The organism is Acinetobacter sp. LT1, from assembly GCF_059800965.1.
The window spans coordinates 173,014-269,622 of record NZ_JBBAXE010000004.1; the positions used below are offsets into that span (position 1 = coordinate 173,014).

The window sequence follows — 96,609 nt, forward strand, 5'->3', positions numbered from 1 at the left end:
CACCTGCCCCTGATTCAGTCATTGAAGAAAGTTGTTCTGAAGAAACAGAAAGAGAGGTTTGTTTACCCGCTGCTGGATATTGAATCGATTTGGTCGTTGCACATCCAGTGAATAGTAATGTTGATATGAGTAATAAATTTAAGTTTTTCATTGCAATGATACTTTGTTAAGTTTGGTAATTATTTGTTTTAGTTTATTGAATTGTGGATAAAAAGTGAAGGAAGTAAATAATTCTTATTTATTAATTGAACGTAAAATAATCATTTATAATTATATTGAATGAAATTCTTCAATAAAAAACCATGTTTCCAACTAGAGTGAAAACATGGTTTTTATTAAAGCTTAATTATACAAAAATTAATTTTTATATAATTTTAACCCTGCAACACACTCACATCAGCTACAGCAGTAAACAAGTTACGTAACTGAGCCAATAAACGTAAACGGTTTGCTTTTAGGTCAGCATCATCTGCCATTACCATTACGCCATCAAAGAATGCATCAATCGGCGCGCGAAGTGCTGCAAGCTTAGAAAGGGCAGCAGTGTAGTCTTTTGCTGCAAGTAATGGCTCAACCACAGGTGTCACTGCTTGAAGCTCAGCAAATAATGCTTTTTCAGCGTCTTCAACTAAGTTCGCTTCAACTACAGAACCTTCAGGTGTTGCTTCTTTGGCAAGAATATTAGCAACACGTTTGTTCGCAGCAGCAAGTGCAGCAGCTTCAGGTAGTGTACGGAAGTGGTTAACAGCATTTACACGCTTGTCAAAATCAAGTGGAGATTTTGGTGCAAGAGCTTGAACGGCTTGAAGTACGTCAACAGCAACACCTTGGTCTTCGTACTTAGCACGGTAACGACCTTCCAAGAATGCAACAGCATCAGCACGAGTTTTATCGTGGTCTTTAACGATATCGCCATAACCTTGAAGTGCAAGATTCACTAATTCTTCAATCGTTACATCTAATTCATTTTCAATGATTAAACGTAAGATACCAATTGCTGAACGACGAAGAGCAAACGGGTCTTTAGAACCTGTAGGCGCTTGTCCAATACCGAAAATACCAACCAGCGTATCTAAACGGTCAGCAAGAGCAATGGTTGTACCTGTTTTGGTTTTTGGTAAAACATCGCCAGCAAATTTTGGTAAATATTGCTCACCTAAAGCTTCAGAAACTTCAGTGTTTTCACCTTCAATACGCGCGTAGTAAGTACCTGCAATACCTTGAAGTTCTGGGAATTCACCAACAAGCTCAGAGGTTAAGTCGCATTTAGCAAGTAATGCAGCTTTTTCAGCATCGGCTGGGTTTGCACCAGTGATTGAAGATAATGCAACAGCAAGTTTTGCAATACGTGTTGATTTGTCCCAAAGCGTACCGAGTTGTGCTTGGAATACCATGTTTGCTAATTTTTCTTTACGAGATGCAAGCGGTTGCTTTTGATCTTGTAAGAAGAAGAACTCAGCATCAGACAAACGAGGGCGAACAACTTTTTCGTTACCTTCAATAATTTGAGTCGGATCTTTAGACTCAATGTTTGAAACAGTAATGAAATAAGGCTGTAATTTACCTTCGCTATTGATCAAGCAGAAATATTTCTGGTTGTCTTGCATCGTCGTAATGAGTGCTTCTTGAGGAACAGCAAGGAAGCGCTCTTCAAAGTTTGCACGAAGAGCAACTGGCCATTCAACGAGGCTTGTTACTTCATCAAGTAAGTCAGCTGGAACAATTGCAGTTGCGTTCACTTCATCAGCTAGCTTTTTCACTTGTTCTTGAATAGTTGCTTTACGCTTTTCAAAGTTCGCAACAACGTAAGCTTTTTCTAAAGCAGCTAAGTAATCATTTGCATGAGCTAAAGTCACAGCTTCAGGTGCATGGAAACGGTGACCATAAGTCACATTGCCAGCTTTATGATCTTGAATAGTCGCGTCAACAATTTGGTCATCTTTGAGTAAAAGAACCCATTTAACCGGACGTACAAATTCGGTACGGCTTGCAGCAGAACGCATACGTTTAGCAATTGGTAAATTGTCTAATGCAGTTTGTAAAATCTGTGGAAGTAAAGCATCAAGGCTTTGACCTTTTACATCTTTTAAATAGCAAACTTTTTCAACTTTACCTGCTTGGAATGTAGAAAGCTGGTCTACAGTAATACCTTGACCACGCATAAAGCCTTCAAGTGCTTTAGTTGGTTTGCCTTCCGCATCGTAAGCTGCTTGAACTGCAGGACCATCAAAACGTTTTTGTGTATCAGCTTGAGCAGCATCGATATCAACAATTTTAAGCGCTAAACGACGTGGGGCTGCATAAGCTTCAATTGATACGAAGTTTAAGCCCGCATCTTTTAAACCTTTTACCGTTTCTGCCTGTAATGCATCACGTAAAGTTTTTAAGCTTTTTGGTGGAAGCTCTTCACAGCCAAGTTCGAATAAAACAGTATGTTTGCTCATTAGTTTTTCTCCGCCTTTGCTGCTTCACTTTCAGCTTGTGCTTTTAGCTGTGCCAATACTTCATCACGCAAGTGTGGTTCTGCCATTGGGAAGCCAAGCTCTGCACGTGCTTGTACATAACTTTGTGCAATAGCACGCGCTAAAGTACGTACACGTAAAATGTAACGTTGACGCTCAGTCACAGAAATTGCGCCACGTGCATCAAGTAAGTTAAAGGTATGAGACGCTTTAACCACTTGCTCATAAGCAGGAAGAGAAAGTTTTGCTTCAATTAAACGGTTTGCTTCTGATTCGTAAAAATCAAACAGTTCAAATAGTTTTTCAACTGGAGCGTATTCAAAGTTATAAGTCGATTGCTCAACTTCATTTTGATGGAAGACGTCGCCGTAAGTTACCGTGCCGAATTGGCCTTTAGTCCAAACAAGGTCATAAACCGAGTCAACACCTTGTAGGTACATCGCAAGACGTTCTAAACCGTAAGTGATTTCACCTGTTACTGGGTAACATTCAACACCACCGACTTGTTGGAAGTAAGTGAACTGAGTTACTTCCATACCGTTAAGCCAAACTTCCCAACCTAAGCCCCAAGCACCTAGCGTTGGAGACTCCCAGTTGTCTTCTACGAAACGAATGTCGTGAGTAAGCGTATCAATCCCGATTGCTTTTAAAGAATCGAGATAAAGCTGTTGGATATTGTCTGGATTTGGCTTAAGTACCACTTGGAACTGATAGTAGTGTTGCAAACGGTTCGGGTTTTCACCATAGCGGCCATCTTTTGGACGACGTGAAGGTTGAACGTATGCAGCATTCCAAGTTTCAGGCCCTAAAGCGCGTAAGAATGTTGCGGTGTGGAATGTTCCAGCGCCCATTTCCATGTCGTACGGTTGTAGTACGACGCAGCCTTGTTCGGCCCAATAGTTTTGTAGGGCAAGAATTAAGCCCTGAAATGTATCAATGTGCGAGATGGCGCGACTCATGTAGCATCCACGAATTTATGAGAAAAATTGCCACTAAGTATAAGGATTTTGTGGGGGAGTGGCAAAGGCTTAATCACAGGAATATGTGTTTAGCCGATTTGTTTTCGCCTCAGCCATTCCAAGCCTAACCAGTAACAAAAGCTGGTAAATAAAATCATAAGATAAAAACTATAGATCTTATAAATATGCCACCAAGGAGAAGGGAATGAACCGACAAAAATTAAGCGCGTAATAGGGCTAATCAAAATCCAGATGACAGTTGCGCAGATAAAAATACTTATCAGATTTAAACGATTTTTACGCGCGAGAAAATATGAAGTGATATATGCGAAAGGAATAACCAGAAGGCCATAAAAAAGTAAATAAAATAAGAAATGGGCTAGAAAAATAACTGCAACCGAATAAAGATTAAATTCCGTATTGAAGATGATTATTCCTAAGGCAGATATACTCAACAAAGGGATGGGGGCTAGCGCAAGTGCGCGAATAATCATTTTTTTGTTATATTGAAGCATATTAAAAATTATAGAATTGAGAATAAATTATGCTGAAATTTTGCTGCAAACTTATTGTTTTATCCAGTCTTTTCTGTAGTCCATGGTTATATGCGCAGACTGATGCTGATGAGCAAGACGAGTATAACCAATGTGTAGAGCAGACCATTAAAGAAATGCAGCTTGAGAGTATTAACAATATGGTTGTGCATAGCTGTTCTGAACAAGCTAAAAAGATTTATGAAGAAAAAATAGTTGCTCTGATTGATCAAATTCGCACACAAAGCGAAGAATACAAACAGCCAGAACGTTACCAAGATATCCTAAAATCTCAGCGACTTTGGAAAGCTTATGTAGATCAGGAGTGTAATAATACAGGCTCATACATTGGTTCACCGATGTATTCATATTGCCCAATGCAAGAGTATGCCGAGCGTGTAAAGCAACTAGAAGAATACGTTAATTAAGACGGATTATTTTAAACGTCACCTCATGACGCCGAGCGTACTTCACTGGATTAAATTTAAGAATGCAAAATGATATTTTTTAAACGATGCCATAAATGAGTCGTTTGATATGTCTGATCGCATTCGGGAAAAACTACAGATTCTTGCTGATGCTGCTAAATATGATGTGTCTTGTTCATCAAGTGGCAGTGACCGTAAAAATAAAGATAAAGGTTTGGGAGATGCCAGCCATTCGGGTATTTGCCATAGCTATACTGAAGATGGCCGCTGTGTATCTCTCTTAAAAATTCTATTTAGTAATGTTTGTATTTTTGACTGCGCCTATTGCGTTTCACGTCGTTCTAATGACGTCCAGCGTGCAGCATTTACGGTGCAAGAGGTCGTAGACTTAACCATTAATTTTTACCGCCGTAATTATATTGAAGGCTTATTTTTAAGCTCGGGTATTTTTAAATCGGCAGATCACACGATGGAGCGTATGCTTCAAGTCGTAAAGAAGTTGCGTCTTGAAGAAAACTTTAATGGTTATATTCATCTTAAAACTATTCCGGGAGCATCGCCTGAACTGATTCATGAAGCAGGTTTATATGCTGACCGGATGAGTATTAATTTAGAGATGCCGACCGAAATTGGGCTAAAAACTTTTGCACCAGAAAAATCACATCAGGAAGTGCAAAAAGATTTAGGTTTGGTCCGTGACAGGCTCATTCAGCTTAAAGATGAGCGACAAGTCATTAAGCATGTGCCGAAATATGTGCCAGCAGGGCAGACCACACAAATGGTAGTGGGGGCCCATCAAGAGTCAGACCAAGATGTCTTGTTTATGGCAGACAAGCACTATAAAGAATTTAAACTCAAACGTGTCTATTTTTCGGGTTATATCCCAATTAATACTGAAAATAATTACTTGCCCGCCGTTGGTTCAGCACCTCCGTTGCTTCGTGAAAACCGACTCTATCAAAGCGATTGGCTGATGCGTTTTTACGGTTTTGAAGTCAATGAAATCGTCAATGAAAAACACCCAAACTTAGACCTTGATGTAGACCCGAAATTAAGCTGGGCTTTAAGGCATCCTGAACAGTTTCCAGTAGATTTAAATCGTGCCGATTACCAAATGATTTTGCGTGTACCGGGTATTGGCGTGAAATCGGCTAAGAAAATTGTGCAGGCTCGCCGTTTTGGAAAAATTCATATCGATTTACTTAAAAAACTAGGCGTGGCTTACCAACGTGCAAAATTCTTTATTCGCTGTGAAGACAGTCCAAAATTCCAGAAAGAATTATCCTCAAGTTTTGTTCGGCAGGAGATTTTAACGCAGGGATCTTCGAAATATGTGCAGCAACTCTCGCCACAATTAAGCCTTGGGTTTTAGTCATGTTTAATGATGAAGTAGCTTACTATTTTGATGGTTCGATGGTTGGGTTGCTGAGCTGTGTGTTTCGTGCTTTTCAATTTAAAGAATTACAGGTCAGGCTCCATCTGAATGATGCAGCTCAACATGGCTTATTTGCCGATAAAATTGAGGTTGCAAATAACGAGCAGCATGCTGAGCGTGTGTGGTCTGCGCTACAAAAAAAGCTTTCATCTTCTTCGTTAAAACAATTTTATTTTGCCTCTTTATCTGAATCTTTAGATGCCTATCAGCATTTATTTAATTACTGTATTTATGTGTTTACTAGCCATGTTTCTATAGAAAAAGATTATTCAAATCCAAGTGTTTTAGCGATTGCACAGTGGACGAAAAAGGTCGGGCGAGAGAAGCATCGGATGGAAGCTTTTATTCGGTTTAAGAAAACCAAAGATGAGCTTTTTTTAAGTTTAGTACGTCCTGATTTTAATGTTTTACCGCTTATTCAGCCACATTTTAAACGGCGCTATCAAGATCAGCGTTGGCTTATTTATGACGAGCAACGCAAGTTCGGGCTTTATTATGATTTATGTGAAATACATGAAGTTTCACTCGAAGCCTCTGAGGTTGACCGCAATTTAAAAAATGGGATGAGTCAAAGCTTTCAGCTTGAGCTTGATGAGCAGGAAGTTTTATATGATCAGCTTTGGAAGGATTATTTTAACAGCGTAAATATTACTGAACGCCAGAATATAAAACTTCATGTGCAATATTTGCCGAAGCGGTATTGGCGCTATTTAAATGAAAAATTTATGGAATATTAAAGTTTTAAAATCATAAAAAATAGTTCAGCCAGTTTTCTTACTGTTGAAAGGTATAATTTAAATGCACTTTATGTGGCTTTGGGCGTATACTTTTGCCCGTTATAAATGACGGCATATCCCCTAAGGTGTACTGTGAGTGTTATACAGCGAGAATGGTTACAGATTTTAAAGCCAAATTTTAAGGTTTTACCCTTAAAAGAACGGTTACTTTGCGGTATTGGAGCGTTGTGTGGTTTAGCAATTTCCTCCTTAATTAGCTGGTATGTTCTCGGTGGAATTAATGCATGGTACATCGCCCCAATGGGTGCCTCATCTGTTCTTCTTTTTGCTGTGCCGACTAGTCCCTTAGCTCAACCATGGAATGTAATTGTTGGTAATACCTTAGCCGGCATAATTGGCGTTGCCTGTGCACAGTGGATTCCTGATTTAACCACGGCTTTTAGTGTGGCTGTGGGTTTTGCTATATTTTTAATGATGACCACCGACTCTTTGCACCCACCGAGTGGTGCAGTCGCAATTACGGCTGTGTTGGGCGGTGCTGCAATTCATAAATTAGGCTTTTATTTTATTTTTTATCCAGTTTTACTCAACTCGTTACTTCTACTTGGGGTTGCTGTTTTCTTTAATCGATTGATTGGGCGACATTATCCAGTGACTGCTCATTTAAATGAGCGAAGTAAGGACCCAACGCCAACTCAAAAAGTATCAATTCAGCCGAAAGATATTGAGTATGCATTAGGCCATCACACTGAACTTTTAGATATTAGCCAATACGACTTAGAAAAAATCATTTTAGAAGCTCAGGAGCATGCCAATGAGCGTATGGTAAATCAATATATCTGTCAGGATATTATGAGCCGTGATGTGATTAAACTACATGAAGATGATGATATTCATCAGGCACTCGATAAGTTTAAACAAGTGAACTTAATGAGCCTACCTGTAGTAAATGCAGAAAACCATTTGGTCGGAACTTTAGCGTTATATGAAGTCGTAGAGTGGTTTAAAGGTGCAGCCCACCCGAGGAATTCTTGGCAGCATTATGTAAAACAAATTATGAGCCGTCGAGTGGTTACCGTACTGCCAACTCAACCTATTCAAGATTTAGTGCCATACTTTGTTGAAAAGTCTTTTAATTACATTCCTGTTGTTGAAGATCGTAAGCTTATAGGAATGATTAGCCGTGCAGATATGATTGCTGCATTACAGCAACAGTTAAATCGAAAGTTATAATTTTTAGAATAAAAAAAGCTACGGTTGATTAGGGGATGCAACCGTAGCGACCAAAGTTATGAATTAACGTACTTGTTCTTCATTTACTGTTCGGACGGATTGTCGATAGCCTTCAATATGTTCTGGCTGTTTTTTCGGAATCACTAACCATAAAACCAGATAAACTAAAATTCCTGGAAAGGCAGCACTCATAATTGAGATCAAAACAAAAATGACACGTAGTAAAGTTACGTTCCAACCAAAACGTTCAGCAATACCACCCATTACACCGGCGATCATGCTGTGTCGGTTCGAGCGATATAAACCAGAACTGGCCATCTAATTCTCCTTAAAGATAAAAGTTACAAGAAGCTATTGCTCTTGCTTAATAAAAATATGGAGATGAAATAACGGGTTTAAAGTCCTTTAAAAAGTAAAATAGTTAAAATATGTAAAGGATTGAAAGGAACGAAACCAACATCTACTAAAATGCACCTTTTCAGGGCTTAAGAGTTTAAAGCGGCAATCAGCTAATACTTGATTTGAAGTGTAAATAGAGCTGTTGCTGTTATCTGTGAATAATGTATATGTCTTTGAAGTGGTCTCGTTTTTCAGTTAAGCATGTGGTTGTAGTGGCTGCGATGTGCATGACACTGAGTGCTTGCGATATAAACCATACCAATTCAAAAGATCACTCGACTACAAGTTCTAGTTCTAATCATGAAGAAAACTTAATAAAAAGTAGTACATCTATAAAAACATTGGATTATGTCGCTGGACGAACTTTCTTACCTGAAGATACCTCAGATCAAACCCAAAAATTAAACGCAGCCTCATTGCAATATGTAGGGCGATATCATACTCGTATTTCATGCGAGGATGCTTTTGCTGATTGTGAATCAGGCGAAGCAGAGTACATTTTAAATTTATTACCAAATGGGTCGGCTTATTGGAATGTTGTTCATTTTGGTCGTGTGGGAAGTAAAGACGGGGCTAAAAGTGCCGCTGTAAATCAATTATGTCCTACTCTAAATTGGAAAGTGGATGAAAAAGAGCGTGAGTTAACGATTCAATGTCCATTATCTAAAGTTAATTTTTATTTTAATATTGATTCAAATAAAAGATTGGTCACAAATTTAGAAAAATTACTTTATAGCGACTATGGAAAAAATCGTGAATTTTTAGAGCAAAACTATTTTGTTCCAAATCGGGCTTATGTTTTAACTAAAGAATAGATATCCGATAAATATAAAAAAGAGCGCAATATTAAATTGCGCTCTTTTTATTTTATGACTTAAAAATCATTAGTAGTCGAAGCTAAAGTGTTCAACTGGTAATGATGTTAATGTGCGAGATGTAGTCACCATTGATTCTGCATGACCTTGAGCGCGTGGCAATAAACGGTCAAAGTAGAAATCAGCAACTTTGATTTTTGCTTTATAGAACTCAGCAGTTTCTTGGCCGTTACCTGCTTCTAATTTTTCAGAAGCAACCACAGCTTGTTGAGCCCAGAAATAAGCCATCATCACGTAGCCTGAGAACATCAAGAAATCTACAGAAGCAGAAGATACGATGTCGCGGTCTTTACGTGCAGCAAGCATGATACGAACTGTTAAAGTGTTCCATTGAGCACAAAGCTTAGTTAAGTCCCATGCAAAACGACGTAAATATTTATTACGTGCATGTGCAGCACAGAATTTTAAGATTTCAGCAGTGTATTCACGAACTACTTTACCTTTTGAACTTAACAACACTTTACGACCAATCAAGTCGAGTGCTTGAACACCAGTTGTTCCTTCATACAAGGTCGCAATACGTGCATCACGTGCGATTTGCTCCATACCCCATTCTTTAATGTAGCCATGGCCACCGTAAACTTGCATACCATGGTTAGCAGCTTCTAAACCAAGTTCAGTTAAGAAACCTTTTAAAATTGGTGTATAGAAACCAAGTTTATCATCGTAGTCTTCAAAAGCAGCTTGGTCGCCACGTGCTAAAGCGTCTGTCATTTTGTCAGCGATTTGAGCAGCGTAATAAATCATAGAGCGACCGCCTTCAGCGATTGCTTTTTGAGTTAATAACATACGGCGTACGTCTGCATGGTGAATGATTGCATCAGCAACTTTATCTGGATCTTTTTTACCAGAAAGCGCACGCATTGACATACGATCTTTGGCATATGGTAATGCGCCTTGGAAAGATAACTCAGCGTGTGCAATACCTTGAACAGCAGTACCAATACGTGCTGTATTCATGAAGGTAAACATTGCATGTAGGCCTTTGTTCACTTCACCGATTAAATAACCAGTTGCATTATCAAAGTTGAGTACCGCAGTTGCAGATGCGCGGATCCCCATTTTGTGTTCGATTGAACCACAAGCGACTGTATTACGCTCACCAACACCGCCATCAGCTGTAGGCATGAATTTTGGTACGATGAATAATGATATACCGCGAGTACCAGCAGGTGCATCCGGAAGGCGTGCAAGTACGATGTGAATGATGTTTTCAGTTAAATCATGTTCACCGGCAGAAATGAAGATTTTTGTACCGGTGATTTTGTAACTACCGTCTGCTTGAGGTTCAGCTTTAGTTTTTACCTGACCTAAGTCTGTACCACATTGAGGTTCGGTTAAGCACATTGTGCCGCTCCAAGTGCCTTCAACAAGCTTAGGCATATATGTTTGTTTTTGCTCATCAGTACCGAATTGCAAAATAGTGTTCATACAACCAGAACTTAAACCTGGGTACATGGTAAATGACCAGTTTGCAGTACCCATCATTTCTGATTTAATCAGGTTTAAAGACATTGGAAGGCCTTGACCACCAAATTCTTCTGGGTAAGAAAGACCTTGCCAACCGCCCATTACGAATTGGTCATAAGCTTCTTTAAAGCCTTTAGGAGTAGTTACTTCGCCGTTGTCAAAATGGCAACCTTCTTCATCACCAGATTGGTTAAGTGGCGACAATACGTTTTCACAATAATCTGCCGCACCTTCAAGAATCATATCAACAGTATCTGGATCTGCATTTTCACCATTTGATAAAGTTTTATAGTGAGCAGGGTAATCTAGTACTTCATTCATTAAGAAGCGGATATCGTGTAGCGGGGCTTTATATGCTGGCATGGCTTTAATCCTAATTTTGAATCATTGTGGGATTATCTGTATCGATGATTTGATTATTCACTCACATGATAAAAATACAATGTTAATCGCACCCGAAAGAAATGTCAGAAAAGCGAATTTTGTCGAAAATAAATACACCTGAAATTATAATTTCTGCTACATTCAGGACTTATACTTTTATGTGAAAAAACAACTAATTTTCTTATTTTTAGCAAGTTTTGTTAAAAAGATAAAGCGATAAGGTTTTAAAAAAGGTTATGCATTTAAAATATCTCAGTTTATGTTTATTTAGTTTGGGTTTGACCGCTTGTGCGCAGCATAACCTACGTCCATCGGTAGCATCTACTCAGTTAGATCAAAAAGTCATTCAGGGTATGAATGCAATATATGAATACCCAAGCTATGACTATCGTGGGCATTTTAAAGTTAGTGTTGATCCAAATCAGTCAAAAAAAATAAATAATGTAGAAAAAACAGTGCAGCTAGATGCTGCAGTGCAAAAAAAAGTAGATCAATATTTACGTGAACAAAAAATTAATTTGAATAAAAAACAGAAGCAGGCCCTGTATGCCGCAATTGCAAATGAGCAAGCGGATTCAGGCATTTCTGGTGAATCACGCTCAGAAAAAGTAAACGCCGTATTAATTAATTTATTAAATGATCTTCAATTTAGTTACGATGGTTCGGTTCATTATCGTCAAAAAATGGGGTCTTTAAACCTTACAGCAAGGTATGAAAAGCCGACACTTTTGGTACAGGCAAAATTGCCAATGGTACTTGATCTGAAGGATTATAAATTTTACGTTAACTATTTCGGATTAATGCCTTATCTGGTCAATAAAGATAATCAAAATAATTTAGCGTATGTCGATTTTTCAAAGTATAAAAATCTGTTTACGAATGTCGATATGCAGAAATTCGTTGAATATGCGAAAGCTTCTGGCGCTGTATCTTATCGTTTGGCTGAACTACAAAATTTACAGCGTTTATCAGTTAGTGACGCTGAGCGTAAAGCGGGAATTGTAGAAAAAATTCGTTTAAAAGATACGGTTGAAGCGTTATTGCTACAATCAGAGCTCTATAGTCAGGTCAATGCTAAATATTTGCAAAAAAATGTTTTTGGTTTTGATGAAGAAAAGATTGCCGAAACTATAGCAACTGAATTAGCTGCTTCGGAAGCGAAGAGTAAAGAGGGTAATGCTGATGGGCAGAAAGTTTCTTCAGAAGATGCAGCAGCAGTTAGCCAGCAACTTTATTCACTTATTAATGCTCATTTCGGTAATGCTTTAGATTCTGAATATGGTGATGAAGACCGATCAAGTGCAGCTCAAGCTGGGGCAGCCGAAGAGGATGCTTCTGATACGGCCCAAGCCGAAGATGTTGCTGTAGCAGATGCTGAAGAAGTCACACAAGATGAAGAAGTGGCTTCACTTACAGAAGATCAGTGTGTCGAATTACAGTCTCAAAAAAGTTCCGTTGCCTTAGGTGATATTAATTACTGTCAAATTTACGGTATTGATGTGCTTGATCGGAGTGCTGTAAATACCGAAAAAACTCAGATTAAAGCTCGTCAAGCTGCCTTGAAACAAACTTTTGCTGCTTATGATCAAAACCAGTTTGTTGATGATGAGGCATTCAAGGCTCTATGGATCAAGCATAAGGCAGAAATTGAACAAGCTTTACCAAAACAAAGAAATCCGGTTGCGATTGATGTCGGACTGGATGAAAAGGGCCGTTTAGTCAACGCGGATTATGATATTGCGTATACACCAGCTGAATTTAACCATCGCTTTAATATTAAAGCAGACATGCAAATTCTCAATTATGGTAAAGCGACCCCAATTAATCAGCAGCAGCTTAAACAAGCTAAATCAGTTGCAGAGGCAAGCAAAGGTTCTTTATTTGAAAACTTCGTAAAAGGATTTAGTGAAAAACTTGGGCAGAGTGATGTTTCTGAGCATCCAGTTGGTGCACATAGCGATGTACAAGATTTAGATTCGAGTCTAGCGCTGTTGGCTAACCAAACTTATGATGCAACACATGCTTATGACAAAACATATAAGGCTGTGTTTATTGCAAAATTGACTGCCGAAAAACCGTCATATATTAATTATTATTCAGTTCAACAGTTGCAAGAAATTGCCGAGGTTTATGCTTATTGGTTCTCTGAAGAGGAAATTTATAACCCTCAAGGTAAAGCTTTAGAACGTATTGAGGCATTGCAGAAAAAGCATCATCTTGAGCAAGAAGACCAATTTGATAATGACTTAGGCCGAGCTGTGGACCATATTGTGATCACAACAATACAAGGTGAAGCTGGGCGTGAAGCATGGCAAAAACTACAGAAACAATATAAGCAACCTGAACAGCTTTTCTCAAAACAGTATCAATTAGAGTTTGAAAAACAAAATGGTAGTTCTGATGAAGAAAAACATTTGTTGTCAGAAACAGCTGATATTTTAGGTAAAGTTTATGTCGCTGCTCGCAAACAGCAACTTACGGAAAAAACAATTCAGAAGTTAAAACCTGAACATAATGAATTTATTGATTATGAGATTTTCCGAGATGTTTATAAGCAGATGGTTACAGCTAAAAAATAATAGATGAAATAAAAAAGAACCTACTTCGTGTAGGTTCTTTTTTTGACTTATAGAAAATCTTTTAATTCTGGCTTTACGCCATTCCAGATATAGAAGGCTTCAATGGCTTGGCCAACTAGCATGCCAAAACCTTCTGCATAAGGCACATTGCGTTGTTTAGCTTGATCAAGAAAGCTAGATGGCTTGCCATAGGCCATCTCAAAGGCATATTTGAACTCTAGACTTTCAGGTAGTTGTAATGCATCACCAGACAGGCTTGCAGAAGTTGCATTAATTACAATATCAAATTTCCCTTCTAACTCATTTAGAGAAATTGCTTGTAATTGAGCTTGAGGAACTGCCGCTTTTAGGTCATCTACAAGTTGTTCAGCACGAGCAAGAGTTCGGTTTGCAATCACAATCTTTTTAGCACCAGCCTGAACAAGCGGGTAAATAACACCACGAGTTGCACCACCAGCCCCTAAAATTAAAATAGCTGTATTTTCTAAGTTCCAATCTAAAGCTTGAATTGCGGCAACTAAGCCTTGGCCATCTGTATTGTCACCATGCAATTTGCCATCTTCCATCCAAAGTGTATTTACAGCTTTGGCAATTTGAGCACGTTCAGTCAGCACATCACACAAAGCAAATGCCTGTTCTTTAAACGGCACGGTAACGTTCATGCCACTCCCACCATTTTCAAAGAAACTACGCATACTCGGCTCAAAATCATCAAGAGGGGCAAGACGTTTTTGGTAGTCTAGGTCAATACCTGTTTTTTGAGCGAAAGCATGATGCAATTCAGGAGAGCGTGATTGTTCGATTGGGTTGCCAATTACTGCAAACTGTTTGGTCATTCTTATATCCAAAATTTTAAAATGGCATGAGGCAGATAAAGTCTGTACTGAATTTTCAGCAGGCCTCACTATAAGCCAAATTTTAATAAGAAAAAATATTTGAATGAGATTCAGAAAATTGAAAATAAAAAAGGAGATTCTTTAGGGTGGAAGCCAAAGAATCTCCAAAAAGCAAAAAATTAAGCGACTTTTTCTTTTAGGTTTAACCAGTCACGAGGTTTTAAGTAATAGTCGGTTAAACGTTTCTCTGGTGAGTCTTCATCCCATTCTGGACGATATGACCAAGCTGCAAGATTAGGCAGGCTGACTAAAATAGATTCGATACGTCCACCTGTTTGTAAGCCAAACAATGTTCCGCGGTCATACACTAAGTTATATTCGACATAGCGACCACGACGGTAAAGCTGGAACTCTCGTTGAGCTTCGGTATAAGGCTGTTCACGGTGTTTTTCAAAAATTGGCAGAATGGCATTTAAATAACCATTCCCTACAGCTTGAATATATTTAAAGCAGGTTTCGAAATCCCAGCAATTTAAATCATCAAAGAATAAACCACCGACACCACGCTGTTCATCTCGATGTTTTAGATAGAAATAGTCATCACACCATTTTTTATGTTCAGCGTAGACCTTGTCGCCAAAAGGCTGGCATAGGTCATGTGCGACTTGATGCCAATCGATAACATCCTGTTCATCTGGATAGAACGGTGTTAAGTCAAAACCACCACCAAACCACCAAATTGGGTCTTGTCCTTCACGTTCTGCAACGAATAAACGTACATTGGCATGAGAAGTTGGAATATTTGGGTTTTTAGGGTGAATCACTAATGACACACCAAGCGCTTGTGCTTTAGCACCAGCAATTTGAGGATGTCTTTCTGTAGCAGAAGCGGGCAGTTTACTAATGTTGATGTGAGAAAACATCACACCACCTTTTTCAATCACGGTGCCATTTTGTAAAACTCGTGAACGACCGCCACCACCTTCTGGACGTTCCCAATCATCAATAATAAATTCACTCGTACCACCGCCAGCTTTTTCTTGTTGTTCTAAACCAGTACAAATACGAGCTTGTAAATCGAGGAGAAATTCGCGGACACGTTGAATATCTGTTGAAGTCGGATGTTGCATAGTGACCCTCAAAGATGATTGAGATAGGAGATAGATACATCAAAACACAAAACCATAAAAAAAGTAAGGGATTTTTAAGAAATGTCTTAAAAATCCCTTCCAATTATTTTTAAATTTATAATTTTGTTTTAGAAATCATCTTTTTGATAAAGGTGATCCATACGTTCCCGTTTAGTTTTCAAATATTGTTCATTAAAAGGGTTACGTCCAACCGTTAATGGAACACGACCAACCACATTAATACCTTGATCCTTGAGTGCCTGAATTTTCAAAGGATTGTTAGTAATTAACTTAACTTCTTTTACTTTTAAATGATCAAGCATAATGCTACACATGTCATAACGGCGTGCATCAGCTGGCAAATTTAAAAGTAAATTTGCATCTACCGTGTCATGACCTTGATCTTGTAAGGCATACGCACGAATTTTATTTGTAAGCCCAATACCACGTCCTTCTTGACGTAAATATAAAATAACGCCTTGACCTGCTTCGTTAATGAGCTTTTGAGTTGCCTGTAATTGAGGGCCGCAGTCACATTTTAATGACGCAAAAGCATCACCTGTTAAGCATTCTGAATGAACACGTACTAAAACAGGGCCTGTGGGTGGATTTTCTAACCCTTTAGAAAGTGCCACATGTTCTTCACCTGATACTGGATCTTGAAACACAGAAATATTGAATTCACCAAAAGCGGTCGGGAGTTTTGATGTTGCAATGAACTCTATAGGCACAGATTAACTCATCTTTTAACCGAAAACGGTTTAAAGTATAGCGTAATGCTGGGAGATTGGTCGAATTGTCATAATCATTTTGAGCACTAAGGTTTTCTTTTTTGTATAAAGAAGACGATAATAGTTGATAAATAGTCAGATTATTCAGGATAATCTGCCAACCATACCCATACTGTATGAGAGACTGCTTTGCATGACCTCGTTCGCAAATGTGGCTGATTGAAGGTGACTTCATTCGATTGTATGATCGACCCATTTTGACCCAGCTTAGGATTTGCCAGGCTTATAAAGGCTTTGCCACATATGTTGTATACCGAAATTCCAACTCAACGCCCTGTTACGCCATTGTTAGATGCAATTGATCATCCTCAACAATTACGTCAGCTCGAGCATAGCCAATTGGTTCAAGTGGCTGATGAGTTGCGTCAATATATTTTATATGCAGCAGGCCAGAGTGGTGGCCATTTCGGTGCTAACCTCGGCGTGGTTGAGCTGACGGTTGCGCTGCATTATTGCTTTAATACTCCAAATGACCGATTAGTTTGGGATGTAGGACATCAGGCGTATCCACACAAAGTCTTGACTGGTCGCCGTGAGCAAATGACAACAATCCGTGCTAAGAACGGTTTAGCAGCATTTCCAGCTAGAGAAGAATCAGTTTTTGATACTTTTGGTGTAGGGCATTCATCAACTGCAATTTCAGCAGGTTTAGGAATGTCTTTAGCACGTCGCTATCAAAATGACCCATGTGAAGTCGTTTGTATTGTGGGTGATGGCGCAATGACAGCAGGTATGGCATTTGAAGCCATGAACGATGCTGTGGCACACGATGCCGATTTAATTGTTGTACTTAATGACAATGACATGTCGATTTCTTGCAGTACAGGTGGTTTTGCTAAGCATTTAGCTGCAATTTGGGAAAAAGGCCATTTAGTTAATGTCGATGAACATGGCGAGGCGTATGTACAGCCACATCCGAAATGGACGTACAACTCTCGTTTACATCAATCGGCAACAGATGCGGCCGATAATTTATTTAAAGCGATTGGTTTTGATTACTTCGGTCCTTTCGACGGACATGATGTAAATCAACTCGTTCAAGTATTTAATGCTTTGAAAAAACGTAAAGGTCCACGCTTAGTCCACGTCTATACTAAAAAAGGTAAAGGTTTTACTCCGGCAGAAGCTGACCCAATTACCTATCATGCAATTGGCAAAATTAATGCGACTTCAGCAGGTAAAACACCGCCAAAATATTCTGATGTATTTGGTCAATGGTTGTGTGACGAAGCTGCACAGGATGAACGTTTATTAGCGATTACCCCGGCCATGTGTGAAGGCTCGGGCATGGTTAAGTTTGCTAAAGAATTTCCAAAACGTTTCTTCGATGTTGCAATTGCCGAACAGCATGCAGTAACACTTGCAGCGGGAATGGCGTGTGAAGGTTTAAAACCTGTTGTTGCGATTTATTCAACATTTTTGCAACGTGGTTATGATCAACTTATTCATGATGTCGCATTACAAAATCTTGATGTAACTTTCGGGATTGATCGTGCTGGTTTGGTGGGTGAAGATGGACCAACTCACGCAGGTGCATATGACTATGCATATATGCGTACAGTTCCGAACATGGTCATCATGGCACCAAAAGATGAAAATGAATGCCGTCAAATGCTACATACCGCTTATGCTTATAATGGACCAGCAGCAGTACGTTATCCTCGCGGTGCTGGGGTAGGCGTTGAAATTCAGCAAGAGCTAACTGCTATTGAGTTAGGTAAGGCAGAAGTAGTTGCTGAAATTAAATCTGCTTGTGATGAGCAGATTACGATTTTAGCGTTTGGTAGTCGCGTTATGGTTGCCATAGAAGCTGCTGAGCAGTTTGCACAAAAACATGATGTTGGTGTGCGTGTTGTAAATATGCGTTTTGTGAAACCACTTGATGAAAAAATTATTCGTGATTTGGCTGAACATACACAATTATTTGTAACTGTTGAAGAACACGCAATTATGGGTGGTGCAGGCAGTGCAGTAAATGAGTTCATGGCACAAGAACAAATTGTTAAACCTATCATTAATTTAGGTCTGCCAGATTTGTTCTTGCAGCAAGCGTCACATGGTCAAATGCTGCAAGACTGTGGGCTAGATGCTAAAGGTATTTTGAGCTCAATTGAACGAGCTTGGCTTAAGCTAAATCAAGTGGTTTAAGCCTTTAATAAAATTTTTGAAACATTTTTTCCCATAAAGCGCATTCATTTGCTAAAATGTATGCGCTTTTATGCATTATTCTTTGTCAAAATCTTCAAATTTGTATTGTAGTGGGTGTTCAATGGAACCTATGGTGGTTATGGCTGCGCGTGCGGCTCAAACAGTTGGTCAAGAGCTTTTAAAAGCGCATCAAAATCGTCATAAACTCGATTTGCAAGTTGAAGAGAAAGGCATTGATGGCCCAGTAACACGTGTAGATCGTTATTTGGAACAATTGACGATTGATACATTACGTAAAAGTTATAAAAACCATAGCTTCTTAGGTGAAGAGTTCGGTTTGCAAGAAGGCAAAGGCCACGATGCAGACTGGTGCTGGGTAATCGACCCGCTTGATGGCACGCAAAACTTTATTAATGGTTTCCCTCATTTCTGTATTTCTATTGCAGTTCAGCATAAAGGCGTTACTCAACACGGCGTAATCTACGACCCAGTACGTGACGAATTATTCTCTGCAAGTCGCGGTCGCGGTGCAGTTATGAACCAACGCCGTATCCGTGTAAATGTAAAAGATACTTTAGAAAATACATTCTTGGCAGTAGGCCATCCTTACCGTGCTAAACGTGCTGGTGAGATCGTATCTTATGCAGAACAACACTTTGCTTCGTTATTAGCTGTGACTCAAGCAGGCGCACAAATTCGTCGTGGTGGTTCAGCTGCTCTAGATTTAGCATATGTTGCTGCTGGTCGTTTTGATGGTTTCTTTGAACTTGGTTTAAAACCATGGGATATCGCTGCTGGTGAGCTTATTATTAAAGAAGCGGGCGGTGTAGTGGTTGACGCACGTGGTGGTAATGAGTCTCTTGAAAACGGTCAAGTGCTTGCAAGTTCACTCAAAATGCTAAAACCTTTAATGCAAACTGTAGTTCCAGCTTGGGGTCAAGCTGCAAAATAATTTAATTATTAATAAATAAAACCCTCTATTATCAGAGGGTTTTATTTTTTAAGTAATTGGTAAATTTTAGTTAGTTCAATAAATATGAAGAAAGTTGATTAAAACACATGACTTTTAATTTCTTTCTGCTATAATCCGCCCACGCACTTAAATTTCCGTTCATTACCTGAACATTCTGTTCTATTCATTGTAAGCGCACGCTGTCCATAGAGAGGACCATTTCTTGCGCCCCGATCGCTCAGCGATTCTTCAGGTTCGGCCGTAATCAAGCGTGCGTTTAGTCCACATCGTCGTTACTCGGATTGCTGCTGAAAAAACGTTTCAGCTAACTTTGCTTTGCCGCTTTGTGCCGATGTCTATTTTGTATTTATTAAAAATGGAGCACCCACTAGGGTGAAACTCTCTATGAGCAAAACTTTTGCCGAATTTTCTTTGCATGAAACCTTACAACAAGCGCTTGAAGGTTTAGGTTTTACTACCCCGACTCCTGTGCAAGAACAATCTATTCCTGCAGCTTTAGAAGGAAAAGACCTTCTAGTATCTAGCCAGACTGGTTCTGGTAAAACTGCGGCATTTTTATTACCGACATTACATAATTTAGCTGGTCAAGAAACTTTTGTTCCGTTCAAAGAACGTATGAAAGCTGTGACCCAACCTAACATTTTAGTTTTATGCCCAACACGTGAATTGGCTCAACAAGTTAGCCAAGATGCGATTGCTTTCGTACGTCACATGAAAGGTGTTCGTATTGCTGCAATCATGGGTGGTATGCCTTTTGGTAAGCAAATCCAACAGCTTAAAGGCGCGCAAGTTATTGTTGCGACTCCAGGTCGTTTATTAGATTTAGTAAACCGTCGTCAATTAAAGTTAGATAAAGTTGAAGCTTTAATCGTTGACGAAGCTGACCGCATGTTAGATCTCGGCTTCTCTGAAGATTTAGAAGCGATCAGCGATTTAGCTGGTAACCGTCGTCAAACATTAATGTTCTCTGCAACTTTCGCTGACCGTATTATTCGTCTTGCTGAACGCATGATGAATGAACCTGAGCGTATTGCAATTGAAACAGGTCACAGTACAAACACTGACATCACCCAAACTTTACACTGGACTGATGGTTTCGAACACAAGAAGAAACTTCTGACTCACTGGTTGGCTGATGAAACTCTTGATCAAGCGGTTGTATTCGCGAGCACTCAAGAAGATACAGATATGTTGGCTGAAGAACTTGCAGAAGCAGGTCACTCTGTAGTTGCACTTCACGGTGCAATGCCACAAACAGTTCGTAACCGTCGTTTACGTAGTATTCGTGAAGGTCGTGCAAAAATCTTGGTAGCGACAGACGTTGCTGCACGTGGTCTTGATGTACCGACAATTTCTCACGTAATTAACTTCGGTTTACCAATGAAACACGAAGACTATGTACACCGTATTGGTCGTACAGGTCGTGCTGGTCGTACAGGTCAAGCAATTACTTTAGCGACTTATCGTGAACGCGGTAAAATCCGTGCGCTTGAAGACTATTTAGATGCACGTTTAAGTGTTTCTGAAATTGAAGGCTTAGAGCCATCTCCACCTCCTGCTCGTTCAGGTCGTGATGGCGGTGGTCGTGGTCGTGGCGGCAACGGTGGTCGTGATGGTCGTCGTGGTGGCGGTTTTGGCGGTGGTCGTCGTTTTGAAGGCGAAAGCAACTTCAAACGCCGTGAAGGTGGTCGTGATGACCGTCCACGTCGTAGCTTTGATGACAAACCACGTGGTGAACGTCCATTCGGTGGTGAAGATCGTCCACGTCGTGAGTTCAATTCAGATCGCCCACGTCGTGAAGGTGGTTTTGAAGATCGTCCACGTCGTGAGTTCAACTCAGATCGTCCGCGTCGTGAAGGTGGGTTCAACGATAAACCGCGTTTTGACTCAAATGATGACAACCGTGGTAACCGCGTAGATTACAAACCACGTCGTGAAAATGGTTTTGGTGATCGTCCAAAACGTAGTTTCGGTGGCGAAGATCGTCCACGTCGTAGTTTTGATGACAAACCTCGTGGCGAGCGTCCATCATTTGGTGGCGAAGATCGTCCACGTCGTGAGTTCAACTCAGATCGTCCACGTCGCGAAGGTGGTTTTAACGATAAACCGCGTCGTAGCTTTGATGATAAACCACGTGGTGAGCGTCCAGCGTTTGGTGGCGAAGATCGTCCAAAACGTAGCTTCGGTGGTGAAGATCGTCCACGTCGTAGCTTTGATGACAAACCGCGTCGTAAATTCGACCGTTAATCAATAGTTTGTTTAAAGAAAGGCCGGTAGAAATACTGGCCTTTCTTATTTTTCAGTTTTGTTATAAAATAACAAAGTGTGAATTAGTTCAATTTTTTATTAAATAATGAGTAGAAGTAAACGAAAAGAAACAATAATGGCACAGTTGAAGAACTTATTAGTTCAGCACGGCTTGCCTTATCTTTTTATTGCACTTGTTTTGTGTAATGGGGTTTATTTTGCCTATGCTTTTATAACTGGAAGTTCTATTGAGCAGTTTCAAATTTCTGAATTAACCTCTTTTTACGAACATACCTCTTCTATTTCTACCAACTAAGTTAGCTTTGCTTTTGTCAAAATAACAACAAGTTTGCCAATTTTCAGTGTTATAGTATGCGTGCATAAAAGTGCAGGAACGATTGCCATTATGAATAATAAAACTCCTCTCTCGACTCAACCACTTATTGAAGTGAAAAATTTGAGTTTTAATCGAGGGGAACGCGTCATTTATGACAATATTAGTTTAAATATACGTCGTGGCCAGATTACGGCTATTATGGGACCTTCTGGTACAGGTAAAACAACATTATTACGTCTGATCGGTGGACAGTTAGTTCCTGATCAGGGCGAAGTTTTGCTCGACGGTAAAGATATTGCAAAAATGTCTCGTCAGGAACTTTTTTCAGCCCGTGCACGTATGGGAATGTTATTTCAGAGTGGTGCTTTATTTACGGATATGTCGGTCTATGAAAATGTGGCATTTCCGATTCGAGCACATACCAAGCTTCCTGAAAATCTAATTGCTGAACTGGTTGCATTAAAACTGGAATCAGTAGGCTTGCGTGGTTCTGAACAATTAATGCCTACAGAACTCTCAGGTGGTATGAACCGTCGTGTTGCTTTAGCACGTGCGATCGCGCTTGACCCTGATTTAATCATGTACGATGAACCGTTTGCAGGGCAAGACCCTATTGTAAAAGGCGTGTTGACACGTTTAATTCGTTCATTGCGAGAAGCTTTAGATTTAACCACAATTATTGTTTCGCATGACGTTCCCGAAACCCTTTCTATTGCTGACTACATTTATGTAGTAGCAGAAGGAAAAATTCAGGGGGAAGGAACACCAGAAGAATTACAGGCATATGCTTCTCCATTTGTGCGCCAATTCTTAACAGGTTCGGCAGAAGGACCGGTTGAATACCAATTTAGTCATCAAGCCTATTTAGATAACGAGGTTCGTCCATGAATACGATTGCCTGGTTAGGTAGACTCGTTATTGAGCGGATTCGAGGGATTGGTGTTGCGGCACTAATGCTCTTACAAATTGTTTTTTCTTTTCCTTCATCTGGTGGGTTTGGACGATTTATTTACCAAATGCATCGGGTAGGGGTGATGTCTTTGTTAATTATCACTGTGTCGGGCCTATTTATTGGTTTGGTACTGGGTTTACAAGGATATTCAATTTTAGTGAACGTCGGCAGTGAATCAATGCTAGGTACAATGGTGTCTTTAACATTGCTGCGTGAATTGGCACCTGTGGTTGCTGCGTTATTATTTGCTGGTCGAGCAGGTTCTGCATTAACAGCAGAAATTGGTTCAATGAAGCAAAGTGAACAACTTGCCAGCATGGAAATGATCGGGGTTGACCCATTAAAACAAATCGTATCACCCCGTCTTTGGGCGGGAGTGGTCAGTTTACCGATGCTAACTGTCATTTTTGCTGCGATTGGTATTGTGGGCGGTAAAATGGTAGGTGTCGATTTTCTTGGCGTCGATGAAGGCTCATTCTGGAGCGGTATGCAAAACAACGTGCAATTTGGGCATGATGTCGTAAATGGCATTATCAAAAGTATTGTGTTTGCTTTGTTATGTACATGGATTGCGGTATATCAAGGATATGCATGTGATCCAACTCCAGAAGGAATCGCAACTGCAATGACGAGAACAGTTGTATATTCTTCATTATGTGTTTTAGGTTTTGATTTCGTGTTGACTGCGGTCATGTTCGGAGGGATTTAATGAAATCACGTAGTAGTGAGCTGGCCGTAGGTATCTTTGTTATTATCTTCGGTATTGCCTTGTTCTTTTTAGCCATGAAAGTTAGTGGCCTTGTTGGTACTAATTTAAATGATAGTTATACCATGAAGGCTCAGTTTGATAACGTCAATGGTTTAAAGCCTCGTGCTAAAGTAACGATGAGCGGTGTCACAATTGGTCGTGTTGATTCAATTACCCTTGATCCAGTTACGCGTTTGGCTACGGTAACCTTTGGTTTAGATGGAAAATTGACAAGCTTTAATGCTGAGCAGCTAAAAGAAGTTCAAAAAAATGCTTTAGATGAACTACGTTATAGTTCTGATTATACGCAGGCTTCTCCAGAGCAACAAAAAGCAATGGAACAGCAACTGATCAGTAACATGTCCTCCATCACCAGTATTGATGAAGATGCTTATATAATGGTTGCAACCAATGGTTTGTTGGGTGAGAAATATTTGAAAGTCGTTCCAGGTGGTGGTTTAAACTATCTTAAACGTGGCGATACAATTTCAAATACCCAAGGAACCATGGATTTAGAAGATTTAATTAGTAAATTTATTACTGGTGGTGGCGCAGGTAAAGTTGCCGCTGGTTCATCCTCAGCAGAAGAAAAAGCTCCTGCAAGTACCGACAGCAGTGCACAGCCGTCATTTGTTGAGTAAAAGTTTATTTGAAGGAGTGGTTCCAGGTGAATACGTTGTTTAAACAAACCCTGACAGCAAGTCTTTTGTCTACTATGATTGCAGGTACAGCTTTTGCTGCACCTTCAGAAGCACCACCTGATTTTATCAAACGTGTTGCTGATGGCTTGATCGCTCGTTTAAAAGCAGATCATGCTAAGTTGCAGAACAATCCTGCTTTAGTAAAATCAATTGTACGTCAGAACTTAGACCCATATGTTGATTCACAAGCGTTCACTCGTATTGTGATGGGTACTTATGCGACGAATCAGTATAGTACAGCTGCACAGCGTGCTCAGTTTGAAACAAACTTCCGTAATACATTAATTGAAAATTACGGTAGCGCATTTGCTAAATATACAAATCAAAGCTATACCATGCGTCCTTACAAGGCAACTGCGGGTAAAAACCCTGTAGTGACATTGGACTTTAATCACAATGGTGAAAAAATTCCTGTTTCTTTCCAGTTGGCTGACAAAGGTACTCAATGGAAAATCCGTAATATCAATGTTTCTGGTATTGATCTAGGATTACAGTTCCGTAATCAGTTTGCTGCAACAGTGAAACGCAATGGCGGTGATTTAAATAAAGCAATTGCTACGTTCCAACCTGATGCAGACGCAGCTGTTAATCAAAACAAAAAGAAATAAGTAGGTGACGTGTGGTTCAGTATCTCAACCAACAATTGGTTGTTTCGGGAAAAATTGATTTTGAAAATGCGGAACAACAGTATCAAGCAGGTTTGGCCATCATAAAGAAGCAGCAAAGCTTCCCACTTGTGGTGGATTTAACTGAGCTTGAGCATGGTAGTACTTTGGCATTGGCTGTTTTAGTTCAATGGTTACGAGAGACTCCAAAAAATACTGGTTTGCATTTTAAAAATGTCCCTGAAAAAATGCTGAAGATCATTCAAGCCTGTCATTTGCAGGATGATCTGCAAATGATCTGATGTTTTTGATGTAAAAAAGCACCTATATTTAGGTGCTTTTTTATGCTCGAAATTAGCATTTTATTACAAAGCTTAGATCCATTTTTTCCAGCGGAAATAAATGATCGGCCCAATAAAGAAACCCATAATAATCAGCAAAACAACGAAGAAACTGGTCGTACCATGTGCAAAAGGTAATACGTCTGTGTTCATACCGTAAATACTGGCAATAAGCATCGGAGGAGCTAACATACTTGGTAAGATCGAGAATCGACGAATCGTATCATTCTGTTCTGTGTTAATGAATCCAGACGTCGTATCAAGTAAGAATCGTACTTTTTGGAATAAGAACGCATCATGTTCTACCAGTGAGCGTACATCTTCACTGAGCTCTCGAATGTCTGCATCATAAATATGACTGCCTAATGCACGTGGACGCGATAAGAAAGTAAGTACACGTCTTAAATCAATGAGACAAAGCTGCGCTTTCCCTAGCATGTCTTCTTGTTGAGCTAGGCGTGTAATCATGTCATCGAGATCTAGAATTTTTTCACGTTGGTGGTTATTAAGAACCTCGGTGGAATATTTTTCTAAATCTTTGTGGATATCTTCTAAGATATCCGCAAGCTCATCGAGTTTTGCTTCAAGAAGGCCTAATAAAATCCACGTTGGATCTTTATAGTCCATGTCATAGTCATTTCGGCGAGCACGGGCACGAAAGGCACGAAACGCAACTAGTTTTTCTCCACGCATCGTAAAGAGGCGGTCTTTATGTAAAATGAAAGCTACGGTTTGCACCATGGCAAGCATATGTGATGACTCTTCAGCGTCTCCATCCACCTGATAATTTTTATTTTTCGTTAAAAAATAAGTACTGATGTGCAAAATACCGTCATCATCACGGTAAAATCGTGCAGAAGATGAAATGTCTTCAAGCGACTTTAGTGTTGGTAAATTTTGGTCATAGGCATCTAATACCCATTGTTGCTCTTCTTGCGAGGGTGCAATAAGATCAAGCCAGACTAATTCGGGATGTAGATCAAATCCACCATTGATGGTGGCATCTTCCAGACTTCCGCGTTCTGTGGCATAAAAGGCTTCAAGCATGTGTCTTTTTTCCTCACGCAGTCTGATGGAAATGGATGGGTGTATTTTAGACAAGGATTTGCCGAAAAACACTTGCCAATACGCTATTTTGCAAAAAAAAACTCTATCGATAGTTTAGTTTGTCAGCATGACAGTTCAATAAAACGGTTTTTTACACTATGAAATCAATTTGTATTTTCTGTGGTTCATCTCTTGGTTCAAACCCAATTTTCCAAAAAATTGCCCAAGCTACAGGCGAGGCTATTGCAAAACAAGGGAAGACCTTGGTTTATGGTGGTGGTCGCTCAGGCCTAATGGGTGTGGTGGCCGATAGCGCCTTACAAGCAGGTGGTCAAGTCATTGGCGTGATCCCTCGTGCTTTAGTTGATCGTGAGTTAGCTCATCCGGGCTTAACCAGATTATATGTGGTTGAGAATATGCATGAGCGTAAAACCAAGATGGCGGATCTTTCAGATGGCTTCATTGCTTTGCCGGGTGGCGCTGGTACATTGGAAGAAATCTTTGAACAATGGACGTGGGCGCAATTAGGGATTCATCAAAAGCCATGTGCTTTCTTAAATGTAGCGGGCTTTTATGAAGATTTACTTAAAATGATTCAAGGAACGGTGGATAATGGATTCAGCCAAGCACGGTTCGTTGATAAATTGATCGCATCAGACAAAATTGAAGATATTCTTCAACAATTTGAGCAATATCAGGCTCCTGCTCCAAAATGGACAAACGCAGATGTCCAACCATAAACGAGGTTAAATAGGTGAAAACAATTACGGTCGCTGCCGCAGTGATCTTAAATGAGCAAAATCAGTTGTTGCTTGTGAGAAAGCGTAATACACACGCTTTTATGCAAGTAGGTGGCAAGCTGGAACCTAATGAGGCACCAGAGATCACCATGCAACGCGAAATTTTAGAAGAAGTCGGAAGCTCTTGTGTGATTGAGCAATTTATTGGTCATTTCGAAACAGTAGCTGCCAATGAGCCAGATCATATTTTGGTGAGTCATTTATACCTTGTTCAGCTCGACCAAGCACCTAAAATTGCAGCCGAAATTGCAGAAATGAAGTGGATAGATTTAAATGATTCGGAAACTCAACTTGCACCATTGACCCGAGAAATTGTCATTCCTTGGTGTGAAGAGTATTTATCTACGGTGCAATAGCCTAACTCTTCGGCGTCGCTGCTAGGCACACGGTATGAATGGATGTGCAGCCTAATTGTTTAAGTGCCTGACTGAGCGCATGAACAGAGCTTCCCGTGGTTATCACGTCATCAATAATGAGAACGCGGCGATAACGTCGTTTCTCTTGATGATGAGGTAAAAATTGTTGTTCTATATTTTCAAAGCGTTCTAGCCGAGTAAGCCCTTTTTGAGAGTGCTCGTTTAAACGTTGAATCGGTTGCCAAACAGGTATTTTTAAGTGTCTGCTTAAGATATTGGCAAGTAGTAATGATTGATTGAAACCACGCTCGATTAAACGTTGATTGGAAATGGGCATAGGTACGATCGCTTGTACCTTGGGAAATTTTAATTGTTTTAAAATTTCACCTAATAAGATCTGATAATGTAACTTTTGTTCATATTTAAACTGCTGAATAATCCGGTTAACCGGATAAGCATAATTACAAGCCACAAGAACAGAGTGATTATTACGTTGAATCGTTTGTTTAAGCCAAGGTAGCTGTTCCCAACAGTCTTTACAGAGCGAGTATTTTTCTCGCATGCCTAACTCGCACAATGAGCAAGGTGAAAATAACTGAATAAGATGTTGGAAGTTTAAAAAATTAAACATAGGCGTAGCGAGGCGCCTCAGGAAGCCAACGCTTTAATAGAGCATCTGCCTGTTCTGGATAATCTTTTAAAACTTGCTGTGCCACATAGTGGGCTTGACTCAGTAGGTGATCATCTCGCTCTAAACGAGCCACTCTAAATCCCATATCCCCAGTTTGTTTAGTCCCTAATAATTCACCCGGTCCACGTAGTTCCAGATCTTTTTCTGCAATCACAAAGCCATCATTACTTTCTCTTAAAATAGAAAGTCTCTCTTGTCCATTTTGAGAGAGAGGTGTTTTATATAAAAGTACGCAAAAACTAGCTTGAGCACCTCGACCTACGCGACCTCGTAATTGGTGTAGCTGAGAAAGCCCTAAACGCTCGGCATTTTCAATCACCATAATGGAAGAGTTAGGAACGTCTACTCCAACTTCAATCACTGTTGTTGCGATAAGAAGTTGTAATTCATTATTTTTAAATGCTTGCATTACGGCTTGCTTTTCATCAGCTTTCATTTTGCCGTGTACCAAACCAATATTGAGTTCAGGAAAGCGTTCTTTCATCTCTTGGTAAGTTGCTTCTGCTGCTTGAGCATCTAAAGTCTCAGACTGCTCAACCAATGTGCATACCCAATAGGCCTGTTTCCCATCTCTGCAATTTGAAGCAATACGTTGAAGTACTTCCTCTCGACGATCAAGAGGAATCGTAACTGTTTGAATTGGGGTACGGCCTGGAGGTAACTCATCAATTATAGATGTGTCTAAATCACCATAAGCACTCATTGCTAGAGTTCTTGGAATCGGAGTGGCTGTCATCACGAGTTGATGTGGAGTGAACTGCTCAGCACCTTTATTGCGTAAAGCTAAACGTTGGTCTACACCAAAACGATGTTGTTCATCAATAATCACTAGCCCCAATTTAGCGAAGCCAACATTGTCTTGAAATAAGGCATGGGTACCGACAATAAGTTCCGCGTGGCCTTCTTTAATCTGTTGTTCTGCTTGGGCACGGGCTTTACCTTTTTGTTTGCCAGATAACCATGCCACGGTTACACCTAATGGTTCAAACCAACGTTTAAAGTTTAAATAATGTTGTTCTGCAAGAATTTCAGTCGGAGCCATTAATGCAACCTGCCAATCTGCTTCTAAAGCATGGCAAGCGGCTACAGCGGCAACAAGGGTTTTTCCAGCACCTACGTCGCCTTGTACTAAACGTAGCATAGGTTGGTGTTGTTTTAAGTCATTTAAAATTTCTTTAGATACACGTTTTTGTGCATTGGTCATTTGAAATGGTAAAGCTTCTAATAGTTTTTTAGCTAATACTTTACTGCTTGAAAATGCAGGTGACGCAATTTGACGAATATAAGCACGGCGATTAAGTAAACTAATTTGGTGTGCAACCAGCTCTTCAAAAATAAGCCGTTGCTGAGCAGGATGCGAGCCTTGAGCCAATTGCAGCATGTTGGCATCCACAGGAGGCTCATGAATGTAATACAAAGCCTCTTTAAGCGCATAGCCATTGGTATATTGCTTTGGGAGTAGCTCTGGTAAGGCATCACTATGATGCTTTAAAGCTTGTTTAACGTATGCCCGTAATTTGGGTTGAGTTAATCCATCCGTACTTGGATAAATTGCTGTCAGCTGAGTTTTTGGAAGGGGTGTATGTTCATGAATGAGCTGAATTTCAGGATGATACATCTCAAGGCCGCGAGCACCTACACGGACTTCACCAAAAATACGTAAGCGATGACCGGGTTTTATTTTATCAGTCAGGTTTTTATAAATATGATAAAAGCGTAAGGTGACTTTACCGAATTCATCTTGCACCAAGGCTGCCATAGATTTTCGCTTTCCGGGAGGGAAATCAATTGATTTGACTTCTCCTTCGAGTAAATAGCTCCGCCCAACCACCAGTTGATTCATTGGAATAATCGTACTGCGGTCTTCATAATCACGTGGCAGATGAAACAGTAAATCATCTGTGGTAAAAATATTTAGTTTTTCGAGTAGGGCTGCTGAAGCCGATCCAACGCCTTGTAACTGATGGACTGAAGTCATGTCCCCTCAACGAGTTTTCTATGCATATATTATTTATCGGTTATGGTAAAACATCTCAGCGTGTTGCTAAACAACTATTTGAGAAAGAACATCAAATTACCACAATCAGCCGTAGTGTAAAAACGGATAGTTACGCAACACATCTTGTTCAAGATATCTTTAAACTTGATTTAAGTAAAATTGAACCTGTAGATGTCGTATATATTTTACTTTCTCCAAACGAGAGTACGGTTGAGGGCTACCAACATACTTATGTAGATAGTATTGAACCGATTCGAGATGCATTAAAAATACATCCAGTAAAAAAAATAATTGTTGTCTCTTCTACGCGGGTGTATGGTGAAAATGCAGGGGAGATCATTGATGATTTTAGTGAAATTCATCCAAATGATGCACAAGGCCACATATTGCGTAATATGGAGTTACTCTGGCAAAAATATTATCCAACTCAATCTGTAATTGTTCGTCCTACAGGTATTTATGGAACTTCCATTGCCCGCTTAAAGAAAATGGCTGAAAATAATCAAAGTTATCCAAATATACATTATAGCAATCGAATACATATTGATGATTTAGCAAGATTTTTGGCTTTTATGGCTGATTACGAAAGTCATCAAGCAAGCTATATTGTGACTAATAATCAACCATTACCTTTACATGAAGTTATTGTGTGGTTTCAAAAACAATTGGGATTGCCAGAATTAACTTTAGAATCAAACCAAATTTCAGGTAAAAGAATTTATGCAAAACATTTGCCAGCAACGGGTTTTCAGTTAGAACACCCAATTTGCTTTAATGACTATTTATTATGTTTAAATGTTCATAGCACTAAATAAAATTTTGATTAAACTTTAAATAAGAACAGAAATACCTGATGAGGCAGTCAAATTGCCGATAAAGATAAAAAGGTTGAAAGTGAAAAAAATTTGTTTAGCTCTTGTTTTGAGCGTAACAGCTGTTGCGAGTTGGGCCGAGGATCAGGTATGGTGTGCCTATGATCCAATTGGGTCCCAAGGGGATATTACTCGTCGTTTAAATGACATTCGATTATATGCCCAACAATATCAAGTCAAATTTAAAGTGGTTACCTATCAAAAAGAACAGCAAGCCATACAAGCTTTTGATGATGGGAAATGTTCGGGTTTAGCTGCATCCAATTTCAATACTTATCGTTATAACCAGTTTATGGGAAGTACCGCGGGTATAGGGCTTATTCCTAATAACCGTACGGCCAAAAGCTTTTTGCAGCTTTTAAATCATCCAACAATTGAAAAAAGGTTAGTTTCTAAGAATTATGAAGCTATAGGAATGATTCCCATTGGAACTGCTTACATGGTTCTAAAAAATAAGAACCTCTCTAGAGTCGCTCAATTAAGAAATCAGCGTATTGGGGTGTTACCCAACAATCCACCACAACAAGCACTGGTACGAAGTGTAGGTGCTCAGCCAGTTTATGTCGATTTATCTAACGCGATTGCGCAGTTTAAGCAAAATAAAATCGATATTATTGCTGCCCCAGTGTATGGATTATTGCCGTATAACTTACAAAAAGAATTTGGACCAAATACTCAAGTCATTAATTTTCCTTTGGCATATTTCGGTGTCAATTTAATTATTAAGCCGCAAGCTTATCCTGCTAATTTTGGCCGGAAAATTCGAGGATGGTTTGTTCAAAATAGCCAATTGCTGACGAATCGTGCGACACAATGGGAAAATCATTTACCTGCTTATTATTGGGTAGATGTCTCTTTTTATGAGAAGCAAAGTTATGACGTAATGGTTGCCAAAATACGTAATCAGTACGTTCTTTCAGGTTATTACGATGCTTATTTCGTTCAGCTTATGAAGCGCTTACGTTGTATGGACGATCCACGTTATTTTGAATGTCCAATTCGCTAATAAAATAAAAGGCAACCGAAGTTGCCTTTTATTTTGACTGAAGACTTTAAGCTTTTTTGCGTTTTAAACGGCGTTTAGCTTGTTGAGATGCCATTGCTTCAAGAGCATCTTTCAATTCTTCGTCGGTAAAGGTGGTGATGTGCTGTAACATTTGTAAGGTTACTTCATCAAGTACCAACTGTGCACCAGCAGCCATTTGACGGAAGTTATCATCAAACTCAATTTGGCCTTGGTCATTGGTACGAATATAATTTTGCTGTGTAAGCACTTTTAAGAAACTTTGGAATAAAGCTTTGTCGAAGAACTCTGGCGAATTAAATTCATATAGAACTGATAAACGTTGTCCTAATAAATGACTTAACTCTTCAACTTGTTTAGCAGAGATATTACCTGAACCACGTTGAGTAATGAGCGCAAGTGTCATGTAGTAACGCTCAAGACTTTGCTTAACTGGCGTTGCTAAAACAACAAGCTGATTATGCTCTTCTGTATTTGGTGCAGAGCTAATCAAGTTACCTTCATCGTCTTGTTGAATAAGGTTAGATTGAACTAGAGCATCTGCATATTGCTCAACTTGTGCCTTAAGCTCGCTGCTCTTCCATTTAAGGAATAACTCAGCTTTCAAGAATGGATAGAGCGTATAGATGACATTGGTTAAATCTGAACGACTGATTTTCCCATTGTGTTCAACAAGTGATGCTACCAGAGAAGGTAAAACAAAGGCGTGCAAGATGTTATTACGGAAGTAAGTCAGAAGAACAGCTTGGTTATCTTCAATCGCAATAATATCGCCAAGCGCATGCTGAACGCGTTTAATGAGTTTAAGCTTTAAACCATACGCAATAATTTCTTTACCAGAAAGTGGCGTTACTTCCATACGTTGGTCATATGGGAAGTTCGATGCCAAGTTACGATAAGCTTCTAGCTGCTTAATACAAATTTCTTCATCAAGCGTATGCTTTGGAGTCGCAAGCAAAATAATAGAAAGTAAAGAAACAGGGTTAATCACCACAGCTCGGTTAATATTTTCTAAAATTGCATGTGCAGAGCTATTTACTGCATCTGAAACAGCTTGAGGAATTGGGTCGTCATTTTTCTCGATATAAACGTTTTCTGCATTATGTTGCTTAAGCAGATCATCAAGGAAAACGGGTTCACCAAAGTTCACGTGGACTTTACCAAAAATACGTTCAATTTTTCGTAAGGTTTTCACAATACCAAAAATAGATTCGGCCTCTTTTGGCTTACCTTGCATTTCGCCTACGTAAGTTGAGCCTTCCATGAGTCGTTCATAACCAATATAAGTTGGTAAGAAAACGATCGGTTTAGCACGGCCACGTAAATGGCTGTGAACTGTCATGGCAAGCATACCGGTTTTAGGCGGTAATAAACGTCCAGTACGTGAACGTCCACCTTCAATAAAGTATTCAAGAGGCGTGTTGCGTGACAAAATACTATATAGATATTCTTTAAATACAGTAGTGTAGAGTCCATTTCCACGGAAAGAGCGGCGAATGAAGAATGCACCGCCACCACGTAGAAGCTGTCCAACAAAAGGTAAGTTTAAGTTATCGCCCGCAGCAATATACGGAACCATTAAGCCACGCTTATAGATCACATATGACAATAATAAATAGTCAATGTGACTGCGGTGGCAAGGTGTGTAGACAACTTCATAATCTTTCGCTAGTTCACGAACTGTACTAAAGTTATGTACTTCTACGCCGTCATAAAGCTGAGTCCATAAGCGCGTTAAGGCAAGGTCAGCAAAGCGCACTGCTGAGTGTGAATAATCCGATACGATTTCATTCACATAGCCGATCGCACGGCGTTCCGCTTCAAGCATGCTCACTTTTCCGCGAATACTTTCACGGCGGATTGCTTCTTGCACATCACGAGATTTAACAACCGATTGCATGACATTGCGGCGATCCGACAAATCGGGGCCTAACACGACTTCACGCTGACGGTCTAAATAATCATTTAACGTACTTACAATATAAGTTGCTGGTGAAAGATTTGGATAATGCTGCTGTGCATAATCAACCAATTCACGTAGCGATTGTGGTTCATGAAATTCTAAATAAGACTGACGGCCATGCAAACCAATATTAACCAGCTGCTTAACTGTGCTTGGTGTTGCCCATGTGTCTGAAAATAATAATTTAAACCAAGAATCTTCTTTATCTGGCGAACGGCCCCATAAAACTGTAACCGGAACAAGCTCTATATCAAGTTCAGGGTTTTCTTGTAAAACTTCAATCAGTTTTATTAAACGCGGTGGAAAAGCATGAGGAGGCGGATTCAGTAAATTGTTTTCATCATTGTGCTGTAAAAATAAAACTGATGCTTTTTCCTGATGAGTACCCACAATGAGTGGGTCTAACGCAGGTTTTAAATTTAAACGACGCGTTTCTCCATCAACCACTAAAGCATTGCTTCGAGAGTGGTTTTGTAAGACGTAACAAACCACTTTTTGGCGGTCAGTTTTTGCTTCTGTTTCTGTTGTTTCTGATACTGGTTCAGTAGGAACTTCCCCAAGAACATGTGGTGTTACCACGAGGTCAAGTAGTTTACTCGAAAGCCGACGATACATTTGACCAAACCCACTCTTGGACATAAGAACTCCTACTTCTTAAAGACAAATCCCAGCACCAAATGCAGAGGGTAATTATTTTGAGGCATTTATTAAAAAAAACAATATGCTACTTTCTTATAAATTATAATGCTTTTGGCATATTTTATCGTTAAAAATCGTATTTTTAGCTGTTATATGAGCAATGTTCGTCAGAAGTTGACTGATTGTTCCATGTTCAAATAGTTTTTTATGGCACAATAGATTCTACACATCTGTACTTTAATACGATTTTTTACCTGAAATATGAAGGTATCTCTCATGAATGCGTTAACCCAAGAACTTGTCGATCTTCTTACTTTAGAAAAGCTAGAAGAAAATATTTACCGTGGCATAAGCCGTAATCTTGTCGGTAAACGTGTCTTTGGTGGGCAGGTTTTGGGTCAGGCTTTACGTGCGGCATCTTATACAACCGATCGCCCAGCGCATTCTTTGCATGCATATTTTTTATATGGTGGCGATATTAATGCCCCAATTATCTATGAAGTAGACCGTTTACGTGATGGGAAGAGTTTCGTAAGCCGTCAGGTTCGTGCCATTCAACACGGACGAGTTATCTTTTCGGCGATGGTTTCTTTTGCTAACCCTGAAGAAGGCTTGAACTATCAACATCAAGAACCAGAATATCCAGCACCAGAGACTCTTAAATCTGAAAATGAGCTCAAAGAAGGTATTTTAAACTTCGTACCTGAAAATGTTCGTGCTAGTTTCATGCGTGAGCGTCATGTAGAAATCCGCCCAATTGATCCGGTAAATCCATTTCAGCCGCAACCTGAAGCGCCGTATAATGCGCACTATATCCGCACACATGACCGTATTCCAAAACAATTAGATGATATTGCTTTGCATCAAGCAATTGTTGCGTTTTATTCAGACTTTACCTTAATGACAACTGCTTTGAGACCGCATGGGCTTAGCTATATTTCTCCAAGTTTGCAGTGTGCGAGTATTGATCATGCCATCTATTTCCATCGCCCGCTGCGTGCTGATGAATGGATGCTTTACGATATGGAAGCAACCGTTAGCGCAGCTTCTCGCGGCTTGAACTTTGGCCGTATGTGGCAAAATGGCCAACTTGTATGCAGTACCGTGCAAGAGGGTTTAATTCGTTTGCGGGAAATTGAAACGCAATAAGTTTATTTATAAAGCCATCTGATTAGATGGCTTTTTTATTTTTAATTGAAACGATGTGACAAAAAATTGCTCGTATGAAAAGCAAGCTCATGTCATATTTGCAAAAGGATTGCCAACTGAAAAAAATAATGCTGATATGAACTTAAACACACAAATTCTTATTGCGGCCATTTTAGGCTTAGCCTTTGGTTTTATATTAACGTTGTATCCCGATACTGCGTTTGTAAAACATAGTTTATATGGGTTAGGCATATTAAGTAGTGTCTTTATTGGGCTGCTTAAAATGTTGTTGGTGCCTTTGATTTTTAGCTCGATTGTTGTGGGTGTATCTAATTTGCAGGCGGGAGGGCAGTTAGGTCCAGTCTGGAAAATTACCTTTTTATGTTGTTTGACTACAACAACATTAGCTTTAATTTTAGGTATAAGTTGTGCTCATCTATTTGAAGTAGGGCGCGGTATAGATATCTCTATTTTCCAAACGTCTATGCAAAACTATCAGGCACCAGATAGTTTAAATCCTGCAAGTTTTTTCACTAATTTTATTCAAAATACATTAATTAACCCATTTAAAGCATTTAGCGATGGTAACGTTTTAGCTGTTGTGGTGTTTGCACTATTTGTTGGTGTTGCTTTAGTCCATGGCGGTGAGCGTTTTAAAAGTATTCGCGTATTAAGTCATCAATTTTTTGAAATGATGATGATGCTAGTCGGCTGGGTAATGAAGCTAGCACCTTTGGGTATTTTTGCTTTATTAGCAAAGTTAATGGCAACGGAAGATATTTCGGTACTCAGTCGTTTGGCTGAGTTTGCTGTTGTAGTGACAGGGACTACCATTTTTCATGGCGCTGTTGTTTTACCGTTACTACTTTGGATTTTTGGCCGCATGAGTCCTTGGGCTTTTTTCAAAGGAACACGTACAGCGCTAATTACAGCATTTGCAACCAGCTCTAGTTCTGCCACAATGCCCCTTAGTATGAAATGCGCACAGGAAAACTTAGGAGTTCGTCCGCAAACAGCTGGTTTTGTAATTCCTTTAGGTACACAGCTTAATATGGATGGCACAGCACTATATGAAGCAGCCGCTGCATTGTTTGTCGCAAATTTGGTGGGGCTAGACTTAAACCTGACACAACAAATTATTGTGTGTTTAACAGCAATGATTGCATCACTAGGGGCCCCTGGAATTCCAAGTGCAGGTATGGTTACCATGATTATGGTTTTACAGTCTGTAGGTTTACCGGCTGAAGCAATTGCAATTTTACTTCCGATTGATCGCCTATTGGATACGGTAAGAACAGTGGTAAATGTGCAGGGTGATATGATGATTAGCGTGGTTGTTGACCGTTATACAAAAGATAAAGATATCAGTGTCTAATCTCCTAAATAAAAAAGCAGGATTTTAAATCCTGCTTTTTTATTTTTAAGCCGCTTGTAACTCGGCTCTTTTTGCTGCTGGAGATTGCGATAAATAACTTACCGCATCTTCAGTGCTGCCTTCTTTAACTGGATCATACCAAGGCATGAGGTAATCAATTTGTTGGGCAATCAGCCAAAATGGGTTTGGTAAAACCTGATTATCTTTTCTGCTAATTTTATACCACTCTACAGCAACCCATACTGGGAAAAATCTAGATTTAGCAGCATTAGCAAAACGTGGATCTTGTTTCATAATATGTGCAGCGCCATCTACCCATAATCCAAGCACCAGTACAATCACTGCAAGCTTAAATAGTAGCGTGGAATATATCCACCACCCAAATGGCGATATAAATCAAAAGCAACGGTACGGTGTTCAATTTCTTCTGAACCATGCCATTTAACCAGATCGACCATTTCAGGGTCAGCGCCTAATTCTTCCCAACGCTCGTTATAGAGTGCATATTTCCCTAATACACAGGTCATATGCTCAACAGTTGCAATAACGCCCAAACGGAAAAGGTCCCATTGCCCTTGTAGAAATTGAGGGACTTCTTTGTCGAATGGTTTATCTGCTAAGGCAGTGGTAAATAGATAATTCATAATGTCCAGATTTCGCTGGATATCAATATTACGTGCACTTAAATATTCTTTATTGGCAGAAGTATGCGCATTGGCATGCATAGCTTCTTGGCGGATAAATGCTTGCACATCCTGTTTAAGTTTTTCATCTTTAATTTGCGGTAAAACTTTATTGTACAAACGACAAAACCAAAATTCTCCAGCAGGTAAGATGTTATTAATTTCATTAATAAAATAACTTGCGAAAGGCTGATTTGGAATCCAGTCAACAGGGGTATCTTTCCAGTCAAATTTTACTTTACGTGGAAGAATTTTATAGTCAATAGAAGAACCTAAAGCCTTGTTCTTCAAAAAAGATAACAATTTCATCATTTAGTCCTGATTTTTAACTCGATGAAGTTATAACGAGTATAAAAAAAGCCCCTACATTTGTGTTTAGCAATAGGGGCCAATTTGAAAATAAATTTAATAAAGAAATTGTATCTGTTTTGACGATTTACTCTTCAGTATCCTCATCTGATGCTTCAGGGATCGCGTCAACGTCAAATTCCGGCTCTTGATCAAGCGTAAAATGTAGGCGTCCAGCCATAACACTTGCTAGCTCTTCTAAACCTAACTTATTAAGTGAGGAGAAAAGTTGAATCGAGAAATCAAGCTTCATTTTTTTTAGTTGTTGCTTAACTTCTAATAGCACTTTGTTTGCAGGGCCACGATTAAGTTTGTCTGCTTTCGTTAAGAGAATATGAACAAAGAGATGACGTGAATAAGCCCACTCTAGCATCATCATGTCGAAATGCTGTAGAGGATGGCGAATATCCATAAGTAATACTAAGCCTTGTAAGCTTTTACGATGGATTAAATAGTTCTCTAATTCTTTTTGCCATACTCGTTTCATATCTTCAGGTACGGCTGCATAGCCATAGCCAGGAAGATCGACTAAACGTTGATCGGGGTTGCCTAGACTAAAGAAGTTAATCATCTGAGTACGGCCAGGTTTTTTAGAGGCGCGCGCTAGCTGTTTTTTGTTAGTTAAGGCATTGATAGCACTGGACTTACCGGCATTTGAGCGTCCTGCAAAAGCGATCTCGTAGCCACTATCTTCAACACAAAGTGCCAATTTAGGTGCACTCATTAGAAACTCAGCTTGGCGTAACCAGTTGAGTGATTGCACAGCATATGCCGTGATCGCTGGATCTGGTTTCTTTTCATAGCTGATCTTTTGCTTGGGTGCGAGTCTGGCTTTGGTGTCTTTCGATTTTTCACTACGACGCATAAAAAATAACTTTTTAAATGAGAGGGCTCGCGCCTAGTATAAAGGAGCTTGGGTATTCTTGCTAATTTTCAATAAGTCGACTTATCAAAATCAGTAGAGCTTAGATTTGTAAAAATGCAATAGGGGAGTTGGCAGGAGCAGATTTTGATTGCTGCAAAACTTCTCCGAGTGTGTATTGATCTAGACTTTGGTAAAAGCTCTCTAAAGCCTGATCTAAAATACCTTTTAAACCACAGTGACTGCGTAATACACAAGGTGGTGTATTACATTCAACAATTTGATTGTCGCCCTGTAATATTCGAACAATTGAACCTAAATTTGAGTTAAGTGCATCTGGATTTAAGCGAATTCCGCCGCCTTTTCCACGAATGGTAATAATCCATTCCTGCTTGCCCATGAAGTGAACAACTTTAACTAGATGGTTTTGTGAAACATGCAAATCTTTCGCGATTTCTGCAATCGTGTAGGGTGCATCACTTGGGCGTGCAACATACATTAAGAGTCGTAATGCATAATCGGTAAATTTATTAAGCTGCATGATCACCAAAAATGGAAGAGATTAAAAGGATGATCATCTTAGCCTGAAAGTCTAAATAAGAAAACTTTCAGGCAAAAGGTTTTTACATTACAGCGTTAAAGGGGCTGAAACCTGTACTTGATCACCCACTCTATAATGCTCAAGTAGAATATTAGCAACTGAAAACTCAGTATGATTTTCTTCGGGCTGCACTTCAAAGTGATACGAGTTATCTTCTTGAGCTTCGGTAAATTTAAAAGCTTTCGGTTGTTCAAGTTGTTGTTCGGGAACTTGTACTTTAACTGAAATAAAGGCATTTGCTGGGCTAGTCAGTACGTCTTCATGGTCAGTTGCTTTTAAAGTGAAGCGTTTGCCAGATTCCAAAGGATCAATTTGAGTAATTTCAAATGAACGCCAGCCAGCCCATCCACCTTTTAAGCTTTCAAGTTGTTCATATTTTTGTTTTTCAACACCAATCAAGATATCAGCCAACTGTAAGTATGCTTGTTTCCACGCTTCAATAAGCTCTGATTCGAATGGCACGTTAAGTACTTCACTAATTGAATGAAGCAAGTTGTCCCCAACAATTGCATATTGCTCTGGTTGAATATCTAAGCTCACGTGTTTAGTGGTGATGCGTTCTACCGCTTTAGCGAGCACGGTAGGGTTCTCAATATTTTCTGCATAAGCAAGCACAGCAGCTGCAAGAGCACGTGGCTGACGTAAGCTGGTTTGGTCATCTAAATTAAAAACATTTTTTAACTCGGGATTGTTATTAAGCATGCGCTTATAAAAGTATGTAGTCAGCGTAACGCCGTGTTCACGTAAAACCGGTACAGTAGATTTAACAAGTTCAATTTGTTGTGGAGTCATGGCTAGACCTTATTTATCTGGCTATATAAGATGTATTTAAAATACATTTTTAAAAAATTAATGGCAATAACTTTTTTATAAAAAACCATAAAAAAATTAGGGGATATAAAATCCCCTAAAATTAAAGCAATTTTTTTAATATTTTTATTTACCAAATAAAGAGCCGAGCAAGCCCCTTACGAGTTTTTGGCCGGTACTTCCTCCTAAACTGCGTGCAGCACTTTTGGCAAAAGTTCCCACAATGTCTTGTGTGAGTTTAGCTCGTTCACGGGCTGCTCTTTCTTCCTCTTTTAATTGCTCACGTGCCAAACGTTCCTGCTCTTTAGCTTGCTGTTTTGCTAAAGTTTCTTGTTCTTTAGCTTGTTGTTTTGCTAAAGTTTCTTGTTCTTTAGCTTGTTGTTTTGCAAGTTCGGCGTCTTGCTGCTGTTGTTCGCGTTCAGCAACTTTATTCTGTAGCATTTCATAGGCACTATCACGATCTACAGCTTGTTCATAAACCCCAGCAATAATACTTTGCGAGATTAAAGTCTGACGCTCTTCTGGAGTGATCGGTGTAAATGCAGAGTACGGAGGCATAACCCAACCACGTTCTACAATCTGTGGTGTACCTTGCTCATCTAGACAGCTAATGAGTGCCTCACCAACACCAAGTTGGGTAATAGCTTCATCAACTTTAAACTCGGGATTAGCACGGAAAGTGTCTGCTGCGGTTTTTACAGCTTTTTGATCTTTAGGGGTGAATGCACGTAATGCATGTTGAACGCGATTACCAAGTTGACCAAGAACGCTTTCGGGTAAATCGAGTGGGTTTTGAGTAATAAAGTAGATACCCACCCCTTTGGAGCGGATTAAACGTACCACTTGTTCAATTTTGTCTTGTAGAGCTTGGCTGGCATTATCAAATAACAAGTGAGCTTCATCAAAGAAAAACACGAGTTTAGGCTTATCCATATCACCCACTTCTGGTAGCTGTTCAAATAACTCTGAAAGCATCCATAAGAGGAAAGTGGCATATAACTTAGGTGTATTCATGAGCTTGTCAGCAGCAAGAATATTGATATAACCGTGTCCGTTTGCATCGGTTTGGATAAAATCCAGAATATTTAAAGCTGGTTCCCCAAAGAACTGTTCTCCACCTTGGTCGGCAAGAGCGAGTAAGTTGCGCTGAATGGCACCTAGGCTGGCTGGAGATAAATTACCATACTCGGCTTTAAACTCAGCTGCATGTTCACTCACAAAAGTGATCATGGCTTTTAAATCTTTAAAATCGACTAATAGTAACCCTTGGTCATCTGCAATGCGGAATACAGCAGATAACACACCTTCTTGGGTATCATTTAAATTGAGCATGCGAGCCAATAAAATTGGCCCAATTTCAGAAATAGTGGTTCGGATAGGATGGCCTTGCTGACCAAATAAATCCCAAAAAACAACTGGGTTCGCTGCGAATGGAACACTATCAATTTGTAAAAGTTTTAAGCGTTCATTAAATTTATCGGAAGCTTCACCAGCTTTTGCAAGACTCGAAACATCGCCTTTAGCATCGGCAAGAAATACTGGCACACCGATTCGAGAGAAACTCTCTGCTAGAACTTTTAACGTAACTGTTTTACCTGTACCTGTGGCGCCTGCAATAAGTCCATGACGGTTAGCAAACTGGGGAAGTAAAACAATTTCTTTTGATGTGTCCTTAATATTTTTAGCAATAACAATCGGTGTACCCATATATTTTTATCCTATGGTTTGAGTCACTATAATGTTGTCGTTTTACAGTTGTTTCAGTGCATTTTCGATATCTTGTATCAAATCTTGCGGATCTTCTAGTCCTATACAGAATCGAACCAATAATCCTTGTTGTAAATGTGTATTCTCAAGTTTTCTCATCATTTTTAAATCATAAAGCATAATCAGGCTAACGGGTCCACCCCAGCTAAAACCGAGCTTAAATAACTCTAATGCATCGCAGAAACGACGTACTGCTGTAATGTCATATTCAGGTTTAAAAATAACACTCACTAAACCTGCACTTTGATCAGTTGTGCATATTTCTTGCCAGTATTGATGGCCTGGTGAGGATTCATCACTTGGGTGTAGAACTTGTGCAAATTGGCGTTGGTCCTTTAGCCACTTAAGTAAAGTTTGAGCATTGGCTGACTGTTGTTCATAGCGTAAAGACATATGAGCAAGGCTGCGTTGAACTTGAGCCGCATCATCTCCAGAGATTGCGATGCCTAAAATGGCGTGTGTGCGGAATAGGCGGTGATGAAGTTTCTCATCACGAGTTACAATGCTGCCCATTAGGATGTCACCACCACCACTTGGATATTTTGTTAATGCGTGAACGGTTAAATCGACTGATAGATGTTCATCAGAAAAATTAAAAGCATTAAACGCAAGCCCAGCTCCCCAAGTGTTATCTAGAGCTGTCAATACACCATGCTTTTTAGCTTTCTTGACTAGATTTTTAAGATCAGGGAATTCTAAAGTAACTGAACCTGCAGCTTCTAACCATAATAGTTTACTTCTTTCGGTAGGTTGAAAACTTGCAGCGTCAATGGGGTTATATACTTTAACAATAATGCCATATTGACTTTGTAGATAAGTTAAATGTTCTAGATTTGGCCCGTAAATATTGTCTGGAACCCATACTTCATCATTAGTGCTTAAAAATGCTGAGTTCACAATATTAATTGCGGATAGGCCACTCGGTGCAAGCAAACAATGCAAACCACCTTCAATTTGCGCAATATTGTCGCCTAAGGTGAATGTAGTAGGGGTGCCATGTGTTCCATAGCTATAGTCATACTTATCAGTCCAGTGACGATCAAAAAGGTGCGAAGTTGATTTGAAAATGATAGTCGATGCGCGAAATAAGGGAGGTTGCACTGTTTCAATGAATTGCGGAGCCTTTCTTGGGGCATGAATGAGACGAGTCTGGAAATCGTTATGCTTTTTCATAGTGCGTTATGTTTTAAATGATAAAGTTAGATTAAGAGAAATTTAAATTCTTCGCTAGATTTATAAAGTTTTGTAAGACGTTTCGTTACAGTAGACCTATAAAACAAAAACTTGGCTTTATTTTTGCAAAGACCACTACAACATTCTAACAACAATAGGTTTAAGCGCATGAAGTCGCATTTAAGAGTTCATTATTTTCAACATATCGCGGGTGAGGGTTTTGGGAGTTGTTATTCATTTTTAAAAGCTCACCACGCGACTATTAGTTCTACGGAGTTTTTTGCACTTCCGGTTGATCGGTCACTTGAAATAGAAGCTTTACCACAAATTGATGAGGTTGACTTATTATTAGTCATGGGTGGCACCATGAGTGTAAATGATGAGGCGAATTATCCATGGCTTAAGATAGAGAAAAGATGGTTGCGTCGTTATTTAGCAGCAGGAAAGCCTGCTATAGGTCTCTGCTTGGGTGGGCAGCTAATTGCTAATGCACTAGGCGCCGCAGTCAGTCGAAACCGCTATCAGGAACTTGGTTGGTCGACAGTTCAAAGGGTAGCAAATTTACCTCAAGACAGCTTTCCATTGCCTGAAAAGATAAAGGTGATGCAGTGGCATAGCGAAACATTTGAAATACCCAAAGGTGCTATACACTTAGCCGAGAATATAGCTTGTCGTAATCAGATGTATCAAATTGGAAAAAATGTGCTGGGTTTTCAATTTCATCCAGAAATGACACCAGCCGCTTTAGAACTCTTACTTGAAAATGAAGAAGAGCTATCTATTTTTAGGGGGGAATATGTTCAGCCTGTGAGTGAACTGCAATATTCAGAAGCACAAAAATTTGAACAAGGTAATCAACTCTTAAATAAAGCGATTGAGTTTGTCATAAATGCCTAGATGAGTTGTGAATGCTAGTTTAAAGCACGTTTTGAACAAAAAACAGAAAAAGAGAATTGCATAAGACTTAAACAATCGTTATAATGGGCGACCCTCAAAAGGAGGGGCATTTACTGCGAAGAAAGTAGTAAATGTGCATTACAGTCGTGGCATCGATCATGACCTTAGTGATTTTCACTGCCTTTGACACTTACCAATGGGTGAGATGCGTCAAGGGTGATTCTTTATATGTTTGGCTTGGAGTTTACTGGTATGTCTAACCAGAGAATTCGTATCCGTTTGAAGTCTTTTGATCATCGTCTGATTGATCAATCTGCTCAAGAGATCGTAGAAACCGCTAAGCGTACTGGCGCACAAGTTTGTGGTCCAATTCCGATGCCTACTCGCATCGAACGCTTCAACGTTCTTACTTCACCGCACGTTAACAAAGATGCGCGTGACCAGTACGAAATCCGCACCTACAAACGTTTGATCGATATCGTTCAACCTACAGATAAAACTGTTGATGCATTGATGAAATTAGATCTTGCGGCTGGTGTTGATGTTCAGATCGCTTTGGGTTAAGGCTTTCGGTTGATTAACTTCTAAGTTAATTAGGCCGCTTTTTTAGAGGTTTATGCACATGGCTATTGGTTTAGTCGGTCGCAAATGTGGTATGACTCGCATCTTTACAGATGCAGGTGTTTCTGTACCTGTTACAGTCATCGAAGTCGATCCAAACCGCATTACGCAAATCAAAACACTTGAAACTGATGGTTATCAAGCTGTTCAAGTAACTACTGGTGAACGTCGCGAATCTCGCGTAACTAACGCTCAGAAAGGTCACTTCGCGAAAGCTGGTGTTGCTGCTGGTCGTTTAGTTAAAGAGTTCCGTGTTACTGAAGCTGAGCTTGAAGGCCGTGAAGTTGGCGGTACTATTGGCGTTGATTTGTTCGCAGTTGGTCAAATTGTTGACGTAACTGGTCAATCAAAAGGTAAAGGTTTCCAAGGTGGTGTTAAACGTTGGAACTTCCGTACTCAAGACGCTACTCACGGTAACTCAGTTTCTCACCGTGTATTAGGTTCTACAGGTCAAAACCAGACTCCTGGTCGCGTGTTCAAAGGCAAGAAAATGGCTGGTCACTTAGGTGACGAACGCGTAACAGTACAAGGTCTTGAAATCGTATCTATTGACGCTGAACGTTCTGTTTTAGTTGTTAAAGGTGCAATTCCTGGTGCAACTGGCGGTGACGTGATTGTACGTCCTACCATCAAGGCCTGAGGGGAAATACCGTGAATTTGAAAACTGTTTCCGGCTCTGCTGTTGAATTGTCTGAAGTTGCTTTCGGACGTGAATTTAACGAAGCTCTTGTACACCAAGTTGTTACTGCTTACTTAGCAGGTGGTCGTCAAGGTACTCGTGCTCAGAAATCACGTGCAGACGTTTCTGGCGGTGGTAAAAAGCCATTCCGTCAAAAAGGTACTGGTCGTGCTCGTGCGGGTTCTATTCGTAGCCCTATCTGGGTTGGCGGTGGTAAAACTTTTGCTGCTCGTCCACAAGATTGGTCTCAAAAAGTAAACCGTAAGATGTACCGCGGTGCAATGCAATGTATCTTAGCTGAACTTGTTCGCCAAGATCGTCTTGTATTAGTTGAAGAGTTTGCAGTTGCAGCTCCAAAAACTAAAGAATTGCTTGCAAAGCTTAACGACTTAAATGCTGCTCGTGCATTAATCGTTACTGACGCTGTAGATGAGAACTTATATCTTGCAGCACGCAACCTTCCGCATGTAGATGTGGTAGATGCAACTGCAATCGATCCTGTAAGCTTGATCGCGTTTGATAAAGTTGTGATGTCTGTAGCTGCTGCTAAGAAAATTGAGGTAGAACTCGGATGAACAACGAACGTATCTATCAAGTCCTAAAAGGACCAGTCTTCTCAGAAAAGGCACAAGTATTAGGTGATACTGTTGGTGTTCAAGTATTTAAAGTAGACATCAATGCTACTAAACTTGAAATCAAAAAAGCAGTTGAAAAACTTTTTGGTGTAGAAGTTGTTAAAGTTAACACAACTATTACTAAAGGTAAGACTAAGCGCTTTGGTCGTACATTGGGACGCCGTTCTGATGTTAAAAAAGCATACGTCACCCTGAAAGCTGGCCAAGATGTTGAAATGGCTGACTTGGGCGATACCGCTGAAAGCGCAGCGGAATAAGGACGAAAATTATGCCGATTCAAAAATGTAAGCCAACGTCTCCAGGACGTCGCTTTGTAGAGAAAGTGGTTCATGACCATCTTCACAAAGGCGCTCCTTACGCACCGTTGGTTGAAGCTAAAAAACGTACTGGTGGTCGTAATAACAACGGTCACATTACTACTCGTCACGTTGGTGGTGGTCATAAACAACACTACCGTATCGTTGACTTCAAACGTAACAAAGACAGCATCCCAGCTGTTGTAGAGCGTATTGAATACGATCCAAACCGTACAGCACATATTGCTTTGTTGAAATATGCTGATGGTGAGCGTCGTTATATCATCGCACCTAAAGGCTTACGTGCTGGCGATAAAGTACAATCTGGTAACGATGCTCCAATTCGTCCAGGTAACTGCTTGCCACTTCGTAATATGCCGATCGGTTCTACACTTCATAACGTTGAACTTAAAATTGGTAAGGGTGCGCAATTAGCGCGTTCTGCTGGTGCTTCTGTTCAGTTGTTGGGTCGTGATGGTTCTTACGCAATTATTCGTCTTCGTTCAGGTGAAATGCGTAAAGTACATGTTGAATGCCGCGCTGTAATTGGTGAAGTTTCTAACCAAGAAAACAACCTTCGTTCATTGGGTAAAGCTGGTGCTTCGCGCTGGCGTGGTGTTCGTCCTACCGTACGTGGTATGGCGATGAACCCGATTGATCACCCGCACGGTGGTGGTGAAGGGCGTAACAAAGGTATTCAACCTGTAAGCCCATGGGGTCAAAAAGCTAAAGGGTACAAGACACGTACCAATAAGCGTACGACTAAGATGATTATTCGCGACCGTCGCGTCAAGTAAAGGAATCTGACTAATGCCTCGTTCTCTGAAAAAAGGCCCATTCGTCGATGCGCACTTGTTCGCTAAGGTTGAAGCGGCTGTTGCTAGTAACTCTCGCAAGCCGATTAAAACTTGGTCTCGTCGTTCGATGATCCTTCCAGATTTTGTTGGTTTAACAATTTCTGTTCATAATGGTCGTAACCACGTTCCAGTAATTGTTACTGAGCATATGGTTGGTCATAAACTCGGTGAATTCGCGCCAACTCGTACCTATCGTGGTCACGGTGTTGACAAGAAATCTAAACGTTAATAGGTGTCATGATGGAAGTAACTGCTAAATTACGCGGTGCCGCTATCTCGGCACAGAAAGCACGTTTGGTTGCAGATCTTATTCGCGGCAAATCTGTTGCGCATGCTTTAAATATCTTAAACTTCAGCAATAAAAAAGCTGCTGTTTTAGTAAAAAAAGCATTGGAATCTGCGATTGCAAACGCTGAACACAATAACAGTTTAGATGTTGACGATCTTAAAGTATCTACGATTTACGTTGACGAAGGCATGAGCCTTAAACGTATTATGCCACGTGCTAAAGGCCGTGCAGATCGTATTACTAAGCGTACTTGTCACATCACCGTTAAGGTAGGGGTTTGATATGGGTCAGAAGGTTCATCCAATCGGTATCCGCCTAGGTGTTGTGAAACGTCATAACGCTAACTGGTATGCGAATCCGAAACAATACGCTGAATACTTGCTTAAAGATCTTCAAGTTCGTGAGTTTTTAACTAAAAAACTTAAGAATGCGATGGTAAGCAACATTCTTATCGAACGTCCATCAGGCGCTGCTAAAGTAACTATTAGCACAGCTCGTCCTGGTATCGTAATCGGTAAAAAAGGCGAAGATATTGAGAAATTACAGCGCGAACTTACCAGCATTATGGGTGTTCCAGCGCAAGTAAGTATCAACGAAATTGATCGCCCAGACTTAGATGCGCGTTTAGTTGCTGAAGCAATCGCTTCTCAATTAGAAAAGCGTGTAATGTTCCGTCGTGCTATGAAGCGTGCGGTTCAAAACACTATGCGTGCTGGTGCTAAAGGTATCAAAGTTGAAGTGTCTGGCCGTTTAGGTGGTGCAGAGATTGCTCGTACAGAATGGTATCGTGAAGGTCGTGTACCTTTACATACGCTACGTGCAGACATTGACTATGCAACTATGCGTGCAGAAACAACTTACGGTACGATTGGTGTTAAAGTTTGGATTTTCCGTGGCGAGATTTTAGGTGGCATGAAACAAGTCATGAACCCTGCTCCTGCTGAAGATCGTCCAGCTAAACGTGGTCGTGGTCGTGGTGAAGGTCAAGAGCGTCGTGGTCGTCGCGGTGACCGTGCTGCTGACAAGGGAGAATAATCCATGTTGCAACCTAAACGTACCAAATTCCGTAAGGTGCACAAAGGCCGTAATACTGGTCTAGCGCATCGTGGTAGTACAGTATCATTTGGTTCGATTGCAATCAAAGCAACTGAACGTGGTCGTATGACTGCTCGTCAGATTGAAGCTGCACGTCGTACTATTAGCCGCCGTATTAAGCGTGGTGGTAAAATCTTTATTCGCGTATTCCCGGATAAACCAATTACTCAAAAGCCTCTTGAAGTGCGTATGGGTAAAGGTAAGGGTAGCGTGGAGTACTGGGTTTGCCAGATCCAACCAGGTAAGATCCTGTACGAAATTGAAGGTGTGAACGAAGAATTAGCGCGTGAAGCATTTGCTTTAGCTGCTGCTAAACTTCCGTTTAAAACCACTATCGTGACTCGGACGGTAATGTAATGAAAACTAAAGATCTACGTGAAAAATCGGTAGAAGAGTTGAAAGCTTTGCTTGATGAGCAACAGCTTAATCAATTCCGTCTTCGTATGGCGAAAGCAACTGGTCAGTTGGGTAAATCGCATGAAGTGCAAGTTGCTCGTAAGACAATTGCTCGTATTAAGACACTCCTTACCGAAAAACAGGGGAACGGACAATGAGTGAAAAAACAGTCCGCACGTTAACCGGCAAAGTAGTAAGCGACAAAATGGACAAGTCTATTGTTGTTCTTATCGAACGCCGCGTTCAACACCCGTTGTATGGCAAATCAATTCGCCGTTCAACTAAGTTACACGCTCATGATGAGAACAATGTTGCTAAACTTGGCGATGTTGTGACCATTAAAGAAAGCCGCCCAATTTCTAAAACTAAAGCTTGGACTTTAGTGGAAGTAGTTGAAGCAGCTGCTGAGTAATTCGACGTTCTTGTTGCATCATCGGTCAATTTCGAGTACTCTTTGAGCCTTTCGAAATTGTGACCGGTGATGCTCGGTTTTGGAGTAGGGCAATGATTCAAACCGAAACTATGCTCGACGTAGCAGACAACAGTGGTGCTCGCCGCGTACAATGTATTAAAGTACTTGGTGGTTCACATCGTCGTTATGCTTCTGTTGGCGACATTATTAAAGTTACTGTAAAAGAAGCAATCCCACGCGCACGTGTTAAAAAAGGTGACGTGATGAATGCGGTTGTAGTTCGTACTAAATTCGGCATTCGTCGTCCAGATGGTTCTGTGATCCGTTTTGATGATAATGCTGCAGTTATCCTGAACAACAACAAAGCTCCGATTGCTACTCGTATCTTCGGACCAGTGACTCGTGAACTTCGTACTGAACAGTTCATGAAAATCATTTCATTGGCTCCTGAAGTTCTATAAGAGGCAATCATGGCTAAGATTAAAAAAGGCGATCAAGTTATCGTGATCGCAGGTAAAGAAAAAGGCAAACAGGGTACTGTATTGTCTGTTTCTGAAGACCGCGTTAAGGTTGAAGGCCTTAACTTAGTGAAGAAGCATCAAAAGCCGAATCGTGTAACTGGCGCTGAAGGCGGTATCGTTACTCAAGAAGCTTCGCTTCATATTTCAAACGTGGCAATTTTAAATGCTACAACCCAGAAGGCTGACCGTGTTGGTTACCAAGTGATTGATGGCGTGAAAACTCGCGTTTATAAATCAAATGGTGAATCAGTGGCGGTAGCGAAGTAATAGGTTGAAAAGGCAATGGCCAGACTTAAAGCACGTTACAACGAAGAACTTAAAGCGAAGTTACAAGAAGAACTTAGCATTAAGAACGTGATGGAAATTCCACGCATCACAAAAATTACCCTAAACATGGGTGTAGGCGCAGCTGCAACTGATAAGAAATTATTAGATGGCGCTGTAGTCGACATGCAATTAATTGCTGGTCAAAAACCAGTAATTACACTTGCTCGTAAATCTATCGCTGGTTTCAAAATCCGTGATGGTTGGCCGATTGGTTGTAAAGTTACTTTACGTGGCGACCAAATGTACGAATTCTTGGACCGTTTGATCTCAATCGCAATCCCTCGTATCCGTGACTTCCGTGGTTTCTCTTCGAAATCATTTGATGGTCGTGGTAACTACTCAATGGGTTTGAAAGAGCAAATCGTTTTCCCTGAAATCGATTTCGATAAGATTGATCGTATTCGTGGTATGGATATTACTATTACTACGACTGCTCGCACCGATGACGAAGGCCGTGCGCTTATGCGTGCATTCGGCTTCCCGTTCAAATAAGAGGTCGATATGGCTAAGAAAGGTATGATTAATCGCGAATTGAAACGCGAAAAAACAGTTGCTAAATACGCTGCAAAACGTGCTGAATTAAAAGCTACGATTGCAAACGTAAATGCAAGTGAAGAAGAGCGTTTCGAAGCGATGTTAAAGTTACAAGCATTGCCACGTAATGCATCTCCGGTACGTCTTCGTAACCGTTGTGGTTTAACTGGTCGTCCTCATGGTTACTTCCGTAAGTTCGGTTTAAGCCGTAACAAATTACGTGACACAGTAATGCAGGGTGATGTACCAGGCGTTGTTAAGGCAAGCTGGTAAGGAGCGACTAAATGAGTATGCAAGATACCGTTGCCGACATGCTAACACGTGTTCGTAACGCACAAATGGCTAAGAAACAAACTGTTTCTATGCCTTCTTCTAAGTTGAAAGTTGCAATTGCAAACGTACTTCAACAAGAAGGTTATATTTCAAATGTAGAAGTTGCTCAAGAAGAGACAAAATCTACTTTGACAATTACTTTAAAATATTTCGAAGGCAAACCAGTTATCGAAATGGTTAAACGCGTAAGCCGTCCAGGTCTTCGCCAATACCGTGGTAAAGATAAACTTCCAAGCGTTAAGCAAGGTTTAGGTATTGCAATTGTTTCTACAAGCAAAGGCATCATGACTGATCGCGCTGCACGTGCTGCGGGCGTTGGTGGTGAAGTTATTGCTTTTGTTTCTTAATAGGTGATTCCTCATGTCTCGTGTGGCTAAAGCCCCAGTAACTGTACCTAATGGTGTAGCAGTTACTCAGAACGGCCGGCAGGTCGAAGTGAAAGGCAGCAAAGGTACATTGTCTTTCAACCTGCATGCGCTGGTCGAGCTAAAACAGGAAGAAGGTAAACTTCAACTTGCTCCAGTTAAAGAATCGAAAGATGCTTGGATGCAAGCTGGTACTGCTCGCGCTGTATTGAATAACCTTGTAAAAGGGGTTAGTGAAGGCTTCGAACGTAAGTTGCAGCTAGTTGGTGTTGGTTATAAAGCTGCGGTTAAAGGTACTGTTGTAAACCTTAACCTTGGTTTTTCACACCCAATTGACTACGCTTTACCTGAAGGTGTAACAGCGGAAACTCCAACTGCTACTGAAATCATTTTGAAATCAGCAAACAAGCAGTTGTTAGGTCAAGTAGCGGCAGAAATCCGTGCATATCGTTCTCCTGAACCATATAAAGGTAAAGGTGTTCGTTATTCGGATGAAGTCATTCTTCGTAAAGAAGCTAAGAAGAAATAAGGCGCGAGGTTCTTATGAACGAAAAGAAACAATCCCGTTTGCGTCGTGCGAAAAGCACACGCTTGCACATTCGTGCATTGGGTGCGACTCGTTTGTGTGTAAACCGCACTCCGCGTCACATCTATGCTCAAGTTATTTCAGCAGATGGTGGCAAAGTTTTAGCACAAGCTTCAACTTTGGATGCATCTTTACGTAGCGGTACTACAGGTAATGTAGACGCGGCTACTAAAGTAGGCGCTTTAATCGCAGAGCGTGCGAAAGCAGCTGGTGTAACTAAAGTTGCATTTGACCGTTCTGGTTTTAAATATCATGGTCGTATCAAAGCCTTGGCTGATGCTGCTCGTGAAAACGGCTTGGAGTTCTAATCATGGCTAAAGTTGAACAAAACGAAGGTCTTGTTGAAAAGCTGGTTGCCGTTGATCGTGTAGCCAAAGTTGTTAAGGGTGGTCGTATCTTCTCTTTCACAGCATTAACTGTGGTGGGTGATGGTAATGGTCGTGTTGGTTTTGGTCGTGGTAAAGCTCGTGAAGTTCCAGCTGCTATTTCTAAAGCACTTGAAGCTGCACGTCGCAACATGATTACTGTAGACCTTGCAGGTACTACTTTACAACACCCTGTGAATGCTCGTCATGGTGCAAGCCGTGTATATATGCAACCTGCTTCTGAAGGTACTGGCGTAATCGCTGGTGGCGCTATGCGTGCCGTTCTAGAAGCTGCAGGTGTACATAACGTACTTGCTAAATGTTATGGTTCTACTAATGCTGCAAACGTAGTAAACGCAACTTTCAAAGGTTTGCGTGATATGACTTCTCCTGAGAAAGTCGCTGCGAAACGTGGTAAATCAGTAGAAGAAATTCAAGGGTAATCAATCATGAAAACGATTAAAGTTACCCAGACTAAATCTTCTTCACATCGCTTGAAAAATCACAAGCTTTGCTTACAAGGTTTAGGTCTGCGTCGTATTGGTCATACTGTAGAAGTGCAAGATACGCCTTCTAACCGCGGTATGATCAACAAAGTCTACTATATGGTTAGTGTAGAGGAATAAGCCATGACTCTGCGTTTAAATGAACTTGCGCCTGCAGAAGGTGCAAAACGTGAACACCGTCGTTTAGGCCGTGGTATCGGTTCTGGCGTTGGTAAGACTGGTGGCCGTGGTGTCAAAGGTCAAAAATCACGTAAAAGTGGTGGCGTTCGTCCAGGCTTTGAAGGCGGTCAAACTGCGATTTATCGTCGTTTACCTAAATTCGGTTTCACTAGCCAAATCGCTTTAAAAACTGCTGAAGTACGTTTATCTGAGTTAAGCAAAGTTGAAGGCGACATCGTTAGCCTAGAAACTTTGAAAGCTGCGAATGTTGTTCGTCGTGACCAAATTCGTGCTCGTATCGTACTTTCTGGTGAAATCACTCGTGCATTCACTGTTCAAGGTGTTGCATTGACTAAAGGCGCTAAAGCTGCGATTGAAGCAGCTGGCGGTAAAGTCGAGGAGTAATCTCGAGTGTCTATGTCTCCTAGTTCTTCAGGTCATGTCAACATGATGAAAGGTCAGCCATTTCATGTGAAATACCGTGAAATTATTCGCCGGATGAGTTTTCTAATCGGTGCATTGCTGGTCTTTCGACTAGGAGCGCATATTCCAGTACCAGGCATTAATAATGCTGCGTTAGAAAATTTATTTCATGCGAACCAAGGAACTATTCTTGGGCTATTCAATATGTTTTCTGGCGGTGCTTTAGAGCGAATGTCTATTCTTGCTTTAGGGATTATGCCGTACATTTCTGCGTCAATTATTGTGCAGTTAATGTCTACTGTAATTCCATCACTTGAAGCCTTGAAAAAGGAAGGTGAGCAAGGTAAGCGTAAAATTAATCAGTATACACGTCAGGGCACATTGTTGCTTGCAGTGGTTCAAGCAGTTGGTATGTGCGCAGGTTTGATTGGTCAGGGTATTACTCTGTCAGTTGGTCTTGCGTTTTACATCCCAGCAGTAACTTCACTTGTCGCTGGAACTATGTTCTTAATGTGGCTAGGTGAGCAAATCACTGAAAGAGGTATTGGTAACGGTATCTCAATGATTATTTTTGCAGGTATTGTCGCTGGTTTGCCTAAACTAATTATGCAATCAGTTTCTTCTGTAGATAATGGTCAGACAAGTTTAATTGGTCTTGTAATCTTTGGTCTTTTGTCTTTAGGTGTATTGGCAGCTATTGTGTTTATTGAAAAAGCACAACGTCGCATTCCAGTAAACTATGCGCAAAAGCAACAAGGGCGTCGTATATTTACAGCACAGCAGACGCATTTGCCATTAAAAATTAATATGGCGGGTGTTATTCCTGCGATTTTTGCAAGTTCTTTACTCTTGTTCCCGGCAAGTCTTGGTCAATGGGTGGGAAGTGCAGATCCAAATGCTGGTTTTATTAAAAGCAGCTTACAAGATTTAGCTTTAGTATTGTCGCCTGGACAGCCTTTGTATTTGGTGCTCTTTGGTGCGTTAATTATCTTTTTCTGTTACTTTTATACGGCTTTAGTATTTAGCCCTAAGGAAGTATCAGAAAATCTAAAACGCAGCGGAGCTTATGTGCCTGGTATTCGCCCAGGTGAGCAAACTGCTCGTTACTTAGATCATATTCTTAATCGTTTGACGTTTATTGGTGCGATTTATATTACGGTCATTTGTTTAATGCCAATGATTCTACAAAGCTCTTTTGGGATTCCATTCTATTTGGGTGGTACCTCATTATTGATCGTAGTTGTCGTGGTTATGGACTTTATGGCTCAGCTACAAGCGCATTTAACATCTCATCAATATGACAATCAAACATTAATGAGAAAAACGACTGCTCATCCTAAGGGATAAGCGCACTTAGAGGTTTCATCATGAAAGTACAAGCTTCTGTAAAGAAAATTTGTGGTAGCTGTAAAGTTATCCGTCGTAATGGGGTTATTCGCGTAATTTGTAGCGCAGAACCTCGTCATAAGCAGCGTCAAGGTTAATCTAATCAAGACCTGTTGATTTCAGTAGGCGAATTGGGTTAATATCCGCCCCTCAAGATTTTTGTGGGGCGGTTGATTATCTCTACTGCCTTTTTGGAGAAAGTGAATGGCTCGTATTGCCGGTGTAAACATTCCGGATAACAAGCATGCTGTTATCTCCCTCACTTACATCTTTGGTATCGGTCGCCACACTGCTAAGAATATCTTAGCTACAGTTGGTATTACTGAAACTACTAAGATCCGTGAGTTGGACGATGCTCAGCTTGATGCGATTCGTGCAGAAGTTGCTAAGGTTCCTACCGAAGGTGACTTACGTCGCGAAATTTCCATGAACATTAAACGTTTAATGGATTTGGGTTGCTACCGCGGCCTTCGCCATCGTCGCAGCTTGCCTGTCCGTGGTCAACGCACCAAAACTAACGCACGTACCCGTAAAGGTCCGCGCAAACCGATTAAAAAGTAAGATTTCTGGAAGCTAAAAGATGGCTAAAGATACTCGCACACGCAAGAAGGTCACTCGTACCGTCTCTGAAGGTGTTGCACACATTCACGCGTCTTTTAATAACACCATTGTTACGATTACTGATCGTCAAGGTAATGCATTGGCTTGGGCCACCTCAGGTGGACAAGGCTTCCGTGGTTCACGTAAATCAACTCCGTTTGCTGCTCAGGTAGCTGCTGAAGTTGCTGGTAAAGCAGCTTTAGATTACGGTTTGAAAAATCTGGATGTCCTTGTAAAAGGTCCTGGTCCAGGTCGTGAGTCTGCGGTTCGTGCATTAGGCGCAGTGGGTTATAAGATTAACAGCATTACCGATGTGACTCCAATTCCTCACAACGGTTGCCGTCCACCTAAAAAACGTCGCGTGTAAGGAGAAACATTCATGGCTCGTTATATTGGTCCAAAATGCAAACTCTCTCGCCGCGAAGGGACAGACCTGCAACTTAAATCTGGCGTTAAACCATTTGACGTCAAAACTAAAAAAGCTAACAAAGCACCTGGTCAACATGGTCAGGCACGCGGTGGTAAGCAATCTGAGTATTCACTACAATTACGTGAAAAACAAAAAGTCCGTCGTATTTACGGTGTGTTAGAACGTCAATTTAGTAACTACTATAAAGAAGCAGCTCGTGTTAAAGGCGCAACAGGTGAGAACTTGTTGAAATTGCTTGAAAGCCGTCTTGATAACGTTGTTTATCGCATGGGTTTTGGTTCTACACGTGCAGAAGCTCGTCAGTTAGTAAGTCACCGTAGCATTACTTTGAATGGTCGTCGTGTAAACATCGCATCTATTCAAGTTAAAGCTGGTGATGTAATTGCGGTTCACGAAGGTGCTAAACAACAATTGCGTATTAAAAACGCGATTGAGTTAGCTGCACAACGTGGTATTCCAGCTTGGATCGAAGTTGATCATTCTAAGCTTGAAGGTACGTTTAAAGCTGCACCAGATCGTTCTGATTTACCTGCTGAAATCAACGAAAGCTTGATTGTAGAATTGTATTCTAAATAATCCTTGAGGTAGCAATAATGACGCGTACTGCAAACGAGTTTCTAACTCCGCAAGCGATCAAGGTCGAAGCGGTAAGCGGGACCTCGGCAAAAGTGATTCTAGAACCTTTAGAGCGTGGTTTTGGCCACACTCTAGGTAATGCTTTACGTCGCATTCTATTGTCTTCTTTACCTGGCGCTGCTGTGGTTGAAGTAGAAATAGAAGGTGTCGAGCACGAGTACAGTACTTTAGAAGGCTTGCAGCAGGACATCGTCGAGCTCTTGCTGAACCTAAAAGGATTGTCTATTAAGCTGTTCGATCAAAATGAAGCATATTTAACATTAGAAAAACAAGGTCCTGGCGATATTACTGCTGCTGACCTTCGTTTACCTCATAATGTTGAAGTGGTTAACCCAGAACATTTAATCGGTACTTTAAGTGCTTCAGGCTCATTAAAAATGCGCTTGAAAGTTGCTCAAGGTCGTGGTTATGAAACATCTGATTCTCGTTTCCCTGAAGGTGAAACACGTCCGGTTGGTCGTTTGCAATTAGATGCTTCTTATAGCCCGATTAAGCGTGTTTCTTACACCGTTGAAAATGCGCGTGTAGAACAACGTACCGATTTAGATAAACTGGTAATCGACCTCGAAACAAATGGAACGGTTGATCCTGAAGAAGCAATCCGCAAAGCGGCAACAATCTTGCAACAACAAATTGCAATTTTTGTTGATCTTCAGAAAGACCAAACTCCAGTTGCTCAAGAGCCTCGTGAAGAAGTTGACCCAATCTTGCTTCGCCCAGTAGATGATCTAGAGCTTACTGTTCGTTCTGCTAACTGTTTGAAAGCAGAAAATATTTACTACATTGGTGATCTTGTTCAACGTACTGAAGTTGAGTTGTTAAAAACTCCTAACCTTGGTAAAAAATCGTTAACAGAGATCAAAGATGTTTTGGCATCGAAAGGCTTACAACTCGGTATGCGTCTTGAAAACTGGCCACCAGCTAGTCTTCGTATGGACGACCGTTTTGCCTATCGTAGCCGTTAATTAAGTAGGACTATCACCATGCGTCATCGTAATAGTGGTGTGAAATTAGGCCGTACAAGCAGCCATCGTAAAGCGATGTTCCAAAACTTGGCTAATTCTTTATTTGAACACGAGTTGATCAAAACAACTGTGCCTAAAGCTAAAGAATTACGTCGTGTTGCTGAGCCTTTAATCACTCTAGCAAAAAACGATACTGTAGCAAATCGTCGTTTAGCATTTGCTCGTACTCGTAATGCTGCAACTGTTGGTAAATTATTTACCGTACTCGGCCCTCGTTACAAAGAACGTAACGGCGGTTATCTACGTGTTCTTAAAGCGGGCTTCCGTGCTGGTGATGCAGCACCGATGGCTTACGTTGAGCTTGTAGATCGTGAAGTAAACACTTCAGCTGAATAATTGATTTTATTCAAAAAAGACCGGTTTTATACCGGTCTTTTTTATTTCTAGTCAAAAAATAAATTATAAAAATGTCCTCAAGTGACATAAAAAAGTAGATAAACGGTCAAACTTGACATTGTGTATTGTCAAAATTGTGTTTTAATAAACTTATATTCTCAACAATGGGTATAAAAATAAAATGGAAAAGCAAGTTGATATTTTAATCATTGGCGCAGGTATTTCAGGAATCGGAATCGCTGCCCATTTATCAAAAAATTCACCACAACGACAATTCGAGATTTTAGAACGTCGCGAGTCTTTTGGTGGAACATGGGATCTTTTCCGTTATCCTGGCATCCGTTCAGATTCAGATATGTCTACCTTTGGTTTTAACTTTAAACCATGGTGTAAAGCGAATGTATTAGCTGATGGTGCTTCTATTAAAGGATATTTAGGTGAAGTAATTAATGATTTTAAATTAAAAGAAAAAATTCATTTTGGTCATCGCGTACTTTCTGCTAATTATGATTCGGCTTCAAAAAAATGGCAGGTTGTAGTCGAAGATAGCAATAAAAAACAGCAGACTTGGATTGCCAATTTTGTTGTAGGTTGTACAGGTTACTATAATTATGATCAGGGTTATGCACCTTCTTTCCCAAATCAAGAAGCATTTAAAGGGCAACTCATTCACCCACAGCATTGGCCTGAAAACTTAGATTACGCAGGTAAAAAGGTGGTTATTATTGGTAGTGGTGCAACAGCGATTACTTTAGTACCAGCAATGGCTAAAGGTGGGGCAGGTCATGTGACCATGTTGCAACGTTCACCAACGTATATTGCTAGCGTTCCTTCTATCGATTTCATCTATGAAAAAACGCGTAAATTTATGTCTGAAGAGGCAGCTTATAAATTTACCCGTGCCCGCAACATTGGTATGCAGCGTGCTATTTATGCGTTGTCTCAGAAACATCCTAAAACTGTACGTCGTTTACTTTTAAAAGCAATTGAAGTGCAGCTTAAAGGTAAGGTTGATATGAAGCATTTTACACCTTCATACAATCCTTGGGATCAGCGTTTATGTGTAGTGCCAGATGGGGACTTGTTTAAGATTTTACGTGAAGGCAAAGCAAGTGTAGAAACTGATCAGATCGAGAAATTTACTGAAAAAGGTATTTTACTTAAATCTGGCAAACATCTTGATGCTGATATCGTTGTTTCTGCAACAGGACTACAGGTTCAGATTATGGGTGGAGTTCAGGCTACTCTTGATGGGAAACCAATCAACTCATCTGAACATATGCTTTATAACGGCATAATGCTAAGTGATGTGCCGAATATGGCGATGATTATTGGCTATGTGAATGCCTCATGGACACTCAAAGTAGATATCGCTGCCGAATATATTTGTCGCTTATTAAACTATATGGACAAAAATAGTTATGATGAAGTGATTCCATCGGGTGATAAGACTGTGATGGAAGAAGATACTGTAATGGGTAAACTATCTTCAGGTTATATTAACCGTGCAGCACATGAACTTCCTAAACAAGGTAAGCGTGCTCCATGGCAGGTGACTAATAACTATTTAGAAGATAGAAAGTCTTTGAAAAATGCAAAATTTGAAGATGGCATTCTTCATTTTCATAAGCGTTCTGAAGCAAATGAGCGTAAACCAAAATTAGTATCTTAAGTCGTGTTAAATAAGAAAAGGGGCGTAATGCCCCTTTTTTTATGAAACTATTAAAGTGTTCTTGAAATTAATTCTTTCATGATTTCATTTGTACCTGCATAAATTCTATTTGCTCGATGATCAATGTAGGCACGTGCAATTGGATATTCAAGCATATAGCCATAACCACCATGCAATTGAAGGCATTCATCTACAATCTTCGAGAACATATCAGAAATTTTATATTTAGCAGCAGCTGCAGCTTCTACACTCAATTTTTCTTCAAGTTGTAATTCCATACAACGATCTAAATATGTCCGGCAGAAATCGATTTCTGTTCTAAGTTCAGCAAGTTTAAAACGCGTATTTTGAAATGCGCCAATAGGTTTACCAAACGCCTTACGATCTTTTGTATATTGAACAGTATGTGCAAATGCTGCTTCAGCACCTGCCTGACAAATAATAGCAACTAACATTCGTTCCCATGCTAATTCTTTCATGAGCATGATAAAGCCCATACCTTCCATGCCTAAAAGGTTTTCTTTGGGAACACGAACATTATCAAAAAAGAGTTCGCAGGTATCTTGGCCTTTCATACCAATTTTGTTTAGAGGTTTACCTTTACTAAAACCAGCACGGTCTGCTTCTACAATAATTAAGGATAAGTTCGCCGATCCTTTATCACTATTACCAGTCTTACAAACGACTACAGCCATGTCGCATAAGTAGCCATTTGTAATAAAAATTTTAGAACCATTAATGATATATTCGTCACCATCAAGTACGGCGGTGGTTCGTACCGCTTGTAAATCTGAACCAGTGCCTGGTTCAGTCATTGCAATAGCAGTAACAACTTCTCCAGTTGCCATTTTTGGTAACCATTTTTGTTTCTGTTCTTCATTACCAAAATTATTAACGTAATTAGCAACAATATCAGAATGTAGAGAAAAACCAGTACTTGAGTCCATCGCATATGCTTGTTCTTCAATAAGAATCATACTGTATAGGCGATCTACCCCAGAGCCTCCATATTGCTCTGGCATTGTGGTGCAAAGAAGACCTAATTCTCCAGCTTTATTCCAAAGATCTCGGTCAACATGTTGCTGTTTTTCATATTTCTCTATATTGGGAACGACTTCCTTTTCATAGAATTTACGTACTGTCTCACGGAAGGCTTCGTGTTCTTCATTGAATAATTGTCTCGGTAACATATTTGGAATAGGACGGATGGCACCAGATTGCATTTGTATTTCTTCCTTGGTTCAGGTGTGATGTTATACCCTAAACATACGTAAGCATTTCATGCCTCACAATGTGATGAATGCTCAATTATGCAGACAAGATGATAAATTTGGTCAATTTGATATTTTTAGCGATCTTTAGGATGTGATCAGGTAAACTAGGCGCACTATCAACGCAGATGGGGACGTAAATGTCTGACGAAATGACCTTGGAAGAACGTAAAGTAATTTATCGAGCACGCCGCGGCTTAAAAGAAATTGACGTCTATTTTGACCCGTATGTAAAAAATTATTATTTAAAAGCTGATCCGGCTGAAAAAGCATTATTTGCAGAGTTGGTTGATCAAGAAGATCCAGATTTATTAGATTGGTTCATGGAAGTTTCTGAACCTCCACGTACTGAGTTACGTGAATTTATTTATAAACTAAAACAGTATGTGCATGGCTAAACTGTTTTGATAAAAGAATTAAATTTTGAGCTGAAATATAGCCGTGTCTCGGTAATATTTCAGCTTTTTGTTGGTTTGGGTTTAGCAATCCTGCTTTATCAATTATTAACACCGATATGGTGGCTATGTGCTGTCATTCTTCTGTTTATTGGTTTTATTTTCTTTCTAAAGCAAGCACAAATATCTCAAATTGAATATTTAGATCAAAAATTATGGTCGGTTGCATATTTTTCGAAAAAAGAAATTTACTGTGGGGAAATTACTAAGATAATTGATTATCAGTTGTTTGTGGTTATTTATCTTGAAGAAACTCCTACGAATATAGCTATTGTTTGGTTCGATCAGCTTCCTATTCAGCAGTGGAAAAGATTAAAAGTTTTAGAAAAACTCTATTAATTGTTAGACAATTCTACAATTGTATATTTATTTAAAAATTATAAAAAACAAAAACTTAATAATTTTTTTCTTCATTAAACTTCAGATTGTCTAATTAAAATATAGAAAAAAGCCAAGGAAATATGATTGTCTGACAATTTTGCCTATAGGTAGCTATTTGATCGGTTAAAGTACAAACACCAACGTAAAGTGTGTCGGAGGTCTCAAAATGGAGATGCCAACATGGTCGTTCTTGGTCATTGCCATCATTCTGGCAGTGGTGATAGGAAGAGCAGGAACTTTACTCAGGGAACATCTTAACAAAGTTAGTTTTAACAAGGTTAAGAGACAGAGGATGCAAGGTCGTCGATCAGTCAATTATTAAAATTGGTTAATCGATTAATTTCATCAAGTGTCCAGTTTATAACTGGGTGCGATTGTAGTAAGGAGGTCTCTCATGGAGATTTCAATGTGGATGTTTCTGTTAATTGCAGTTGTTATGGCTGTAGTAGTAGGAAGAGCAGGAACTTTACTTAAGGATTATATAGAACAAAAATAATATAAGCCGTTAAAAGCTTATCCCAGTTAATAAGTAGCATGTGCTGAACCGTCGCAATGCTACTTTTTTTTGCCTAAAATTTGTGTTTCCTCGAAAAACTGTCAATTTTATCTGCTGTGAAGTGTGTCAAAGTATAAGCGCTACAATTAGAGTAATTACTCTTTTATTCAAGATATGCATCTGCTAATGTACATCTGAAAAGGAAAAAACAAATTACATAGAGGACAGGAAGATGTCTAAAGTCCAAAAAATAAGCCAAGGTTTGGCGGTGAGTTTTCTTGCAGCTTCAGTTTTATCAGGTTGTTCATACGTCGTGAAAACCGGAGCAAATGTTGCTCTAGGTTTTACGGAAAAGCACGTCGTTCCACCTATTTTGGCAATGCAAGATGCTGAAATGGTATGTAACACCGGTAGTGCTTTAACGCCTGCAATCATGTCTACCAAAGGGATGGGTGCAGATCCGACACGTGTTGCAGTATTAATGTATGCAGCATCAGGTGTATGTGCGGAAAATCAAGCTTTAGAACAAGAACTGCGTTATTTACGTGCTTCAAAAGCAGGTCAAGTGACAGAAGCCCAAGATGCACGTATTGCACAGAAGCGTTGGGCAGCAATTGCAGCTGAACGTCAGTATACTGGCTATAAGTTATTTGCTGATCGTTGGGAATCTAAATATAAATATCACTTAGGTGACTCTTGCCCAACGATGCGTAATGATACTGATCAAACCGTTTATTTACTTGGCATGATCAGTGGTCTTCAGGCTGTGACCAACGATATTAACTCAGGCGGCGCAGTCAATGTTCCTAAAGATATTGCTGCTATTGTAGAGCGTGGCATGGTTTGTCTTGATAATGAAAAATTCTGGGGCGCACCTAATGCAACGCGTGCTGTTATCTGGACTTTATTACCAGGTGCTGATGAAGGGAAACCTGATCCATACCAAACTTTAAAACAGTCAACTCAGATTGGTGAGAAAAAAGGTGTTCGCCTATCTCATGCCTTATATGCCGTAGCTGCTCAAGCAAGCGGTGATGATGCAAAAATCCGTGATGCATTAAGATCTTATGCAGCGTCTCAAGCTGATGACAAACCTGTCAATCCTAACTTTAAGTTAATCGATAGTATGGCTGGCCTTATTGTACGTGGTATCTCTGATCGTTATTGGACTGAGCATACTGGTGTACGTACTGGAGATGATGGCATGTCTCATTTCTGGGATGATAAGAATGAAGGTGCAGCAGAGCTAGATGAGTTGTTTGATGGGGGCGCCGCTTCTGAAGTTCCTGCTGATTCATCTGCTCCACCAGCAGCGCAGTAAAGAATATTTGAAAGGCTAACTTCTTGCGAGTCTATTGTTAAGTTCTACAATAATCGTAAGAAGTTTAATTTCAAGGAGTGTGCCATGAAGGATCATGTACTGAATAGTAAAGTGCTTCTGGTCGCAGTGTGCATTTCCATATCTGCTTGTCTACAGGTGTTTCCTGATACTTTTATTTATTGGCGCGAAAGTTTACTTGGCGAATTCTGGCGTTTATGGACTGCACATTGGGTACACGTTGGATGGGTTCATTTCCTTTTAAATATGATGGCATTCGCCTGTTTACCCTTTATCTTTCCGCATACAAAAGCATGGCATCTTCTAAGTCTACTTTTGCTATTGCCACCTTTTATTAGTTTGGTGTTCTACTTTTATTTACCTTATATCGAAGCTTATGCGGGCCTATCTGGTGTCTTACATGGGCTATATACAGCGGTTGCTTTAGTCTATCTGCAATATCGTAAAGAGCGAAATTTTGCTTTGCTGGTTTTAGGGTTAATTATTGCTAAACTTATATGGGAAAACACTTTTGGGCAAACAGGGACCGCTCAGTTAATAGGGAGTCCAGTTTTAACTGAAGCTCACCTATATGGAGCAATTGGTGGCGCAATCTTTGGAGGATGCTATTGGCTTTTCCAGAGATTAAAAAAGAAACATTGACAATACAAACTGTTAAAAAAGAGATTTTAGTCATTCTTTATTAATAAAGTTTGATGCAAATTTGATCGTTGAATAAAGGGATTGGTAGAAGGGGGATGGATTTAACCCCTGACCAAGAAAAATTGCATGACTCAATTCTTTAATTTTTAGGGACTTGAGAGAACAAAATTGGAATATTTATGCAAGAACATCAAGAAAAAAGATCTGGATTAGGTCTGCTGGGTTATATCTGGAACGAATGGATCTCAACATTCGTCATCCTCATTCTGCTATTAATGACGCTAATTATTGGTACCGGGGAAATGATCCACGGACAATTATTACGTATCGGGGAACGTCTTTATGGCGACCCTACTACAGGTATGCAATATTCTTTTTTGCGTGCTGAGCCTGAAAAGCCAACTTGTGATCGACATCCAAATATCGAAGCTCAAGTAAAAGAACAAATGAAAGCGAACGCGTCTGATGATTTCGCGAGTTTCTTTGGTGCAGCATCGGAAAGTGATGTCCGTGCATCACTACTCGCAGCGCAGCAACAATGTGATGAAAAATATCAGTTCTATGATAAAGCAATCGCTTATATGGATGCACATCCAAGTATCCGTACGTATCGAACAATAGAAACCTCTTTTTTTGGCCTCTTTAAATTTGGTACTGAAAATAGGGCAATGCTTTTAGTTGTGATGGTTGTTTTGGCCGCGATAACTGCGACATTGAAGACACATCATATCGGTTTACGTAGCCCAGCAACGAAAATTGATTTTCGTGTATATTCAATTGCGATGTTATTTGCTAATGGTCTTTTAACATCATCAACGATTAGTCAATATCGTTCGGTAACGGGTTCGGGGGTGCCTGTAGCAATTGAAATGCAAGTGATTTACTGGTTATGGATTACGTTATTTGCGATTTTGACATTAATCAGTTTATTTCAGTTGATTAAATCTCCAACTCCGACGAAAGAGGGGGGAAATCTTGGGCTTGCTTTCTTAAGTGTGCCACTTTATGCCTATATGGCAATTATTACTGGTATTGCATTTACTTTCTTTATGGATTATCCAATGGGACAAGGTATTTACCTTGGACAGTTGGTTGAATTCTCAAGTATCTTTTTAAATCTTGCTCTATTTATATGGGCAGGTATGTTACTTAAACAAACACGCATAGTTGATTTATTTCTTAATATACTACGGCCTTGGAATCTAGCACCTGAAACTTTAACTTGGTTAATTCTAATTGCAGCAGCTTTACCTACAGCTTATACAGGGGCTTCGGGTATCTTCGTTATTGCAGCCGGTGCAATTATTTATAAAGAAGTCTGGAATGCAGGTGGTCGCCGTCAATTCGCTTTGGCAGCAACAGCTATGTCTGGTTCATTAGGTGTTGTGTTACGACCATGTTTGCTGATTGTTGTTGTTGCGTCTTTGAATAAAGAAGTCACAACAGATTTGTTATATCACTATGGAATATATACATTTCTGCTGTCTTCAACTTTATTTTTAATAGTTTCTTTATTTTTTGCTGAGCAAAAATTTCGTATTGCACCAGTAAAAATAGCATTTCCTAAATCCTTACGCGCTTTTGTTCCTGTATCGCCATATATTGTTATTTTTATCCTAATCTGGTTGTTTTACAAGCATGCCTTGGCAACAGATTTGAATGAGTTCACAGCACCAGTCATGATGCCTGTAATCTTATTACTAATGGTGCTATTTGATAAGTTACGTAGGGAGCCTGCTCCGTTAGCACCAGTCGGTCATTGGGATAGTACCCTTAATGTTTATACTGCTCCAGCCGATGGTTCTCAGCCTGTACCTCAAGTAAAGTCTACAGATGATCCACGTAATCCTGAGCGTAGAGTTTCTTTCCGATCAGCTTTACACACAGCTACAAGTGAAACTGTTGGACATATTGGTGCATTAGTTATTCTAATGGCATTGTCTGTAAGTGTCGGTGGATTCTTGGAACGAATCGAAATTATGGAGGCTTTCCCAACAGATATTAATAGTCTATTTGTTGTGATCTCTTTGATTGTGATTCTCATGGTATTTGTTGGGATGATCATGGATCCATTCGGTGCTGTTATTTTAATTTCAGCAACCGTAGCACCCGTAGCATATAAATACGGAATTGATCCTGTGCATTTCTGGATGATCGCTTTAATTGGTTTTGAGCTTGGCTATATTACTCCTCCAGTTGCTTTAAACCACTTATTGGCCAGACAAGCAATTGGCGACGATGAGGTATCTGAAGCAGATACAGAAGTTCGTCATAAATCATTCTTCTACCGCTTCGAGCGATGGGTACTTCCACTAATTGTAATGGTGCCTGCAATGCTTATTATTGCTTATGCACCTTACTTCTTTAAATTATTCGGTTGGTATCACTAATCTAATAATTTGAAGTAAATATCTTGATTAAAAAACACCCTCTTAAAGAGGGTGCTTTTTTGGATGATACAATATGAGTATTTTGCGTTCGATAACAATCTAATTTTCTTCTTAAAATTAGAAAGCTAAAGATGGATAGCTTTAGCTTTTTTAAGAGTTCATTGAAAAACTATTGCTGTTTAAGCTGAGCTTCTAGCAATTTAACTTGTTCTTCTTTGAGTTTAGTTAGTTGATCCGCATCTGCATGCTGAGCTTTTAAGGTGGCTTCCTGATCTTTTAGCTGGCGATGAATATCTTCAAGTTTAGATACTTCTTCTTTTGCTAAAGACTCTTGTGCAGGGACAGGCTCTTTAAGCACATTTTCACTGACAAGTTGCTGAGAGCTTGCATTTTCAGCTAAGGGTTCAGAACTTGATAATGGGTCAGCTGGTTTCGGTTTAGCAGGAGCAGGAGTCGAGACAGGTTGTGGATCAACCAGTGGTGCTGACGACTCGGTTTTTTTAAAAAACCATTGCGCTGCAAAAAAAAGCACTACGAGAATGCTTAAGCCCCCAATTAAAATCCATAATAATTTTGAGTTTTGTTTTCTTTGTAGTGGCATGTTTAAGACCTTTAGTCGGGACGACGTGGCTTGAACTGTATTACCCCAATTTCATCCGGTTCAGCAGGTGTTTCAGGATCATCAACATGAGTCGGACGATTTTCGCTATAACCGCATTCGATACATTCAATCCATTCGTCTTCTGCGGTGGTTAGCATGACAATTCGATCCATGGCTTCACATTTTGGACATTTTGCCCCAGCAATGAAACGTTTTTTCATCTTTATCACCCTAACCACACGATCAATTTAGGCCCATAGTTTAAGCGGTTTTGTTGTCATTCGTCCAACCTTGATGACGTAACAATGCGTCAATTTTAGGCTCGCGTCCACGGAAATTAACAAATGCCTCAAGCGCAGTGTCTTTTCCACCCACAGCTAGAATTGCCTGACGGAATTCTTTACCCGTTTGAGTGTTAAAAATGCCTTCATTTTCAAAACGATCAAATGCATCGCTCGCTAAGACTTCTGCCCATTTGTAAGAGTAATAACCTGCGGCATAACCGCCAGCAAAAATATGACTAAAACTATGTTGGAAGCGGTTGTAGTCGACAGTAGGAACGACCGCATATTGCTTACGAATATCGTTTAAGGTTTGCTGAATTTGCTCACTGTTCAGGGCTGGCGTTTTGGTGTGAATGGTCAAGTCAAATAATGCAAATTCAAGCTGACGTAAAGTTTGCATACCAGATTGGAAGAATCGAGCATTTAATAAAGCATCTAGTAATTCTTGTGGCAAAGTCTGTTTACTATCGATGTGTTCACTTAATACATCTAGACTTTCTTTATCCCATGACCAGAATTCCATAAACTGGCTTGGTAGTTCTACCGCATCCCAAGCAACGCCATGAGTTCCTGCAACCGAGATATTATCTACTTCGGTCAACATATGATGTAAACCATGTCCGAACTCATGGAACAAAGTAATCACTTCGTCATGAGTCAATAAAGCAGGTTGGTCACCTACAGGAGGAGTAAAATTACACACCATATAGCAAATTGGTTTTTGTAAGCCATGAAGTGTTTGCATGCGCGAGCGGAAGCCGTTCATCCATGCGCCACCACGTTTACCTGTACGTGCATAGATGTCAAAAAAGAAGCCACCAATCACTTGACCTTGGTCTTCTAATTCAAAATAACGTGCATCTGGATGCCAGACAGGTGCTTGTCTTTCAATAATGTTAATGCCGTATAGACGCTGCACAATCTGGAATAATCCCTGAATAACTTTAGGTGCAGGGAAATAAGGTTTTAATGCTTCTTGAGATAAGTTGAATTGTTGCTGTTTAAGCTTTTCAGAATAGTAAGTTGTATCCCAAGGTTTAAGCTCATCAACACCATCTTGTTTAGCAATATCTTGAAGTTCGGCAACTTCTTGAAGCGCAGGAGCACGCGCATGCTCTGCTAGGTCAACCAAAAACTCATGTACTGTTTTTACGTCTGGTGCCATTTTGCTTGCCAGAGAATATTCAGCATAGTTATTGAAACCAAGTAGTTTCGCCATTTCCTGACGAAGACTCAAAATTTCTTCCATAATTTTGCTGTTATCAAACTCAGTTTGTTCAGACTGATCAGATGCGCGAGTCACATAAGCTCTATAAAGCTCTTCACGCAATGCACGGTCATCTGCATAAGTCATGATTGCAAAATATGCTGGGAAATCTAGGGTTGCTACAGCTTGGTCAAGTTCACGTTGTTTGCCGTACTGTTTTAATAACTCAATATTACTTTCTGGAAGACCTTTTAGCTGATCTTCGGTAAGTGGTTTAAAGTAAGCTTGTGTTGCATCAAGTACGTGGTTTGAAAAATCAGAAGAAAGCTGTGAAAGACGCGCAGAAATCTCTGCATAACGTTTTTTCTCTTCACCCTCTAAGGCTACACCTGAAAGTTTAAAGTCACGTAAAGCTAGACGGATAGCACTTTGCTGTGCAGGGCTAAGAGAGCTATAACCTTGACCATCATGGATGTGTTGATAGGTTTGATAAAGCGCCGTGTGTTGACCAAGCTGAGTGTAATATTCACTTAATGCTGGTAATAAAGATTGATAGACTTCTCTCGTTTCTGCATTGCTCATTACAGCGTTTAAATGCGATAAAACGCCCCATGATTCACTTAGATTATTTTCAAGCGTATCGACTTGCTCAAGTACGGCAAGTTGCTGAGCTGCATCTGTAGGTGCAGCCGTAAGAGTATTTAAAAATTCCTGACCTGCTTGGATCGCTTGTTGAATGTCTTGTTTTAAATTTTCTAATTCAATTTGGTCAAAACGCGGAGTTGGTAAAGTCGCTTGCTGTAAAGTCATTGCTAATAGCCACATTATTTTTTAAACATGGTATTAGATGTAGGTCCTCTCAAGTCGGAAATCAAGCTTAATGTGTAAAATAACCCCTTTTAAAAAGAAATAAGCCTCCTATTGGAGACTTATTTTTGAAACGTGATAATTATTTACTCACTATTCAGCCTTTGATTTTGCATTCGACTTTTTCTTTTTAGGCTTAGATTTTTTCTTCACCTTTTCTGATTTAGTCTCGGCTTTTGCTGAGGTTTTTTTACCAGATTTTTTGGTGTAAGAACTTGGCTTACTTTTTTCTTTCTTTTTGTGAACAGGTCGCTCACCATCACTACTGACAGTTGGTTTACTGAAAACTTCTTCAGTCGCCTGCGTAGTAGTTTTAGTCGTACGCGGCGCACGGCTACGAACTACTCGGCCTGCATGGGTAACTTGCTTAATGAGCTGAAAGTCAATTTTACGTTCTTCCAGATTGACACCAGCAACCTGAATTTTAACTTCATCGCCCAAACCAAAGACTTGACCACGATTTTGACCTACTAGATTTTGACTCGCTTGGTCATAAATAAAGAAGTCATCGCCGAGTTGGCTAATATGAATCATGCCATCGACATATAAATCTTTCAGTGTCACGAATAAACCGAATTCGGTCACCGCACTTACAATACCAATAAATTCATCACCTAGATGCTGCTGCATGTAGTGACATTTCAACCACGTCGTTACGCTACGAGAAGCTTCATCAGCACGGCGCTCTGTTTGAGAGAAATGTTCACCTGCATCATCTAGTGCAGCACCAGAGAGTGGATAAGGCTTTTGTTTCAAGTGAGCTTTAATGGCCCGGTGTAATAATAGGTCTGGGTAACGACGAATTGGCGAAGTGAAATGCGTATAAGCTTCATAAGCCAAACCATAGTGCCCTGCATTTTTTGCGCCATAATAAGCTTGCATCATTGAACGTAATAAGACGGCATGAATACTTGGTGCATCAATACGATCTTTAGTTGCTTCAATTACTCTTTGATAGTCTGCTTGAGTTGGTTGGTCAGGGAAGGGTAGCCCCAGTAATTTAACAAAGTCTTTTACTTTCTGAATACGTGAGAACTCTGGAGCTTCGTGCACGCGATACAACATTGGAACATCATGTTCTAATGCATATTCAGCCGCAGCAACGTTAGCAAGTAACATGCACTCTTCAATAAGTTTATGTGCTTCATTACGTGTACGTGGCAAAATTTCTTTAATCCCGCCTAGCTCATCAAAAGTCATGTAGGTTTCAATGGTTTCAAATTCCATTGCATGACGATCAGCACGTAAATTTTTCAAAATCTGATAAAGCTGGAAAAGCGTATTTAAAGATTTATGAACATCACGATCTTTTGGAATCGCATCTGTTGCGCCGTCAAAATATTGTGCTACCTGTGTATAGGTCAAACGTGCTTTTGAATGCATCACTGATGGATAAAAATCGTAACCAGTTACACGGCCTGTACGAGAGAGTTTCAAGTCACAGACCATACATAAACGGTCTACATGAGGGTTTAGAGAGCATAAGCCATTTGACAATGCCTCTGGTAGCATCGGTAATACGAAATGCGGGAAGTATACCGAAGTACCACGTTCCTCAGCTTCTTCATTGAGGGCTGAGTCTAAGCGTACATAATGGCTAACATCAGCAATTGCGACCACTACACGATAACCGCCACCTGGACGTTTTTCAGCATAAACCGCATCATCAAAATCTCGAGCATCTTCACCATCGATCGTAACTAATGCTAAATCTCGTAAATCAATGCGGCCTTCACGGTCTTGAGCAGATGGTTCTTTAAAGCTTTCAGCTTCTTTTATAACTTCATCTGGAAATTCGTAAGGTAAGCCAAACTCAAGAATAGTCTGCGGAATAATAATTTCTGTATCAGCTTTGTCGGCCATAGATTGAATAATATGCGCCGTCGCAAATTCTTCACGAGTCGGATAGCTGTCTATTGCGACACGTAGCATATCGCCAACATTTGCTTCAGCATGTGTTACCAGTTCTTTTTCTAAAGGAATAGGCTGGTGCTGATTTGGATTGTTGGGCTGAATAAAATATTCGCCATCGTGAACCGACAATTTACCAATTAATTGTTTAACACGATGTTGTAAAACTTCTGTGATAAATCCCCAAGGTTTGCCTTTACGATCAACTGAAGTCTGTCGCACTCTAACTCGGTCACCGTTAAAGACTAAACGTAATTCACGTTCAGGAAGTAAAAGGTCACTTTGACCATCGATATGCGCTGTGCCTAAACCTTTACTATTGATATAAACAGTTGCTTCATAGGTCGGTTGATCTGCCACCAACTGAAATTTAAACCCGTCTTTCATGATTTGACCATCACGAACCATAGCACTTAAGCGATGACTGAGTGCTTCAATACTTTTTTGGTCATGAATATTAAAATGATCGACAAGTTCTGCATGAGATTGCGGTGTCTGCAATTGTTCCAATGTATCTAAAATAAGAGTACGGCTTGGAATAGGATTGTCATAACGTTCAGCTTCAGCTTTCGCTTCGGGGTCAGCCCAGTTTTTTGTCATGTCGTTTGGTTTCACGCTTGGCAGATAAGTTTAGCATAAGTCATGCAGACCCGAACTGCACGTTTAGGTTTGCAATAATGTGTTATGCACTACAGTATTTTGATGAAGAAATAATATCTATCTTAACAAGCGTTTGATCGAAAAAGACGAAAATAATGAGAAAATTGCTTAAAAAATAATTCATTGAACTAAAAAACAAGAAAATTTCACTATGATGACTTGAACAATAGGGTTTTAGTTTGTATTATGGCGGCTCGTTCCGGTGAGGTGGATGAGTGGCTGAAATCACTTCCCTGCTAAGGAAGCATACCTATTACTGGTATCGAGGGTTCGAATCCCTCTCTCACCGCCATTTACTTAATGCGCTCATAGCTCAGCTGGATAGAGCACTTGGCTACGAACTAAGGGGTCGGGAGTTCGAATCTCTCTGAGCGCACCAAGTAAAATAGAACGAATCGCTGAAAGGCACACAAGTTACGCGCTCATAGCTCAGCTGGATAGAGCACTTGGCTACGAACTAAGGGGTCGGGAGTTCGAATCTCTCTGAGCGCACCAACTTGAAGAATTAACCGCTTTTATAGCGGTTTTTTTGTGCCTGTTTTTTAGTACTTTAAAAAATCTAAATTTATAACTTTTTAATTATATTAGAGATAATCATAAATGAACTTAGCTTTATTTGACTTTGATGGCACGATCACTCATAACGATACATTCAGTCTATTCCTTAAATTTTCTTTAAATAAAAAAACTCAAATACTAGGTGGTATTCGACTTGCACCTTATATAGCGGGTTATAAGCTTGGATGGGTAACCGATAAAACTATCCGAACTAAACTCTGTCAGGTGGGATACGTGGGCTATGATGCAGATTCCCTAAAATATATGGGACAAGAGTTTGCTAAAAATGTCCTTCCTACCTGTGTGCGTCAAAATGCTTTGGAGCGTATTCTTTGGCATAAACAACAAGGTGATCAGGTTGTGGTTGTATCTGCATCATTAGGTGTTTATTTAGAAAGCTGGTGCCAATCTTTAGATTTAGAGGTTATATGTAATCAACTTGAAATACGTGATGGTATTTTGACAGGTGATTTTATTAATGGTGATTGTGGTTATTTAGAAAAAGTAAATAGAATAAAAAACAAATATGATTTAACTCAGTATTCTACAATTTATGCTTATGGTGATACACCTAATGATTATGCAATGTTAGAGCTGGCGCATAAGAAATATTATAGATGGGAAGAAATGAATTAATATTTAAAGATATATTAATAAATAAAGCCACTTGTAATAAGTGGCTTTATTTTAATGACTTATATTAAACAGTATTGAAAGAGTTTTCTAAGAAGTTATCGGTAAGTAATGATGTAGGTACGATAGTATGCGTTGTATTAGTTACACTTGATACTGTCGAAGTTACACCACCGAGTAAGCTACCACCAGTTAATCCACCTAGTAAATTAGAAATAACATCTAATCCGCCTTCACCAGTCACACCGCCCGTTAAGCTACCCACGATATCTGTTACGATGCCGATAGGGGGGTTGTCTGTACCGCCAGTAACGCCACCAGTTAAGCCGCCTAGAAGGTCGGTCACTAAGCCAAGAGGACTATTACCATCTACGCTACCAGTTAAACCGCCAAGTAAATCAGTGACTAAGCCTAGTGAGCTATCTCCACCAGTAACCCCACCAATAGTTCCTGTCAATCCACCAATGATTTCTGTTACTAAGCCAGTAGCAGTTGTGCCATTTGTAATTAGCGTATCGAGAATACCGGTAGCAGATTCAGTAGCACCTTGAATGTCTCCACCCACTAGATCAGAAATGACTTCAAGCGTGCCATTTACTGTGTCACGAGAAGTTTCGAAAGTTAATGTGCCGAGGTCTGCAAGTTCAGAAACAGGATGTTCTGCTTGTGGGAGAATGCTGATAATTGTATCTGCAACTGTATCAATGCCAGTGTTGATAATTTCAGTTTTTAAGCTTTCTACGCCCTGAAGAATATCAATACCGCCTTGAACAACATCAATCACTGGAGAGATTGGGGAAGTTCCACCACCGATACCACCTGTTACACCACCAATAATGTCAGTAATTACTTCAAGTGGGTTGCCATCAACACCACCAGTTACACCGCCGATGATGTCAGTAATTACTTCAAGCGGGTTACCGTCAACACCACCAGTTACACCGCCGATAATGTCAGTTACGATTTCAAGAGGATTACCACTAACACCGCCAGTTACACCACCAATAATGTCGGTTACCACGCCAAGTGGGCTATCACCACTTGTTGCGCCGCCGATAATGTTATTAATAATTCCAGTAGCAGTTGTGCCATTTGTAATCAGCGTATCGAGAATACCGGTAGCAGATTCAGTAGCACCTTGGATATCACCACCAACTAAATCAGAAACAACTTCAAGTGCACCGTTTACTGTGTCACGAGAAGTTTCGAAAGTTAAAGTGCCAAGATCTGCTAGGTCTGAAACAGGATATTCAGTTTGTGGAAGAATACCAATAATAGTATCAGCAACAGTGTCGATACCAGTATTGATGATCTCAGTTTTTAGGCTCTCTACACCTTGTAGAATATCAATGCCGCCTTGAACGACATCAATGACTGGAGCGATTGGAGATGTGCCATCACCGATACCGCCAGTTACGCCGCCGATAATATCAGTAATTACTTCAAGCGGATTACCGTCAACACCACCAGTTACACCACCGATAATATCAGTAATTACTTCAAGCGGATTACCATCAACACCGCCAGTTACACCGCCGATAATATCAGTAATTACTTCAAGTGGGTTGCCATCAACGCCACCAGTTACACCACCAACGACGTCTGTAATGCTTCCGACAACGTCAGTAACAATACCTGTCGCAGTTGTACCATTAGTGATTAATGTTTCAACGACACCAGTAGCAGACTCAGTTGCGCCTTGAATGTCTCCACCCACTAGATCAGAAATGACTTCAAGCGTGCCATTTACTGTGTCACGAGAAGTTTCGAAAGTTAGAGTGCCAAGATCAGCAATTTCAGAAACAGGGTGTTCAGTTTGAGGAAGGACACCAATGATAGTATCAGCAACAGTGTCGATACCTGTGTTGATGATTTCAGTTTTTAGGCTTTCAACACCCTGAAGAATGTCGATGCCACCTTGAACAACGTCAATAACTGGAGCAATGGGAGAAGTTCCAAGATCAATACCGCCAGTTACTCCGCCAATAATATTAGTTACTGTGTCTACAGGACTTGTAGAACCGATACTGCCAGTAACAGTACCAACGGCATCAGAAACAAGGCCTGTTGTGGTTGTTGTAAGGGTATTTGTTACTGTAGATAGAGTATCTGAAAGTAAACCAGAAGTTGATATCTGGCCTTCAATAGAAGAGCTACCAGTTACAGTAGTGTTCACCGATACAATATTACCCAAATCTTGAGTAATTTTTGATATCGAAGATACGAGGTTTGTTAGTAAGAACATGTTGGTCTATTTCCTATATAATTTTGTATTTTTAAGTAAGTATTATTTATTGCGCTTTATAATTAATGAGATGTGTATCTCAATAATTGCGATTTAGTATTGGTTAGATCTCAAAAGCTGTCAATGTGTATTTTTAGTCACATTTTTTGTTGTTAAATAATATTTAAAGAAATAATAATTTATTTAATTTAGACATAAAAATAATAATAATTTTTATATTATATAATTTTAACTAATTATTTTTTTAATCATATTTTCACTTATTTGAAGCATTATCATAGTTAAATTTCAAACAGTCTTATAATGGTTAGGTTCAACCAGAAATATATTATTTATATAATGTTGACTAAAACAGTAGCCTTTATCTTCTAGATAGATGGCAAAAAGCTTCAAAAACTCTATAAAACTTATTTGAAAAAAAATATTTCAGATACATCTTTGGTGAGCAAAGTTTCAATAATTTTAGCTATAAAGCTATGTAAACTAGAGTGATGGCTAAGAACTAGACGTTTGATGACAGAAAGATGAAAAAAGGCTTCCTAAGCCTTAAAAAATGCGTATAATGCGCAACATCAAGTACGCGCTCATAGCTCAGCTGGATAGAGCACTTGGCTACGAACTAAGGGGTCGGGAGTTCGAATCTCTCTGAGCGCACCACTTGAAGAATTAACCGCTATCTAGCGGTTTTTTTGTGCCTGTTTTTTATTATTTTAATTTAAAAGCTAGTGCTCTCATGGCAACCAGCTCTTAAATGATTTGAAGTTGAAAAAAATTAGCCAAATGTTTTAAAACGGCTTTTGTCTTCAATAAAAGCTTTTTCACCTGCTTCGCCTTCAATTGCACCAAATACTAATTGGGCCCTTAGTTTCCATTGAGCAGGAATATCAAAAGCAGCATTAATTTTCTCATCGATAATTGGATTGTAATGTTGTAAAGAAGCTCCAATACCTTGTTCAGCCAATACATTCCATACTGCAAATTGTGCAATTGCTGTTGAGTGTTCAGACCAGACTGGGAAATTATCAGCATACAATTCAAATTGCTCTTGTAGACCTTTAATCACATCTTGGTCTTCAAAAAATAAAACTGTACCAGCACCCGCTGCAAAACTTTGAATTTTTTGTTCAGTTCCCGCTAGTGCTTCGGAAGGAACAATAGTTTTTAATACATCTAAAACAATATTCCAGAAATTTTGATGAGAGTCATTAAATAAAATTACAACGCGAGATGACTGAGAGTTAAATGCTGAAGGGCTATGTTTGACCGCTTCTTGAATTAACCCTTCAATCTCCGAAGGAGTATGTTGTAAGTTTTTCCCGATCGAATAAATAGAACGACGTTTTTTAATTAATTCTAAAAAGCTTGGCTGATTAAAAAGAGGGAACTCTTGAGTGGCTTGAGTAACCACATCTTTTGAGACTGTTGCTTTTTGATTTAAGCCAAATAATTTTGCAAAGAAAGACATGAGACATTCCACTAAGAAGGTGATGCTCTTATTGTAGAAATTTTAAAAACTGAAATAAGCTCAAAAAATATGAATCTACGTTCTATATATGCAACGTAGTTGATCTTCGAATCTCATAATAAGCTCTACTTTTAAACAAAATAAAAAATAGCCTTTGATTCATTTTAAAGCTGAAATGAATATGCTCTAATAGTTTCGATTTATTGAGTATTGATGCAGTGCAATGACTGAGCAAAAAACAGCTTTATCTTTACGTTACTATTTGAATTTAGAAGAGTCACAAGATGGATTTTCATTAGTGACATTTGGGAAAAAGCAATTTACCCGTTTTCTTACACCTGCAATTAGTATCGCAATTATTATTTGGGGATTTTATTTAGGTCTCTCTGGGGTTGGACGATATTATGTCGGGTTAGGCGTATTTTTTCTGGTGATGCAAGGCCTGATGCGTTACTGGCTTTTACCTATGTTATTTAAGCGTCAATTTGTCCGTTACCAGTTTGGAAAGAGTGAGCAGGGAATCGACTTATATCAAGATTACTTTGAGCTTTATGCCAATGGTCGTAAGCAGGTGATGCAATATACGGATGTGCAAACTTTTGCTAAAGGTAAATTGACCTACATGCTTGAGCTAAAGAATAAAACTGTAATTATTGTACCAAAGCGCGCATTTGCACAGGTTTCAGATCAAACCATATTTGAAAATACATTTAAGAAATAAATTATTGGAATTATTAGCTGCAACAACAAAGGAAGCCTCATGAATACACGTCCTTCAAAAATCGTTTGCGTGGGCAGAAGTTACGCCGATCATGTCAAAGAATTAAATAATGCTATGCCTGACAGCCCTATATTATTTATTAAACCACCGAGTAGTTTGATTGGTTTAAATGACGGTATTTCTTGGAATCCAGCGTGGGGCAGTTGCCATTTTGAATGTGAGTTGGTGTTACGTATTGATCAACCTTTGAAAGGTGAAACAGATCCTGAAAAAGCATTAAAAGCGATTGGGGCAGTAACTTTAGGTCTTGATTTAACAATGCGTGATTTACAGAATGATCTGAAAAGTAAAGGCCACCCATGGGAGCGAGCTAAAGCTTTTGATGGTGCTTGTGTTTTGGCCGATTGGGTTGATACAAAAGAAATTACCAATTGGCAAGAGACCAAATTCACTTTCCATATTAATGATGAATTGCGTCAAGATGGTAATACTGCACTGTTAATGTTTACTATTGGTGAACTTTTAACTGATATTAATCAGGTTTTTTCACTAGAACCAGGTGATGTGATTATGACAGGTTCACCTGCTGGGGTTGGGCCATTACATGCAGGCGATCAGTTGAAAATGACATTAAAAGGTGCAACGCAAGATTTTGCATGGGAAACTTTTGTAAAAGCATAACCCATTCTTAAAATTGCCAATAAAAAACCCTATTATTTTTTTTAATAATAGGGTTTTTTATTGGGTAGGAAAGAGTTTCTATACTATTAAGTAGTTTTACTTTCTTATTTCTCTTCAAAAATTGTTGAGAGCGGAATAGAAAGTTTTGCTGCTAAATAATCATTAGATTCGACCAAGGCAGGTCCTATTTTTTCCATCCATTCATCGTCATCGTGTACATTTAGAACATCTTCACGTAATGGCAGAGGGTATGGAAGAGCAGTGAAAAAGCTCCAGAAGTCAACTTGGGATAAATTGCGCGCGAGAACATATTCATCTTTATCGGTACGTTTAACCAAATTTTGCTCTTCAAGCAAAAGTACATAAGCTGGCCAGCGGCCAATCTCTCCACGACCTAAAATTTCTAAAGCTTCTTTGTCACTTACACTTTCACCGAGTTTCTGTTTTTTATAAAACAGCTCGAGAATATCTAATAGCATTAAAACAGGATGACGTTTCTGCTCTTTACCCGAGTGAAAAGCAGTTAGAGCAAAACTTACTTCTACACCAAGTAAAATAATGTTCCATGAAAGAAAGATCCATAGAAGGAAAATTGGCACTGCTGCAAATGCACCATAAATAATTTCATAACTAGTGAAATTTGACATCACAAAGCTAAAGAAATTTTTGAGTATTTCGAACAGTACAGCACTTAAACACGCCGCTATTCCTGCTGCATAAACTGGGACTGTACGATTGGGAATGGTCCAATATAAAATGAAGAAACCCAAAATAGTGAGTACAAAAGAAATTAGCCAGAGTAGAAATGCGCCATCAAGTTGATAACCTGTGAAGTTATTGCTTAATAAGTTCATCGATGCAACTGTTGATGAAATAACAAATGCACTGCCTAAAATAATCGGACCTAAAGAGATGATTGTCCAATAGCGCATAAAGCCCATAATGCCACTACGAGTTTCTTTTACACGCCAAATACGGTTAAAGACGGTTTCAATTGAGGTCAGCATTAAGACAGTAGTAACGAATAAAAAAATCACACCAATAACGGTTAAGTTGCTAGATTTTTCTGTAAAAGCATTTAGCGCTTTATCAAATGCGATCGTGCTCTTCGGTAAAAAATTACTATAGATTAAATGTTGCAGCTGTTGTCTTGCGGGTTCTAACGCTTTGATTGAAGAAATAATTACTAAAAAAACCGTTAACATCGGCACAACTGCGAATAGCGTTGTATAGGTGAGAGAGCCAGCTTGTTCACGGCACCGATCAGCTTCAAAACGCTTAAATACATATAAAACGAACTGAAACCAGGTTTTATTATAAAAAGGAAGCTTACTTAAAAAACGTTGTAACATGCGTCGTCTATCCCGATTTTTTTAATCATCATCTTGGGCGATTGATAGCTTATCAAAGTATGAGCTTAAGAACTCAAATCGTAGATTAAAGCGAAATAATAACTTATAGAATTAAAGTCGTTCTGTAAGTTTACTATGTGCTATAGAAAGAATAATTGTAGCCATAAACTTTTTTCAACAAAGTAGGCTTTCTGTTGTCTAAGCAAGGGTTTACCAAAAGTAGATAAACTTTTTACTCGATGAGTCCGAGAAATTTGCTCGTGTTATCTTTTGTATTGCACCATCAATCACCTCTAGAATTTCATAAAATTGGTTGCGCCAAAAAAATAAAAAATCCCGTATAGTGTTCTTTTTAACAAAATTTATGAAACCGATGCAACCTTACATTCTTGTACTCTATTACAGCAAATATGGTTCTACTAAAGAAATGGCTCATTTAATTGCCAACGGTGTTGAGTCTGCGGGTATGTCAGTGAAAATTCGGACAGTACCAAATATTGCTCCAGCTGTCACAATAGCCGAGCCAAGCATTCCGGAAGAAGGTGATATCTATTGTACGTTAGATGATCTAGCGAATTGTTCAGGTTTAGCGTTAGGTTCTCCAACCCGTTTTGGCAATATGGCAAGTGAAATGAAATATTTTTGGGATCAAACAACCAGTCTTTGGCTCAATGGGGCATTACATAATAAACCTGCTTGCGTTTTTACTTCTTCTGGTTCAATGCATGGTGGGCAGGAAAGTACTTTACTCACTATGCTACCGCCGTTATTTCATCATGGCATGATGATTTTGGGATTACCTAATGCAATTCCAGCCTTATCTAATACTAAAACAGGGGGAACACCTTATGGCGCAAGCCATGTAAGTGGACCGCGTCATGACCAAAACTTAAGTCAGGATGAAAAGATTTTGTGTGAAGCTCAAGGCAAACGTTTAGGAGAGGTTGCCAAAAAGCTTTTAGTTTAGTTTTGAGCAAATAAAAAAGAGCGGATATCCGCTCTTTTTTAGGTGTACATCTTATTCTTTTACAAAAGTAACTTTGCCATCTGTAAGAGAGTGTACACGTGCTAATGATTCAACGCGGTAGCCTTTTTCAAGCAATAAATCACGACCTGGTTGGAATGATTTCTCAATCACAATACCCACACCTACAACTTCTGCATTTGCTTGGTGAATTAAATCAATCAGGCCTAATGCTGCTTGACCATTTGCCAAGAAGTCATCAATAACTAATGCTTTATCAGTTGAATGAAGATGTTTATTTGAAATCGCAATCGTGCTTTCAGTTTGTTTAGTAAAACTAAATACTTTAGAGCGATATAAGTCATCTTTTAAGGTCAATGACTGATATTTGCGAGCAAAAATTACAGGTACACCAAGTTCTAAACCTGCCATGATTGCAGGTGCAATACCTGATGCTTCAATGGTAATAATCTTGGTAATCCCTGCATCTTTAAAGCGAGCGGCAAATTCTTTACCAATCTGCTGCATTAATACAGGATCAATTTGGTGGTTTAAGAAAGCGTCGACTTTCAAGACTTGATCAGATAGAACGATACCTTCTGTTAAGATTTTCTGTTCTAGTGCGTGCACGGGAGAATCCTCTAGACGGATGCTTTTTAAAGCAAATGCGTATTTTAAAAAGCATCCAAAAAAATGCAAGCTTTAATTCGTCTTACCTGTATAACTTGTTAATAACAATCCATAAGAAGTTTTACCATCAATATGACTGACTTTAACTGGTAAATAATCTAATTTCGGAGCTAACCAAAAGATTGTACTGCGTTCAGGTTTGTTGTGTTGTAAAACCACTTTAATGGTATCGAATGTTCCATAAGAGGTTTTAATTTTCTCATTACCTTGTTTTACAAATCGACGATTTTCAACTTCTTTTGCATCTGCAAGTGGATAAGAGGTCTTCAGTGAACCATTCTTTAAATCTTCACGCAGTTGTAACTCTGCGTTTAACTCATCAAGGACGCCTGCCTGCCAAGCAAATGAACGAGCTTTATCATCTTTCTTGGTAGAGATAGTTTTGCTATTTGGATTAAAGTTAATACTCATGGTGTTGTTATGAATCAAAATTTTGCTGGTACGGCTAAAACTTTGAGACCCAATTTTACCATTGGTGAAACTAAATTTACTTGTTTCACTTGCGGACGCAATTCCGCCTGCTTTTGCAGTGAATTTATAAGTCCAGTTATTACCTTGCTGGCTTAAGGCACGTGTAGCTGATCCCATACCTTTATTATTGTAAGTAAACTGATAATTCGCCTGAAATGGGCTCATGGCAAGTGCATGGCTTGAGAAGCCTGCAAAAAGCAAAGTTGTTGAAATACCTGTTGCGATGCCAAATGATTTCAGAAATTTTGTTGCCATAAGTAAATATCCTTGTACAGACTAAAAAGTCAGTGCTGATGCATCTGTAACTTAAACATATTATGCCTGTTGATCATGGAGAAAAAATCAGGATTTATGCTAAATGTGTAATCTATTTGTGTTTTTTGGCAGTTAGTTCATCTTCATTTATAAACCGTTTACTCATTTTTTTGCTGAATTGGCGTTATTTCAGAATCTGTGAATTCTTCTTCAAAATCGTCGTCCTGATCACGAGAAAGTAAGGCTGCTAAATTCACATTTCCAAATACAACTAACTCAGCTTCACGCACTCGTGCGTAATTTATATGTACTTTGCCTAATGTTTCGATGATGCTGGCTTTTTTGCCAAACCAACGGTTGAGATCAAGAAAAATGAGTTCATCGCGTTCTTCTGCTACATTAAAACGTTCAAGAATCATTCCCAAAGGGTCTTTTTTCAAAATTTTATGGTAATAAAAAACTGCGGCTTTTACGGCGATCTTTTGCCAAAAGTTTTTATATTTCGCTTCAATAATTTGTGTATTGCTAATTTGTTCAAAAACTAAAAGTTGTTGTTCTTTATTAAATTCCATCTGGATCAGTTTTAAATCAACCGATAGTGTGGTTTCTAAACCTTTTACATGCATGGTTGCATATAACCTTAACCAGTCATGATAAAGATCTGCATGCAGGTCATCTAAAAACTCAACATTATTGGTGACATAACGTTGCAAAGTAGCATTCAGAAAGGTTTGCGATAATGTAAAATCTCTTTCTTCCTCAATGAATGCTTCTGCTTTTTTATAGACTTTTTGAAGGCGTCTGACTAATGAGGAAAATAGCGTTTGCATAAAAGAACTTCCAGAAGATAATTTACTAAAGAGCCCACACAATCTTTATTATGATAAAAAACGGGTTTTGATATTGCAGTGTAGCAAATTTACTTGATACATTTTGACAAAATGAAAATGGATAAAACCCTATATTTGAAGTGAATCACACTTTTATCCATATTTGAATATCAGTTTGTATTTTATTCGGTATTAAACCTTGGGGAAAAGGCATTTATATGCTTTTAAGATTATGTTGAACAAAAGAAGTTTATCCATAGAGCCTTTTCATCATTGGTGGCAAGACCGAGTCTTTATTGCCGCAACAATATTGGCAATCTTACTGCATATTTTTGTATTGCTCATTCACTTTGCCATGCCTAGCCCCTCAGAGCAATCTACTAAAGAAATTGCAATTTCAATTCGGCCAAGCAATGAGCCAGTTCATCAGGCAGATTTTTTGGCACAAGCAGATCAGCAAGGCTCGGGCGCCTTTCGTGAAGCTCATCGGACTTCTAGTGATACTCCAAATCCGAGGCTCAATGATGCTTCAACTGGAGATACTGAGTTAGAAAGTTTGCAAAAGATTCATCAACAAAGAGAGCTTAAATTTGAAGAAAAAGTTTTAATGACGGTTTTGAGTTGGCAGAAACAAGCGGACGCAAGCCAAAGAAAAAAAGAACTAGAACAACTACAAAGTCAATTTCAAGCAAAAGCTGCCATGGTTGCAAGCCTTGAAGCACAATATTTGCAACGCCAACAAGATTTCAGCCGTCAGCAAAAAATTAAAACAGTAGATGGTATTCAAGCAAAGAAAGATGCTTCAGCTATTTATTTAGATAAATTTCGTGAAAAAGTAGAGCTTTACGGTAATCGCTATTACCCTGAAGAAGCCAAACAGCAACAGCTAAGAGGTGAAGTGCGTTTAATGGTTATTTTGAATGCTCAAGGCGGAATTCGTGCAATCCGTCTGCTTGAAAGCTCAGGGCATTCAATACTAGATGAAGCTGCTAAGTCTTCAGTACGTCGCGGTGCACCATTTGGACATTTTGATGCCAACATGAAAGATATTTCGGAGTTACGTATTGTACGTACTTGGCGTTTTGACCCAGCTGAAGCTGAATTTGAGGTTCACTAATTAAAAAATGTGGATAACTTTTAGGATATCCACATTTTACTAATAATCACATTATTCCTGATAAGGGTTAGCAATATTGAGTTTTGCTAAAATTTCAATTTCTAAGCCTTCCATTTCTTCTGCATCTTCATCACTAGTTTCATGGTCATAGCCAAGCAAATGTAAAACACCATGTACTAATAGATGTGCAAAATGATTTTGGGCAGTTTTTTTCTGTTCTAATGCTTCTTGTAATACCACTGGAATACAAATAACTAAATCACCTAGAGGTAAGGCATCTAGCATTGGTAAAACTTCTTCTGGAATATCACTTGGGAAAGATAAAACATTAGTTGGTTTATCTTTTTCTCGGTATTGCAAATTGAGTTGCTGGCTTTCTTCCAGATCAACGCAAGCAACCCCAATTTCACAATCTTCTTTATAACCAACGTGGCGTAAAGTTGTCTCAATAATTTTTTTGAGTTGAGCTCGTTTGAGCTCTAACTCAGGTGATTGAAAGTCTTGTTGTAAACTTAAACTGATTTTCAAAATGAATCCTTAAGCATCCTGATGTTGCAAGTCTGCTGCTGTATCGTTTTCAGCAACTAATGCTTCTTGACGTGCTTTACGTTCAGCACGTGCTTCAGCATTAAGACGCTGTTGTTCACCATCCCAACCTTCATACGCTTCAACAATTTTTTGAACAAGTTGATGACGTACAACGTCACGGGAATGGAAACGGGTAATATGAATTTCTTTAATGTTCTCGAGTACACGTAGTGCATGTGCCAAACCAGATTGTTGGCCTCGAGGTAAATCTACTTGGGTAATATCACCTGTAATCACTGCACGAGAACCAAAACCTAAACGGGTCAAGAACATTTTCATTTGTTCTGGCGTTGTGTTTTGGGCTTCATCCAAAATTACAAATGAATGGTTAAGTGTGCGACCACGCATATATGCAAGAGGTGCAACTTCAATCACTTGACGCTCGATTAACTTGGCAACTTTTTCGAAGCCGAGCATTTCGTAAAGAGCATCGTAAAGAGGGCGTAGGTATGGGTCGATTTTCTGAGTTAAATCACCCGGTAAGAAACCTAGCTTTTCTCCAGCTTCTACAGCAGGACGTACAAGTAAAATCCGTTGGATTTCATTACGTTCGAGCATATCTACTGCGGCGGCAACTGCTAAATAGGTTTTACCTGTACCCGCAGGGCCAACACCAAAAGAAATATCGCTTTGCAAAATACGTTGTACGTAGCGTTTTTGATTGGCACCACGTGGGTTAATACGGCCTTTTCGAGTTTGGAAATAGACATCCATTGGTGCATCATGTTCATCCATTTCTTCTCCAACTAACTCGAAATTACGTTCAGTTTGAGAAGATTGAATTAACAGATGCAACAGATCTGCACTGATTTGCTGGGATACCTCAGACTCTTCGTAGAGTCGTTGCAATAATGCTTCGGCTCTCCCAACAGCATCTATCTCACCATCGATATGAAAAACATCTCCACGATGAGTAATTTTGACATCTAAACGCTGTTCAATTTGCTTAAGGTGCCCATTATAGGCACCCAAGATGCTCTTTAAACGTTCCATTGAAATTTCAGGAAATGTTACGGTACGTCGAATCGCTGCAGTCAAGAGAAAACCTTTCAGTAGACTTTAGAATACCTCTACATTACGCCACGTCAGGCTCAAGATTCAAGAGCTCACCGTAAACTAAATTTAAAGTTTTAATTTCAGTAATCTCGATCTCTGCAAAACGACCTACCCAAGAAGCATCACCTACAAAAGTGACTAGACGTGTATTATCGGCTGTGCCTAGTAAAATATTAGGGTCTTGGTCCGAAACTTTTTCAATAAGAACACGTTCAATTTTGCCAAGCATTGCATCAGTTTTTTCAATGCTAGATTGTTTAATCACTTTTTGAACTTGAGCTAAACGCTCTTTTTTAACGTGTTCAGGCGTAGTATCAGGCAAGTCTGATGCAGGTGTACCTGGACGTTTTGAATAAACAAAGCTATATGAATGATCAAAATCTAAGTCTTTGATAAATTGAAGTGTTTCGGCAAAGTTTTCATCAGTTTCACCAGGGAAACCAATAATAAAGTCACTCGATAAGTGCATATCAGGACGTATTTTTCTTAATTTGGCAATCTTGTCGATATAAACATCAATCGTATGATTTCGCTTCATTGCCTGTAAAACATCATTTGATCCACTTTGAACAGGTAAGTGTAAATGCGACACCATTTGAGGTAAATCTTCATAACACTGAATTAGCTCGTCAGAGAACTCAAGTGGGTGCGATGTTGTATAACGTAAACGTCCAATACCTGGAATTTCTGCAACGAGTCGTAACAATTCAGGGAAGGTACAGATGCCACCTTCAAAGGTTTCTCCGCGATATCCATTTACATTCTGACCCAGAAGTGAAATTTCACGGACACCTTTTTCCGCAAGACCTGCAATTTCTGCAAGTACATCATCTAATGGACGAGAAACTTCTTCACCTCGTGTGTAAGGAACTACACAGAAAGAACAGTATTTAGAGCAGCCTTCCATAATAGAAACGAATGCTTTAAAGCCTTCTACACGTGGTTCGGGTAAAAAGTCGAATTTTTCAATATCTGGGAAAGAAATATCAACCAGTTTGATTTTATCTTTTTTAGGTTTTTCTACTTGAGCATTATGTTGATCAAGCATTTGCGGTAAACGGTGTAATGTTTGTGGACCAAAAATCATGTCTACATAAGGCGCACGTTTTTGAATGTTGTCACCTTCTTGAGATGCAACACACCCACCCACACCAATCACAAGATCAGGGTTTTTGTCTTTGAGTTTACGCCAGCGGCCTAATTCACTAAATACTTTTTCCTGCGCTTTTTCACGAATAGAACACGTATTCATGAGCAGAATGTCTGCTTCATTAGGGTTGGTCGTTAAAACGTAGCCGTGAGAATCCCCTAAAAGGTCTGCCATACGGTGACTGTCATACTCATTCATCTGACACCCTTGAGTTTCAATATAAAGTTTTTTTATTGAAACATCAGTGGTGTGCGTTGGCTGGGTAACAGTGTTTTCTGAGGCAGCTTTGGCACCATTGGGAATGAAGGTTTGAACCGTCATGCAGGCTCCTAACAGATCGATCTAAAAAAGAATAAATTGGCCCAAAATGGGTCAAACCATCTATTATAGCAGTATTTGAGCTGAACCGATAACAGTAAACTTTCAGAACATGACACAGTTTTTGTGAAGTAAATTAGGCGAATTTTAATGATGTTGAATCATAGAGTTACATAACACAACAAAAGAAAGCACGAAGAATAATTAAACTATGCGTTGAAGGTGAATAGTCAGGGTTTAGCACATATATGAGACCAAGTAGAAAGAGCTCATCAATCCATAGTCGTGTAATGAAAAATAAATATATGCATCGTAGCTGGTTAGGAGCTATGTGTTTACTTGGTTGTTCATTTACCTATGCTGCCGAAGAGCAGTTTAATGATGCACTAAATGCTGCAAATAGTGGTAATACTGCGTTATTAGACCAATATCAGCTTGCTATGCAAAATGATGTGTTGGGATATTACCCAGAATATTGGAAACTTAATACAAACCTTGGCTTTCAACCTACTGCCTCTATCGTAAGCTTTGCTCAACGCTATCCACAATCAGCAATGGCTGAAAAATTAGCAGCCGATTATGTTGAAGAAAAAGTTAAACAAGCTGACTTTGCATCTGCACAACCCGTCTTATCTTATGTCACCAACCCTGACCAAGCCGAAAATTGTGCTTTGGCACAGGTGCGGGCGAAAAGCGGTGATGCATTAGTTTTTGCTGAATATAAAGATGTTTGGTTAGCAACTGAGTCACAACCAGAATCTTGCTTGGGTTTAGGGCGCATGATGTTATCTAGCCCTTTAATGAGCGCACAAGATAAACAACAACGTCTATGGGTGCAGTTGCGTTCAGGTCTGTCTGGGCAAGCGCTTGCTACAGCACAGACTTTGGGTTTGAATTTGTCTTTGGCTCAGCTTAACCAAATTCAGGCTAACCCACTTAACTATTTATGGAGTGCGCCTAAGACAAATGATGCAGATTATGCTTATTTGATTTTTGCGTTAGGGCGTTTAGCTAATAATGACTTAAGTAATGCTTTTTCAAATGTGCAGCGTGTTGCCCAAGGTACGCCACAAAATGTACAAAAATATTTATATCGTACGGTAGCCTATATTGGTGGCACCACGGTAATGAAAAATAATTTTAATCGTGAAGTTCTTCAATACTTTGATGCAAGTTATGGTTATCCATTAAGTCCGGAAGAAGCTGAAATTTATGCGCGCCAGGCGATTCGTTTTGGGGCGTGGGAAAGTTTAATTCGCGCTATTGATAGTATGACGGTAACCCAAAAACAAGAAGATCGCTGGCAATATTGGCTTGCTCGGGCATCAGAGCAGCGTGGAGATAGTGCTTCTAAAGCAACAGCGCAACAAATTTATAGAAAACTGGCTCAGGCTGGTGATGACTATCATAACCTTTTAGCAAAAGATCGCTTAGGTGAACGTTATAACCATCAACCTTATGATGATCAGCCAACGGCAAGTGATTTAAGACGTTTAGATCAGAATATTCACTTTAATCGTGCTTTTACTTTAAGACGTATTAATGCAAATCCAACTTACACGAATCGAGAGTGGAATTGGGCAGTTCGTCAAGCATATCTTCAGCATGATGACGGTTTACTTTTAGCTGCGGCAAAGCGTGCTCATGACATGGGCTGGTATGACCGTGCAATTTATGCAGCAGATCGTACAACAAATAAGCATAATGATACTTATCGCTATGTGACTCCTCATAAGACTAATGTCGTAAGCCATAGTTACAATGCAGGAATTGACCCCGCATGGGCTTATGGTTTAATGCGTCAAGAAAGTCGGTTTGTTACTTCTGCGCGTTCTCACGTTGGGGCGGGCGGTCTTATGCAAATTATGCCTGATACAGCGAAGTTGATTGCACGTCAAATGGGTGAAACTTATAATCCGGCTGCATTAAATGAAATGAATACCAATATTCGATATGGAACATTTTATTTGTCGATGATTCAGGGACAATTAAGCAATAACCCTGTTTTGGCGACAGCAGGTTATAATGCGGGGCCTAATCGGGCTAGACGTTGGCAGCCGGACTATCAATCAATTTCGGCTGACCAATATACTGAGACAATTCCATTGTTAGAAACCAGAGACTATGTCAAGCACGTTATGACGAATGCAACACATTACGGCGTAATATTGGGTCAAGGCGCCCAGTCGTTATCGCAGCGTATGAAAGTCATTCCAATGCGTACGTCGCCTTAGCTTTAAGGTGGTTGATGATGGATCTTCTTTTAATTGGCATATTCAAGTTTTAATTAAATGAAATATAGATATTTGGAACTTCGTTCAATTTTGCAACTTGCATGGTGGCTCATCTGTGCGGGAGTAGGATTGATGAGTTCCGTTTTACATGCCGAACCTGTTAATTTACAGGGGTATGTTATGCATGTGCAAATGACACCTGCCGCATGTGCATTAGATCCCTCTAAACAAAAACAACGTAAATGTCTTGAAGGATATTCACTGACAATTACAGGCCTTATGCCGGAAACAAACCAAAGTAACTGCTCAACAGACAGTTCTGCAACCTTATCTCCATTGCAAGCCAAAGTCGTAGCTCGGGTTATGCCTGATAATAATGCTCGTGTACAGCTATGGAAAAGTGTAGGTGGATGCGTTCCTATGAATGCAAGCCAATATTTCCGTACGGTTATTAATTTCGCTGAACGTTTAAAAATTCCGGCCAGTCTCACAAGTTCAACAAATGTTGAAATGCAGCAATCTGCGTTAAGACAGCAGTTTGTACGTCTTAATCCGAGCTTACCTCAAAATGGTATCCGTTTTAGTTGTCAATTATCACGTTCGGATGTGGTCTTAACGGAAGTGAAAGTTTGTTACACGGTAAAGGGCCAATATAAACAGTGTGCAAATCATGTGGTATCGAATTGCCCTGGTGAAATCATGATTAAAGGTAGTTATTAAAGATTACAGACATTTCGTAAGGAAATGCTCACCATACATTGAATCTATTTGTAAAGATTAATTTGTATTTTCTATCAGACTTTTGGTGAAAACGAGTGGCTTTTACATGCATCTGCCAAATCTTTAGAGTACAATCTTTGCCGTTTATGATGATTTGGTTAGATGGAATTCCTATTTAGCCCGATTAAGGACACTCATTGGAGACAATTACATGAAGCAACCCGTTCGTGTTGCCGTGACTGGCGCTGCAGGTCAAATTGGTTACAGCTTATTATTCCGTATCGCAAGCGGTGAAATGTTAGGTAAAGATCAACCTGTTATTTTACAATTGCTTGAAGTTCCAGTTGAAAAAGCACAACAAGCGCTTAAAGGCGTAATGATGGAACTTGATGACTGTGCTTTCCCTTTATTGGCTGGCATGATCGGGACTGATGATCCGAAAGTTGCATTTAAAGATGCTGACTACGCATTATTGGTAGGTTCTCGTCCACGTGGTCCTGGTATGGAACGTGCTGACTTGTTAAAAGTTAACGGTGAAATTTTCATCGGCCAAGGTCAAGCATTAAACGAAGTTGCTAGCCGTAACGTTAAAGTATTAGTTGTAGGTAACCCTGCAAACACTAACGCTTACATCGCAATGAAATCTGCTCCAGATCTTCCAGCGAAAAACTTCACAGCGATGTTGCGTCTTGACCACAACCGTGCGTTGACTCAAGTTGCTCAAAAAGCTGGTGTTGCAGTTGCTGATATCGAAAACTTAACAGTTTGGGGCAACCACTCTCCAACAATGTATGCTGATTACCGTTTTGCAACTGCAAATGGCGAAAGCTTAAAAGACAAAATCAACGATCCAGCTTGGAACAAAGACGTATTCCTTCCAACTGTTGGTAAACGTGGTGCTGCGATCATCGAAGCGCGTGGTTTGTCTTCTGCTGCTTCTGCTGCTAACGCTGCAATTGACCATATGCGTGACTGGGCGCTTGGTACAAACGGCAAATGGGTAACTATGGGTATTCCATCTGATGGTTCTTATGGTATTCCTGAAGGCGTTATGTTCGGTTTCCCTGTTACAACTGAAAACGGTGAATACAAAATCGTTCAAGGTTTAGAAATCGATGAATTCAGCCGTGAGCGTATCAACTTCACTCTAAACGAGCTTGAAGAAGAACGTGCAGCAATTGCTGACATGGTAAAATAATTCATCAGCTTGATGAGTTAAAAAAGCACTCTTTTAGAGTGCTTTTTTATTAAATTCTGAAAAAGCAAACACAAAAAGCAACAAGAAAATATAGACACTATCATGCAAGTAAAAACGTTTTATTGTTAGATTAGTTAATAGATGATTTAAAAGAAGTTATAGGAGAATAACAATGTTTGAACAGCAACCGACTTTAGAGCTTTTATTTGATCAGTTGGGTTTAGCTTCTGATGAAGCAAGTATTGAAAACTTTATCAAAACACATCAATTGCCAGCCGAGCAAAAATTACATGAAGCGTCTTTTTGGTCAAAGGGCCAAAGCGATTTTTTGAAGAGTCATTGGGAAAAAGATGATGAGTGGATTGTGGTGATTGATGAACTGAATGAACAACTGCATGAAGACAGTGTGAAAAAATAATTTCAAAAAAATAAAGCCTGTTTTACAAGTAATACGTAAAACAGGCTTTATTGCATTAAGAGTTTAATGTGTTTTTACTTTTAATTTATCTTTATACCATGGCTCATGACGTACAAGGTCAAATACAGGTTGGCCATGAAGCAATTCAAGATCACATGTAGACGTTGATAAATATTTAGTTAACCAATGTCGTGTTAATGCTGACTCTTGTCGTGCTGCTGAAGCATATGCCAAGAAGAAATAGATATCAGCATGTTCATGATGTGCTAATGGCTTCAAAATTTGTTGAGTAATCAACGCAAAACGTTTTTCTTTATTTAGTTCAAAGTAAAGCATATAGGCTTTGGCTAAATGTAAAGACAAATTAAGATATAAGCTCAATGGCATTTCTTCATATTCCATGCGAGCTTGTTCAAGCAAGACAATAGCTTCTTGTAAGAAATGAAGTTGTTCTTGGCGAACACGACTTAATACTACAAGTTGCATGCGTAACTCAGCACGCTCTAAAGCAAGCTCAGGCGTATTTTCAGTCAAATAAAGTTGGTCTGTTTCACCAATTCGGTTCACAATTGTTTTACTTTCAATAGACATACGCCATCACCTTTTTTAATCAATAGCTCTTATATCGGGTTCATTTATCAAATTTAAAGAGTAACCTTTAAACCCAAATAGAATTTCCGCTACGAAGCCAAGCTGTAATAGAGAGTCTTTGCTGTTTTGAAATTAATACTTCATGTAGTAAATCGCTTTGGAATATTACCAGTCGATTGGGTTCGGGATTAACAATATGCCATTTCTCATTTTTATCTTGTAGTCGCAATTGTCCCCCCCAATCTTCTTGCCATTCTGGATGTAAATAATAGACAGTTGAGATAATACGATCATTTTTTTGTTGAGGATTGTCTCGGTGTAAAGCATAAAATTCACCCAAATTATAACGGGCAAAATGAGCTTCAACCTCTTTAATCCCTAAATAGAATGCTTGATTTAGACTTTGTGAAAATAAAGTTAAGGTTTCAATATGTTGCTGAGCAATAGGGAGCTGATCATTAATCCAGAGAATATGGTCGCTACGAATATTGCTTACAACGCCGTTTTGAATGCCTGCTTCTCTAAATTCATCCATATGATGGCTACATTCTTGAGAAACCTGTGCGCGATATTGATCTGGATATGCTTGATTTATAATGGCAAAGCCATGCGCATTTAAATCATCTAAAATTTGATCCAAATTCCATGAATCAGGAAGTGAGTGAGAACGCATATAACCTCGAGTAGATCGTAAAAATATCAAGCAGCTCTATTTTAGATGATCACAACCTTACGAAAGAATATTTTTTTCATGTTAAACTATTTGTTGAATTGAGGAATTAAAGTCAACATGAATTACCGTCACCATTTCCATGCGGGCAACTTTGCAGATGTTATGAAGCATGTGCTTTTGCTACAGCTTCTCAACCGTTTAAATGCTAAAGATAAACCTTATCGTTATATCGATACGCATGGAGGGGCCGGCAAATATGATTTATCTCTGGCACCTGCACAAAAGTCTGGAGAATTTCTCACAGGCATTCATCGTCTAGTTCAACTATCTGAAATGGAAAAGCGTCAGGCACCTGAAGCAATCCAACAATATTTGAAGTTAGTCGAACAATTGCGTTCTGAAGAAGGTAAGGGAAGCTATCCAGGTTCTCCTTGGTTCGCTCTGCAAGGCATGCGTGAAATCGACAAGGCGACTATATTTGAAATGCAGCGCGATGTATTTCAGCAATTACGTCATAACATTCGTGATAAACGTGCAGGTTTACATGAGCGTGATGCATATGAGGGCTTGCTCGGCGTAATTCCGCCAAAAGAAAAGCGCGGTCTGGTTATGATCGACCCTCCTTACGAATTAGAACGTAAAGACTTTCCGCAATTAGTTGAACTTTTACAACAAGCTTATAAAAAATGGCCAACAGGCGTTTTTGCAGTTTGGTATCCAATCAAAGACCGAGCGATGATTGAACGTTTTGAAAAGAAAATGTTTAAAACGGGCATCCGCCGTCAGTTAGTTTGTGAAATTTGTGTATGGCCAGATGACACCCCTGTAGGTCTAAATGGTTGTGGTCTATTAGTGATTAACCCACCTTGGCAGTTCTCTGAGCAAGCAGACCAAGCACTACAATGGTTATTCCCGCATCTTCGCATGCAAGAAACTGGTGGTCATGCTGCTGTTCGCTGGTTGGTAGGTGAGTAACAGTTAACTTAAATCAATGCACATGTTTGGAATAGAAAATAATGACAAATGCGCCTAAACCAGAGCAAGATTTAACTCATAATGAACATTCATTTGATGGGATTACATTTGAAGTGGTTGAAGAAGAAGATAATCCAGAAGGACAAAAAGTGAAGCGCCGAGGTATTTATCTTTGGCCTAACTTAATTACAACCGCTGCTCTGTTGTCCGGTTTCTATTCCATCATTGCAAGTATGAATGGGGATTTTAACCAAGCAATCTATGCCATTTTTATTGCAGCGCTATTAGATGGCTTAGATGGTCGAGTTGCTCGAGCGATTGGCGCACAAAGTGCTTTTGGCGAACAATATGATTCTCTCTCAGACTTGTTAGCTTTTGGTGTAGCTCCAGCAATGCTGATGTATAGCTGGAGTTTGCATGATTTAGGTCGTATTGGTCTGGCTTGTTGTTTTGTTTACACAGCCTGCGCAGCCTTCCGACTAGCGCGTTTTAATGTGCAAATAGGCGTTGTCGATAAACGTTATTTTATCGGCATTGCAAGTCCACTCGCTGCTATTATCATTATTTCACTGGTCTGGGTTGCTCGCGATTATCCTTTCATTTTTGATTTACGTGATATTGCGATTCAAACTATTAATGCTGTTCTTATGGTAATTGTGGGATTACTCATGATTTCCAATATTAAATATTATTCTTTCAAGCAGATGGATCGTAAACGCGTTCCTTTTGTAGTTATGTTGCCAGTAGTACTGATTTTTGCAGCAATCACTTATAATATTCCAATGGGCATTTTGACAGTTTCAATTATCTATGCTCTATCTGGTTTTGTTACGACTTTATTTGCACGCAAGAGTAATGAAACACTAAAAACATAAAATAGAAGAGGTTCAGTATGCCTAAGTTGATAAGTGAAATTAATCAATTACAGCAGCTGGGCCCTAATGCTAAAGAGGGGGTTGTTTATCAACCTTCTCGTGGCTTTTTTAAAATTGTTTATCAAGGCTTGATCCTTCCAAATTTACCAACTCCACTTCGTTATTTTAATTATATTAGTTTAGTGGGGCAGCCACGTATTCCTCTGTGTTATAACGCCCACAGCATTACAACTTCAGCTATCGACACTGCAACAGTGCTTGTAAGTAATAGCCAACATAGTGTGGGACATTTAAAAACATATTCTATTCGACGCCAATGCCAGTTTGATTCGACGCTATATCAATTTGATAAAACCGACCTGATTCAATGGCAAATTCCTATGATTCGCCTTCAGCGATTAGACTCGGAAATGGGGTGTGATCTTACGATTCAGATTCCAGAAAATATATCTAATGCCTCTGCTTTGCAGTGGGGTGTTTCTGACTATTGGTCAACACTATGTGTATGTGAAGGGGAAATTTTTTATAAAGGACAGAAATATCAAATTGAAGGGTTGGGGCGATTTAAACACGCGCGAGCTTTGCATTTGCCGTTCTTGTCTTTATGTTTCTATACATGCCAAATTATTAACTTAAATGAAACGACTCAGCTTACATTCTTACAAATAAGAAATCAGTGGAATATCATTCTATGTTCAAGATTAGATATTCAAGAATTTGGGAAGCCTGTTGAAAGTTTTACAGAAGACGTAAATTTACATATCCACCGAGTTTATCCAAAGGTTAAAACACCGAATGGTAAAGAGATGTACTTGCCTAGGGAGTTTTCTTGGCAATGTGAGAAAAATGGCAAAATAATTTTTGAACTTTATGCACAAAGTCGTGGTGACTATAAGTTTGGTTTGGCGGCGGGATATGTGGGAAGCTTTCAATATCAATTAAGCTGGAATGAACAGTGTTTGCAAGGAGAGGGTGGGTACTGTGAATATATTGATTGTCGTCCACTTAGATGGCAAGAAAAGAATCAAGACGAGAAAATTTTAGATAAATTGATGCTTTTACAACCATGTTTATATAAAAAATGACTATTTTTATCATTTTTGATTAAAAAGCGAACTGTTGTTGCGCTAATATTAAAAAAGGTATTGCAAAGGGGATGAGATGGTCTATAATGCACATCCATCGGCGGTGATGCAGATAGAAACTTGTTGAAAAACAGTTACTTGTGATTAAGTTGGTTGCTTTAAGTGATGAATTTGATGGTAAGTTGGTTTGAGAGATAAGTTTTAAAAATATCGAAATTACCTGTTGACTTTTAAGAGATTAAGAGTAATATAGCCGACCTAGCTTGCTGGTGACGAACCAGGAAGAAGATCATTAAGAGAATTGAAGAACAACTTGTGTGGATTTTTACTGATTGATTAATCGAAATAATTTTCATTGATTGATTGGTTTAAATTACTCGAAGTTTATTTGAGCGAAAT

At 39.6% G+C, this 96,609-nt stretch carries 102 protein-coding genes, 4 tRNA genes and 3 pseudogenes (1 of these 109 only partly in view); 73 read left to right on the forward strand and 36 right to left on the reverse strand.

Annotated features, from left to right (window positions below):
* From WBW42_RS05400 to WBW42_RS05415, 4 genes are all read right to left on the reverse strand, one after another.
* Positions 1-151 carry the beginning of a hypothetical protein gene (locus WBW42_RS05400; RefSeq protein ID WP_032036677.1) on the reverse strand. 680 nt of this gene lie to the left of the window's left edge, so only the first 151 of its 831 coding nucleotides appear in the window; the start codon lies at positions 149-151; its stop codon lies off the left edge, out of view.
* 223 nt (positions 152-374) lie between these two features.
* Complete coding sequence (gene glyS / locus WBW42_RS05405) at positions 375-2,444, reverse strand: glycine--tRNA ligase subunit beta (protein WP_032057349.1); 2,070 nt, start codon at positions 2,442-2,444, stop codon at positions 375-377.
* Positions 2,444-3,421, reverse strand: a complete 978-nt coding sequence (glyQ, locus tag WBW42_RS05410) for a glycine--tRNA ligase subunit alpha (protein ID WP_002044989.1) — start codon at positions 3,419-3,421, stop codon at positions 2,444-2,446. The genes glyS and glyQ overlap by 1 nt, the downstream gene beginning before the upstream one ends.
* A gap of 89 nt (positions 3,422-3,510) precedes the next feature.
* Positions 3,511-3,936, reverse strand: a complete 426-nt coding sequence (locus WBW42_RS05415) for a hypothetical protein (RefSeq protein WP_080777121.1) — start codon at positions 3,934-3,936, stop codon at positions 3,511-3,513.
* Between the two features lie 29 nt (positions 3,937-3,965).
* Between WBW42_RS05415 and WBW42_RS05420 the strand changes: the two genes are divergently transcribed.
* From WBW42_RS05420 to WBW42_RS05435, 4 genes are all read left to right on the forward strand, one after another.
* Positions 3,966-4,382, forward strand: coding sequence for a lysozyme inhibitor LprI family protein (locus WBW42_RS05420; protein WP_032057350.1), 417 nt, complete (start codon positions 3,966-3,968; stop codon positions 4,380-4,382).
* A 109-nt stretch (positions 4,383-4,491) separates the two neighbouring features.
* Positions 4,492-5,754, forward strand: coding sequence for a putative DNA modification/repair radical SAM protein (locus WBW42_RS05425; RefSeq protein WP_032057351.1), 1,263 nt, complete (start codon positions 4,492-4,494; stop codon positions 5,752-5,754).
* 2 nt (positions 5,755-5,756) lie between these two features.
* Complete coding sequence (locus WBW42_RS05430) at positions 5,757-6,554, forward strand: TIGR03915 family putative DNA repair protein (protein WP_032057352.1); 798 nt, start codon at positions 5,757-5,759, stop codon at positions 6,552-6,554.
* A 132-nt stretch (positions 6,555-6,686) separates the two neighbouring features.
* Complete coding sequence (locus WBW42_RS05435) at positions 6,687-7,787, forward strand: HPP family protein (protein WP_498478500.1); 1,101 nt, start codon at positions 6,687-6,689, stop codon at positions 7,785-7,787.
* A gap of 63 nt (positions 7,788-7,850) precedes the next feature.
* Here the strand turns inward: WBW42_RS05435 and WBW42_RS05440 are convergent, their stop codons facing one another.
* A complete protein-coding gene (locus WBW42_RS05440) occupies positions 7,851-8,105 on the reverse strand; it encodes a PspC domain-containing protein (RefSeq protein WP_002116779.1) in 255 nt (84 codons plus the stop codon).
* Positions 8,106-8,353: 248 nt separating this feature from the next.
* On the opposite strand from WBW42_RS05440, the gene WBW42_RS05445 reads away from it, so the two are divergent.
* Positions 8,354-9,001, forward strand: coding sequence for a hypothetical protein (locus tag WBW42_RS05445; RefSeq protein WP_078224980.1), 648 nt, complete (start codon positions 8,354-8,356; stop codon positions 8,999-9,001).
* Between the two features lie 69 nt (positions 9,002-9,070).
* Here WBW42_RS05445 and WBW42_RS05450 read toward each other — a convergent pair whose 3' ends face one another.
* Positions 9,071-10,894: an acyl-CoA dehydrogenase C-terminal domain-containing protein gene (locus WBW42_RS05450; protein WP_002116803.1), complete on the reverse strand. Its 1,824-nt coding sequence runs from the start codon at positions 10,892-10,894 to the stop codon at positions 9,071-9,073.
* 257 nt (positions 10,895-11,151) lie between these two features.
* On the opposite strand from WBW42_RS05450, the gene WBW42_RS05455 reads away from it, so the two are divergent.
* The gene (locus WBW42_RS05455) at positions 11,152-13,494 is read left to right on the forward strand and encodes a hypothetical protein (protein ID WP_032057355.1); all 2,343 of its coding nucleotides are present in this window, start codon (positions 11,152-11,154) and stop codon (positions 13,492-13,494) included.
* Positions 13,495-13,541: 47 nt separating this feature from the next.
* Here the strand turns inward: WBW42_RS05455 and aroE are convergent, their stop codons facing one another.
* From aroE to ribA, 3 genes are all read right to left on the reverse strand, one after another.
* Positions 13,542-14,330, reverse strand: coding sequence for a shikimate dehydrogenase (gene aroE / locus WBW42_RS05460; RefSeq protein ID WP_017387003.1), 789 nt, complete (start codon positions 14,328-14,330; stop codon positions 13,542-13,544).
* A 179-nt stretch (positions 14,331-14,509) separates the two neighbouring features.
* Positions 14,510-15,460, reverse strand: coding sequence for an oxygen-dependent coproporphyrinogen oxidase (gene hemF, locus WBW42_RS05465; RefSeq protein ID WP_032057357.1), 951 nt, complete (start codon positions 15,458-15,460; stop codon positions 14,510-14,512).
* 128 nt (positions 15,461-15,588) lie between these two features.
* Entirely contained in the window at positions 15,589-16,191 is a 603-nt protein-coding gene (gene ribA, locus WBW42_RS05470) for a GTP cyclohydrolase II (RefSeq protein ID WP_002116908.1), read from the reverse strand.
* Positions 16,192-16,494: 303 nt separating this feature from the next.
* Here ribA and dxs point away from each other — a divergent pair, with 303 nt between their 5' ends.
* From dxs to WBW42_RS05515, 9 genes are all read left to right on the forward strand, one after another.
* Positions 16,495-18,399 (forward strand): 1-deoxy-D-xylulose-5-phosphate synthase, encoded by a 1,905-nt coding sequence (dxs, locus tag WBW42_RS05475; RefSeq protein WP_002117085.1) that lies wholly within the window; start codon positions 16,495-16,497, stop codon positions 18,397-18,399.
* Positions 18,400-18,520: 121 nt separating this feature from the next.
* The gene (locus WBW42_RS05480; protein WP_002117045.1) at positions 18,521-19,351 is read left to right on the forward strand and encodes an inositol monophosphatase family protein; all 831 of its coding nucleotides are present in this window, start codon (positions 18,521-18,523) and stop codon (positions 19,349-19,351) included.
* A 405-nt stretch (positions 19,352-19,756) separates the two neighbouring features.
* Positions 19,757-21,619, forward strand: a complete 1,863-nt coding sequence (locus WBW42_RS05485; RefSeq protein WP_016143582.1) for a DEAD/DEAH box helicase — start codon at positions 19,757-19,759, stop codon at positions 21,617-21,619.
* A gap of 106 nt (positions 21,620-21,725) precedes the next feature.
* A complete protein-coding gene (locus tag WBW42_RS05490) occupies positions 21,726-21,935 on the forward strand; it encodes a hypothetical protein (protein ID WP_025465417.1) in 210 nt (69 codons plus the stop codon).
* 90 nt (positions 21,936-22,025) lie between these two features.
* Positions 22,026-22,844 carry an ABC transporter ATP-binding protein gene (locus WBW42_RS05495; RefSeq protein ID WP_002116999.1) on the forward strand — a complete coding sequence of 273 codons (819 nt, stop codon included), beginning with the start codon at positions 22,026-22,028 and terminating at the stop codon, positions 22,842-22,844.
* Positions 22,841-23,617: a lipid asymmetry maintenance ABC transporter permease subunit MlaE gene (gene mlaE / locus WBW42_RS05500; RefSeq protein ID WP_002117010.1), complete on the forward strand. Its 777-nt coding sequence runs from the start codon at positions 22,841-22,843 to the stop codon at positions 23,615-23,617. Before WBW42_RS05495 ends, mlaE begins: the two co-directional genes overlap by 4 nt.
* Complete coding sequence (mlaD, locus tag WBW42_RS05505; protein WP_005067241.1) at positions 23,617-24,297, forward strand: outer membrane lipid asymmetry maintenance protein MlaD; 681 nt, start codon at positions 23,617-23,619, stop codon at positions 24,295-24,297. The genes mlaE and mlaD overlap by 1 nt, the downstream gene beginning before the upstream one ends.
* Positions 24,298-24,323: 26 nt before the next feature.
* The gene (locus tag WBW42_RS05510) at positions 24,324-24,965 is read left to right on the forward strand and encodes an MlaC/ttg2D family ABC transporter substrate-binding protein (protein WP_002116826.1); all 642 of its coding nucleotides are present in this window, start codon (positions 24,324-24,326) and stop codon (positions 24,963-24,965) included.
* Positions 24,966-24,976: 11 nt separating this feature from the next.
* Complete coding sequence (locus WBW42_RS05515; RefSeq protein WP_005078357.1) at positions 24,977-25,264, forward strand: STAS domain-containing protein; 288 nt, start codon at positions 24,977-24,979, stop codon at positions 25,262-25,264.
* Between the two features lie 72 nt (positions 25,265-25,336).
* Here WBW42_RS05515 and WBW42_RS05520 read toward each other — a convergent pair whose 3' ends face one another.
* Positions 25,337-26,350 carry a magnesium and cobalt transport protein CorA gene (locus tag WBW42_RS05520; protein WP_002116978.1) on the reverse strand — a complete coding sequence of 338 codons (1,014 nt, stop codon included), beginning with the start codon at positions 26,348-26,350 and terminating at the stop codon, positions 25,337-25,339.
* 158 nt (positions 26,351-26,508) lie between these two features.
* On the opposite strand from WBW42_RS05520, the gene WBW42_RS05525 reads away from it, so the two are divergent.
* Together WBW42_RS05525 and WBW42_RS05530 are read left to right on the forward strand one after the other, a co-directional pair.
* The gene (locus tag WBW42_RS05525) at positions 26,509-27,090 is read left to right on the forward strand and encodes an LOG family protein (RefSeq protein ID WP_005067248.1); all 582 of its coding nucleotides are present in this window, start codon (positions 26,509-26,511) and stop codon (positions 27,088-27,090) included.
* A 14-nt stretch (positions 27,091-27,104) separates the two neighbouring features.
* A complete protein-coding gene (locus tag WBW42_RS05530; RefSeq protein WP_005078355.1) occupies positions 27,105-27,506 on the forward strand; it encodes an NUDIX hydrolase in 402 nt (133 codons plus the stop codon).
* A gap of 1 nt (position 27,507) precedes the next feature.
* On the opposite strand, the gene WBW42_RS05535 is transcribed toward WBW42_RS05530, so the two are convergent.
* A complete protein-coding gene (locus tag WBW42_RS05535) occupies positions 27,508-28,137 on the reverse strand; it encodes a ComF family protein (RefSeq protein WP_016806074.1) in 630 nt (209 codons plus the stop codon).
* Positions 28,130-30,175: an ATP-dependent DNA helicase RecG gene (gene recG / locus WBW42_RS05540; RefSeq protein WP_019767455.1), complete on the reverse strand. Its 2,046-nt coding sequence runs from the start codon at positions 30,173-30,175 to the stop codon at positions 28,130-28,132. Before recG ends, WBW42_RS05535 begins: the two co-directional genes overlap by 8 nt.
* A 20-nt stretch (positions 30,176-30,195) precedes the next feature.
* On the opposite strand from recG, the gene WBW42_RS05545 reads away from it, so the two are divergent.
* The gene (locus WBW42_RS05545) at positions 30,196-31,011 is read left to right on the forward strand and encodes an NAD(P)H-binding protein (RefSeq protein WP_032057359.1); all 816 of its coding nucleotides are present in this window, start codon (positions 30,196-30,198) and stop codon (positions 31,009-31,011) included.
* A 79-nt stretch (positions 31,012-31,090) separates the two neighbouring features.
* Positions 31,091-32,074, forward strand: coding sequence for a putative solute-binding protein (locus tag WBW42_RS05550; protein ID WP_032057360.1), 984 nt, complete (start codon positions 31,091-31,093; stop codon positions 32,072-32,074).
* Positions 32,075-32,120: 46 nt separating this feature from the next.
* Here the strand turns inward: WBW42_RS05550 and plsB are convergent, their stop codons facing one another.
* Entirely contained in the window at positions 32,121-34,694 is a 2,574-nt protein-coding gene (gene plsB, locus WBW42_RS05555; protein WP_032057361.1) for a glycerol-3-phosphate 1-O-acyltransferase PlsB, read from the reverse strand.
* Between the two features lie 276 nt (positions 34,695-34,970).
* On the opposite strand from plsB, the gene WBW42_RS05560 reads away from it, so the two are divergent.
* Positions 34,971-35,843 carry an acyl-CoA thioesterase gene (locus WBW42_RS05560; RefSeq protein WP_002116924.1) on the forward strand — a complete coding sequence of 291 codons (873 nt, stop codon included), beginning with the start codon at positions 34,971-34,973 and terminating at the stop codon, positions 35,841-35,843.
* Between the two features lie 109 nt (positions 35,844-35,952).
* Complete coding sequence (locus WBW42_RS05565; RefSeq protein WP_032057363.1) at positions 35,953-37,218, forward strand: dicarboxylate/amino acid:cation symporter; 1,266 nt, start codon at positions 35,953-35,955, stop codon at positions 37,216-37,218.
* A 45-nt stretch (positions 37,219-37,263) separates the two neighbouring features.
* Here the strand turns inward: WBW42_RS05565 and WBW42_RS05570 are convergent.
* The 7 genes and pseudogenes from WBW42_RS05570 to WBW42_RS05600 form a co-directional block, all read right to left on the reverse strand.
* Positions 37,264-38,213: pseudogene (locus tag WBW42_RS05570) on the reverse strand (metal-dependent hydrolase).
* Between the two features lie 124 nt (positions 38,214-38,337).
* Positions 38,338-39,114 carry a ribosome biogenesis GTP-binding protein YihA/YsxC gene (gene yihA, locus WBW42_RS05575; protein ID WP_002116788.1) on the reverse strand — a complete coding sequence of 259 codons (777 nt, stop codon included), beginning with the start codon at positions 39,112-39,114 and terminating at the stop codon, positions 38,338-38,340.
* Between the two features lie 100 nt (positions 39,115-39,214).
* Positions 39,215-39,652: an RrF2 family transcriptional regulator gene (locus tag WBW42_RS05580; protein ID WP_002116968.1), complete on the reverse strand. Its 438-nt coding sequence runs from the start codon at positions 39,650-39,652 to the stop codon at positions 39,215-39,217.
* A gap of 87 nt (positions 39,653-39,739) precedes the next feature.
* Positions 39,740-40,504: a globin domain-containing protein gene (locus WBW42_RS05585; RefSeq protein WP_017386986.1), complete on the reverse strand. Its 765-nt coding sequence runs from the start codon at positions 40,502-40,504 to the stop codon at positions 39,740-39,742.
* A gap of 2 nt (positions 40,505-40,506) precedes the next feature.
* Entirely contained in the window at positions 40,507-40,659 is a 153-nt protein-coding gene (locus WBW42_RS05590; RefSeq protein ID WP_014207750.1) for a hypothetical protein, read from the reverse strand.
* Positions 40,649-42,229, reverse strand: a complete 1,581-nt coding sequence (locus WBW42_RS05595) for a helicase HerA-like domain-containing protein (RefSeq protein WP_032057365.1) — start codon at positions 42,227-42,229, stop codon at positions 40,649-40,651. Before WBW42_RS05595 ends, WBW42_RS05590 begins: the two co-directional genes overlap by 11 nt.
* 42 nt (positions 42,230-42,271) lie before the next feature.
* The gene (locus WBW42_RS05600) at positions 42,272-43,462 is read right to left on the reverse strand and encodes a PLP-dependent transferase (protein WP_002116687.1); all 1,191 of its coding nucleotides are present in this window, start codon (positions 43,460-43,462) and stop codon (positions 42,272-42,274) included.
* A gap of 168 nt (positions 43,463-43,630) precedes the next feature.
* On the opposite strand from WBW42_RS05600, the gene WBW42_RS05605 reads away from it, so the two are divergent.
* From WBW42_RS05605 to WBW42_RS05750, 30 genes and pseudogenes are all read left to right on the forward strand, one after another.
* Positions 43,631-44,359 carry a type 1 glutamine amidotransferase gene (locus tag WBW42_RS05605; protein ID WP_017386983.1) on the forward strand — a complete coding sequence of 243 codons (729 nt, stop codon included), beginning with the start codon at positions 43,631-43,633 and terminating at the stop codon, positions 44,357-44,359.
* Positions 44,360-44,611: 252 nt separating this feature from the next.
* The gene (gene rpsJ / locus WBW42_RS05610) at positions 44,612-44,923 is read left to right on the forward strand and encodes a 30S ribosomal protein S10 (protein WP_000070912.1); all 312 of its coding nucleotides are present in this window, start codon (positions 44,612-44,614) and stop codon (positions 44,921-44,923) included.
* Positions 44,924-44,981: 58 nt separating this feature from the next.
* Positions 44,982-45,620: a 50S ribosomal protein L3 gene (gene rplC / locus WBW42_RS05615; RefSeq protein WP_014207747.1), complete on the forward strand. Its 639-nt coding sequence runs from the start codon at positions 44,982-44,984 to the stop codon at positions 45,618-45,620.
* A gap of 11 nt (positions 45,621-45,631) precedes the next feature.
* Positions 45,632-46,234: a 50S ribosomal protein L4 gene (gene rplD, locus WBW42_RS05620; RefSeq protein ID WP_002049755.1), complete on the forward strand. Its 603-nt coding sequence runs from the start codon at positions 45,632-45,634 to the stop codon at positions 46,232-46,234.
* The gene (rplW, locus tag WBW42_RS05625; RefSeq protein ID WP_002049693.1) at positions 46,231-46,551 is read left to right on the forward strand and encodes a 50S ribosomal protein L23; all 321 of its coding nucleotides are present in this window, start codon (positions 46,231-46,233) and stop codon (positions 46,549-46,551) included. The genes rplD and rplW overlap by 4 nt, the downstream gene beginning before the upstream one ends.
* 11 nt (positions 46,552-46,562) lie before the next feature.
* On the forward strand, positions 46,563-47,387 hold the full coding sequence (gene rplB / locus WBW42_RS05630; RefSeq protein ID WP_002049686.1) for a 50S ribosomal protein L2: 825 nt from the start codon (positions 46,563-46,565) through the stop codon (positions 47,385-47,387).
* A gap of 13 nt (positions 47,388-47,400) precedes the next feature.
* Positions 47,401-47,676 (forward strand): 30S ribosomal protein S19, encoded by a 276-nt coding sequence (gene rpsS, locus WBW42_RS05635; RefSeq protein WP_001138119.1) that lies wholly within the window; start codon positions 47,401-47,403, stop codon positions 47,674-47,676.
* A gap of 11 nt (positions 47,677-47,687) precedes the next feature.
* The gene (gene rplV, locus WBW42_RS05640; protein ID WP_001982638.1) at positions 47,688-48,017 is read left to right on the forward strand and encodes a 50S ribosomal protein L22; all 330 of its coding nucleotides are present in this window, start codon (positions 47,688-47,690) and stop codon (positions 48,015-48,017) included.
* Position 48,018: 1 nt separating this feature from the next.
* Positions 48,019-48,835 (forward strand): annotated as a pseudogene (rpsC, locus tag WBW42_RS05645) (30S ribosomal protein S3).
* Positions 48,775-49,188, forward strand: a complete 414-nt coding sequence (gene rplP / locus WBW42_RS05650) for a 50S ribosomal protein L16 (protein WP_002049688.1) — start codon at positions 48,775-48,777, stop codon at positions 49,186-49,188. Before rpsC ends, rplP begins: the two are co-directional and overlap by 61 nt.
* The gene (gene rpmC, locus WBW42_RS05655) at positions 49,188-49,385 is read left to right on the forward strand and encodes a 50S ribosomal protein L29 (protein ID WP_000849928.1); all 198 of its coding nucleotides are present in this window, start codon (positions 49,188-49,190) and stop codon (positions 49,383-49,385) included. Before rplP ends, rpmC begins: the two co-directional genes overlap by 1 nt.
* Positions 49,382-49,639, forward strand: a complete 258-nt coding sequence (gene rpsQ / locus WBW42_RS05660) for a 30S ribosomal protein S17 (protein WP_002116661.1) — start codon at positions 49,382-49,384, stop codon at positions 49,637-49,639. Before rpmC ends, rpsQ begins: the two co-directional genes overlap by 4 nt.
* Before the next feature lie 92 nt (positions 49,640-49,731).
* Positions 49,732-50,100 carry a 50S ribosomal protein L14 gene (rplN, locus tag WBW42_RS05665; RefSeq protein WP_001982634.1) on the forward strand — a complete coding sequence of 123 codons (369 nt, stop codon included), beginning with the start codon at positions 49,732-49,734 and terminating at the stop codon, positions 50,098-50,100.
* Between the two features lie 9 nt (positions 50,101-50,109).
* Positions 50,110-50,427: a 50S ribosomal protein L24 gene (gene rplX, locus WBW42_RS05670; RefSeq protein WP_002116820.1), complete on the forward strand. Its 318-nt coding sequence runs from the start codon at positions 50,110-50,112 to the stop codon at positions 50,425-50,427.
* A 15-nt stretch (positions 50,428-50,442) separates the two neighbouring features.
* Positions 50,443-50,979, forward strand: coding sequence for a 50S ribosomal protein L5 (rplE, locus tag WBW42_RS05675; protein ID WP_002116961.1), 537 nt, complete (start codon positions 50,443-50,445; stop codon positions 50,977-50,979).
* A gap of 9 nt (positions 50,980-50,988) precedes the next feature.
* Entirely contained in the window at positions 50,989-51,294 is a 306-nt protein-coding gene (gene rpsN / locus WBW42_RS05680) for a 30S ribosomal protein S14 (protein ID WP_002049689.1), read from the forward strand.
* A gap of 11 nt (positions 51,295-51,305) precedes the next feature.
* Positions 51,306-51,701, forward strand: a complete 396-nt coding sequence (gene rpsH / locus WBW42_RS05685; RefSeq protein WP_002049732.1) for a 30S ribosomal protein S8 — start codon at positions 51,306-51,308, stop codon at positions 51,699-51,701.
* 13 nt (positions 51,702-51,714) lie between these two features.
* Positions 51,715-52,248, forward strand: a complete 534-nt coding sequence (rplF, locus tag WBW42_RS05690) for a 50S ribosomal protein L6 (protein WP_002116801.1) — start codon at positions 51,715-51,717, stop codon at positions 52,246-52,248.
* Between the two features lie 14 nt (positions 52,249-52,262).
* The gene (rplR, locus tag WBW42_RS05695; protein WP_002049741.1) at positions 52,263-52,613 is read left to right on the forward strand and encodes a 50S ribosomal protein L18; all 351 of its coding nucleotides are present in this window, start codon (positions 52,263-52,265) and stop codon (positions 52,611-52,613) included.
* A gap of 2 nt (positions 52,614-52,615) precedes the next feature.
* A complete protein-coding gene (gene rpsE / locus WBW42_RS05700; RefSeq protein ID WP_001141025.1) occupies positions 52,616-53,113 on the forward strand; it encodes a 30S ribosomal protein S5 in 498 nt (165 codons plus the stop codon).
* 6 nt (positions 53,114-53,119) lie between these two features.
* A complete protein-coding gene (rpmD, locus tag WBW42_RS05705) occupies positions 53,120-53,296 on the forward strand; it encodes a 50S ribosomal protein L30 (protein WP_000849088.1) in 177 nt (58 codons plus the stop codon).
* Positions 53,297-53,299: 3 nt separating this feature from the next.
* Positions 53,300-53,740, forward strand: a complete 441-nt coding sequence (gene rplO, locus WBW42_RS05710; RefSeq protein ID WP_002116985.1) for a 50S ribosomal protein L15 — start codon at positions 53,300-53,302, stop codon at positions 53,738-53,740.
* A gap of 45 nt (positions 53,741-53,785) precedes the next feature.
* Positions 53,786-55,105 (forward strand): preprotein translocase subunit SecY, encoded by a 1,320-nt coding sequence (gene secY / locus WBW42_RS05715; RefSeq protein WP_014207743.1) that lies wholly within the window; start codon positions 53,786-53,788, stop codon positions 55,103-55,105.
* Between the two features lie 20 nt (positions 55,106-55,125).
* Entirely contained in the window at positions 55,126-55,242 is a 117-nt protein-coding gene (rpmJ, locus tag WBW42_RS05720; protein WP_000867907.1) for a 50S ribosomal protein L36, read from the forward strand.
* Positions 55,243-55,348: 106 nt separating this feature from the next.
* Positions 55,349-55,705, forward strand: coding sequence for a 30S ribosomal protein S13 (gene rpsM / locus WBW42_RS05725; RefSeq protein WP_000090816.1), 357 nt, complete (start codon positions 55,349-55,351; stop codon positions 55,703-55,705).
* Positions 55,706-55,724: 19 nt separating this feature from the next.
* Positions 55,725-56,111: a 30S ribosomal protein S11 gene (rpsK, locus tag WBW42_RS05730; protein ID WP_001040166.1), complete on the forward strand. Its 387-nt coding sequence runs from the start codon at positions 55,725-55,727 to the stop codon at positions 56,109-56,111.
* A gap of 12 nt (positions 56,112-56,123) precedes the next feature.
* Positions 56,124-56,750, forward strand: coding sequence for a 30S ribosomal protein S4 (gene rpsD, locus WBW42_RS05735; protein ID WP_000135204.1), 627 nt, complete (start codon positions 56,124-56,126; stop codon positions 56,748-56,750).
* A gap of 17 nt (positions 56,751-56,767) precedes the next feature.
* On the forward strand, positions 56,768-57,775 hold the full coding sequence (locus WBW42_RS05740; RefSeq protein ID WP_002116730.1) for a DNA-directed RNA polymerase subunit alpha: 1,008 nt from the start codon (positions 56,768-56,770) through the stop codon (positions 57,773-57,775).
* Between the two features lie 18 nt (positions 57,776-57,793).
* Positions 57,794-58,171, forward strand: a complete 378-nt coding sequence (gene rplQ / locus WBW42_RS05745; RefSeq protein WP_002049717.1) for a 50S ribosomal protein L17 — start codon at positions 57,794-57,796, stop codon at positions 58,169-58,171.
* Positions 58,172-58,352: 181 nt separating this feature from the next.
* A complete protein-coding gene (locus tag WBW42_RS05750) occupies positions 58,353-59,843 on the forward strand; it encodes a flavin-containing monooxygenase (RefSeq protein ID WP_032057377.1) in 1,491 nt (496 codons plus the stop codon).
* Positions 59,844-59,893: 50 nt separating this feature from the next.
* Here WBW42_RS05750 and WBW42_RS05755 read toward each other — a convergent pair whose 3' ends face one another.
* Complete coding sequence (locus WBW42_RS05755) at positions 59,894-61,066, reverse strand: acyl-CoA dehydrogenase family protein (RefSeq protein WP_032057378.1); 1,173 nt, start codon at positions 61,064-61,066, stop codon at positions 59,894-59,896.
* A gap of 188 nt (positions 61,067-61,254) precedes the next feature.
* On the opposite strand from WBW42_RS05755, the gene WBW42_RS05760 reads away from it, so the two are divergent.
* The 5 genes from WBW42_RS05760 to WBW42_RS05780 all read left to right on the forward strand — a co-directional run bounded on the left by WBW42_RS05760 (position 61,255) and on the right by WBW42_RS05780 (position 66,817).
* Positions 61,255-61,512, forward strand: a complete 258-nt coding sequence (locus tag WBW42_RS05760) for an FAD assembly factor SdhE (RefSeq protein ID WP_002117064.1) — start codon at positions 61,255-61,257, stop codon at positions 61,510-61,512.
* Positions 61,513-61,518: 6 nt separating this feature from the next.
* The gene (locus WBW42_RS05765; protein ID WP_032057380.1) at positions 61,519-61,908 is read left to right on the forward strand and encodes a hypothetical protein; all 390 of its coding nucleotides are present in this window, start codon (positions 61,519-61,521) and stop codon (positions 61,906-61,908) included.
* A 770-nt stretch (positions 61,909-62,678) separates the two neighbouring features.
* Positions 62,679-63,767: a hypothetical protein gene (locus WBW42_RS05770; protein WP_032057381.1), complete on the forward strand. Its 1,089-nt coding sequence runs from the start codon at positions 62,679-62,681 to the stop codon at positions 63,765-63,767.
* A gap of 84 nt (positions 63,768-63,851) precedes the next feature.
* A complete protein-coding gene (gene rrtA, locus WBW42_RS05775) occupies positions 63,852-64,427 on the forward strand; it encodes a rhombosortase (RefSeq protein ID WP_005078319.1) in 576 nt (191 codons plus the stop codon).
* A gap of 179 nt (positions 64,428-64,606) precedes the next feature.
* Positions 64,607-66,817: a TRAP transporter large permease subunit gene (locus tag WBW42_RS05780; RefSeq protein ID WP_032057383.1), complete on the forward strand. Its 2,211-nt coding sequence runs from the start codon at positions 64,607-64,609 to the stop codon at positions 66,815-66,817.
* Positions 66,818-66,986: 169 nt separating this feature from the next.
* Here the strand turns inward: WBW42_RS05780 and WBW42_RS05785 are convergent, their stop codons facing one another.
* The 4 genes from WBW42_RS05785 to rnr form a co-directional block, all read right to left on the reverse strand.
* Positions 66,987-67,418: a hypothetical protein gene (locus WBW42_RS05785; protein ID WP_032057384.1), complete on the reverse strand. Its 432-nt coding sequence runs from the start codon at positions 67,416-67,418 to the stop codon at positions 66,987-66,989.
* 11 nt (positions 67,419-67,429) lie between these two features.
* The gene (locus WBW42_RS05790) at positions 67,430-67,639 is read right to left on the reverse strand and encodes a YheV family putative zinc ribbon protein (RefSeq protein ID WP_032057385.1); all 210 of its coding nucleotides are present in this window, start codon (positions 67,637-67,639) and stop codon (positions 67,430-67,432) included.
* Between the two features lie 40 nt (positions 67,640-67,679).
* Complete coding sequence (locus WBW42_RS05795; protein ID WP_032004796.1) at positions 67,680-69,734, reverse strand: M3 family metallopeptidase; 2,055 nt, start codon at positions 69,732-69,734, stop codon at positions 67,680-67,682.
* Positions 69,735-69,869: 135 nt separating this feature from the next.
* Complete coding sequence (gene rnr / locus WBW42_RS05800) at positions 69,870-72,287, reverse strand: ribonuclease R (RefSeq protein WP_005078314.1); 2,418 nt, start codon at positions 72,285-72,287, stop codon at positions 69,870-69,872.
* 261 nt (positions 72,288-72,548) lie between these two features.
* On the opposite strand from rnr, the gene WBW42_RS05805 reads away from it, so the two are divergent.
* The 4 genes from WBW42_RS05805 (at position 72,549) to WBW42_RS05820 (ending at position 73,541) form a co-directional block, all read left to right on the forward strand.
* Positions 72,549-72,639 (forward strand) — tRNA-Ser (locus tag WBW42_RS05805).
* A 10-nt stretch (positions 72,640-72,649) separates the two neighbouring features.
* Positions 72,650-72,726, forward strand: a tRNA-Arg gene (locus tag WBW42_RS05810).
* A gap of 39 nt (positions 72,727-72,765) precedes the next feature.
* A tRNA-Arg gene (locus WBW42_RS05815) sits at positions 72,766-72,842 on the forward strand.
* A 105-nt stretch (positions 72,843-72,947) separates the two neighbouring features.
* On the forward strand, positions 72,948-73,541 hold the full coding sequence (locus WBW42_RS05820) for an HAD-IB family hydrolase (protein WP_032057386.1): 594 nt from the start codon (positions 72,948-72,950) through the stop codon (positions 73,539-73,541).
* Between the two features lie 64 nt (positions 73,542-73,605).
* On the opposite strand, the gene WBW42_RS05825 is transcribed toward WBW42_RS05820, so the two are convergent.
* On the reverse strand, positions 73,606-75,783 hold the full coding sequence (locus WBW42_RS05825; RefSeq protein WP_032070615.1) for a beta strand repeat-containing protein: 2,178 nt from the start codon (positions 75,781-75,783) through the stop codon (positions 73,606-73,608).
* Positions 75,784-76,155: 372 nt separating this feature from the next.
* On the opposite strand from WBW42_RS05825, the gene WBW42_RS05830 reads away from it, so the two are divergent.
* Entirely contained in the window at positions 76,156-76,275 is a 120-nt protein-coding gene (locus tag WBW42_RS05830; protein WP_147548252.1) for a hypothetical protein, read from the forward strand.
* Positions 76,276-76,363: 88 nt separating this feature from the next.
* Positions 76,364-76,440, forward strand: a tRNA-Arg gene (locus WBW42_RS05835).
* A 115-nt stretch (positions 76,441-76,555) separates the two neighbouring features.
* On the opposite strand, the gene WBW42_RS05840 is transcribed toward WBW42_RS05835, so the two are convergent.
* Positions 76,556-77,248 (reverse strand): nitroreductase family protein, encoded by a 693-nt coding sequence (locus WBW42_RS05840; RefSeq protein ID WP_032057390.1) that lies wholly within the window; start codon positions 77,246-77,248, stop codon positions 76,556-76,558.
* A 223-nt stretch (positions 77,249-77,471) separates the two neighbouring features.
* On the opposite strand from WBW42_RS05840, the gene WBW42_RS05845 reads away from it, so the two are divergent.
* Together WBW42_RS05845 and WBW42_RS05850 are read left to right on the forward strand one after the other, a co-directional pair.
* Entirely contained in the window at positions 77,472-77,969 is a 498-nt protein-coding gene (locus tag WBW42_RS05845; RefSeq protein WP_005804627.1) for a YcxB family protein, read from the forward strand.
* A 39-nt stretch (positions 77,970-78,008) separates the two neighbouring features.
* Positions 78,009-78,650 (forward strand): fumarylacetoacetate hydrolase family protein, encoded by a 642-nt coding sequence (locus WBW42_RS05850; RefSeq protein ID WP_005078301.1) that lies wholly within the window; start codon positions 78,009-78,011, stop codon positions 78,648-78,650.
* Positions 78,651-78,754: 104 nt separating this feature from the next.
* Here the strand turns inward: WBW42_RS05850 and WBW42_RS05855 are convergent, their stop codons facing one another.
* Entirely contained in the window at positions 78,755-80,002 is a 1,248-nt protein-coding gene (locus tag WBW42_RS05855) for a YihY family inner membrane protein (protein ID WP_284105161.1), read from the reverse strand.
* A gap of 364 nt (positions 80,003-80,366) precedes the next feature.
* Between WBW42_RS05855 and wrbA the strand changes: the two genes are divergently transcribed.
* Entirely contained in the window at positions 80,367-80,969 is a 603-nt protein-coding gene (gene wrbA, locus WBW42_RS05860) for an NAD(P)H:quinone oxidoreductase (RefSeq protein WP_005078299.1), read from the forward strand.
* A 51-nt stretch (positions 80,970-81,020) separates the two neighbouring features.
* Here wrbA and WBW42_RS05865 read toward each other — a convergent pair whose 3' ends face one another.
* The 3 genes from WBW42_RS05865 to WBW42_RS05875 all read right to left on the reverse strand — a co-directional run bounded on the left by WBW42_RS05865 (position 81,021) and on the right by WBW42_RS05875 (position 83,212).
* Positions 81,021-81,596 carry a xanthine phosphoribosyltransferase gene (locus WBW42_RS05865; protein ID WP_002119547.1) on the reverse strand — a complete coding sequence of 192 codons (576 nt, stop codon included), beginning with the start codon at positions 81,594-81,596 and terminating at the stop codon, positions 81,021-81,023.
* Positions 81,597-81,668: 72 nt separating this feature from the next.
* Positions 81,669-82,382, reverse strand: a complete 714-nt coding sequence (locus WBW42_RS05870; RefSeq protein WP_014207724.1) for a DUF3108 domain-containing protein — start codon at positions 82,380-82,382, stop codon at positions 81,669-81,671.
* Between the two features lie 158 nt (positions 82,383-82,540).
* Positions 82,541-83,212 (reverse strand): hypothetical protein, encoded by a 672-nt coding sequence (locus tag WBW42_RS05875; RefSeq protein WP_032057392.1) that lies wholly within the window; start codon positions 83,210-83,212, stop codon positions 82,541-82,543.
* A 232-nt stretch (positions 83,213-83,444) separates the two neighbouring features.
* Between WBW42_RS05875 and WBW42_RS05880 the strand changes: the two genes are divergently transcribed.
* Positions 83,445-84,329, forward strand: coding sequence for an energy transducer TonB (locus WBW42_RS05880; protein WP_032057394.1), 885 nt, complete (start codon positions 83,445-83,447; stop codon positions 84,327-84,329).
* A 51-nt stretch (positions 84,330-84,380) separates the two neighbouring features.
* Here the strand turns inward: WBW42_RS05880 and ybeY are convergent, their stop codons facing one another.
* From ybeY to miaB, 3 genes are read right to left on the reverse strand one after another with little or no spacing between them, the layout of a single operon-like run.
* Positions 84,381-84,857, reverse strand: a complete 477-nt coding sequence (gene ybeY, locus WBW42_RS05885) for an rRNA maturation RNase YbeY (RefSeq protein WP_017481656.1) — start codon at positions 84,855-84,857, stop codon at positions 84,381-84,383.
* 9 nt (positions 84,858-84,866) lie between these two features.
* The gene (locus WBW42_RS05890; RefSeq protein ID WP_002119513.1) at positions 84,867-85,955 is read right to left on the reverse strand and encodes a PhoH family protein; all 1,089 of its coding nucleotides are present in this window, start codon (positions 85,953-85,955) and stop codon (positions 84,867-84,869) included.
* Positions 85,956-85,992: 37 nt separating this feature from the next.
* Positions 85,993-87,444, reverse strand: coding sequence for a tRNA (N6-isopentenyl adenosine(37)-C2)-methylthiotransferase MiaB (gene miaB, locus WBW42_RS05895; protein ID WP_002119558.1), 1,452 nt, complete (start codon positions 87,442-87,444; stop codon positions 85,993-85,995).
* A 287-nt stretch (positions 87,445-87,731) separates the two neighbouring features.
* Here miaB and WBW42_RS05900 point away from each other — a divergent pair, with 287 nt between their 5' ends.
* The 4 genes from WBW42_RS05900 to WBW42_RS05915 all read left to right on the forward strand — a co-directional run bounded on the left by WBW42_RS05900 (position 87,732) and on the right by WBW42_RS05915 (position 92,011).
* Entirely contained in the window at positions 87,732-89,675 is a 1,944-nt protein-coding gene (locus tag WBW42_RS05900; protein WP_032057396.1) for a lytic transglycosylase domain-containing protein, read from the forward strand.
* 57 nt (positions 89,676-89,732) lie between these two features.
* Complete coding sequence (locus tag WBW42_RS05905; RefSeq protein WP_005804634.1) at positions 89,733-90,395, forward strand: ribonuclease T2 family protein; 663 nt, start codon at positions 89,733-89,735, stop codon at positions 90,393-90,395.
* A 211-nt stretch (positions 90,396-90,606) separates the two neighbouring features.
* Positions 90,607-91,593, forward strand: a complete 987-nt coding sequence (locus tag WBW42_RS05910) for a malate dehydrogenase (protein ID WP_002119517.1) — start codon at positions 90,607-90,609, stop codon at positions 91,591-91,593.
* A 172-nt stretch (positions 91,594-91,765) separates the two neighbouring features.
* Positions 91,766-92,011, forward strand: coding sequence for a DUF2789 family protein (locus WBW42_RS05915; RefSeq protein ID WP_013196798.1), 246 nt, complete (start codon positions 91,766-91,768; stop codon positions 92,009-92,011).
* A gap of 63 nt (positions 92,012-92,074) precedes the next feature.
* Here WBW42_RS05915 and WBW42_RS05920 read toward each other — a convergent pair whose 3' ends face one another.
* On the reverse strand, positions 92,075-92,602 hold the full coding sequence (locus WBW42_RS05920; RefSeq protein WP_002119538.1) for a hypothetical protein: 528 nt from the start codon (positions 92,600-92,602) through the stop codon (positions 92,075-92,077).
* A gap of 67 nt (positions 92,603-92,669) precedes the next feature.
* Positions 92,670-93,275, reverse strand: a complete 606-nt coding sequence (locus WBW42_RS05925; RefSeq protein ID WP_014207717.1) for a 2OG-Fe(II) oxygenase — start codon at positions 93,273-93,275, stop codon at positions 92,670-92,672.
* Positions 93,276-93,392: 117 nt separating this feature from the next.
* Here WBW42_RS05925 and WBW42_RS05930 point away from each other — a divergent pair, with 117 nt between their 5' ends.
* The 3 genes and pseudogenes from WBW42_RS05930 to WBW42_RS05940 all read left to right on the forward strand — a co-directional run bounded on the left by WBW42_RS05930 (position 93,393) and on the right by WBW42_RS05940 (position 96,229).
* On the forward strand, positions 93,393-94,250 hold the full coding sequence (locus tag WBW42_RS05930) for a 23S rRNA (adenine(2030)-N(6))-methyltransferase RlmJ (RefSeq protein WP_002119552.1): 858 nt from the start codon (positions 93,393-93,395) through the stop codon (positions 94,248-94,250).
* A 41-nt stretch (positions 94,251-94,291) separates the two neighbouring features.
* Complete coding sequence (gene pssA / locus WBW42_RS05935; RefSeq protein WP_002119541.1) at positions 94,292-95,125, forward strand: CDP-diacylglycerol--serine O-phosphatidyltransferase; 834 nt, start codon at positions 94,292-94,294, stop codon at positions 95,123-95,125.
* A gap of 17 nt (positions 95,126-95,142) precedes the next feature.
* A pseudogene (locus WBW42_RS05940) lies at positions 95,143-96,229 on the forward strand (DUF6670 family protein).
* Positions 96,230-96,609: the final 380 nt, after the last annotated feature.

Bases quoted from the DNA above. Each gene is read 5' to 3' on its own strand.
- glyS (WP_032057349.1), bottom strand. From the start codon at position 2,444: ATGAGCAAACATACTGTTTTATTCGAACTTGGCTGTGAAGAGCTTCCA.
- glyQ (WP_002044989.1), bottom strand. From the start codon at position 3,421: ATGAGTCGCGCCATCTCGCACATTGATACATTTCAGGGCTTAATTCTT.
- WBW42_RS05415 (WP_080777121.1), bottom strand. From the start codon at position 3,936: ATGCTTCAATATAACAAAAAAATGATTATTCGCGCACTTGCGCTAGCC.
- WBW42_RS05420 (WP_032057350.1), top strand. From the start codon at position 3,966: ATGCTGAAATTTTGCTGCAAACTTATTGTTTTATCCAGTCTTTTCTGT.
- WBW42_RS05425 (WP_032057351.1), top strand. From the start codon at position 4,492: ATGTCTGATCGCATTCGGGAAAAACTACAGATTCTTGCTGATGCTGCT.
- WBW42_RS05430 (WP_032057352.1), top strand. From the start codon at position 5,757: ATGTTTAATGATGAAGTAGCTTACTATTTTGATGGTTCGATGGTTGGG.
- WBW42_RS05440 (WP_002116779.1), bottom strand. From the start codon at position 8,105: ATGGCCAGTTCTGGTTTATATCGCTCGAACCGACACAGCATGATCGCC.
- WBW42_RS05445 (WP_078224980.1), top strand. From the start codon at position 8,354: ATGTCTTTGAAGTGGTCTCGTTTTTCAGTTAAGCATGTGGTTGTAGTG.
- WBW42_RS05450 (WP_002116803.1), bottom strand. From the start codon at position 10,894: ATGCCAGCATATAAAGCCCCGCTACACGATATCCGCTTCTTAATGAAT.
- WBW42_RS05455 (WP_032057355.1), top strand. From the start codon at position 11,152: ATGCATTTAAAATATCTCAGTTTATGTTTATTTAGTTTGGGTTTGACC.
- aroE (WP_017387003.1), bottom strand. From the start codon at position 14,330: ATGACCAAACAGTTTGCAGTAATTGGCAACCCAATCGAACAATCACGC.
- hemF (WP_032057357.1), bottom strand. From the start codon at position 15,460: ATGCAACATCCGACTTCAACAGATATTCAACGTGTCCGCGAATTTCTC.
- dxs (WP_002117085.1), top strand. From the start codon at position 16,495: ATGTTGTATACCGAAATTCCAACTCAACGCCCTGTTACGCCATTGTTA.
- WBW42_RS05480 (WP_002117045.1), top strand. From the start codon at position 18,521: ATGGAACCTATGGTGGTTATGGCTGCGCGTGCGGCTCAAACAGTTGGT.
- WBW42_RS05485 (WP_016143582.1), top strand. From the start codon at position 19,757: ATGAGCAAAACTTTTGCCGAATTTTCTTTGCATGAAACCTTACAACAA.
- WBW42_RS05490 (WP_025465417.1), top strand. From the start codon at position 21,726: ATGAGTAGAAGTAAACGAAAAGAAACAATAATGGCACAGTTGAAGAAC.
- WBW42_RS05495 (WP_002116999.1), top strand. From the start codon at position 22,026: ATGAATAATAAAACTCCTCTCTCGACTCAACCACTTATTGAAGTGAAA.
- mlaE (WP_002117010.1), top strand. From the start codon at position 22,841: ATGAATACGATTGCCTGGTTAGGTAGACTCGTTATTGAGCGGATTCGA.
- mlaD (WP_005067241.1), top strand. From the start codon at position 23,617: ATGAAATCACGTAGTAGTGAGCTGGCCGTAGGTATCTTTGTTATTATC.
- WBW42_RS05520 (WP_002116978.1), bottom strand. From the start codon at position 26,350: ATGCTTGAAGCCTTTTATGCCACAGAACGCGGAAGTCTGGAAGATGCC.
- WBW42_RS05525 (WP_005067248.1), top strand. From the start codon at position 26,509: ATGAAATCAATTTGTATTTTCTGTGGTTCATCTCTTGGTTCAAACCCA.
- WBW42_RS05535 (WP_016806074.1), bottom strand. From the start codon at position 28,137: ATGTTTAATTTTTTAAACTTCCAACATCTTATTCAGTTATTTTCACCT.
- recG (WP_019767455.1), bottom strand. From the start codon at position 30,175: ATGACTTCAGTCCATCAGTTACAAGGCGTTGGATCGGCTTCAGCAGCC.
- WBW42_RS05545 (WP_032057359.1), top strand. From the start codon at position 30,196: ATGCATATATTATTTATCGGTTATGGTAAAACATCTCAGCGTGTTGCT.
- plsB (WP_032057361.1), bottom strand. From the start codon at position 34,694: ATGTCCAAGAGTGGGTTTGGTCAAATGTATCGTCGGCTTTCGAGTAAA.
- WBW42_RS05560 (WP_002116924.1), top strand. From the start codon at position 34,971: ATGAATGCGTTAACCCAAGAACTTGTCGATCTTCTTACTTTAGAAAAG.
- yihA (WP_002116788.1), bottom strand. From the start codon at position 39,114: ATGCGTCGTAGTGAAAAATCGAAAGACACCAAAGCCAGACTCGCACCC.
- WBW42_RS05580 (WP_002116968.1), bottom strand. From the start codon at position 39,652: ATGCAGCTTAATAAATTTACCGATTATGCATTACGACTCTTAATGTAT.
- WBW42_RS05585 (WP_017386986.1), bottom strand. From the start codon at position 40,504: ATGACTCCACAACAAATTGAACTTGTTAAATCTACTGTACCGGTTTTA.
- WBW42_RS05595 (WP_032057365.1), bottom strand. From the start codon at position 42,229: ATGGGTACACCGATTGTTATTGCTAAAAATATTAAGGACACATCAAAA.
- WBW42_RS05600 (WP_002116687.1), bottom strand. From the start codon at position 43,462: ATGAAAAAGCATAACGATTTCCAGACTCGTCTCATTCATGCCCCAAGA.
- WBW42_RS05605 (WP_017386983.1), top strand. From the start codon at position 43,631: ATGAAGTCGCATTTAAGAGTTCATTATTTTCAACATATCGCGGGTGAG.
- rpsJ (WP_000070912.1), top strand. From the start codon at position 44,612: ATGTCTAACCAGAGAATTCGTATCCGTTTGAAGTCTTTTGATCATCGT.
- rplC (WP_014207747.1), top strand. From the start codon at position 44,982: ATGGCTATTGGTTTAGTCGGTCGCAAATGTGGTATGACTCGCATCTTT.
- rplW (WP_002049693.1), top strand. From the start codon at position 46,231: ATGAACAACGAACGTATCTATCAAGTCCTAAAAGGACCAGTCTTCTCA.
- rplB (WP_002049686.1), top strand. From the start codon at position 46,563: ATGCCGATTCAAAAATGTAAGCCAACGTCTCCAGGACGTCGCTTTGTA.
- rpsS (WP_001138119.1), top strand. From the start codon at position 47,401: ATGCCTCGTTCTCTGAAAAAAGGCCCATTCGTCGATGCGCACTTGTTC.
- rplV (WP_001982638.1), top strand. From the start codon at position 47,688: ATGGAAGTAACTGCTAAATTACGCGGTGCCGCTATCTCGGCACAGAAA.
- rplP (WP_002049688.1), top strand. From the start codon at position 48,775: ATGTTGCAACCTAAACGTACCAAATTCCGTAAGGTGCACAAAGGCCGT.
- rpmC (WP_000849928.1), top strand. From the start codon at position 49,188: ATGAAAACTAAAGATCTACGTGAAAAATCGGTAGAAGAGTTGAAAGCT.
- rpsQ (WP_002116661.1), top strand. From the start codon at position 49,382: ATGAGTGAAAAAACAGTCCGCACGTTAACCGGCAAAGTAGTAAGCGAC.
- rplN (WP_001982634.1), top strand. From the start codon at position 49,732: ATGATTCAAACCGAAACTATGCTCGACGTAGCAGACAACAGTGGTGCT.
- rplX (WP_002116820.1), top strand. From the start codon at position 50,110: ATGGCTAAGATTAAAAAAGGCGATCAAGTTATCGTGATCGCAGGTAAA.
- rplE (WP_002116961.1), top strand. From the start codon at position 50,443: ATGGCCAGACTTAAAGCACGTTACAACGAAGAACTTAAAGCGAAGTTA.
- rpsN (WP_002049689.1), top strand. From the start codon at position 50,989: ATGGCTAAGAAAGGTATGATTAATCGCGAATTGAAACGCGAAAAAACA.
- rpsH (WP_002049732.1), top strand. From the start codon at position 51,306: ATGAGTATGCAAGATACCGTTGCCGACATGCTAACACGTGTTCGTAAC.
- rplF (WP_002116801.1), top strand. From the start codon at position 51,715: ATGTCTCGTGTGGCTAAAGCCCCAGTAACTGTACCTAATGGTGTAGCA.
- rplR (WP_002049741.1), top strand. From the start codon at position 52,263: ATGAACGAAAAGAAACAATCCCGTTTGCGTCGTGCGAAAAGCACACGC.
- rpsE (WP_001141025.1), top strand. From the start codon at position 52,616: ATGGCTAAAGTTGAACAAAACGAAGGTCTTGTTGAAAAGCTGGTTGCC.
- rpmD (WP_000849088.1), top strand. From the start codon at position 53,120: ATGAAAACGATTAAAGTTACCCAGACTAAATCTTCTTCACATCGCTTG.
- rplO (WP_002116985.1), top strand. From the start codon at position 53,300: ATGACTCTGCGTTTAAATGAACTTGCGCCTGCAGAAGGTGCAAAACGT.
- secY (WP_014207743.1), top strand. From the start codon at position 53,786: ATGAAAGGTCAGCCATTTCATGTGAAATACCGTGAAATTATTCGCCGG.
- rpmJ (WP_000867907.1), top strand. From the start codon at position 55,126: ATGAAAGTACAAGCTTCTGTAAAGAAAATTTGTGGTAGCTGTAAAGTT.
- rpsM (WP_000090816.1), top strand. From the start codon at position 55,349: ATGGCTCGTATTGCCGGTGTAAACATTCCGGATAACAAGCATGCTGTT.
- rpsK (WP_001040166.1), top strand. From the start codon at position 55,725: ATGGCTAAAGATACTCGCACACGCAAGAAGGTCACTCGTACCGTCTCT.
- rpsD (WP_000135204.1), top strand. From the start codon at position 56,124: ATGGCTCGTTATATTGGTCCAAAATGCAAACTCTCTCGCCGCGAAGGG.
- WBW42_RS05740 (WP_002116730.1), top strand. From the start codon at position 56,768: ATGACGCGTACTGCAAACGAGTTTCTAACTCCGCAAGCGATCAAGGTC.
- rplQ (WP_002049717.1), top strand. From the start codon at position 57,794: ATGCGTCATCGTAATAGTGGTGTGAAATTAGGCCGTACAAGCAGCCAT.
- WBW42_RS05750 (WP_032057377.1), top strand. From the start codon at position 58,353: ATGGAAAAGCAAGTTGATATTTTAATCATTGGCGCAGGTATTTCAGGA.
- WBW42_RS05755 (WP_032057378.1), bottom strand. From the start codon at position 61,066: ATGCAATCTGGTGCCATCCGTCCTATTCCAAATATGTTACCGAGACAA.
- WBW42_RS05760 (WP_002117064.1), top strand. From the start codon at position 61,255: ATGTCTGACGAAATGACCTTGGAAGAACGTAAAGTAATTTATCGAGCA.
- WBW42_RS05770 (WP_032057381.1), top strand. From the start codon at position 62,679: ATGTCTAAAGTCCAAAAAATAAGCCAAGGTTTGGCGGTGAGTTTTCTT.
- rrtA (WP_005078319.1), top strand. From the start codon at position 63,852: ATGAAGGATCATGTACTGAATAGTAAAGTGCTTCTGGTCGCAGTGTGC.
- WBW42_RS05780 (WP_032057383.1), top strand. From the start codon at position 64,607: ATGCAAGAACATCAAGAAAAAAGATCTGGATTAGGTCTGCTGGGTTAT.
- WBW42_RS05785 (WP_032057384.1), bottom strand. From the start codon at position 67,418: ATGCCACTACAAAGAAAACAAAACTCAAAATTATTATGGATTTTAATT.
- WBW42_RS05790 (WP_032057385.1), bottom strand. From the start codon at position 67,639: ATGAAAAAACGTTTCATTGCTGGGGCAAAATGTCCAAAATGTGAAGCC.
- WBW42_RS05795 (WP_032004796.1), bottom strand. From the start codon at position 69,734: ATGTGGCTATTAGCAATGACTTTACAGCAAGCGACTTTACCAACTCCG.
- rnr (WP_005078314.1), bottom strand. From the start codon at position 72,287: ATGACAAAAAACTGGGCTGACCCCGAAGCGAAAGCTGAAGCTGAACGT.
- WBW42_RS05820 (WP_032057386.1), top strand. From the start codon at position 72,948: ATGAACTTAGCTTTATTTGACTTTGATGGCACGATCACTCATAACGAT.
- WBW42_RS05825 (WP_032070615.1), bottom strand. From the start codon at position 75,783: ATGTTCTTACTAACAAACCTCGTATCTTCGATATCAAAAATTACTCAA.
- WBW42_RS05840 (WP_032057390.1), bottom strand. From the start codon at position 77,248: ATGTCTTTCTTTGCAAAATTATTTGGCTTAAATCAAAAAGCAACAGTC.
- WBW42_RS05845 (WP_005804627.1), top strand. From the start codon at position 77,472: ATGACTGAGCAAAAAACAGCTTTATCTTTACGTTACTATTTGAATTTA.
- WBW42_RS05850 (WP_005078301.1), top strand. From the start codon at position 78,009: ATGAATACACGTCCTTCAAAAATCGTTTGCGTGGGCAGAAGTTACGCC.
- WBW42_RS05855 (WP_284105161.1), bottom strand. From the start codon at position 80,002: ATGTTACAACGTTTTTTAAGTAAGCTTCCTTTTTATAATAAAACCTGG.
- wrbA (WP_005078299.1), top strand. From the start codon at position 80,367: ATGAAACCGATGCAACCTTACATTCTTGTACTCTATTACAGCAAATAT.
- WBW42_RS05870 (WP_014207724.1), bottom strand. From the start codon at position 82,382: ATGGCAACAAAATTTCTGAAATCATTTGGCATCGCAACAGGTATTTCA.
- WBW42_RS05875 (WP_032057392.1), bottom strand. From the start codon at position 83,212: ATGCAAACGCTATTTTCCTCATTAGTCAGACGCCTTCAAAAAGTCTAT.
- WBW42_RS05880 (WP_032057394.1), top strand. From the start codon at position 83,445: ATGTTGAACAAAAGAAGTTTATCCATAGAGCCTTTTCATCATTGGTGG.
- miaB (WP_002119558.1), bottom strand. From the start codon at position 87,444: ATGACGGTTCAAACCTTCATTCCCAATGGTGCCAAAGCTGCCTCAGAA.
- WBW42_RS05900 (WP_032057396.1), top strand. From the start codon at position 87,732: ATGAAAAATAAATATATGCATCGTAGCTGGTTAGGAGCTATGTGTTTA.
- WBW42_RS05905 (WP_005804634.1), top strand. From the start codon at position 89,733: ATGAAATATAGATATTTGGAACTTCGTTCAATTTTGCAACTTGCATGG.
- WBW42_RS05910 (WP_002119517.1), top strand. From the start codon at position 90,607: ATGAAGCAACCCGTTCGTGTTGCCGTGACTGGCGCTGCAGGTCAAATT.
- WBW42_RS05915 (WP_013196798.1), top strand. From the start codon at position 91,766: ATGTTTGAACAGCAACCGACTTTAGAGCTTTTATTTGATCAGTTGGGT.
- WBW42_RS05920 (WP_002119538.1), bottom strand. From the start codon at position 92,602: ATGTCTATTGAAAGTAAAACAATTGTGAACCGAATTGGTGAAACAGAC.
- WBW42_RS05925 (WP_014207717.1), bottom strand. From the start codon at position 93,275: ATGCGTTCTCACTCACTTCCTGATTCATGGAATTTGGATCAAATTTTA.
- WBW42_RS05930 (WP_002119552.1), top strand. From the start codon at position 93,393: ATGAATTACCGTCACCATTTCCATGCGGGCAACTTTGCAGATGTTATG.
- pssA (WP_002119541.1), top strand. From the start codon at position 94,292: ATGACAAATGCGCCTAAACCAGAGCAAGATTTAACTCATAATGAACAT.